The organism is Mycobacterium kyogaense, from assembly GCF_036946525.1.
Classification (GTDB): Bacteria; Actinomycetota; Actinomycetes; order Mycobacteriales; family Mycobacteriaceae; genus Mycobacterium; species Mycobacterium kyogaense_A.
The window spans coordinates 282,967-398,309 of the sequence record NZ_JAQIIY010000006.1 but is presented as its reverse complement, the minus strand read 5'-3'; the positions used below and the strand labels follow the sequence as shown (position 1 = coordinate 398,309).

General features: G+C 67.7%; 102 protein-coding genes, 1 tRNA gene and 1 pseudogene (2 of these 104 only partly in view). 40 read left to right on the top strand and 64 right to left on the bottom strand.

Annotation, left to right across the window (positions count from 1 at the left end; translation table 11 throughout):
- A protein-coding gene (locus tag PGN37_RS04045) for a LacI family DNA-binding transcriptional regulator (protein WP_335329783.1) crosses the window boundary here: on the bottom strand, window positions 1-273 show its 5' end (the start). 720 nt of this gene lie to the left of the window's left edge; only the first 273 of its 993 coding nucleotides appear in the window; it begins with the start codon at window positions 271-273; its stop codon lies off the left edge, out of view.
- Between the two features lie 137 nt (window positions 274-410).
- Between PGN37_RS04045 and PGN37_RS04040 the strand changes: the two genes are divergently transcribed.
- Genes PGN37_RS04040 through PGN37_RS04015 form a run of 6 tightly spaced genes read left to right on the top strand, consistent with a single transcriptional unit; the run spans window position 411 to window position 6,331 of the window.
- Window positions 411-1,811, top strand: coding sequence for a sugar porter family MFS transporter (locus PGN37_RS04040; protein ID WP_335329725.1), 1,401 nt, complete (start codon window positions 411-413; stop codon window positions 1,809-1,811).
- A complete protein-coding gene (locus PGN37_RS04035; RefSeq protein ID WP_335329724.1) occupies window positions 1,808-2,713 on the top strand; it encodes a sugar phosphate isomerase/epimerase family protein in 906 nt (301 codons plus the stop codon). The genes PGN37_RS04040 and PGN37_RS04035 overlap by 4 nt, the downstream gene beginning before the upstream one ends.
- Window positions 2,714-2,725: 12 nt before the next feature.
- Entirely contained in the window at window positions 2,726-3,757 is a 1,032-nt protein-coding gene (locus PGN37_RS04030; protein WP_335329723.1) for a Gfo/Idh/MocA family protein, read from the top strand.
- 4 nt (window positions 3,758-3,761) lie between these two features.
- Window positions 3,762-4,634: a sugar phosphate isomerase/epimerase family protein gene (locus tag PGN37_RS04025; protein WP_335329722.1), complete on the top strand. Its 873-nt coding sequence runs from the start codon at window positions 3,762-3,764 to the stop codon at window positions 4,632-4,634.
- Window positions 4,631-5,626, top strand: a complete 996-nt coding sequence (locus PGN37_RS04020; RefSeq protein ID WP_335329721.1) for a sugar phosphate isomerase/epimerase family protein — start codon at window positions 4,631-4,633, stop codon at window positions 5,624-5,626. Before PGN37_RS04025 ends, PGN37_RS04020 begins: the two co-directional genes overlap by 4 nt.
- Window positions 5,627-5,635: 9 nt before the next feature.
- Window positions 5,636-6,331, top strand: a complete 696-nt coding sequence (locus PGN37_RS04015; protein WP_335329720.1) for a TetR/AcrR family transcriptional regulator — start codon at window positions 5,636-5,638, stop codon at window positions 6,329-6,331.
- On the opposite strand, the gene PGN37_RS04010 is transcribed toward PGN37_RS04015, so the two are convergent.
- The 6 genes from PGN37_RS04010 to PGN37_RS03985 form a co-directional block, all read right to left on the bottom strand.
- A complete protein-coding gene (locus PGN37_RS04010; RefSeq protein ID WP_335329719.1) occupies window positions 6,289-7,701 on the bottom strand; it encodes an NCS2 family permease in 1,413 nt (470 codons plus the stop codon). The genes PGN37_RS04015 and PGN37_RS04010 overlap by 43 nt on opposite strands.
- A gap of 7 nt (window positions 7,702-7,708) precedes the next feature.
- Complete coding sequence (locus PGN37_RS04005; protein ID WP_442932842.1) at window positions 7,709-7,921, bottom strand: hypothetical protein; 213 nt, start codon at window positions 7,919-7,921, stop codon at window positions 7,709-7,711.
- A gap of 45 nt (window positions 7,922-7,966) precedes the next feature.
- Window positions 7,967-9,112, bottom strand: coding sequence for an acyl-CoA dehydrogenase family protein (locus tag PGN37_RS04000; protein WP_335329718.1), 1,146 nt, complete (start codon window positions 9,110-9,112; stop codon window positions 7,967-7,969).
- Window positions 9,105-10,298 carry an acyl-CoA dehydrogenase family protein gene (locus PGN37_RS03995; RefSeq protein ID WP_335329717.1) on the bottom strand — a complete coding sequence of 398 codons (1,194 nt, stop codon included), beginning with the start codon at window positions 10,296-10,298 and terminating at the stop codon, window positions 9,105-9,107. Before PGN37_RS03995 ends, PGN37_RS04000 begins: the two co-directional genes overlap by 8 nt.
- Before the next feature lie 126 nt (window positions 10,299-10,424).
- Window positions 10,425-10,832, bottom strand: coding sequence for an STAS domain-containing protein (locus tag PGN37_RS03990; RefSeq protein WP_335329716.1), 408 nt, complete (start codon window positions 10,830-10,832; stop codon window positions 10,425-10,427).
- 148 nt (window positions 10,833-10,980) lie between these two features.
- A complete protein-coding gene (locus PGN37_RS03985) occupies window positions 10,981-12,222 on the bottom strand; it encodes a DNA polymerase domain-containing protein (protein ID WP_335329715.1) in 1,242 nt (413 codons plus the stop codon).
- A gap of 56 nt (window positions 12,223-12,278) precedes the next feature.
- Between PGN37_RS03985 and fadD2 the strand changes: the two are divergent.
- Both fadD2 and PGN37_RS03975 read left to right on the top strand, forming a co-directional pair.
- Window positions 12,279-13,971 (top strand): annotated as a pseudogene (fadD2, locus tag PGN37_RS03980) (long-chain-fatty-acid--CoA ligase FadD2).
- Between the two features lie 53 nt (window positions 13,972-14,024).
- Window positions 14,025-14,804: an SDR family NAD(P)-dependent oxidoreductase gene (locus tag PGN37_RS03975; RefSeq protein ID WP_335329714.1), complete on the top strand. Its 780-nt coding sequence runs from the start codon at window positions 14,025-14,027 to the stop codon at window positions 14,802-14,804.
- Window positions 14,805-14,809: 5 nt separating this feature from the next.
- Here the strand turns inward: PGN37_RS03975 and PGN37_RS03970 are convergent, their stop codons facing one another.
- From PGN37_RS03970 to PGN37_RS03945, 6 genes are all read right to left on the bottom strand, one after another.
- Window positions 14,810-15,139 (bottom strand): hypothetical protein, encoded by a 330-nt coding sequence (locus tag PGN37_RS03970; RefSeq protein ID WP_335329713.1) that lies wholly within the window; start codon window positions 15,137-15,139, stop codon window positions 14,810-14,812.
- 83 nt (window positions 15,140-15,222) lie between these two features.
- Window positions 15,223-15,465, bottom strand: coding sequence for a microaggregate-binding protein 1 (mbp1, locus tag PGN37_RS03965; RefSeq protein WP_046366806.1), 243 nt, complete (start codon window positions 15,463-15,465; stop codon window positions 15,223-15,225).
- A 167-nt stretch (window positions 15,466-15,632) separates the two neighbouring features.
- Window positions 15,633-17,828: an acyl-CoA dehydrogenase gene (locus PGN37_RS03960; protein WP_335329712.1), complete on the bottom strand. Its 2,196-nt coding sequence runs from the start codon at window positions 17,826-17,828 to the stop codon at window positions 15,633-15,635.
- Between the two features lie 48 nt (window positions 17,829-17,876).
- Window positions 17,877-18,824, bottom strand: coding sequence for a 2-hydroxyacid dehydrogenase (locus PGN37_RS03955; protein WP_335329781.1), 948 nt, complete (start codon window positions 18,822-18,824; stop codon window positions 17,877-17,879).
- A gap of 20 nt (window positions 18,825-18,844) precedes the next feature.
- Window positions 18,845-19,165: an EthD family reductase gene (locus PGN37_RS03950; protein ID WP_335329711.1), complete on the bottom strand. Its 321-nt coding sequence runs from the start codon at window positions 19,163-19,165 to the stop codon at window positions 18,845-18,847.
- Between the two features lie 18 nt (window positions 19,166-19,183).
- On the bottom strand, window positions 19,184-19,633 hold the full coding sequence (locus PGN37_RS03945) for a DUF2000 domain-containing protein (RefSeq protein WP_335329710.1): 450 nt from the start codon (window positions 19,631-19,633) through the stop codon (window positions 19,184-19,186).
- An 80-nt stretch (window positions 19,634-19,713) separates the two neighbouring features.
- On the opposite strand from PGN37_RS03945, the gene PGN37_RS03940 reads away from it, so the two are divergent.
- Window positions 19,714-20,169, top strand: a complete 456-nt coding sequence (locus PGN37_RS03940; protein WP_335329709.1) for an Lrp/AsnC family transcriptional regulator — start codon at window positions 19,714-19,716, stop codon at window positions 20,167-20,169.
- A gap of 4 nt (window positions 20,170-20,173) precedes the next feature.
- On the opposite strand, the gene PGN37_RS03935 is transcribed toward PGN37_RS03940, so the two are convergent.
- Window positions 20,174-21,220, bottom strand: a complete 1,047-nt coding sequence (locus PGN37_RS03935; RefSeq protein WP_335329708.1) for a cupin domain-containing protein — start codon at window positions 21,218-21,220, stop codon at window positions 20,174-20,176.
- 100 nt (window positions 21,221-21,320) lie between these two features.
- Complete coding sequence (locus PGN37_RS03930; protein WP_335329707.1) at window positions 21,321-21,947, bottom strand: TetR/AcrR family transcriptional regulator; 627 nt, start codon at window positions 21,945-21,947, stop codon at window positions 21,321-21,323.
- 87 nt (window positions 21,948-22,034) lie between these two features.
- Between PGN37_RS03930 and PGN37_RS03925 the strand changes: the two genes are divergently transcribed.
- The gene (locus PGN37_RS03925) at window positions 22,035-22,901 is read left to right on the top strand and encodes an oxygenase MpaB family protein (RefSeq protein WP_335329706.1); all 867 of its coding nucleotides are present in this window, start codon (window positions 22,035-22,037) and stop codon (window positions 22,899-22,901) included.
- Window positions 22,902-22,907: 6 nt separating this feature from the next.
- On the opposite strand, the gene PGN37_RS03920 is transcribed toward PGN37_RS03925, so the two are convergent.
- On the bottom strand, window positions 22,908-24,110 hold the full coding sequence (locus PGN37_RS03920) for an alpha/beta hydrolase family protein (protein WP_335329705.1): 1,203 nt from the start codon (window positions 24,108-24,110) through the stop codon (window positions 22,908-22,910).
- 41 nt (window positions 24,111-24,151) lie between these two features.
- Here PGN37_RS03920 and PGN37_RS03915 point away from each other — a divergent pair, with 41 nt between their 5' ends.
- On the top strand, window positions 24,152-24,925 hold the full coding sequence (locus tag PGN37_RS03915; protein WP_335329704.1) for a trans-aconitate 2-methyltransferase: 774 nt from the start codon (window positions 24,152-24,154) through the stop codon (window positions 24,923-24,925).
- Here the strand turns inward: PGN37_RS03915 and cysC are convergent.
- The 4 genes from cysC to PGN37_RS03895 are packed head-to-tail and all read right to left on the bottom strand — an operon-like array spanning window position 24,913 to window position 29,985.
- Window positions 24,913-26,769 (bottom strand): adenylyl-sulfate kinase, encoded by a 1,857-nt coding sequence (gene cysC / locus PGN37_RS03910; RefSeq protein ID WP_335329703.1) that lies wholly within the window; start codon window positions 26,767-26,769, stop codon window positions 24,913-24,915. The genes PGN37_RS03915 and cysC overlap by 13 nt on opposite strands.
- Window positions 26,770-26,812: 43 nt before the next feature.
- Window positions 26,813-27,742 carry a sulfate adenylyltransferase subunit CysD gene (gene cysD / locus PGN37_RS03905; RefSeq protein WP_335329702.1) on the bottom strand — a complete coding sequence of 310 codons (930 nt, stop codon included), beginning with the start codon at window positions 27,740-27,742 and terminating at the stop codon, window positions 26,813-26,815.
- A complete protein-coding gene (stf0, locus tag PGN37_RS03900) occupies window positions 27,739-28,539 on the bottom strand; it encodes a trehalose 2-sulfotransferase (protein WP_335329701.1) in 801 nt (266 codons plus the stop codon). The genes cysD and stf0 overlap by 4 nt, the downstream gene beginning before the upstream one ends.
- Window positions 28,540-28,590: 51 nt before the next feature.
- The gene (locus PGN37_RS03895) at window positions 28,591-29,985 is read right to left on the bottom strand and encodes a sulfatase family protein (protein ID WP_335329700.1); all 1,395 of its coding nucleotides are present in this window, start codon (window positions 29,983-29,985) and stop codon (window positions 28,591-28,593) included.
- Between the two features lie 115 nt (window positions 29,986-30,100).
- Between PGN37_RS03895 and PGN37_RS03890 the strand changes: the two genes are divergently transcribed.
- Window positions 30,101-30,394: a CDGP domain-containing protein gene (locus PGN37_RS03890; protein ID WP_335329699.1), complete on the top strand. Its 294-nt coding sequence runs from the start codon at window positions 30,101-30,103 to the stop codon at window positions 30,392-30,394.
- A gap of 3 nt (window positions 30,395-30,397) precedes the next feature.
- Here the strand turns inward: PGN37_RS03890 and PGN37_RS03885 are convergent, their stop codons facing one another.
- Complete coding sequence (locus PGN37_RS03885; protein WP_335329698.1) at window positions 30,398-30,880, bottom strand: hypothetical protein; 483 nt, start codon at window positions 30,878-30,880, stop codon at window positions 30,398-30,400.
- A 64-nt stretch (window positions 30,881-30,944) separates the two neighbouring features.
- Between PGN37_RS03885 and PGN37_RS03880 the strand changes: the two genes are divergently transcribed.
- Window positions 30,945-31,616, top strand: a complete 672-nt coding sequence (locus tag PGN37_RS03880) for a phosphatase PAP2 family protein (RefSeq protein WP_335329697.1) — start codon at window positions 30,945-30,947, stop codon at window positions 31,614-31,616.
- On the opposite strand, the gene PGN37_RS03875 is transcribed toward PGN37_RS03880, so the two are convergent.
- On the bottom strand, window positions 31,570-33,072 hold the full coding sequence (locus tag PGN37_RS03875) for a bifunctional phosphatase PAP2/diacylglycerol kinase family protein (protein ID WP_335329696.1): 1,503 nt from the start codon (window positions 33,070-33,072) through the stop codon (window positions 31,570-31,572). The genes PGN37_RS03880 and PGN37_RS03875 overlap by 47 nt on opposite strands.
- A gap of 108 nt (window positions 33,073-33,180) precedes the next feature.
- Here PGN37_RS03875 and PGN37_RS03870 point away from each other — a divergent pair, with 108 nt between their 5' ends.
- Window positions 33,181-33,849: a L,D-transpeptidase family protein gene (locus tag PGN37_RS03870; protein WP_335329695.1), complete on the top strand. Its 669-nt coding sequence runs from the start codon at window positions 33,181-33,183 to the stop codon at window positions 33,847-33,849.
- Between the two features lie 3 nt (window positions 33,850-33,852).
- Here the strand turns inward: PGN37_RS03870 and PGN37_RS03865 are convergent, their stop codons facing one another.
- Window positions 33,853-34,311: a nuclear transport factor 2 family protein gene (locus PGN37_RS03865; RefSeq protein ID WP_335329694.1), complete on the bottom strand. Its 459-nt coding sequence runs from the start codon at window positions 34,309-34,311 to the stop codon at window positions 33,853-33,855.
- Window positions 34,312-34,409: 98 nt separating this feature from the next.
- Here PGN37_RS03865 and PGN37_RS03860 point away from each other — a divergent pair, with 98 nt between their 5' ends.
- Window positions 34,410-36,230: an Hsp70 family protein gene (locus PGN37_RS03860; protein WP_335329693.1), complete on the top strand. Its 1,821-nt coding sequence runs from the start codon at window positions 34,410-34,412 to the stop codon at window positions 36,228-36,230.
- Window positions 36,231-36,360: 130 nt separating this feature from the next.
- On the opposite strand, the gene PGN37_RS03855 is transcribed toward PGN37_RS03860, so the two are convergent.
- Genes PGN37_RS03855 through PGN37_RS03835 form a run of 5 tightly spaced genes read right to left on the bottom strand, consistent with a single transcriptional unit; the run spans window position 36,361 to window position 41,965 of the window.
- Window positions 36,361-37,359 (bottom strand): ABC transporter ATP-binding protein, encoded by a 999-nt coding sequence (locus tag PGN37_RS03855; RefSeq protein ID WP_335329692.1) that lies wholly within the window; start codon window positions 37,357-37,359, stop codon window positions 36,361-36,363.
- A complete protein-coding gene (locus tag PGN37_RS03850; protein ID WP_335329691.1) occupies window positions 37,356-38,348 on the bottom strand; it encodes an ABC transporter ATP-binding protein in 993 nt (330 codons plus the stop codon). Before PGN37_RS03850 ends, PGN37_RS03855 begins: the two co-directional genes overlap by 4 nt.
- Window positions 38,345-39,307, bottom strand: coding sequence for an ABC transporter permease (locus PGN37_RS03845; protein ID WP_335329690.1), 963 nt, complete (start codon window positions 39,305-39,307; stop codon window positions 38,345-38,347). Before PGN37_RS03845 ends, PGN37_RS03850 begins: the two co-directional genes overlap by 4 nt.
- Window positions 39,307-40,341: an ABC transporter permease gene (locus PGN37_RS03840; protein WP_335329689.1), complete on the bottom strand. Its 1,035-nt coding sequence runs from the start codon at window positions 40,339-40,341 to the stop codon at window positions 39,307-39,309. Before PGN37_RS03840 ends, PGN37_RS03845 begins: the two co-directional genes overlap by 1 nt.
- A 10-nt stretch (window positions 40,342-40,351) precedes the next feature.
- Window positions 40,352-41,965, bottom strand: a complete 1,614-nt coding sequence (locus tag PGN37_RS03835) for an ABC transporter substrate-binding protein (RefSeq protein WP_335329780.1) — start codon at window positions 41,963-41,965, stop codon at window positions 40,352-40,354.
- A 249-nt stretch (window positions 41,966-42,214) separates the two neighbouring features.
- Here PGN37_RS03835 and PGN37_RS03830 point away from each other — a divergent pair, with 249 nt between their 5' ends.
- Both PGN37_RS03830 and PGN37_RS03825 read left to right on the top strand, forming a co-directional pair.
- On the top strand, window positions 42,215-43,627 hold the full coding sequence (locus tag PGN37_RS03830; protein WP_335329688.1) for an HNH endonuclease signature motif containing protein: 1,413 nt from the start codon (window positions 42,215-42,217) through the stop codon (window positions 43,625-43,627).
- Window positions 43,628-43,735: 108 nt separating this feature from the next.
- A complete protein-coding gene (locus PGN37_RS03825; RefSeq protein ID WP_335329687.1) occupies window positions 43,736-44,383 on the top strand; it encodes a hypothetical protein in 648 nt (215 codons plus the stop codon).
- On the opposite strand, the gene PGN37_RS03820 is transcribed toward PGN37_RS03825, so the two are convergent.
- From PGN37_RS03820 to PGN37_RS03775, 10 genes are all read right to left on the bottom strand, one after another.
- Window positions 44,374-45,615 (bottom strand): FAD-dependent oxidoreductase, encoded by a 1,242-nt coding sequence (locus tag PGN37_RS03820; protein ID WP_335329686.1) that lies wholly within the window; start codon window positions 45,613-45,615, stop codon window positions 44,374-44,376. The two genes, PGN37_RS03825 and PGN37_RS03820, sit on opposite strands and share 10 nt — an antisense overlap.
- A gap of 61 nt (window positions 45,616-45,676) precedes the next feature.
- Window positions 45,677-45,946, bottom strand: coding sequence for a hypothetical protein (locus tag PGN37_RS03815; protein ID WP_335329685.1), 270 nt, complete (start codon window positions 45,944-45,946; stop codon window positions 45,677-45,679).
- Window positions 45,947-45,966: 20 nt separating this feature from the next.
- Window positions 45,967-46,587, bottom strand: coding sequence for a superoxide dismutase (locus PGN37_RS03810; protein WP_335329684.1), 621 nt, complete (start codon window positions 46,585-46,587; stop codon window positions 45,967-45,969).
- A gap of 268 nt (window positions 46,588-46,855) precedes the next feature.
- A complete protein-coding gene (locus tag PGN37_RS03805; RefSeq protein ID WP_335329683.1) occupies window positions 46,856-47,623 on the bottom strand; it encodes an SDR family NAD(P)-dependent oxidoreductase in 768 nt (255 codons plus the stop codon).
- Between the two features lie 17 nt (window positions 47,624-47,640).
- On the bottom strand, window positions 47,641-48,441 hold the full coding sequence (locus tag PGN37_RS03800) for an ABC transporter permease (RefSeq protein ID WP_335329682.1): 801 nt from the start codon (window positions 48,439-48,441) through the stop codon (window positions 47,641-47,643).
- A complete protein-coding gene (locus PGN37_RS03795) occupies window positions 48,442-49,281 on the bottom strand; it encodes an ABC transporter permease (protein WP_335329681.1) in 840 nt (279 codons plus the stop codon).
- The gene (locus PGN37_RS03790; RefSeq protein WP_335329680.1) at window positions 49,281-50,471 is read right to left on the bottom strand and encodes an ABC transporter substrate-binding protein; all 1,191 of its coding nucleotides are present in this window, start codon (window positions 50,469-50,471) and stop codon (window positions 49,281-49,283) included. The genes PGN37_RS03795 and PGN37_RS03790 overlap by 1 nt, the downstream gene beginning before the upstream one ends.
- Entirely contained in the window at window positions 50,465-51,577 is a 1,113-nt protein-coding gene (locus tag PGN37_RS03785; protein ID WP_335329679.1) for an ABC transporter ATP-binding protein, read from the bottom strand. Before PGN37_RS03785 ends, PGN37_RS03790 begins: the two co-directional genes overlap by 7 nt.
- A gap of 77 nt (window positions 51,578-51,654) precedes the next feature.
- Window positions 51,655-52,518: an SDR family NAD(P)-dependent oxidoreductase gene (locus PGN37_RS03780; protein ID WP_335329678.1), complete on the bottom strand. Its 864-nt coding sequence runs from the start codon at window positions 52,516-52,518 to the stop codon at window positions 51,655-51,657.
- The gene (locus tag PGN37_RS03775) at window positions 52,515-53,879 is read right to left on the bottom strand and encodes an NAD-dependent epimerase/dehydratase family protein (RefSeq protein WP_335329677.1); all 1,365 of its coding nucleotides are present in this window, start codon (window positions 53,877-53,879) and stop codon (window positions 52,515-52,517) included. The genes PGN37_RS03780 and PGN37_RS03775 overlap by 4 nt, the downstream gene beginning before the upstream one ends.
- Before the next feature lie 151 nt (window positions 53,880-54,030).
- Between PGN37_RS03775 and PGN37_RS03770 the strand changes: the two genes are divergently transcribed.
- Both PGN37_RS03770 and PGN37_RS03765 read left to right on the top strand, forming a co-directional pair.
- Window positions 54,031-54,579: a hypothetical protein gene (locus tag PGN37_RS03770; protein ID WP_335329676.1), complete on the top strand. Its 549-nt coding sequence runs from the start codon at window positions 54,031-54,033 to the stop codon at window positions 54,577-54,579.
- Between the two features lie 3 nt (window positions 54,580-54,582).
- Entirely contained in the window at window positions 54,583-56,052 is a 1,470-nt protein-coding gene (locus PGN37_RS03765; protein ID WP_335329675.1) for an MFS transporter, read from the top strand.
- Between the two features lie 4 nt (window positions 56,053-56,056).
- Here the strand turns inward: PGN37_RS03765 and PGN37_RS03760 are convergent, their stop codons facing one another.
- Window positions 56,057-56,551 (bottom strand): hypothetical protein, encoded by a 495-nt coding sequence (locus tag PGN37_RS03760; protein WP_335329674.1) that lies wholly within the window; start codon window positions 56,549-56,551, stop codon window positions 56,057-56,059.
- Window positions 56,552-56,606: 55 nt separating this feature from the next.
- Window positions 56,607-57,134: a hemerythrin domain-containing protein gene (locus PGN37_RS03755; RefSeq protein ID WP_335329673.1), complete on the bottom strand. Its 528-nt coding sequence runs from the start codon at window positions 57,132-57,134 to the stop codon at window positions 56,607-56,609.
- 52 nt (window positions 57,135-57,186) lie between these two features.
- Between PGN37_RS03755 and PGN37_RS03750 the strand changes: the two genes are divergently transcribed.
- Window positions 57,187-58,377 carry an NAD(P)/FAD-dependent oxidoreductase gene (locus tag PGN37_RS03750; RefSeq protein WP_335329672.1) on the top strand — a complete coding sequence of 397 codons (1,191 nt, stop codon included), beginning with the start codon at window positions 57,187-57,189 and terminating at the stop codon, window positions 58,375-58,377.
- Here PGN37_RS03750 and PGN37_RS03745 read toward each other — a convergent pair.
- The gene (locus tag PGN37_RS03745) at window positions 58,361-60,115 is read right to left on the bottom strand and encodes a lipocalin family protein (protein WP_335329671.1); all 1,755 of its coding nucleotides are present in this window, start codon (window positions 60,113-60,115) and stop codon (window positions 58,361-58,363) included. The genes PGN37_RS03750 and PGN37_RS03745 overlap by 17 nt on opposite strands.
- 82 nt (window positions 60,116-60,197) lie before the next feature.
- Between PGN37_RS03745 and PGN37_RS03740 the strand changes: the two genes are divergently transcribed.
- A complete protein-coding gene (locus PGN37_RS03740) occupies window positions 60,198-60,353 on the top strand; it encodes a DUF2256 domain-containing protein (RefSeq protein ID WP_335329670.1) in 156 nt (51 codons plus the stop codon).
- Here PGN37_RS03740 and PGN37_RS03735 read toward each other — a convergent pair.
- Entirely contained in the window at window positions 60,328-61,200 is an 873-nt protein-coding gene (locus PGN37_RS03735; protein WP_335329779.1) for a glycoside hydrolase family 16 protein, read from the bottom strand. The genes PGN37_RS03740 and PGN37_RS03735 overlap by 26 nt on opposite strands.
- A 135-nt stretch (window positions 61,201-61,335) precedes the next feature.
- Between PGN37_RS03735 and PGN37_RS03730 the strand changes: the two genes are divergently transcribed.
- The gene (locus PGN37_RS03730) at window positions 61,336-62,244 is read left to right on the top strand and encodes a short-chain dehydrogenase/reductase (RefSeq protein WP_335329669.1); all 909 of its coding nucleotides are present in this window, start codon (window positions 61,336-61,338) and stop codon (window positions 62,242-62,244) included.
- Window position 62,245: 1 nt separating this feature from the next.
- Here PGN37_RS03730 and PGN37_RS03725 read toward each other — a convergent pair whose 3' ends face one another.
- Window positions 62,246-63,964: a hypothetical protein gene (locus PGN37_RS03725; protein WP_335329668.1), complete on the bottom strand. Its 1,719-nt coding sequence runs from the start codon at window positions 63,962-63,964 to the stop codon at window positions 62,246-62,248.
- Window positions 63,965-64,413: 449 nt separating this feature from the next.
- On the opposite strand from PGN37_RS03725, the gene PGN37_RS03720 reads away from it, so the two are divergent.
- Window positions 64,414-66,324 (top strand): cellulase family glycosylhydrolase, encoded by a 1,911-nt coding sequence (locus tag PGN37_RS03720; protein WP_335329667.1) that lies wholly within the window; start codon window positions 64,414-64,416, stop codon window positions 66,322-66,324.
- Here PGN37_RS03720 and nagA read toward each other — a convergent pair.
- Genes nagA through PGN37_RS03705 form a run of 3 tightly spaced genes read right to left on the bottom strand, consistent with a single transcriptional unit; the run spans window position 66,275 to window position 68,707 of the window.
- Window positions 66,275-67,450, bottom strand: coding sequence for an N-acetylglucosamine-6-phosphate deacetylase (gene nagA / locus PGN37_RS03715; protein ID WP_335329666.1), 1,176 nt, complete (start codon window positions 67,448-67,450; stop codon window positions 66,275-66,277). The two genes, PGN37_RS03720 and nagA, sit on opposite strands and share 50 nt — an antisense overlap.
- 1 nt (window position 67,451) lies before the next feature.
- Window positions 67,452-68,237: a glucosamine-6-phosphate deaminase gene (gene nagB / locus PGN37_RS03710; RefSeq protein ID WP_335329665.1), complete on the bottom strand. Its 786-nt coding sequence runs from the start codon at window positions 68,235-68,237 to the stop codon at window positions 67,452-67,454.
- Window positions 68,237-68,707 carry a PTS sugar transporter subunit IIA gene (locus PGN37_RS03705; RefSeq protein WP_335329664.1) on the bottom strand — a complete coding sequence of 157 codons (471 nt, stop codon included), beginning with the start codon at window positions 68,705-68,707 and terminating at the stop codon, window positions 68,237-68,239. The genes nagB and PGN37_RS03705 overlap by 1 nt, the downstream gene beginning before the upstream one ends.
- 151 nt (window positions 68,708-68,858) lie before the next feature.
- Between PGN37_RS03705 and PGN37_RS03700 the strand changes: the two genes are divergently transcribed.
- Complete coding sequence (locus PGN37_RS03700) at window positions 68,859-70,373, top strand: PTS transporter subunit EIIC (RefSeq protein ID WP_335329663.1); 1,515 nt, start codon at window positions 68,859-68,861, stop codon at window positions 70,371-70,373.
- A 4-nt stretch (window positions 70,374-70,377) separates the two neighbouring features.
- On the opposite strand, the gene PGN37_RS03695 is transcribed toward PGN37_RS03700, so the two are convergent.
- Together PGN37_RS03695 and PGN37_RS03690 are read right to left on the bottom strand one after the other, a co-directional pair.
- Window positions 70,378-70,806 (bottom strand): hypothetical protein, encoded by a 429-nt coding sequence (locus PGN37_RS03695; RefSeq protein WP_335329662.1) that lies wholly within the window; start codon window positions 70,804-70,806, stop codon window positions 70,378-70,380.
- A gap of 131 nt (window positions 70,807-70,937) precedes the next feature.
- Window positions 70,938-71,414, bottom strand: coding sequence for a chitin-binding protein (locus PGN37_RS03690; RefSeq protein WP_335329661.1), 477 nt, complete (start codon window positions 71,412-71,414; stop codon window positions 70,938-70,940).
- Between the two features lie 190 nt (window positions 71,415-71,604).
- Here PGN37_RS03690 and PGN37_RS03685 point away from each other — a divergent pair, with 190 nt between their 5' ends.
- The 3 genes from PGN37_RS03685 to PGN37_RS03675 all read left to right on the top strand — a co-directional run bounded on the left by PGN37_RS03685 (window position 71,605) and on the right by PGN37_RS03675 (window position 75,676).
- Window positions 71,605-72,870: a diguanylate cyclase domain-containing protein gene (locus PGN37_RS03685; protein ID WP_335329660.1), complete on the top strand. Its 1,266-nt coding sequence runs from the start codon at window positions 71,605-71,607 to the stop codon at window positions 72,868-72,870.
- A 48-nt stretch (window positions 72,871-72,918) separates the two neighbouring features.
- Window positions 72,919-74,061 carry a hypothetical protein gene (locus tag PGN37_RS03680; protein ID WP_335329659.1) on the top strand — a complete coding sequence of 381 codons (1,143 nt, stop codon included), beginning with the start codon at window positions 72,919-72,921 and terminating at the stop codon, window positions 74,059-74,061.
- A 100-nt stretch (window positions 74,062-74,161) separates the two neighbouring features.
- Window positions 74,162-75,676, top strand: a complete 1,515-nt coding sequence (locus tag PGN37_RS03675; protein ID WP_335329658.1) for a GMC family oxidoreductase — start codon at window positions 74,162-74,164, stop codon at window positions 75,674-75,676.
- A gap of 10 nt (window positions 75,677-75,686) precedes the next feature.
- Here the strand turns inward: PGN37_RS03675 and PGN37_RS03670 are convergent, their stop codons facing one another.
- Complete coding sequence (locus PGN37_RS03670) at window positions 75,687-76,490, bottom strand: maleylpyruvate isomerase N-terminal domain-containing protein (protein WP_335329657.1); 804 nt, start codon at window positions 76,488-76,490, stop codon at window positions 75,687-75,689.
- A gap of 5 nt (window positions 76,491-76,495) precedes the next feature.
- Window positions 76,496-77,179 (bottom strand): TetR/AcrR family transcriptional regulator, encoded by a 684-nt coding sequence (locus PGN37_RS03665; protein WP_335329656.1) that lies wholly within the window; start codon window positions 77,177-77,179, stop codon window positions 76,496-76,498.
- A gap of 106 nt (window positions 77,180-77,285) precedes the next feature.
- Between PGN37_RS03665 and PGN37_RS03660 the strand changes: the two genes are divergently transcribed.
- Window positions 77,286-78,854 (top strand): alpha/beta hydrolase, encoded by a 1,569-nt coding sequence (locus PGN37_RS03660; protein ID WP_335329655.1) that lies wholly within the window; start codon window positions 77,286-77,288, stop codon window positions 78,852-78,854.
- Here PGN37_RS03660 and PGN37_RS03655 read toward each other — a convergent pair.
- From PGN37_RS03655 to PGN37_RS03645, 3 genes are all read right to left on the bottom strand, one after another.
- Complete coding sequence (locus PGN37_RS03655; RefSeq protein ID WP_335329654.1) at window positions 78,851-79,336, bottom strand: lipocalin family protein; 486 nt, start codon at window positions 79,334-79,336, stop codon at window positions 78,851-78,853. The genes PGN37_RS03660 and PGN37_RS03655 overlap by 4 nt on opposite strands.
- A 516-nt stretch (window positions 79,337-79,852) precedes the next feature.
- Window positions 79,853-79,923: transfer RNA gene (locus tag PGN37_RS03650), tRNA-Gly, on the bottom strand.
- A gap of 85 nt (window positions 79,924-80,008) precedes the next feature.
- Window positions 80,009-83,464 (bottom strand): tandem-95 repeat protein, encoded by a 3,456-nt coding sequence (locus PGN37_RS03645; protein ID WP_335329653.1) that lies wholly within the window; start codon window positions 83,462-83,464, stop codon window positions 80,009-80,011.
- A 451-nt stretch (window positions 83,465-83,915) separates the two neighbouring features.
- On the opposite strand from PGN37_RS03645, the gene dcd reads away from it, so the two are divergent.
- Window positions 83,916-84,488, top strand: coding sequence for a dCTP deaminase (dcd, locus tag PGN37_RS03640; protein ID WP_335329652.1), 573 nt, complete (start codon window positions 83,916-83,918; stop codon window positions 84,486-84,488).
- Window positions 84,489-84,681: 193 nt separating this feature from the next.
- A complete protein-coding gene (locus PGN37_RS03635) occupies window positions 84,682-86,385 on the top strand; it encodes a DUF7159 family protein (protein ID WP_335329651.1) in 1,704 nt (567 codons plus the stop codon).
- Here the strand turns inward: PGN37_RS03635 and PGN37_RS03630 are convergent.
- Window positions 86,332-86,916 carry a DUF4232 domain-containing protein gene (locus PGN37_RS03630; protein WP_335329650.1) on the bottom strand — a complete coding sequence of 195 codons (585 nt, stop codon included), beginning with the start codon at window positions 86,914-86,916 and terminating at the stop codon, window positions 86,332-86,334. The two genes, PGN37_RS03635 and PGN37_RS03630, sit on opposite strands and share 54 nt — an antisense overlap.
- 127 nt (window positions 86,917-87,043) lie before the next feature.
- Between PGN37_RS03630 and PGN37_RS03625 the strand changes: the two genes are divergently transcribed.
- The 6 genes from PGN37_RS03625 to PGN37_RS03600 all read left to right on the top strand — a co-directional run bounded on the left by PGN37_RS03625 (window position 87,044) and on the right by PGN37_RS03600 (window position 93,974).
- Complete coding sequence (locus PGN37_RS03625; protein WP_335329649.1) at window positions 87,044-88,369, top strand: UDP-glucose dehydrogenase family protein; 1,326 nt, start codon at window positions 87,044-87,046, stop codon at window positions 88,367-88,369.
- 9 nt (window positions 88,370-88,378) lie between these two features.
- Window positions 88,379-89,713, top strand: coding sequence for a cytochrome P450 (locus PGN37_RS03620; RefSeq protein WP_335329648.1), 1,335 nt, complete (start codon window positions 88,379-88,381; stop codon window positions 89,711-89,713).
- A gap of 4 nt (window positions 89,714-89,717) precedes the next feature.
- Entirely contained in the window at window positions 89,718-90,464 is a 747-nt protein-coding gene (locus tag PGN37_RS03615; protein ID WP_335329647.1) for a maleylpyruvate isomerase family mycothiol-dependent enzyme, read from the top strand.
- A gap of 19 nt (window positions 90,465-90,483) precedes the next feature.
- Window positions 90,484-90,840, top strand: a complete 357-nt coding sequence (locus tag PGN37_RS03610) for a nuclear transport factor 2 family protein (protein WP_335329646.1) — start codon at window positions 90,484-90,486, stop codon at window positions 90,838-90,840.
- Window positions 90,840-91,703: a glucose-1-phosphate thymidylyltransferase RfbA gene (gene rfbA / locus PGN37_RS03605; protein ID WP_335329645.1), complete on the top strand. Its 864-nt coding sequence runs from the start codon at window positions 90,840-90,842 to the stop codon at window positions 91,701-91,703. The genes PGN37_RS03610 and rfbA overlap by 1 nt, the downstream gene beginning before the upstream one ends.
- A 492-nt stretch (window positions 91,704-92,195) precedes the next feature.
- On the top strand, window positions 92,196-93,974 hold the full coding sequence (locus PGN37_RS03600; RefSeq protein WP_335329644.1) for a hypothetical protein: 1,779 nt from the start codon (window positions 92,196-92,198) through the stop codon (window positions 93,972-93,974).
- On the opposite strand, the gene PGN37_RS03595 is transcribed toward PGN37_RS03600, so the two are convergent.
- The 6 genes from PGN37_RS03595 to PGN37_RS03570 form a co-directional block, all read right to left on the bottom strand.
- Window positions 93,971-96,076 (bottom strand): xanthine dehydrogenase family protein molybdopterin-binding subunit, encoded by a 2,106-nt coding sequence (locus PGN37_RS03595; protein WP_335329643.1) that lies wholly within the window; start codon window positions 96,074-96,076, stop codon window positions 93,971-93,973. The two genes, PGN37_RS03600 and PGN37_RS03595, sit on opposite strands and share 4 nt — an antisense overlap.
- The gene (locus tag PGN37_RS03590) at window positions 96,073-97,065 is read right to left on the bottom strand and encodes an FAD binding domain-containing protein (protein ID WP_335329642.1); all 993 of its coding nucleotides are present in this window, start codon (window positions 97,063-97,065) and stop codon (window positions 96,073-96,075) included. Before PGN37_RS03590 ends, PGN37_RS03595 begins: the two co-directional genes overlap by 4 nt.
- Window positions 97,062-97,556 (bottom strand): 2Fe-2S iron-sulfur cluster-binding protein, encoded by a 495-nt coding sequence (locus PGN37_RS03585; RefSeq protein WP_335329641.1) that lies wholly within the window; start codon window positions 97,554-97,556, stop codon window positions 97,062-97,064. The genes PGN37_RS03590 and PGN37_RS03585 overlap by 4 nt, the downstream gene beginning before the upstream one ends.
- Window positions 97,557-97,612: 56 nt before the next feature.
- Window positions 97,613-98,845: a YibE/F family protein gene (locus PGN37_RS03580; RefSeq protein WP_335329640.1), complete on the bottom strand. Its 1,233-nt coding sequence runs from the start codon at window positions 98,843-98,845 to the stop codon at window positions 97,613-97,615.
- A gap of 30 nt (window positions 98,846-98,875) precedes the next feature.
- The gene (locus tag PGN37_RS03575) at window positions 98,876-100,144 is read right to left on the bottom strand and encodes a pyridoxal phosphate-dependent aminotransferase (RefSeq protein ID WP_335329639.1); all 1,269 of its coding nucleotides are present in this window, start codon (window positions 100,142-100,144) and stop codon (window positions 98,876-98,878) included.
- A 65-nt stretch (window positions 100,145-100,209) separates the two neighbouring features.
- On the bottom strand, window positions 100,210-102,171 hold the full coding sequence (locus PGN37_RS03570) for a PGRS repeat-containing protein (protein ID WP_335329638.1): 1,962 nt from the start codon (window positions 102,169-102,171) through the stop codon (window positions 100,210-100,212).
- Window positions 102,172-102,363: 192 nt separating this feature from the next.
- Between PGN37_RS03570 and PGN37_RS03565 the strand changes: the two genes are divergently transcribed.
- Window positions 102,364-103,479, top strand: a complete 1,116-nt coding sequence (locus tag PGN37_RS03565) for a helix-turn-helix transcriptional regulator (RefSeq protein ID WP_335329637.1) — start codon at window positions 102,364-102,366, stop codon at window positions 103,477-103,479.
- A gap of 1 nt (window position 103,480) precedes the next feature.
- Here the strand turns inward: PGN37_RS03565 and PGN37_RS03560 are convergent, their stop codons facing one another.
- From PGN37_RS03560 to PGN37_RS03545, 4 genes are all read right to left on the bottom strand, one after another.
- The gene (locus PGN37_RS03560; RefSeq protein ID WP_335329636.1) at window positions 103,481-104,530 is read right to left on the bottom strand and encodes a nucleoside hydrolase; all 1,050 of its coding nucleotides are present in this window, start codon (window positions 104,528-104,530) and stop codon (window positions 103,481-103,483) included.
- A 19-nt stretch (window positions 104,531-104,549) separates the two neighbouring features.
- Window positions 104,550-107,678 (bottom strand): (Fe-S)-binding protein, encoded by a 3,129-nt coding sequence (locus PGN37_RS03555; RefSeq protein WP_335329635.1) that lies wholly within the window; start codon window positions 107,676-107,678, stop codon window positions 104,550-104,552.
- Between the two features lie 133 nt (window positions 107,679-107,811).
- Complete coding sequence (gene iniR, locus PGN37_RS03550; RefSeq protein ID WP_335329634.1) at window positions 107,812-110,340, bottom strand: isoniazid response ATPase/transcriptional regulator IniR; 2,529 nt, start codon at window positions 110,338-110,340, stop codon at window positions 107,812-107,814.
- Window positions 110,341-110,343: 3 nt separating this feature from the next.
- Window positions 110,344-112,137, bottom strand: a complete 1,794-nt coding sequence (locus tag PGN37_RS03545) for an Hsp70 family protein (protein ID WP_335329633.1) — start codon at window positions 112,135-112,137, stop codon at window positions 110,344-110,346.
- A gap of 236 nt (window positions 112,138-112,373) precedes the next feature.
- On the opposite strand from PGN37_RS03545, the gene PGN37_RS03540 reads away from it, so the two are divergent.
- The 3 genes from PGN37_RS03540 to iniA all read left to right on the top strand — a co-directional run.
- On the top strand, window positions 112,374-112,922 hold the full coding sequence (locus PGN37_RS03540) for an Rv0340 family IniB-related protein (protein ID WP_335329632.1): 549 nt from the start codon (window positions 112,374-112,376) through the stop codon (window positions 112,920-112,922).
- A 248-nt stretch (window positions 112,923-113,170) separates the two neighbouring features.
- Entirely contained in the window at window positions 113,171-114,262 is a 1,092-nt protein-coding gene (locus tag PGN37_RS03535) for an IniB N-terminal domain-containing protein (protein WP_335329631.1), read from the top strand.
- A gap of 93 nt (window positions 114,263-114,355) precedes the next feature.
- Window positions 114,356-115,343 carry the 5' portion of an isoniazid-induced dynamin-like GTPase IniA gene (gene iniA, locus PGN37_RS03530; RefSeq protein ID WP_335329630.1) on the top strand. The gene runs 842 nt beyond the window's last position, so the window shows 988 of its 1,830 coding nt (coding positions 1-988); its start codon is at window positions 114,356-114,358; the stop codon falls past the right edge of the window.

The following is a 115,343-nucleotide window of genomic DNA, read 5'->3' as shown; positions in this document are numbered from 1 at the left end:
TGACAGCAGAACCTCGTAGCCGAGCCTTTCCGCGGCGGGATAGATCGACGTGACCATCTCGGCTTGGAACAGCTGGCGGACATCGATCATGACGCCGAGGGTGCGGCTGCGGCCCTGTGCCAACAGCCGGGCGGCCGAATCGGGGCGGTAGCCGATCTCCTCGGCGATCGCGAGGACACGTTGTCGGGTCTCGTCACTGGCTCCTGGCTTGCCGTCGAGGATGAAGGAGACCAGCGTGCGGGACACTCCGGCGCGTTCGGCGACATCGGCCATCGTCGGGCGGCGCTGACGCGCGGTGCTCACAGGCGAGATCCTTCTGCAGAGTGACGGTTGACACAGTCGAGGGCTGGCATCCATAGTAGACCTCACGCGCGTTACTAACGCGCGTTACCCAACGAAGTGAGGTCCCGGTGTCACATCCAGAAACATCCGCGCATACGGGTCGCTTTCTCACCAAACTGACGATCATCGCGACCCTCGGTGGGCTCCTGTTCGGCTACGACACCGGCGTCATCTCCGGTGCGCTGCTGTACATGAAGGACGACCTGAACCTCTCGGCGTTCGGGGAAGCCACCGTGGTCAGCTCACTGCTGTTCCCCGGTGCCGCGTTCGGCGCGCTGTTCGGCGGCCGAGTGGCCGACCGGGTAGGCCGCAAACGCACGCTGCTGATCTGTGCCGGACTGTTCCTCGTCGGCGCGATCGGATGCGCGCTGGCACCGAACGTCCAGATCATGGTGGCCGCGCGCATCGTGCTCGGCCTCGGCGTCGGTGCGGCCGCGGTCACCTGCCCGCTCTACCTCGCCGAGTTGGCGCCCGCGGACCGGCGCGGACGCATGGTGACGATCAACGAACTGATGATCGTCACCGGGCAGATGCTCGCATTCGCCACCAACGCGCTGCTCGATCACCTGGTCCACGATCCGCACGTGTGGCGCACCATGCTCGCCGTCGCCGCCGTTCCCGCGATCGCTCTTCTGCTCGGAATGCTCATCCTCCCGGACTCGCCGCGGTGGTACGCGCTGCAGGGTCGCTTGACCGAGGCTCGCGACGTCCTGCGGATGAGCAGGACCCGCGACGAGGCCGACGCCGAGTACGCCATCGTGGTCGATCACACCAGTCACATGCTCAAGACCACCAGCACGCCGTTCACGGTGATCCGGGACGTGCCGTGGATCCGACGCGTCGTCCTCATCGGGTGCGGTCTCGCGATCGTCCAGCAGGCGACCGGCATCAACACCGTGAACTATTACGCCCCAACAATTCTCGAACAAAGCGGATTGGGAGTCAGTGCCGCGCTCGTCGCCACGATCGCTGTCGGAGTCACATCGGTGGTGACCACGATCATCGGCATCATCCTGCTGGGCTTCATCGGCCGCCGCACGATGCTGCTGATCGGATTCGCCGGCGTGGCCGCCTCACAGGCCGCCCTTGCCGCAGTGTTCCTCATGTCGCCGTCGGACCTGCGCAGCTATGTGATCCTGGGCTGCATGGTGCTGTTCGTCGCCTTCGTCCAGATGTTCATCGGGACGTGCGTGTGGCTGCTCCTGTCCGAGATCTTCCCGCTGTCGGTACGCGGTTTCGCCATGGGCATCGCGGTATTCGTGCTGTGGTGCACCAACGCAGTCATCTCGTTCCTGTTCCCCCTTCTGAACAACGCGCTCGGCTCCACCGGAACATTCGCGCTGTTCGTCGTCGTCAACGTCGCCTCCTGGGTGTTCGTGCACCGTCTGGTCCCCGAGACCAAGGGCACGACGCTCGAAGAACTCGAAGAACGCCTCGAATCCCATAGCACCGAAAGGATTTCTCTGTGAGCACCATTCGCGTCGGCTCCGCCCCGGACTCCTGGGGGGTGTGGTTTCCCGACGATCCGCAGCAGACACCGTATGACCGCTTCCTCGACGAGGTCGCCGGCTCCGGCTATGAATGGATCGAGCTCGGCCCCTACGGTTACCTACCCACCGATCCGGAGAAACTGTCTGCAGAACTCAGCTCACGCGGCCTGAAGCTCTCCGCGGGAACGGTTTTCGAGCATCTGCATCAAGACGATTCCTGGGATGCCGTCTGGACCCAGGTCGAGGACGTGGCACGGCTGACTGCAGCGGTCGGCGGCGCCCACGTCGTCGTCATCCCGGAGATGTGGCGGGACCCGTCGAGTGGCGCAGTGCTCGAAGATCGCACGCTCACCGCCGAGCAGTGGCGCAAGAAGACCGAGGGCATGAACGCACTCGGCAAGGCGATGTTCGAAACCTACGGTGTGCGAGCGCAATACCACCCGCACGCCGACTCACACGTCGACACCGAAGGGAACGTGTACCGATTCCTCGACGGCACCGACAGCCAGTACGTCAACCTGTGCCTGGACACCGGCCACATCGCATACTGCGGTGGCGACAACATCGCGATCATCCGCCACGCACCGGAGCGCATCGGGTACCTGCACCTCAAGCAGGTGGACCCGCAGGTGCGCGCCAAGGTCGAAGCGGAAGACCTGCCGTTCGGCGAGGCCGTCAAACTCGGCGCGATGATCGAGCCGCCACTTGGCGTGCCGGACATGCCGCCCCTGCTGGCCGAGATCGAGCGCCTCGGCATCGACGTGTTCGCGATTGTCGAGCAGGACATGTACCCCTGCGAGGTCGACGCCCCCCTTCCCATTGCCCAGCGCACCCGCTCCTACCTCGGGTCCTGCGGCATTCCGTCCGTCACCTTCCGATAGGAGCCGCCTGATATGTCCGATCTGAAAATCGCCGTCCTCGGTGTCGGCCTGATGGGTGCCGACCACGTCGCCCGTATCCAATCCAAGATCTCCGGTGCCCGCGTCGCCGTGGTCAACGACTACGTCACCGAGAAAGCCGAGGAGATCGCCGCCGGCATTCCCGGTTGCCGCGCGATCACCGATCCCCTCGATGCGATCGCCGATCCCGACGTCGACGCCGTGGTGCTCGCCACCCCGGGCCCGACCCACGAAAAGCAGCTGCTCGCGTGCCTGGAGCACCGCAAGCCGGTGCTGTGCGAGAAGCCGCTGACCACCGACATCGAGACCTCGCTGGCGGTCGTGCGCGCGGAAGCCGACCTGGGCGTCCGCCTCATCCAGGTCGGATTCATGCGGCGTTTCGATCGCGAGTACGCCGACCTCAAGGCACTCATCGACAGCGGCGAACTCGGTGCCCCCCTCCTACTGCACTGCGTGCACCGCAACCCCGCGGTGCCCGATCATTTCGACTCGGCGATGACGGTGCGGGATTCCCTCGTCCATGAAGTCGACGTCACCCGCTTCCTGCTCGGCGAGGAGGTCACGTCGATCCAGATCGTCACGCCGACACCGAATCCGTCCGCCCGCGAGGGACTGTTCGATCCGCAGATCGCGATCCTGCGCACCGCGAGCGGCAAGCACGTCGATGTCGAGCTTTTCGTCACCACCGGGGTGGCCTACGAGGTGCGGACCGAGCTGGTCGCCGAACAAGGAAGCGCGATGATCGGTCTCGACGTCGGGCTCGTTCGGAAGGGTGCGCCGGGGACTTGGGGCGGCGTCATCACGCCTGGTTTCCGTGAGCGTTTCGGCAGTGCTTACGACATCGAAATCCAGCGGTGGGTCGACGCGGTGCGCAGCGGTGCGTCCACAGGAACCTATGTCGACGGCCCCGGCGCGTGGGATGGCTACGCCGCGACCGCAGTCTGCGAAGCCGGAGTGCAAGCCCTGACATCCGGACAGCCCGTCGCGGTGACGATGGTCGACCGCGCCTCGATCCCCGGAGCGTGACAGCGTGAAAATCGCCCTCGATCCCACCCCGTTCCACCACGACTACTCACTGCTCGAATTCCCCGCGCTGGCAGCAGAACTGGGCTACGAACACCTCCAACTGACTCCGCACCGGGACTTCATTCCGTTCTTCAACCATCCACGTGCCGACGACGCTCTGGTGTCGAAGTTCCGTACGGCATGCGCCGATGCGGGGGTGGGCATCGCCTCGGTCCTGCCCGTCCTGCGGTGGTCGGCACCGGACGAGGATGCCCGTGAGGCAGCGGTTCGGAACTGGAAACGCGTCGTGCAGATCACCGTCGACCTCGGGGTGAACGTCATCAACACCGAGTTCTCCGGCCGGCCGGAGAAGGCCGAAGAGTCCGAACGCTCGTTCTTCCGGTCCATGGAGGAACTGCTCCCGCTGTTCGAGCGGGAGGGTCTCGACGTCCGGATCGACCCCCACCCCGACGATTTCGTCGAGGACGGCCTGGAGGCGATCCGCATCATCCGCGGCGTGAACTCACCGCACATCGGAATGGTCTACGTCGCGTGTCACTCGTTCCACATGGGCGGCAACATGGCCGAGATCATGTCCGCAGCAGGTGATCTGCTGCGACTGGTGCATGTCGCTGACACCATGGATCACCACCGGTCCCACGGCCTGCGCTACATCACCAATCCGCCGGGCAATCCCGTCCGTGTGCACCAGCACCTCAAGATCGGTGACGGCGACGTGGACTGGGACGAGTTCTTCTCCGGCCTCGCCCGACTCGGCTTCTACGAGCGCGACGACACCGTGATGGTGTCCAGCGTGTTCGCCGAGGACGAGGCCGCCCACGAGGTGTCGCGCTACCAACTGAAGACGATGACCGACTACGTGGAGAAGTACCGATGAAGCTCGGGGTCTACACCGCGATCCTGCACGACAAGCCGCTGCGGGAAGCCCTCGAGACCATCGCGTCGCTGGGTCTGACGGGCGCCGAGATCAACGCCGGCGGATTCCTGCCCACGCCGCACCTCCCGGTCTCCGGGCTGCTGTCCGGCGAGGTGTCGCCTGCTGAGTATCTGAGGGTGTTCGACGGCACCGGCGTGTCCATCGCCGGCCTCAACTGCAACGGCAACCCGCTCCACCCTGATCCCGAGGTCGGGCCCGAAGACGCCGACGACCTGCGCAACGCGATCCGGGTCGCCGGACTGCTCGGAGTCGACCGGGTCGTGACGATGTCGGGGTTGCCGCAGGCTCATCCGGGGGGTCACTGGCCGGCGTGGCATGTGAACACCTGGGACTCCGGATCTCTGGACTCACTCGACTACCAGTGGGACGAGGTGGCGCTGCCGTTCTGGTCCGACGTCGACAGGCTGGCCCGGGAGAACGGTGTCCACGTGGCCATCGAGATGCATCCGCAGAACCTCGTGTTCAATCCCCCGACGCTCCGTCGCCTCGTCGAACGCGTCGGTGCGACGAACGTCGGCGCCGAACTCGACCCGTCCCACCTGTTCTGGCAGGGAATCGACCCGGTCGCGGCGATCGAGTGGCTCGGCCCGCTCGTCCTGCACGCCGCGGCCAAGGACACCCGCATCAACGAGAACTGCCGGATCTACGGAGTGCTCGACGAACGCTTCACCCGAATTCCCCTGGCGCAGAACCCCACCGGGCTGGGTGGCCGGCACGTCGTCAACAAGTGGCCTGAGGACTCGTCATGGGACTTCGTGGCTGTGGGGCGGGGACATGATGTCGACTTCTGGGCTCGGTTCCTGCGTGCCCTCCATGATGTCGATCCCCACATGTGGGTCAACATCGAGCACGAAGACGTGGCGTTCGGTCCACTCGAGGGACTGGAGATCGCGGCAAACACCCTGAAAGCTGCTGACGCCGTCCTGAGGTGATGTCGTGAGGTGACGTCCCGGCGTACGATCGGCAATGTTGAGAACAAGCGCAAGCACAATGCTGCCGAGCGGCGCCGCCAGCTATGCGACGCCGCTATCTCGCTGCTCGCCGACGAAGGTCCTCGCGGACTGAGCCACCTCAAGGTCGACCGACTGGCTGGTGTGCCGGACGGCACCACGTCGTTCTACTACCGCACCCGGGCCGCGCTGCTGCGGGGAATCGTCGACCAGTTGGTGAGCTACGACGCTCAGGAGTTCACCGAGGTGTTCAAGGACGCCCCGAACAGCACCGGGCACGTCATCGCGGGAATGCTGGCTGATCAGCTACTGCGCGTCAGACACGAGCCACAGCTGTCGCGGACGCGGGCACGACTGGAACTGACCATGTCCGCGCGCCGCGACCCCGGTATCGCCTCCGGCTTCCGACAGATCGCCGAGAGCTACCGGGCACTGGCCGAGCGGTTGGTGATCGCCCTGCACCACGACAACGGCACCGATGTCGATCACGCGCTGTGCGACGAGCAGACCTCCGTTCTGATGGCTTACCTGGGCGGCCAGACGTTCGCCATGGTCAACGACTCTCCTGACGTGCTGACACGGCAGGACGTCGAGCGGCAGATCCGCGCCGTGCTCGTCGGTGTAGCCGTCGAGCACGCGGCCCGTCAGACGCCGAGCAACGATTCCAGCGGGGTGCGGGCGAAGTAGATCGCGAACCCGACTGCCACCACCCAGAGCAGCGGGCTGATCTCGCGGGCCTTGCCCGCGGCGGTGCGCATCACCACCCAGGAGATGAAGCCGACGCCGATCCCGTTGGCGATGGAGTAGCTGAAGGGCATCACGGCCACGGTGAGTACGACGGGCAGCGCGACCGAGAACTCCGAGAGGTCGATGTGTCGCAGGTGCGAGACCATCATCGCGCCGACGATCACCAGTGCCGCCGCCGCCACCTCCGTCGGCACGATCGATGCCAACGGCGAAACGAACATCGCCGCGAGGAACAGCACGCCCGTGACCAGGTTGGCCAGTCCGGTGCGAGCGCCTTCCTCGATGCCGGCTCCGGACTCGATGAACACCGTGTTCGACGACGACGACGTCGCGCCACCGACCACCGCGCCGGCGCCCTCGACCACTAGTGCGGCCCTCAGTCGCGGGAAATTGCCTTGTGCGTCGGACAATCCGGCTTCCCGAGACAGACCGGTCATCGTGCCCATCGCGTCGAAGAAGTTCGCGAACACCAGCGTGAAGATGAGCACCACCGCGGCGATCACGCCGATGCGGCTGAAGCTGCCCAGGCTGAATTCGCCGACGAGCCCGAGATCGGGCATCGCAAAAGGAGATCCGGACAGTGCGGGCACCGACAGTGACCATCCGCCGGGCTTCTCGGTGGCCGATCCGAGATGCCAGATCGCTTCGATGATCACGGCGACGACCGTGCCGGCCACCAGGCCGATCAGGATGCCGCCGCGCACCCGCCGGGAGACCAGGATGCCCGTCAACAGCAGCGTGAGGATGAACACCAGCGTCGGCACAGTGGTGAGAGATCCCAAGCCGCCGGCGCCCAATCCGACTGGGGGAGAGGGCAATTTGGTCGACGAGATGAAACCGGAGTCGACCAGCCCGATGAACAGGATGAACAGCCCGATACCCGCGGTGATCGCCAGTTTCAGTGGCATCGGGACCGCATCGAAGATGAGCCGGCGCAACCCGGTGACCGCGAGCAGCACGATGATGACACCGTTGATGACCACGAGGCCCATCGCCTCGGCCCAGGTGAGTTCACCCACGACCGTGGTGGCCAGGAACGAGTTGATGCCGAGACCCGCGGCGAACGCGAACGGCAAGCGCGCGATCAACCCGAACAGGATCGTCATCACGCCCGCGGCGAGCGCGGTGGTTGCCGATACCTGCGCGAAATCCAGCGATTGCCCGCTGACGTCCTTCGGGCTCGACAGGATGATCGGGTTCAGCACGATGATGTAGGCCATCGCGATGAACGTGACCACGCCGCCGCGTATTTCGGTGCCCACCGTCGACTGGCGGGCCGTGATCTCGAAGAAGCGGTCCACTCGGTTCATCGGCGGCTCAGTACTGAGACATGGGTGCCGGCGGTGGCGGCGGCGCCACCGGCATGCACAGACCCGTGTTCAGGTCGAGTGCCTTGCCCGGGAGGCAGAAGGGCGTGCACCCGTAGATGACGCCTGTCTGGCCGGGCGGGCAGGAACCCGGGGGCTGCGCGACCGCGCTGGGGACCGCGGACAGGGCGATGACCGGCATCGCGATTGCGCCGGCGATCACCGCCGCTCCCAGAAGCTGTTGTCTTCTAGCCATTTCCGTCCCCTCTCAACGCGCGCCGGTGGCGACGCGCGGTCCCGGCTTGTCGGTCCCGACGTCGAGCACGAGCTCGGCGACCCGAGCCCGGTGTTCCTCTGCGCTGCCCAGCAGTGCAGCGTTGGTGTAGGCCCGCTTGTAGTAGAGATGGGCCTGGTGTTCCCAGGTGAATCCGATGCCCCCGTGCACCTGGATGGTGTCGTTGGCGACGCGGGTGAGGGCGGCCGAGCACACGGCCTGGGCGATGCTGACAGCCAGATCCGCATCGTCGGTGCCGTGGGTCAGCGCCCAGATCGCGTGATAGGCGGTCGAGCGAGCGTGCTCGACCGCGACCAGTGCGTCGGCCAGGCGGTGCTTGATCGCCTGGAACGAGCCGATCGGGCGTCCGAACTGGAGGCGGTTCTTCGCGTAGTCGACGCTCAGATCGAGCAGGTGCTGTGCTGCCCCGACCTGTTCGACCGCCAGGAGGGCCGAGCCCACATGCAGTGCATGGGCGATCACCCGTTCCGCGTCCTCCGGACCCGTGATCAGGTGCGCGGGCGCGTCGGACAGCGTCACTGTGGCCTGCGGACGGGTGGGGTCCAACGTGGTCAGCGGAACTCGCTGCACCGCAGCCGAATCCGTGTCGACAGCGAACAGTGCGGTGCCATCTGGGCTGTCGGCCGCGACGAGCAGGACGTCGGCACTGCCCGCGTCGACCACTCGCTCCACGGTGCCGCTGAGGCTCCATCGCTCACCCGCCGGGGAGGCCGCGATCTCGCCGATCGCGAACGCGGCGGTCCGTGTGCCGTCGGCGAGCGCATCGAGGAGATCAGACGATGCCGATGCCGCAACGAGCGCGGGGATCGCGAGGTACACGGTGCCGAACAGCGGCCCCGGCGCAAGCGCGGCGCCGAGTTCTTCGACCGCCACCGCCTGGTCGATCAGTGTCCCGCCCACTCCGCCGGCGGACTCGGGCACTGCGAGCCCGAGCACGCCCAGCTCGGTGCCCAGCCGCGTCCACACCGCCGGGTCGTAGGGCGGATCGGATTCCATGACTGCACGGATCGCGCCTTCGTCGATCCGCTCGGCGCAGAACTTCCGTACCGCCGCGCGCAGCTGCTGCTGCTCGTCGGTGAAGACGAACTCGTCGCCCGCCGAAACATCCAAATCAGCCACGCGGAATCTCCTTCCACGCCATCCCCGCATCCGCCCGCAGATCACCCGGCAGGCCGAGCACCCGCTCGCCGAGAATGTTGCGCATCACCTCTGACGTGCCGCCTTCGATCGTGTTGGCTCGGCTGCGCAGGAAGCGCTGCTGGATGGGTCCGCGGTAATCGTCGGGATCGCCGTCACCCGCGCCGTACCCGTCGTACAGAAGACCTTCGGGCCCCAGGAAATCCATGCAGAACTCGTAGATGTGCTGATTCAGCTCGGCGCCGACGAGCTTGCCGACCGACCCCTCGGGGCCCGGCCCACCCACGGTGGCCGAAGCGCGGGACCGCTCCGAGGTCAGCCGCTGTGCCTCGGCCCGCAACCACAGGCTCGTGAGGCGGTCGCGCAGCACAGCGGTCTGCCGTTCCGGTCGGGACGACCACAGCGACACTGCATCGGCGATGGTTCCCGCGCCGCGTCGGCTCCCGCTGGCCCCCAGAGCGCTGCGTTCGTTCATCAATGTCGTCATGGCCACGCGCCAGCCGTCACCGATCGCGCCCAGCCGGTGGGTGTCGGGTATCCGCGCGTCGTTGAAGTAGACCTCGTTGAATTCGGCGTGGCCGGTCATCTGCCGCAGCGGCCGGGTCTCGACCCCGGGCCCGTGCATGTCGACGACGAAGTACGTCAAACCCTTGTGTTTGGGTGCATCCGGGTCGGTCCGGGCGAGCAACAGCCCCCACCTCGCCCGGTGCGCCAGGCTGGTCCACACCTTCTGACCGTTCACCACCCAGGTGTCGCCGTCGGGCACGGCCGATGTTGCGAGCCCTGCGAGGTCGGAGCCCGCGCCGGGCTCGGAGAACAACTGGCACCAGATGTGCTCGGTGGTGGCCAACGGCCGAAGTAGTTCACGGCGCACGTCATCGGTCTGCGCGTGCTCGCGGACGGTGGGTGCGGCCATGCCGTAGCCCATCGGGTTGAGACCCAGAGGAACGGGACCGCCGGCACCCTGGAGGATGCGGTCGGCGATTGCCTGCAGACCTCGCGACGCTCCGAGCCCACCGAAGCCTTCGGGAAAGTGGACCCAGGACAATCCGGCGTCGTAGCAGGCTCCGAGGAATTGCGGTATCGGCACCGAGCGCGGATCGTGCTCGGCGACCACGTCGTGCGCGGCCTTGGCTACCCGGTCAGCGTCGACGGCGGCAGTGCCCATACGAGCACCTTAACCGGCGACCGCGCAACGTCTAGCCGGCAGTGAGGGCCCGGCGTTCCAGCTCGGACCGGTGATGACGCTGAAGGAGGTAACGGAGCCACCGAACATCAAGTAACACAGTGATCCTTACGCAGTCTTGGTGAGGAGGGGGAGCAGCTGACGCCGAGCGACCATTGCATCGGCGAAGTGATTGAGGGCCTCGGGAACAGAGCCGGCCGCGTCGAAGTCGATGCCATGGGCCCGCAGGGTCTGCTCGACCGGGCGGCTGGCCACCATGGACCATTCCACGCCGGCCGCGCTGCACGTGTCGTCCAGGGCGAACAGGAGTGAGAGCGCCTCAGTGTCAAAGGAAGTGACGGCACTGAGGTCGAGTACGAACGGCTTCTCCGCAAGGACGAAGCGGCGCGTGTACTCGGTGGCGCGGGCGATGTCGGCGTCGCCCAGCGCACCCGTGATCGTGACCACGGTGGCCAACTGGCGGCAGTGCGCACGAATCTCGGCGCCACCGCAATCGAACGTCGGATTGCCGTACATTGCCGCCTCCCTCGATCATGTGCTGGAAATCGGGTTCGTTCGAACCTGACATGTCTCAAGGTAGGGGGCCAATTTAAGGCCGTGGGGAGTAACGACTAATACTTCGCTAAGAACTGCTTTCAGACCCGCTAGCAAACTCGTCGGTAACTTAGTCGCCGCGGCGCTGCTGCTGCGAACCGGTGTATCCGGCCCAGGGGCTGTAGTCGGCGAGCAGTTCCTGCTGATCCGGTCTTGCCGATTCGGGCACGTGTTCGAGGTTGATCCTGACGCGGTACCAGATCGAGCTCGGGCCACGCATCCCGTCGACGAGAACATCTGTCGGAGTGAGCCTCTCGGCCGCCTCCGGGTGCATGTCCCGCCACTGCGCCAGTGCCGCCATCGCCTCGTCCTTGGTCTTGGTCCGGGCGATCTCGATCAGGGGCTTCGTCGAGTGACGCCGGCCGTCGGTGACGCGGTGCGTGCCGCGCGGGGCCTTCTCCGCAGGGCCGAGACGCTCGGCCAACTCCAGCAGGGCCTCCAGTCCGCCCGCGGTGTCGTCCATCCCCTCCCAGGGGTCGCCCTGCTCGGCGAACCGGCCGGGGACCGTGGCGATCGTGAACTCCTCCGGACGGCAGCCGGCCACCTCGTCCCAGAACAACGGCGTCGAGACCCGGGCGTCTGGAGTGGCGCGCACCGAGTACGCCGACGCCACGGTCCGGTCTTTGGCGTTCTGGTTGAAGTCGACGAAGACGCCGTGGCGTTCCTCTTTCCACCACCTCGCGGTCGCGGATTCGGGGGCGCGCTGTTCCACCTCGCGCGCGACTGCCTCGGCGGCCAGTCGAACCTGCTTGAAGGGCCAGTTCCGGTGGATGCGCGCATAGATGTGGAAGCCGAGAGATCCGGACGTCTTGGGCCACGCCACAAGGCCGTGGTCTTCGAGCACTTCCCGGGCCACGAATGCCACGTCGAGGATCTGCCGCCACCCGACGCCCGGCATCGGGTCCAGATCGACCCGCAGTTCGTCGGGGTGATCGAGGTCGTCGGCCCGCACGGGGTGCGGGTTGAGGTCGACACAGCCGAGATTCACCGCCCAGATCAGACCTGCCGGGGTAGTCAGCACTGCTTCGGCGGCCGACGTCCCCGACGCGTACTTCAGCTCGGCGACGTCGACGAAGTCGGGACGCTTCTGCGGAGCTCGTTTCTGGAACACCGCTTCCTCGGTGATGCCTTTGACGAATCTCTTGAGGATCATCGGCCGCTCGGCCACGCCGCGCAGGGCGCCCTCGGCAACGGCTGCGTAGTACTCCATCAGCTCGCCCTTGGTCACGCCCCGATCGGGAAACACGACCTTGTCCGGATTGGTGATCGGCACCTGCTGCCCGCCGATCTCGAAAGACTCCCGGGCAGCCATTCCCTCATCGTAGGTTCCAGACCGGTCTGCGAGGCGCGTCACATAAAGTTGAGTCCATGTCCACGCTCACCGACCTGGCCGCCCAGGCGCTCGGCAAGATCAGCCAGTCCGCGGAGATCTACTGGGACCGCGGCACCGCGGAACTGCACTACGCCCGCAAGATGTTCCAGGCGGGTGCACTGAAACTCGAACCGCCACAGGACATCGCCGCATTCCTGGCCGATATCCGCCGCTGGGGTGAGATCGGAATGATCCCCGCGCTCAATGCCCGGCGCACCCCCCATGCCCGCGCGGTGATCGACGACTTCGGCGAGATGACGTTCAAGGAACTGGACGACGCGGCCAACGCGGTCGCCAACGGTCTGCTCGCCAAGGGTGTCAAAGGCGGAGACGGTGTCGCGATCCTGGCCCGCAACCACCGCTGGTTCCTGGTGTCGTGGTTCGGTGTGGCGAAGACGGGTGCGCGCATCATCCTGCTCAACAGCGAGTTCTCCGGGCCGCAGATCAAAGAGGTGTCCGAGCGCGAGGGCGCCAAGCTGGTCATCTACGACGACGAGTACACCGCCGCGGTGTCCCAAGCCGAACCCCCGCTCGGCAAGCTGCGCGCCCTCGGTGTGAACCCGGACAAGGACGAGCCGTCGGGAAGCACCGATGAGACCCTCGAGGAGTTGATCGCCCGGACCGGGTCGGTACCCGCCGCCGAAGGTCACCAAGCACTCGTCGATCATCATCTTGACCAGCGGCACCACGGGAACGCCGAAGGGCGCCAACCGCAGTGCCCCACCGTCGTTGGCGCCGATCGGCGGTGTGCTGTCCTCGGTCCCCTTCAAGGGCGGGGAAGTCACCGCACTTCCCGCGCCGATGTTCCACGCGCTGGGGTTCCTGCACGCCACGGTCGCGATGATGCTCGGGACGACGCTGGTGCTGCGCAGGCGGTTCAAGCCGGCGACCGTGCTCGCCGACATCGAAAAGCACAAGGCCACCGCGGTCGTCGTGGTGCCGGTGATGCTGTCCCGGATGCTCGACGAGCTCGACAAGACTTCCCCGAAGCCAGACCTGTCCTCGCTGCGCATCGTGTTCGTCTCCGGGTCCCAGCTGGGCGCAGAACTGGCGACCCGCGCACTCAAGGCCCTGGGGCCGGTGATCTACAACCTCTACGGGTCGACGGAGGTGTCGTTCGCGACAATCGCGGGGCCGCAGCATCTTTCGAAGAATCCGTCGACGGTCGGACCCGTCGTCAAGGGGATGAAGGTCAAGATCTTCGACGACAACGGCAAGGAGCTGCCGCAGGGCGAGGTCGGCCGCATCTTCGTCGGCAGCTTCTTCCCGTTCGAGGGTTACACCGGCGGCGGCGGTAAGCAGATCATCGACGGGCTGCTGTCCTCCGGCGACGTCGGCTACTTCGACGAGGACGATCTGCTCTACGTCAGCGGCCGCGACGACGAGATGATCGTCTCGGGTGGGGAGAACGTGTTCCCCGCCGAGGTCGAGGACCTCGTCAGTGGACACCCCGAGGTCATCGAAGCCACGGCGCTGGGTGTCGAGGACAAGGAGTGGGGACACCGCCTGCGGTGCTTCGTGGTCAAGACCGAGGGCGCCTCGATCGACGAGGATGCGATCAAGGCCTATGTGAAGGAGAACCTGGCCCGGTACAAAGTGCCGCGCGAGGTGATCTTCCTCGACGAATTGCCGCGTAACCCGACGGGCAAGATCCTCAAGCGCGAGCTGCGGGAGATGGACGTCGAGTAGAACGGGCTGACGCGCCTGGAATAGCCGGCCGGTCGCGGTGGTAGTACACCTTCGTGAACATCGACCTGACTGGAAAGACCGCGCTCGTCACCGGCTCGACCCAGGGCATCGGGTTGGCCATCGCCCAGGGTCTCGCCTCGGCGGGCGCGCGTGTGGTGGTCAATGGACGAAGCCGTGACCGCGTCGACGCTGCTGTCGCCGGGATCGACGGAGATGTCGTCGGTGTCGCCGCCGATGTCGCCGATGCTGACGGTGCTGAGGCGTTGCTCGCCGAGGTGCCCGATGTCGACATCCTGGTCAACAACCTCGGGATCTTCGGCGCCGTACCGGCCCGGGAGATCACCGACGAGCAGTGGCGCACGTATTTCGAGGTCAACGTCCTGGCAGCGGCTCGATTGATCCGGCTGTACCTGCCCGGCATGGTGGAACGCGGCTGGGGTCGCGTGCTGCAGATCGCCAGCGACTCGGCGGTGGTGACGCCCGCGGAGATGATCCATTACGGCGTCTCGAAGACCGCGCTGCTGGCGTTGTCGCGCGGATTCGCCAAGGACGCGGCGGGAAGCGGGGTGACGGTGAACTCGGTGATCGCCGGCCCCACGCACACCGCTGGAGTCGAGGACTTCGTGTATGAACTCGTCGACACGTCCCTGCCGTGGGACGAGGCTCAGCGGGAGTTCATGCGTCTGCACCGCCCGCAATCGCTGATCCAGCGCCTCATCGAGCCCGAGGAGATCGCCAACATGGTCGTCTATCTCGCTTCGCCACTTGCGTCGGCGACGACCGGAGGGGCGCTGCGGGTCGACGGCGGCTACGTCGACGCCATCCTTCCCTGAGACGGCTACTCGACCGCGCCGACCATGATCGCGGACCCGGGCACGGCAAGGGTGAACAGCATGAGTAACAGCAGGAACCAGCCTGCCGCCTGCCACGCTGCCCAGCCCCGCTCGGCCTTCCACTCGCGATAGGTGCGCACCAAAGCGCCGACTCCGCCGAGGAACAGGAACAAGGGCACCAGGGATGCGGCGTAGACGGAGTCGCGCGCGCCGAGAGCGTAGAAGGCGAACGCGACGCCGGCCACGGCGACGACGACTGCGGTGTACAGGACCGCCGCGCGCGCCGTGCCCGGCTTGTCGAGGCGCTTCTCCGCGAAGTCACGGTCGTTGGACATAGCAGGCGGGTTCCCGGCGACGTCACCGGAAAACGTAAGCGGCCCCCGACGGGCGTCGGGGACCGCTGTCGTCGAGCTGAGAATCAGGACTTGCTGGCAGCCTTCTGGCGGGCTTCCTGGGTCTTGGCCTCGGCACGAGCCGCCTCGGCTTCGGCTTCCTTCTGCGCCACGTCCTTCAGGGCGCGCGCCTTCTGCTGCTGGGCCTCGCCCTGCTCCTGCAGCCGGTCGTTGTCGAGCAGGATGCCGATGACCTGCTTGGACAGGCCGATGCTGCCGTCGACGAGCGCGCGCAGAGCTGCGATGGGGCCGCTGGTGCTGTCTGCCATGAGCTTTCCTTTCGTTCCGCCGCGCCGTCGAGGTCAAGAGCGGGCCCAATCCGCGGTGCGGCGAGTGTGTGGGCGGGCCTGCTTGCAGGATGCCCATTGCCGCTTGCAAAAGCACGCAGTGTTAGCAGCGTCTCACTTTGTTTGGTCCCGGCCTGCGGCGACGTGGGTTACGGGTCGCGCGGGAGTCCGAGCAGACGCTCGGCGATGATGTTGAGCTGCACCTCCGAGGTGCCGCCGTAGATCGTCGTCGCACGCCCGGCCAGCAGGTACTCGGCCCACTTACCCGACAGTTGACCCTGATCGCCGATGGCGGCGTCGGTCCCGAACGAGGACACTCCGAACTCTGCGTAGCCCTGGCCGGTCTTCATAGACAGGAGCTTGGAGATCGCGGCGGCCGGCATCGGGTCACCGCCGGCGAGAGTCAGCAGCGTCGAGCGCATGTTGAGCAGCTTGGCTGCGTGGCCCTCTGCGATCAGCCTGCCCGCCTCGTTCTGTTCGATCTGGTCGAAGTGGCCGTCGCGGACGAAGTCGACGAACTGGTCGAGGCTGGCCAGGAACGGCGGCTCGCTGCTGCCGATCGAGACGCGCTCGTTGGTCAGTGTGTTTCGGCTGACCTCCCAGCCCCGGTCGACCTCGCCGAGCACCATGTCGTCGGGCACGAACACGTCGTCGATGAAGACCGTGTTGAACATCGCGTTGCCGGTCAGCTCACGCAGCGGCTTGACCTCGACGCCTTCGGCGGCCATGTCGAGGAGGAAGTACGTGATGCCCTGATGCTTCGGAGCGCTCGGGTCCGTTCGTGCCAGCAGTGCGCCCCACGCCGAGAACTGCGCCCCAGTGGTCCAGATCTTCTGGCCGGTGATGCGCCAGCCACCGTCGACCTTGGTGGCCTTGGTCGTCAGGCTCGCCAGGTCAGATCCCGCCCCCGGCTCGGAGAACAGCTGGCACCAGATCATCTCGCCGCGGAACGTGGGCGGGAGGAAGCGCTGCTGCTGAGCCTCCGTGCCGTAGGCGACGATCGACGGGATGATCCAGGCGGCGATGCCCATCTGCGGCCGCCTGACCCGCCCGGTGGAGAACTCCTGGGCGATGATGATCTGCTCGACCGGGTTGGACGCGCGTCCCCACGGCGTGGGCAGGTGCGGCTGCACCCAGCCGCCCTCGGCGATCGCGGCGTTGCGCTCCTCTTTCGGAATCGCCTTCAGCGCAGCGACTTCTGCGCGAATCTCTTCGCGCAGCTTGAGGGTGTCCGGGTCGAGGTCGATGTCGATCGAGCGCATCCCCGTCGCGGTCGCGGTGTCGACGACCTGCTGCGGGTAGTCGGCGTGACGGCCGAACGCTGCCGCCAGGACGATGGCCCGCCGATAGTAGACGTTGGTGTCGTGCTCCCAGGTGAAGCCGATGCCGCCGTGCACCTGGATGCAGTCCTGTGCGCAGTGCTGCCCGGCGACCGGTGCGAGGGTGGCCGCGACGGCTGCGGCGAATTCGAAGGAGCTCGCCTTCTCGGAGTTCCCTTGCAGCTCTTCGTCGATCGCGCGGGCGGCATCCCACACCGCGCTGGTGGCCCGCTCGGTCTCGGCGATCATCCCGGCGCATTTGTGCTTGATCGCCTGGAACTGACCGATCGGCCGGCCGAACTGCTCGCGAATCTTCGCGTAGGCCGATGCCGTGTCGGTGGCCCAGCGGGCGACGCCGACGCATTCGGCGGAGAGCACGGTGGTGATGATCGCGCGCGCGAGATCCCGGCTCACGCCGCTGAGTACGCGATCGTCGGCGACCTCGATCGCGTTGGCGCGCACGTGGGCGATGGGTCGCAGCGGATCGACCGACGGCACCGGTTCGATCTCGAGGGACGCAGCGTCAAGGACGACCCACTCTTCGCCGGATTCGATGGCTACCGGGAGCACGAGGACCGACGCCTGCGCGGCGGCGGGAACCGCGCGGACTTCGCCGCGGACCACGAGACCGCTGCCCTGCCGGGTGGCGGTCAAGCCGGAGTCGATCGCGTAGGCGGCGATCGTCTCGCCGGCGGCCAGGCCGCCGAGTACCTCGGCCTTGGGGTCGTGCGCGGCGATGAGTGCGCTGGCGATGGCCGACGGCACGAACGGGCCGGGAACGGCGCCGTAGCCGAATTCGGCCGCGACGATCGCCAGTTCGAGGATGCCGAAGCCCTGCCCGCCGACGTCTTCGGAGAGGTGTACGCCCTGCAGGCCCTGCTCGGCGGCAGCGCGCCAGAACGACGGGGGATTCGGGATCGGGTTCTCCAGCGCGTCGTGCAATGCCTCCGACGGCGCGACGCGCGCGACGAAGGACCGCACCGAATCGGCCAGGTCGTTGTGCTCTTCGAGGATGGCGATGGGCATAGGGGGAAACCCTCCGTTGGGCTGGCTAACCGGTTGGTTGGTTCGAGGCTACCCCGGGACCTGGTTCACCAGGTTGGCTAGGTCCCTGCCGTCACGGAGTCGTTCGCAGTTGTCGAGAGCCACCTCGAGGTAGCGGCGCATGGTGTCGGCGGTGTACCAGGTGACATGCGGGGTCAGCACGACGTTGGGCAGCGTCAGCAGCGGATTGTCCGCCGGTACGGGTTCGACGCCGAACACGTCGAGACCGGCGGCCGCGAGGTGCCCGGACCGCAGCGCGTCGGCGAGGGCGAACTCGTCGACGATCGGCCCCCGGGAGGTGTTCACCAGCACTGCGCCCGCCTTCATGGCCGCCAGCGCCTCGCGGCCGAGCAGACCGTGCGTGGCATCGGTCAGCGGCAGGTGCAGCGACACGATGTCGCACTCGGCCAGCAGGTCGGCCAGGGTCCGCCAGCCGGGCGTGCCGTCGTCGCGGGTGCTGGTGTGCACCACTCGGGCGCCCATCGCCGTGACGATGCGCTCCACGCTCTTGGCGACGTTGCCGTAGCCGATCAGTCCGACGGTGCAACCGCCGATGTCACGCACGGTCTCACCGAGGCTCGGATCCGGCGGCCAACCCTTGCCTGCACGCGTGGCGGCGTCGAGCTCGGGCAGCCGACGCAGCGCGGCGAGCATCAGCAGCAGCGTGCCCTCGGCGACCGACGGGGCGTTGGCCCCCGGCATGTTGGCCACGGCGATACCGCGTGCGGTGGCCGCGTCGACGGCGATCGTGTTCACCCCAGCACCCAGCTTGTGCACCAGGCGCAGCCGGCCACCCCGCTTGATATCGCGTGCCGACAGCGGCCGCAGCACGTGCCACAGCACCTCGGCATCGGGCAGCAGGCGATAGAACGTCGCGTCGTCGTCCTCGGCACAGAACGTGACGTCGAGCCAATCACTTTGCGGTGCAACAAAATGAGTCACCCGCTCACCCGGGACGAAGTGCGCCAGAACCTTGATGGGCGCCACGGTGTCGCCTGTCAGTGCTGTGCGATCTCGATGTCGGAGAACAGCACTCGGACTCCGCCGGTGGACACCCGCGCCATCGCTTCGAAGAACGCGCCGGCTTCAGGTGTGGTGACCGCAGCGCTGGCGGCGTCGTAGTCGGCGTAGTAGAGGTCGATCATCCGGTAGGCGGGCGTCGGGCTGCCGTCATCCTTCGGCCACACTCGCGAGGTCTCCATCCTGACCCAGCCGGGAATCCGCTTGGCGGCCTCCAATTGCTGCTCGGGATAGGCGGATTCGAACTCCGTCGGATCGGTCGGGTTGTCGTAGATGACCGTGATCTTCGTTTCGGGCACGCACAGAGCCTACGGCGCTCACTGATGCAGTGAGAGCTTGTCGACGATCTTGTCGACCACCTTGCGGTCGGCCCGAACCGCGATCCCGACCAGGTCGAGCTGATCCCTGCTCCTCGCTGACACCTGTGCCCGGTTCGACTCGTCGTCGCCGGTGGCGAACAGCGCTCGGGAGAAGATGGCCGGTGTGACGCCGCGGGCGATCGCCCGGTCGAACGCTCGATCCACCTCGGCCTGCGCCGCGGCGAACACCATCACGGGTTGCCCGAACATCGGGGAGTAGGACGTGCCGTCGGCGTCCCGGTACGTCAGCCCGATGGACTCGCCGGCGGTCGCGGCGATGCCGCTGGCCAGAAACGCGGTCACGTTGAGTTTCTGCCACGTCGGCAGGGTGTCGAGCAGCACGACGGCGATCTTGGTGGCGTGGCGGGTGCTGGACGGCATCGAGCTGTTCTCGAGTAATTCGGTCATAGCACCTGAAGGTAGCCACTCGCCGCCACTTTAGGTCACTGAACCGAACAGTATGCGGAAATCGATGCGATAATCCGGTCATGGACGAATGGGATTCGGCGATCGTCACCGCCCTGCAGGCAGATGGTCGGCGCAGCAATCGAGATCTGGCGTCGCACATCGGATTGTCCCCGTCCACCACGTTGGAGCGAGTACGCGCACTGCGTGAGCGCGGCGTTCTCGACGGTGTGCATTACACCGTCGATCTGGCCGCGCTGGGGCGTCCCGTGCAGGCGATGATCACGGTGCGCCTGCGCCCCCAGTCACGCCAGATCGTCCAGGGATTCCGGGATTTCGTCAGACAGCTTCCCGAGACGTTGCAGGTGTTCGTCACCACGGGCGCCGAGGATCTCATCGTTCACGTAGCAGTCCCCTCGACCGAGGCACTTCGCGACTTCGTGCTCGACTCGCTCACCGGACGTCGGGAAGTGGCGGGTGTACGCAGCGAGGTCGTTTTCGAGCACGTCCGCAACCACGTGGTCGCCCCGGCCCGGTGAGGTCTCACGCGTCGACGGGATTCACGCGGCTCACAATCAGCGGATCGGCCGGGGTGAAGGGGAACGCCGGCAGATCGTCGACGTGGGTCTGGAACGTCGCGGCGAGCACCTCGCGGCTGTAGGCACTCGCCGAGGCCTTGTATCCGATGTCGGCAGGGAAGGGCTGGTCGAAGAAGATCAGGAAGTGCCACGGGTCAGTACCGATGTTCTCGATGTGGTGCGGGTAGGCCCGCGGGATGAAGTACATGTCGCCGGCGGTCATCGTCCATGTGTTGAGGTGGCCATCGGGGGTCATCATCGTCATGCGGGCGTTGCCGTGCCGCACGTAACCCATCTCCGCGGTCACCGGATGCCAATGTGGTTCACGCATACCGTCTTCGGTGACGCGCAGGCTGTACATCGAGATGTCCTTGAGCGCGGGCCAGAACTGATCGCGGGCGAAGCGTGCGTTGCCGCTGGCGTAGTTCAGCCCGGGGGCCTGGGCTTCGATGTCGAACGTGTGCGGATCGCTGAAGTGCGCCGAGGCCAGGATCTCCGGGTCGCCGGTGCGCCCGACGAGCTTGTGGTCGACGGTGCTGCGCCGGATCGTCGAGAAATCCGCGGCGGGGAGATCGTAGGTGTTGCCCAGCACCGCATCGGTGAACGCTCCGAACGTCGCCCCAAGGCCGAAATCCTCCGGGCGCTCGTTGCGGAACGCGATGATGAACTCCGCGGTGTCGTCCCCGATGTTCTCGATGTGATGCAGAGCGCCGGAATCGATGTGGAACATCTGGCCGGCGGTGACGATGAAGTTGGCGAATCGGCTGTGGTCGTCGAGCACCGAGACCAGCGCTGTCCCCGCCACGCAGTAGGTGAGCTCGTTGGCGTTCGCGTGCCAATGCGGCGTCCGCATCGCGCCGGGCGCGAGCACCACGCGCTTGATCGACAGGTTCTTCAGCGTCGGCAGGTTGTCGGCGGTCACCCGTCGCATCGAACCGAAGTCGTTCTCCTCGACGACTTCCCCGTCGTGCAGCGATGTGGTGAACGGTGTCGATGCTCCCAAGGTGGCCATGGTGTCCTCCTGCGTCGTTGTGCGTCGACACTCACTCTCACCGATGCGCAGGCTCCTGTCATGGAAGCTGGCCGCCAGCGCGATCACCGCTGACCGGAAATCAGTCGTCGGCGCGGTACAGGCGCGGGTCGCCGAGCTGGTCAATGAGTGCGCCGAGCTGAGCCGCCAGTTCGGCTGGGCCGACCCGCAACTCGCCGAACAGCCACGCACTCAACGTCTGTGCCACGCCGCCGACCACGAAGTGCGCTGCCGTGGCGATTCTCTCGTTCTTCTCGAGGTGCAGCGCGGCCTGGGCGTGCTGGCCGGAGAGCAGGGCGAACAGCGCACCTGACTCCGCTCGCTTGCGCACCACGACGGGGTTGGTCAGGTGAGCGCTGAACAGCAGGCGCCCCAGCCGCGCGTCGTCGGAGACCACTCGGACGATGTTCGTCATCGCGGCGTGTGCCTGCTCTGTCGGCGCCGCGGCGGCCATCGCGGCCTCGGTGGTGCTGGCGATGTCGGCGACGACCTGGTCGAAGAGCGCGGCGACCAAGGCGTCCTTGTCGGTGAAGCTCTCGTAGAAGTACCGGGCCGCCAGACCGGAGCGGGCGCAGAGCGCGCGCACGGTGAGCTCCGAGGGGACGGGTGCGCCGCCGAGCAGGTCCAGACCCGCCTCCAATAGGCGCCCGCGCCGCTGGGCCATCCGCTGCGACGCGTCGACGCCGCGATACGGACGAACCTGGGCCATACCCCATCTTGACACCCGGTCAGCTCGGCAACACAATCAGGAAACGCACGTTCGCAACTTTGGGCGACGGCGCGAGAGGAGCGGGTCGTGGCGGTACAGCACTCGAGGACGACTTCACCGTCGGGGAGCGCGTCGGGAAGCTCGAAGCCCGACGAGGGAATGCTGGGGCTCGGACTGCTGGCCGGACCGGCGAACGTCATCATGCAATTGGCCCGGCCGGGCGTCGGCTACGGAGTCCTCGAGAGCCGCGTCGACAGTGGCCGCGTCGACCTGCACCCCATCAAGCGGGCCCGCACGACGTTCACCTACTTGGCTGTGTCCACCAACGGCACTGACGAGCAGAGGGCCGCGTTCCGGCGGGCGGTGAATCGCGCCCACGCGCAGGTGTACTCGCTCGAGGACAGTCCGGTCTCCTACAACGCGTTCGACAAGGACCTGCAGCTGTGGGTCGGTGCCTGCTTGTACAAGGGCGTGGTCGACGTGTACCGCCTCTTCGTCGGCGACATGGACACCGAGACCGAGGCCAGACTGTTCGAGCAGGGACGCAAACTCGGCACGATGCTGCAGGTGCCCGAGAGCATGTGGCCGGCCGATCCCGCGGCGTTCGAGCGTTACTGGCAGAAGTCGCTGGACGAGGTGCACATCGATGACACCGTCCGCGAGTACCTGTATCCGATCGCGGTGTCTCGGGTCCGCGGGGTGCGGCTGCCCGGCCCGCTGCAGCGCCGAGCCGAGCGGACCGCCCTGCTGATCACCACCGGATTTCTCCCGCAACGCTTCCGCGACGAGATGAAGTTGTCCTGGAATGCCAAGCAGCAGAGGCGATTCGATCGCATCATCCGGGTGCTGCGGGTTGTCAACACGTGCTCGCCACGGGTGGTTCGCGAGTTCCCGTTCAACGTGCTGCTCAAGGACATCGACCGGCGCATCCGCACCGGACGCCCGCTGGTCTGAGGTGTTTCAGTCGAACATGAACGGGGCGAGGAACCGCGTCATCCGTCGGAGGTAGTCCGGCTGGCTGACATGCAACACATGGTTGCCGGGGAACCAGTGGAAATCGCAGCGGTCCCAGTGTCTCCAGAGCATTTCGGCCTGCTGGGGTGGTGCGAGCCTGTCGCCGAGGCCCGCGATGATCAAGCGACGCTCCCTGGCCGGGAGCGGCCGATAGTTCAGCGGCGAGGAGTACATCGTCGCCGCGTCGACCAGTTCCCTGTCGGCACCGGACAGCCAATTTCGCAGCGCTACAACCTTGTTCGCAGGGAACCATTCGTCGACCGTGCGATCGGGTGTCACCACCGGAACGTTGGGGATCACCGCCTGGATTCGGTCGTCGACGCTGGCGATCAGGGCCGAGGTGTACCCACCGAGCGACATACCGGTCAACGCGATGCGATCGACGCCGGTGTACTCGAGATAGTCCAGCACCGAGCGGAAGTCGTGCACCGCCTGGGCCATCGCCTCAGAGAAGCCGGAAAACCCGTGCGCGAAATAGCCGTGCCCGCTGAAGGGTGAATACTGCTCGGCGCGGCGACCGTGGAACGGCAGCGTGTAGAGCAGGACGTCGTATCCCGAGCGGTAGAACCAGGGGAGTGCGAAGAACAGTCCGTTGAACAGATATGCCGACCCCATGAAGCCGTGGATGAGGCACAGCGTGGGCCGTGGTCCGTCGTCGTGGCGCCAGTGCTGGGCATGGACGACGTTGTTGCGAACGAAGCCGGCACATTGTTCGCGCAGCGCCGGGTTGACGGCGGTGAAGCTGCTCTCGAACCGGATGTTGCGGACGTTGCCGTGGGCCACCCATTCGGCGACCGGGTTCGCCGGCCGCGACGACACCCGCGGAGGTGACTCGGGGGCGGGGAATGCGACGGACGGATCCTTCATCGACGCCAGTTCGGCATAGAACTGCAGTTGCTCCTGCTCGGCCGACGAACGCGTGCGGCGCAGCGCGCCGACCACCGAAGGCGTCATCGTCACGCTGAGCAGCGACGCAATCGAGGTCCGCAGGGCCAGGTCGGCCACCGCGGAGGAGTCGACGATCAGCCGCTGGCGCAGCGTCAGGTCGATTCGCCGGGGGAGGCCGCGGGCCGTCGCGTCGGCGCCGGGAACATCGGGTACCGGAACCGGTAACTCGTCGGGCTCCTCGGTGGCGAGAGGGGATTCCACGGTTGCCAATCTAGCCGCCCACCGCCTGCCAGACTGGCCGCATGTGGAATCCCGAGGTCTACCTCGCCTACGCCGACCACCGCGGTCGACCCTTCTACGACCTGACCTCGCGTGTGGCCGCGACCGCGCCGCGGCGAGTGGTGGACCTGGGTTGTGGTCCGGGGAATCTGACGCAGACGCTGGCCACACGATGGCCCGGCACCACGATCGAGGCCTGGGACTCGTCGCCCGAGATGGTTGCCGCGGCACGCGAGCGGGGGGTGGCCGCCGAGGTCGGCGACGTGCGGGACTGGACGCCGGCCCGGGACACCGACGTCCTCATCAGCAACGCCACCCTGCAGTGGGTGCCCGAACACCCGCAACTGATCCGGCGGTGGATCGCCCAACTGCCACCCGGCGCCTGGCTCGCATTTCAAGTGCCCGGCAACTTCGATGCGCCCTCGCATCGTGCGGTGCGCGACCTCGCGGCGCAGCCGAAGTGGGCGGAACTGTTGCGCGACTTCCCGTTCCGCAGTTCGGAGGTGGTCGAGTCGCCGCAGACGTATGCCGCTCTACTCCACGACGCGGGCGCCACCACGGATGCGTGGGAGACCACCTACATCCACGAGCTGACCGGTGAGCACCCGGTGCTGGAGTGGATTCACGGCACCGCGCTGCGGCCGGTACGCAGTGCCCTGAGCGAAGCGCAATGGGAGCAGTTCCGCGCCGAACTGGCCCCGCTGCTCGCCGAGGCCTATCCGCAGCGCGCCGACGGCACCACGTTCTTTCCGTTCCGCCGGATCTTCGTGGTGGCGCAGGTGGGTCAGCGGCGCTGATCGAGCAGGTCCAGCACCCGGGCGACCAGGGTGTCGATGTCTGCCCCGGTCGTGTCCAGCACGAGATCGGCGTCCTCGGGCGGCTCGTAGGGGGCGTCCACGCCGGTCAACCCCTTCAGCTCTCCGGCGCGGGCCCGCGCGTAGAGGCCCTTGGGGTCCCGCTTCTCACACTCCTCCCGCGGAGTTGCGACGTAGACCTCGATGAACGGCAGCTTCGCCGCGTCGTTGAGTGCCCGCGCGATCTCCCGGTCGGATTTCAGCGGGGACACCAGCGACGCCAACGCGACCACACCGGCGTCGGCGAACAGTCGGGTGAGATGACCGACGCGACGGATGTTCTCGGCACGATCTCCCGCGGAGAAACCCAGGTCGTCCGAGAGGCCGTGGCGGATGTTGTCGCCGTCGAGTAGGTAGGCCACCTGTCCCGCGTCGACGAGTGCCCGCTCCACGGCGACGGCGATGGTGGACTTGCCGGAGGCGGGTAGTCCCGTGAACCAGATGGTGGCGCCGCGCTGCCCCGTGGCCGACCGACGGTACTCCCTCTCCAGCGATGAAGGGTGCCAACGGATGTCGTTGCGCGTCTGCTCGCCCGGCTTCACCTCGCGCGGCTCGGTGATGGTGCCCGCACCGACCGTGTCATTGGTGGTCTCGTCGATGAGGATGAACGCGCCGCTGTCGCGGTTGTCGGCGTAGCTGTCGGCCACCACGACCGAGCTGGTGCGCAGTGTCACCACGCCGATGTCGTTGAGCACCAACTCCACCGGGTTGTCGAGATCGTCGAGAGTCTCGGGATCCAGCCGCGAATGCAGTGCCTGCACGGTGGCGCGCACCGTGCGCGCGCCCTGCTTCAACGCGAAGCGGTCACCGGCCCGCATCGGACTGTCGCGGAACCAGCAGACCGTGGCGTCCAACTCGCGTGCCATCACCGGCAGCACCGCGTCGTCGTCTCCGCTGACGAAGACGTCGCCGCGGCCGACGTCGATGTCGTCGGCCAGTTCGATCGAGATGGACAGCGGCGCAACGGCAACGGGGCGATCGTCGTCCAGAGTGTCGACGACGGTCACGGTGGAGCGCGTACCCGCCGGCAAGCTGACGATGGAGTCACCCACCTCCAGGGTGCCTGCCGAGAGCCGTCCGGTGTAGCGGCGACGCTGTTCGGCCGTAGGACGCGACACCCACTGCACCGGTAGTCGCAACGTGCGCGACTCCGGCTGCGGTGCAGATAGTTCCACGCCCTCCAGGTATTCGAGCAGTGTGGGCCCTTCGTACCACCCGGTGCGGTCCGAGCGGTGCACGACGTTGTCGCCGTGCTTGGCGGCGATCGGGATCACGGTCAGATCGGCGCCGCCGAGCCGCGCGGTCACCGTGCGCAGCTGCCGGTCGACCTCACCGAAGCGTTCCCGGTCGAAGTCCACGAGGTCGATCTTGTTCACCGCGGCGACGAAGTGCTTGATGCCCAACAGGTTCGCGATGCGAGCGTGCCGATTGGTCTGCCGCAGCACACCAGCCCTGGCGTCGACCAGCAGCACCGCGACGTGGGCATTGGAGGCCCCGGTGAACATGTTGCGGGTGTAGCGCTCATGGCCGGGGGTGTCGGTGAGGATGTAGCTGCGGGTGGCCGTCGAGAAGAACCGGTAGGCGACGTCGATCGTGATGCCCTGCTCACGCTCGGCGCGCAGCCCGTCGGACAGTGCGGCCAGATCGGCGACACCATCCTCGTCGGTGACGGCCTCCAGATGATCGAGCGGCAAGCTGTCCGTGTCGTGCAGGAGTCTGCCGATCAACGTGCTCTTGCCGTCGTCCACCGATCCCGCGGTGGTGATGCGCAGCAGCTGACGAGTCATGCTGTTTCCCCCGTCGCTACGCTGCGCTCCGCTCGCCCCATCATCAGAAATACCCCTCGCGCTTTCGGTCTTCCATCGCCGCCGCGGACGTCCTGTCATCCGCGCGGGTCTCGCCGCGCTCGGAGACCGTGGCCGCGGAGATCTCGCCGATCACACCGTCGATCGTCGTGGCGTGCGAGCGGACGGCGCCGGTGATGGTGAGATCGCCGACCGTGCGGTAGCGCACCCACTCGACCGCCGCCGTCTCCCCGTCGGAGGGCTGGGCGTACTCCGATACGGCCAGCAGGATTCCGTCGCGCTCGAACACCTCGCGCTCGTGCGCGAAGTAGATCGACGGGAGTTCGAGGTCCTCCAGCGCGATGTAGCGCCAGATGTCCAGCTCTGTCCAGTTGCTCAGCGGGAAGACCCGCACCTGCTCGCCGCGACGGATCCGGCCGTTGTACAGCGACCACGGTTCCGGTCGTTGGGCGCGGGGATCCCACTGGCCGAACTCGTCGCGGAAACTCAGGATGCGTTCCTTCGCGCGGGCGCGTTCCTCGTCACGCCGCGCCCCGCCGAACGCGGCGTCGAAGCCGCCGGCCTCCAGCGCGTCGAGCAACGTGCGGGTCTGCTGGCGGTTGCGAGAGGCGCCCGGGCCGGGATCGGGCACGCGGCCCGCGTCGATCGATTCCTGCACCGAGGCGACGATCAGCTTGTGACCCTGGCCGGTGACACGTCGATCCCGGAACTCGACGACCTCGTCGAAGTTGTGGCCGGTGTCGACGTGCATCACCGGAAACGGCAGCGGTCCGGGCCGGAAAGCCTTTTCCGCCAACCGCAACAGCACGATCGAGTCCTTGCCCGCGGAGAACAGCAGCACGGGGCGTTCGAGCTCGGCCACCACCTCGCGGATGATGTGCACGGCCTCGGCTTCCAGCAGCCTCAGCTCGTCGACGTGGACGGCGTCATAGGTGTCCGAGATTCCGGCGCTCATGTGGGGAGCCCCTCCCGTTCTGCGTCGGCGCGGTAGCGGTCGACCCATTCGTCGGAACGCTGATCGGCCTGGCGCTCCAGCACCGGCGGCGGCGCCAACCGCGGGTCCTGTCCGACTGCCTCCAGTACCGAGGCGACCACCTGGGTGAGGTTGCGCCACAACACCGGATAGGGCACGTCCATCGGCTCGATGCTCTCCTCGGCGAACCAAGACCGCCAGCCTTCGTCCTGCGCGCGCAGCATCCTCACCACATGCGCGATCGCGCCGGCGTGGTACTCGGCGCGTGCATCGCGCACAGGGTCGGGCCTGCCGCGCCACACCCTGGTCTGCACCGCCCGCCAGAACGAGACCGCCTGGGACACCACGTCGGGACGGTAGACATGGATGAGCACGGGATCGGTGCCGATCACGTCGCGGATCGCAGCGAGTAGCCCCGTGCCGGACCGGTCGGGCAGCCCCTGGGCACGCTGCATCAGCAGCGGGGTCTGGTTCCACATCAGCTTGCCGCCCCAGATGCCGTTCGGCGTGCGCCCGACGGTGCGGATGTAGTCCCGCCATATCTCCGGTGGGGCGAGATCCGGCTTGCCCTCGTCGAGCGGGTCGAGCAGACGAAGGATGGACTCGTCGGTCACGCCCTCGAACCACTGCCGCGGTTGGGGTGACTGGCTGGTGGTCGGCAGGTACTGGAAGAACTCACCGGGCTCACCCGCGACGCCGGTGGCCCGCAGCGATTCGACGAGGAGGGTGCTGCCGCTGCGCTGGGAGGCCAACACCAGGTAGGCGGTCGGGGCGGACATGGCCGTGAGCTTAGCCGCCATCGCAGCAGGTGGAACGACACGAGCATAGGATCACGGTGAGCTTAAGTCTTGTCCTGTCTGCTCGTCCTCTGCGATGCCGCGCTCAGCGGCAATCGCTGCGCGGCTGGGCAATTGAAGATCCTGAACCAGCAGATAGGTCTCCGTGTAGCGGGCGGCGATGCGCGTTCCCGCGAAGTCGGAGGGGATGACGTCTCCGACGCTCTCGCGCCAATCGTTGAGAAGCAGCGCCAGGTCACTGCCGACGGACTCGGCTTCCTCGGTGGGGTGCGCGGCGAGCAGGTTGTGCGACTCGGTGGGATCGGCTGCGAGATCGTAGAGTTCGCGTTCGGGACGCGGTGAGCTCGCCGTCGGTTCGACAGCGCGCCCGGGCGCACTGTCGGCGATGTCCCACGGTAGATCCAAAAGTGGTCGCGTGGCGTAGTTTTCGATGTAGCTGTAGCGCTTGGTCCGAATGGCGCGGATCGGGTCGAACGAGTCGTGGTAGGTCTTGGTGGTGTAGACGGCCGTGCGCACAGGATCGGCATGCCTCGGGTTGGCGACCAGATGCGTTGCGTGTGAATGACCTTCGACCTCTGACGGGATGTCGACCCCTAGGAGGTCGAGCACCGTGGGCAGTAGGTCCACCCCGCTGAACAGCTCGTCGTAAGTCCGCGGCGTCAGGTTCGCGTCACGGGGTGGTCGCATGATCAGCGCGATGCCGGTCCCTGCGCTGTAGAGGGTGGACTTGGCGCGGGGCAGCGCGGGCCCGTGGTCGGTGACGAACACCACCCACGTGGTGCGGTCGAGCCCGGTCGCCGCCAGGGCGTCCAGCAGGCGGCCGACGGCAGCATCGGCCACCGTGATGGAGCCGTAAAAATCTGCCAGATCCTGACGCACCGCCGCGGTGTCGGGAAGGTACTCCGGGATGCGCACTGACTCCGGATCGGCGGGATCGTACCGATCGTGAGGGTAGGGCCGGTGAGTCTCGAAGAACCCCGCGGTGAGCAGGAACGGCTTGTCCGGGGGATCGGCCAGCCACTGCACCGCCTGGTCGACGACGTATTCGCAGTACGAGTTCGACACGTCGAACTCGTCGAAGCCGAGCCGGGACGGGAAGGACGTCTCGTGCTGCATGCCGAAAAGCGTGCTGTGGTAACCGCTTTCGGACAGGATCTGCGGCAGGGTACGCACGCCGGGCCGGTACTCCCAGCCGTGGTGGGCCAACCCGATCAAACCGTTGCTCTGGGGATACCTGCCGGTGAACAGGGAACCGCGCGAGGGGGAGCAGAGAGGGGCCGTGGCGTGGGCGTCGGTGAACAGGATGCCGTCGCGGGCCAGCGCGTCGAGGCACGGGCTGGACACATCGGGGTGCCCGTACGCGCCGAGATAGCGCCCCAGGTCATGCCAGTGCACGAGCAGAACGTTGTCCCGCCGGCCTTCACTCACAGCTGCATCCTCTCGAGATCTTCTGCCACACGCCGTCGGCCAACGGTAACGACAAAACGCCGAGAAGGGAGATGCCCGCGCGGTAGCGTCGGGGAGGCGGTGAGGGGAGACGACCATGAAAGCCACGATCGTTGCGGCGGGACTTCTGACGGCGTCGTTGTCCTGCCTGGGCGTGGTGACGTCTGCGCCGGCCAGCGCCGGTTGCCTCTACGGCGGCGGATACATCAGCAAGTGCGACGACCCGCTGCAGCCCGACGGTAGTTGGCAGCGGTGCGTCGGGATCGCCTCGGTGGTGCCCAGCGGTTTCAGTACCCATCTGGTGCCGGTGCGTCAGTGCGCGGTCATGGGACCCGGCCGTCCCGGCGGCGACCCGGCGTTCAACGACCCGCCGATGCACATCGACGGCTGACCGCTACGGCCGGTACGGCACCCCGACCGCCCTGAACACGAATTCGGGCGGCACGTCATAGGCGAGTGAGCGGCGGGGCAACCGCGCCAGCACGTCGGCAGGCAGATCTTCCTTGTAGTGCAAACTCAGCTCACCGGAGCAGCGCGGATCGACGGCGGCCACGTCGACGTCGAGGGTCAATCCGCGTTCGTCGAAGGTCGCGGTGACCGTACCGGCCTGCGGGGCATCCCAGCGCAGATCCATCGTGCGTCCGGCGAGCTTGGGCACCGAGGACAGCGTGGCCAGCACCCGCTGCTCCGTGAGCACCAACGACCCGACGTAGCTGGCGATGCTGCCGGCCGAACGAAGACCCGGCACCGCCCCCCGGAATCGCCGCGTCACCGCCACGTACTCGGCGATGAACACGATTCCCTCGGCCTCCACTTCGGCGCGGAGCTCACGCGGAAGCTTCCCGATACGGAGCAACTTGCGCAGGAACACGGCCATGCACGCACGGTAGCTCAGATGGTTTTGTGGTCTTTCCACAATGTCGGGTGGTACACACGGTCGGATGAATGCGCGCAGGGGGTTGCTGGCTGGATCGGCGGTGGTCGCGCTGGGCGTCTTCGTCGCGATGCTGCTCGGATATCGACTCGGCTGGACTGCCATGTCGAACGCCGACGATGCCGCACTCGACGCCACCCTGCGGATCGGGGAGCGGCATCCGGGCTGGGTCACGTTCTGGGATGTGTACTGCACGGTGCTCGGCCCGACCGTCTTCCGCCTGGTGACGGTGCCGATCATCGTCATCGCCTTCGTCCGCCGCCAGGTGCGACTCGCCGTGTTCTTGATCGTCAGCGTGGAACTCTCCGGTCTGGTCCTCGTGATCGCCAAGGGTCTGGTCGACCGGCCCAGACCTGCGACGGCTCTGGTGCACGCCGCGTCGTCGTCGTTCCCGTCCGGGCATGCGCTGGGCCTCATGGTCGCCGTGATCGCGCTGCTCACGGTGTTGCTGCCGCTCGTGCCCGCCGCAGGGCGGGCATGGCTGATCGCGGCCGGCGTCGCGGTGATCGTCACGATCGGGGTCGGGCGCGTCATCCTCAACGTCCACCACCCGTCCGACGTGATCGCCGGGTGGGCACTGGGCTACGCGTACGTCGTCGCCTGCGTGTTGGCCGTGCCTCCGTGGCGCCCCGTCACGGAGCCGGACGAAATACCGGAAGTGACCGGTAGCGCACGCTGAAGCTCGCCTTCGTCACCTCGGTGCCGACCTCCCCGTCGAGCGCGAGCACGGTCGGGCCGTCGACCGACTCGAACGCGAACTCCGGCACCCGCAACTCCCGGTAGAGCGGGCTGCGCGTCAGACGTCCGAACAGCAGCGCGACCAGGATTCGCAATTTGGCCAACGGCCGGCCCGTCTCCAGGATGCGGATGTCGATGAGCCCGTCGTCCATTCGGGTCCGCCGCGACGGAGCGAAGCCGGACGGGAGATAGATCGAATTGCCGAGGAAGAACAGCGAGGTCTGCAGGGTCTGGTTGTCGTAGGCGATCCGTACCGGCTGGTCGCGGCGCAGGGTGTGGAACATCGCGTAGATCCCGGCGAGCGGCTTGCCGACCTTGTGTTCCCATTTCTCGCGCGTCTGGACGAACTGGGGGTAGGCCCCGATGCTGGCGGTGTTGACGACCATCTGCTTCTCGTTCAGACACACCATGTCCACGCACGACACCGTGCCGCCCTGGATGGCGGTCACCGTCTTCGCGGTGGTGTCGCAGCCGATGTCCTTGGCGAAGTGGTTGAACGTGCCCGCCGGGAACACCGCCAGCGGCACACCCTCCTCCATCGCGATGCTCGCCGCGACCGCAACCGTGCCGTCGCCCCCGCCGACCGCGAGCACCTCGGCGCGTTGCGCCGCCGACCGGAACACCGCGGGCACGTCGTCGTCTTCACCCAGCTCGACGATCTCCGCCTCGGGCAGGGCCTCGCGCACCTCGTCGAGCACCCGGGCACCCGTGCCGCTGCCCGACGCCGGGTTCACCACGACGGTCACGCCCTCACCGCGCGGCCGTGGCGACGTCTCGACGCTCAGCGGGGCAGCCCCGGGCAGCCGCTCTTCGACGATCGGCGGCACCACACGGGCACCCAGCACGGCGATTCCGGCGCCCAGGCCCAGGCCGGCGAGGACGTCGCCGGGGTAGTGCGCACCCACCGCGACCCGGGACATGCCAACCAGCCCTGCGAGCAGAGACAACCCCAGCCCCACCGGTGCGTTCTCCAAACCGACTCCCACCGCGAACGCTGCGGCGCTGGCCGAGTGCCCCGACGGCAGCGAGTTCGAGGTGGGTGCCCGCCGTGTCTGACGTGCCAGGGGCACGGTCAGCCTGCTCGGCCGGTCCCTGCGCCACACCCGCTTGGCGCCCTGGTTGGTCACCAGGCTGGTCACTCCCAGCGTCAGTACGCCGCGCATCGCGCCGCGCTTGACGGACGGATTGCCGAAGGCGACCAGGCCGGCTGCGATCGCGAACCACAGCTTGGAGTGGTCAGCGGCCCTGGTCAGTTGCGGCATGACCGCGTCGATCAGAGGGCTCGGCGATTCGGCGACGGCTTCGAACACCTCGCGATCGAGTGTGCCCAGACCTCGGCCGATCTGGGTGATTCCTCGGTGTCTCGGCCGCCGCAGACGCGCGGGCAGTAGGTCCATCACGCCAACGTAGCCGAGACGCTCGATGGGCAAACCTCGCGTACCGCGACCCGATCGTGTCCGAATCTTGACCGCGAATGCAGGGTCGGGCGACCACGATCGGAGCCCATGCGCCGACTGCTGACCCTGCTGTGCGCGGCGATCCTTCTTGCGAGCACGCCGCCGGCGGTCGCACAGGCCGCGCTCAACCCGTGGTTCTCGGCGTCGGTGGGACGGGCCACCCAGGTGCTGGCGGTCACCGGCACCGGCGGCTCCGACGCCACCCTCGACGTCTGGCAGCGCACCGCAGCCGGGTGGCAGCCCGTCACGGGGGGAGTCGGCGTGCCCGCCAAGATCGGCGCAAAAGGCATGTCGCCCAATCACTTCGACGGATCAATGATGACCCCCGAGGGGATCTACACCCTCGACTTCTCCTTCGGAACCCAGCCCGATCCCGGAGGGGGCCTGCGCTACATCAGGGTGGGGCCCAACCACTGGTGGGACGGCGACATGAAGAGCCCCACCTACAACACCATGCAGGTGTGCGACAAGCAGAACTGCCGCTTCGACACCGCGCCGAGTTCGGGTACCGAGAATCTCGACATCCCGCAGTACGCGCACGCCGTGGTGATGGGCGTGAACAAGGAACGCGTCCCCGGCAAGGGCGGGGCGTTCTTCGTGCACAGCACAGACGGCGGGGCGACGGCCGGCTGTGTGGCCATCGACGACGCGACGCTGGTGAAGATCATGCGTTGGTTGCGTCCCGGCGCGATCATCGCCGTCACCTCCGCCGCCTGACCCCTACTGCTTGATTGCCCGGCCGGCCTTCACCTTGAAGTTGAGCGCCTCCAGTGACATCGAGGCGTCGTAGGTGCGGTCGTATCCAGTCTCGCTGATCTTCCAGCCGGCGTCGGTGCGGCGGTAGCGGTCGTGGTAGAAACCTGCGCCGACCAGCATGAAGTTGAACGCAGGCGCGATGACCCGATCCTGCAGATACCAGGTGGCCGTCGCCTCGTCGCCGTCGATGGTGATCTCCGGGTGGGTGACACGGTGCTCGGTGATGATGTCGGGGCCCAGGGACGACCGCATGAAATCGACCAGCTCGTCGCGGGTGCCGAAGTGGTGTTCCTCGCCGACCGATTCGCCGTAGTGGCCGATCACGTCTTCGGTGAGGGTGTCGGCGAACTCGTCCCAGTGCTTGGTGTCGAGCGTGCGGAGGTACCGATATTTCACCGTCTTGATGTCGTCGATGTCACCCATGGCGTCATTGCAGCACAGTTCGGCCCGGCACAGGGTTTATGAGCGGCAGAGTGTCTGATGGGCTGCGAGCGGCGACGGCGATTAAGGTGTGGCCCGTCATGAGCGATGCACTCGGGTTGTCCGTCGGCGCCACCAATCTGGTCGCGGCCGGAGTCGGGCGGCCTCCGGTGCTGCGCCGATCCGTGCTCACCGTGTACGGCCACACCGCCCCTGACGTGGGCCTTCCCTCTGGTCCCTCCTCGAGCCACGGGGACGGGGTGACACTAGGGGGCTTCGTGGAACGTGTCGGAGATCAGGTGCCCCTGGTCGCCGGCGACGGGTCGCGGTACCTGGCCGATCAACTCGTCGTCGAGGCACTGGAATCGATGGCCGCGCTGGCCGGTTCTGCCGCGCCCACCGACGTCGCGATCGCGGTGCCGTCGTACTGGGGACCCGGTCCGGTCGACGCCCTGCGCGACGCACTGACCGCCAGCGGGCCGCTGGCGCCGGGGGGACCGCCGCCGCGGCTCGTTCCGGATGCGGTGGCGGCGTTGACGGCGATGGTGGCCGATCCCGGTCTCGAACGTCGCGGAGTGCTGGCCGTCCTCGACATCGGCGGTAGCGGAACGAGTATCAGCCTCGCCGAAGCCGGGTCGCTCGAATTGATCGGGCGCACCGAGCGGTTCGCCGAATTCGCCGGAGATCAGATCGACCAGACACTGCTCACCCACGTCCTCGAGCGGGTCCCGCACAGCGGTGAGGACACCGGCGCGACCGCCGCGGTCGGATCGCTCGCGCGCCTGCGCGAGCAGTGCCGCAGCGCCAAGGAACGGCTCTCGACGGAGCCCGAAGCCCGCATCGATGTGGACGTACCGGGCTACCGCGGCGACATCGTGGTCACGCGAGCCGATCTCGACGCACTGCTGGCCCGCCCACTCGACGACGTCGTCGAGGCGCTGCGAGACACCCTGCAGCGCAACAACAGTGGTGCAGCGGCGTTGTCGGCCGTCGTCCTGGTGGGTGGCGGTTCGGCCATTCCGTCCGTGCGGCAGCGCTTCTCGGCCTTCCCTGGGCGGGTGCTGTGGTCGCCCCGACCCGCGCTGGACGCGGCCGTCGGCGCGGCCCTGTTCGCCTCCTTCGGAGGCGCCGCCGAGACGGCGACGCGCGCCGCGCCCGCCGTCGCTCCCGTGGGAACCGACGCAGGAACCGACTCCACCTATGCGCTGGCATGGTCGCAGGACGATCCGTCCACTGAAGACGTGGTGCCGTTCGACGGCGAGGACACCTACGTCATCGACGACTACGCCGACGAGGCCACCGGCAGCGCTGCGCGGCCGAACCCGTACCGGCTGAGCGAGCCCCAGGAATCCCGCGTCGACGACGACCCGACGGGGTGGCGGAGGTTGCCTCTCTCGCTGCTCGGCGTGGTCGCGGCCATCGCGCTGGTCGCCGTCGGCGGCGTCGCGATCGCCTTGACCAGTGTCGACAGCTCGGATTCTGATCGGCCGACGCCGGGAAACGCACCCCTGAGCAGAGAACTGACCCCGACGAGTCCGGCCGGCGAGACCGTCACCGTGCCGGGTCAGCCTGCTGCGCCGCCCACCAGCGCGGCCCCGCCGCCCGCCCCCGTCGTCACCACCACCGCACCTCCCGCGCCGACCACCACGGTGCCGACCACCACGACGACGACAACGACGACCACGACGACAACGACCACCACGACGACAACGACCACGACCACACCGACGACGACCACCACGACCACGACGGTCCCGACCACCACGACGACGGTGCCCACGACCACGACAACCGTGCCGACGACCACCGTGCCGACGACCACGCAGCCGCCGACCACCACTCAAGCCGTGACGAGCACGAGCTACCTCACCGTGCCCTTCGTGCCCGTCCCCATCCCGATTCCGGTCCCCGCGCAGCCCTGAGCGCGTAGATATAGGGGTTTCCCCGATTGCTCCGGCCCTCGCGTCCGGCTTAGCTTGAGCAGCATCGACTCGATCGGCTGCGGAGGGGACAGCCGATCGGGTCGTATCTCAATCCAGGACCAGGCCGGCGTCAGACCGGCAATGCGTCCACGTTGCGCGGATGGTGGCACGCGGCCGCGTGTCCGGCCTCGTACGACACCAGCGCGGGTTCCTCGGCGGAGCAGACCTCGGTCGCCCACGGGCAGCGGGTGTGGAATCGGCATCCCGACGGGGGATTGCTCGGACTCGGGACGTCGCCCTCGAGCACCACGCGTTCACGTGCCTCGTTGAGCCGCGGATCAGGGATCGGAACGGCCGACAGCAACGCATTGGAGTACGGATGCACCGGCCGCTCGTAGAGGCTGTCGGTGCCCGAGTTCTCCACCACCTTGCCCAGGTACATCACCGCGACGCGGTCCGACACGTGCCGGACCACACCGAGGTCGTGGGCGACGAACAGGTACGACAACCCGAACTCGGCCTGTAAGTCCTTGAGCAGGTTGACGATCTGCGCCTGCACCGAGACGTCGAGAGCGGACACCGGTTCGTCGGCCACGATCAGCTTCGGTTGCAGCGCCAGCGCGCGGGCGATACCGATGCGCTGTCGCTGACCGCCGGAGAATTCGTGCGGGAATCGGTTGTAGTGCTCGGGCCGTAGACCGACACGGTCCAGCAGGTCCTGCGCCCGCCGCTTGAGCTCGGCGCCGCTCGCCAGACCGTGCAGATCCATCGGATCGCCGACGATCTGCCCGACGCGCTTGCGTGGATTCAGCGACGCGTAGGGATCCTGGAAGATCATCTGCATCTGACGGCGCAGCGGACGTAACTCGCGACGGGACAACCCGACGAGTTCCTGCCCGAGGAACTTGACCGACCCCGAGGTCGGCGGAATCAGCTGCAGGATGGCCCGGCACAAAGTCGACTTGCCGCAGCCTGATTCGCCGACCAGTCCCAGCGTCTCTCCTTCGTGCAGCGTCAGACTCACCCCGTCGACCGCACGCACCGTGCCGACTTCCCGCTCGATCACGAGGCCCGAGCGGATCGGGTAATGCTTGACCACATTTGTGACTTCGAGCAGCGGTTCGGTCATGAGCGCACCCGCGCCTTCTCCTCGAGGTCGAGCCAGCAGCGGTCCAGATGCGACCCGCTCAGTGTGGGAGCCAGATCGGGCGGCTGACTACACCGGTCGAATTCGAAGGAACACCTGGGCGCGAAGCGGCATCCCGGTGGCGGATCGAGCAGTGAGGGTGGCTGACCGGGGATCTGCGCGAGTCGCTCCGAGCGCGGCCTGTCCAGCCGGGCCAACGAGCCGAGCAGACCCCATGTGTAGGGATGCTGCGGTGCGTAGAAGATGTCGTCGAGGGTCCCGTCCTCCACGATCTGGCCGGCATACATCACCGCGACACGGTCGGCGACTTCGGCGACCACGCCGAGATCGTGGGTGATCAGCACCACCGCCAGGCCTCGCTCGGCGTTCAATTGTGCGATGAGGCGGAGGATCTGGGCCTGCACAGTGACATCCAGCGCGGTGGTCGGCTCGTCCGCGATCAACAACGCAGGCTCGAGAGCCAGCGCCATCGCGATCATCACGCGCTGCCGCATGCCGCCGGAGAACTCGTGCGGGTAGCTGCGCAGACGGGTCTCCGCATTCGGAATGCCCACCGCGCTGAGGAGTTCGGCCGCCCGTCGCCGCGCCTCGGACTTCGGCACGTCGCGGTGCGCGCGGATCATCTCGACGATCTGGTCGCCCACCCGATACACCGGGTTCAGCGATGACATCGGATCTTGGAACACCATGGCGATCTCCTCGCCACGGATCTCCCGCAACCCGTCGTCGTCGAGACCCACCAGCTCGCGCCCGCGGTAGGTGACCGACCCGGTGATCCGACTGTTCGGCGAGCGGGTGAGCCCCGTCAGCGTCTGCGCGGTCACGCTCTTACCCGACCCCGATTCGCCGACGATGGCCAGGATCTCACCGGGTGCGAGCGAGAACGACACCCCGTCGACAGCCTGCACCAGGCCGTCTTCGGTGGCGAATCCGACCCGCAGGTTCTGCACTTCGAGCAAAGCGTCGCTCATGCCGGTGCCGCCTGTCCCAGTCGGATCCGCGGATCGAGCACGGCGTAGGCGATGTCGACGATCGTGTTGAACAGCACGATGAAGAACGCCCCGAACATCGTCACCGCCATCAGCGGCGGCAGGTCCAGACTGCGGATCGCCTCACCGGCGTAGAGCCCCACGCCGTCGAGGTTGTACACCGTCTCGGTCAGGATCGCTCCACCGCCGACCACCATGCCGAAATCCAGACCGAACAGTGTGACGATCGGAATCATGGAGTTGCGCAACACATGTCGGACCCGCACCTGACGTTCGGTCAGGCCCTTCGCACGCGCTGTGCGGACATAGTCCTCGTTCATCGCATCGAGCATGTTCGACCGCAGCACCCGGCTGTAGAAGCCGATGAACAACACAGCCAGCGTGAACCACGGCAGCACAAGGTGATACGCCCAGTCCAGCGGATCTTCGGTGAGCGGCACATAGCTGCCCGTCGGGAACAGCTCGACCTTGTAGGTGAAGAAATACAGCAGGATCGCGGCCAACCAGAACACCGGCATGGAGATGCCGACCAGGGACAGGATGCTGAGCGCGCGATCACCGAACCGGCCGGCGTGCACGGCACTGAGGTAACCGAACAGCACCGCGAGTGCCATCCAAATCACTGCCGCACCGATGCACAGTGAGAACGTCGCCGGCAACCCGTGCCAGATCTGTTCGCCCACATTGCGATCGCTCGCATACGACGTCAGTTCGCCGGTGAAGATCTGCTTCATCATGGTCAGGTACTGCACGGGCAGAGGACGGTCGAGTCCGAGATCGGCGTTGACCCGGGCGATGAGATCGGGGTCGGCGTTCTTACCTGCGATCCGCGCCGCCGGGTCGGAGTTCGGCACCACGTTGAAGATGAGGAAGACGATCACCGATATCGCGAACAGCACGGCGATCATGCCGAGCACCCGTCGCACGATGAACTGTGCCATCAGTGCTCCAGCCGGATACGGGCCTTGGGGTCCAACGCATCCCGCAGGCCATCCCCGAACACGTTGAGCGCCAGGACCGTGATCACGATCAGCAGGCCCGGCACGATCGTCAGATGCGGCGCGGTGTAGATCAACTGGTAGCCATCGGCGATCATCGTTCCCCAGGAGGCGTTGGGTGGCCGAACCCCCGCGCCGAGGAATGACAGCGCCGACTCCAGCAGCATGTTGTTGGCGATGTTCAGTGTGAAGAACACGATGATCGTCGAGATGATGTTCGGGAGAAGCTCGCCGACCATGATGCGCAGCGGACCCATTCCCTGGGCGACCGCGGCTTCGACGAACTCCTTCTCACGCAGGGCCAGGATCTCGCCGCGCAGTGGCCTGGCCATGTACGGCACGTACACCAGGCCGATGATCAGGATCGGGATCCAGATCGAATCCCCCGCGATCTGCACGAAGCCCAGCTTCAGTCCGCCGATGGCCAGTGCCGTGCCCAGGGCGATACCCAACAGCAACACCGGGAACGCCCAGATCACATCGAGGATGCGGGACAGCACCGCGTCGATCCAACCCCGGTAGTACCCGGCGAGCAGCGCGACGATCACCGCGAGCACCGTGGTGACCGCCGCGGCGGCCAGCCCGATGTAGATGGACGTCCGGCCGCCGTACATGAGGCGCACCATGACATCTCGCCCGTTCTGATCGGCACCGAGCAGGTACCGGCCGTGCAGGCCAGGACCAAGCGGGGTTCCGTCGGGCGAGACGACGTCGGTGTCGACGCCGTTGATGCTCACCGTGTCAGTGATGTGGTTGTCATTCGGTCCGGTCTGCGCGACGTAGTGCGCCCATAGTGGCGCCGCCAGGCAGAACAGCACGATCAGGATGAACAGCACACCGCAGGCCAGCGCAACCTTGTTGCGGCGCAGCCGAAGCCACGCCAGATACCACGGGTTGCGGCCCTGGATATGCTCTTTGGGCACCCCGACGGGCAGTGGCGGCTCGTCGGGGACATCCACAGGGACAGAAGCGACCATCGATCGATCGCTACTTCACTGCGAACGAGGTGAAGTCCTGCTTGAACAACAGATGCTGATAGGACTTGTCGAAGTCCATACGCTCGGACAGGAACGTGGTGAACTGCTCGTTGCCGTAAGGCGCCCACACCGCCTGCTCCATGAACGCCTTGTCGAGATCGGCGTACTGCTGCTCCACGCCAGGCTCGGTGATCTGCTTGGTCAGCAGTTCGTTCATCTTGGCGTCCAGGTCCGGCAGGTTGGCTCGAGACAGGTTGTTGCCGTTGGTCGGCAGGATGCTGGCGCCGTTGAGCAGCGGGCGGAAGAAGTCATCGGGATGCGGGAAGTCCTGGAACCAGTCGGCGAAGCCGGTGTCCACATCGGGTGTGGACTGGTTTCCTATGGTCGTCCAATACACGTCTCCGGCAATCACTTTCAGCGTCGCGTTGAATCCGAGCTGGGTGAGCAGGTCGTGGTAGTACTCCCCGATGCGCTTGCGGTCCGGCTCGTCGTCGGTCCACACCGTGATGTCGCGGTCGGCCGGGTTGGCCTCGGCGAGCAGCTGCTTGGCCTTGTTCATGTCGGGGCCGGGGTAGAGCTTGTATTCCTGGTAACCCGGCATACCCGGGGGCAGGATCTGCTGGCTCGGGTGCAGACGGCCACCGAAGATACGGTTCAACGCTTCCGGATCGATCGCGTAGTTGATCGCCTGGCGCACCTTGATGTCGTTGAACGGGGCCTTCTGAGTGTTCATGAAGAAGTAGTAGGTGTTGATCGACTCCTCCATCCGAAACCGATCGGCATAGCGGGTCTTGACCTCCTGCAGGCGATCCGACGGCACCGGGTCGACCATGAAATCGACCTTGTTCTGCACGATGTCGGTGACCTGAGCGCTCTGGTTCTTGTTCTCGACGACGGTGATCTTGTCGACGTTGGCGTCGGCCACCTCAGTGGCGCCGGCGTCCTTGACGGTCTTGAACTGCGGGTTGCGCTCCATGGTCAGCGTGCGCGGAGCGTCGACGTTGCTGATCATGAACGGGCCGCTGGCAGGCGGCGGCGTGTTGGTCGCGTCACCGTCGAGCTTGGTTGACGGCGGCACCGGCGCGGAGAACATCAACGCGAGCAGGTTGTCGAACGTGCCGTTGGGACCGGTCAGCTTGATCGTGATGTCGCCGGTGTTGTCGTCGGTGGTGATGCCGGTGATCGTGTCGGCCTTGCCGTCGGCGTACTCCTTGGCCCCGACGATGACGTCATAGAACACCGACCCGCCCGAATCAGCCTTGAACAGGCGCTGAATGGCGTAGGTGAAGTCCGAGGCCTTGATGGGGGTGCCGTCGGAGTACTTCATGTTCTTGCGCAGCTTCAGCTTGTAGGTCGTGCCGTCCGGGGAGATGTCGGGCATCGCCTCGGCGAGGCCGGGCACGATCTCGGTGCCTTCCTTGCCCTTGGCGTGCTTGTACGTCAGCAGGGGTGTGTACACGTTCCACAGCACTTCCCAGCCCTCGACCGTGTACGACAGCTGCGGGTCGACGTAGTCGGGGAACGAGGTCAGCGCGACGGTCATGTCGCCGCCGCCACCCCCGCCGGAGCCGCCACCTGAGCCGCTGTCCTTGCCACACGCGGCCAGGCCGAAGGCGGCCAGCATGATGATGACGACGATCGCGAGTCCATGTCGAACCGAACGTGCGGTGTTCACAGTGTTCCCCTCGGTCGGGCGGCCCGAAATCCAAGACTTGTCCGGGCCTCAGAGCATTTTTCAGAAATTTTTCCGATCGGCAACTCGTGTTCACAGAAATGTGCCGATCGCACTGCTGGAGACACCTTAGTGCGGACTGTGCGCCGCGTCGCGGGATCGGAGATCTGGGCGGCGGCGCCCCGATCTGTCGGTGGTCGAATGTATGTTCGAAGCATGGTTGGGGTGCGGGAGGCGGTGGCGGTGCTGCGGGCCGCTGTCGATGGCATGCTCGCTGCCGATCTGGACCTCGCGACCGCCGCCGACGTGGTCGAGTTGCTCGACGAGGTCGAAGCCGCCGGGTGCCGGTTGCCGGCGGCCCGCAATCGTGGGTTGGCGCGGCTGCAGATCGAGACCACTCCGCAGCAGATGGGCGCTAAGAACTGGAAAGACGTCTTGGCCATCCGCTGGCGGATCAGCGGTCCGGAAGCGAACCGTCGGTTGAGCGAGGCCGCGCTGCTGGGTCCGCGTCAGTCGCTGACCGGAGAGCCGTTGCCTCCGGTGTTGCCCGCGACCGCGATCGCCCAGGAGCAGGGGCGGGTCAATGGCGAGCATGTGGAGATCATCCGTAAAGCCGTCGACAAGCTGCCGGGCTTCGTGGATACGCCTACGCGTGAGCAGTTCGAGGCGGATGTGGTGCGTATCGCTGCCGGTGCCGGTCCGAAAGCGACCCAGGAGGCTGCGGATCTGGAGTTGTTCCTGCTCGATCAGGACGGGCCCGAACCCGACGATGCGGAACGTGTCCGGAAGCGGGGTGTGAAGAAGTCTCGGCAGGGTCGGGACGGGATGACTGCGTGGTGGGCGGATTTGACACCGGAAGCGGCGGCGGTGTGGGAGGCGATCTTCGCCAAATACGCCGCGCCGGGAATGTGTAACCCCGACGACGAGGAGCCGTGTGTCTCCGGCACCCCGACCCAAGCCCAGATCGACAACGATCACCGCAGCCTGGCCCAACGCCAGCATGATGCCCTGCTCGCCGTCGGGCGGATCGCGTTGATGAGCGGCGAATTGGGGCAGCTCAACGGGTTACCGGTGACGGTGATCGTGCGCACCACCTTGCAAGACCTCGAATCCCGCGCCGGGATCGGCGTCGCCGGTGGCGGCACCCGGCTGCCCATCAAGGACGTCATCCGGATGGGCGCCCACGCCTCCCACTATTTGGCGGTCTTCGACCGGGCCACCGGCTCCGCGCTGGACCTGTTCCGGGCGCGGCGCACCGCATCGGTGGCGCAAAGAATCATGTTGATCGCCCGTGAGGGTGGCTGCACCAAACCCGGCTGCCCGGTCGGGGCGTATGGCTGCCAGGTCCACCACGTCACCGCCGATTGGGCCGACGGCGGGTTAACGAATATCGACGACCTCGGCCTGGCCTGCCCACCGGATAACCGCTCCGTCGCACCCGGCGGCTGGACCACATCGATGAACGCCCGCCACGACGTCGAATGGACCCCACCACCAGAGCTCGATACCGGACAAACCCGCATCAACACCCACCACACCCCCGAACGCCTCCTCCGCCCTGAAGAGGAAGAGGAACCGGGCGGACCTGCACCGCCCGACAACCAAGTGGCTTGAGGCTAGACGCTGTGGCTGATGATGCTGGCGGTGCATATGTGGCGCTTTGTTATCGAAAGTTTGCCGTGCGTCTGTGATTTCGTGATGTGGCCTCGTAGTCTCCTGTGCGTGGGCAGGCATTCCCAGGTACGACCGCGGCGTTCGCGCGCGCGTGTAGTAGCCGTCCTGGGTCTGCCCGCTGCCGCGTTACTGGTCGCCGGGGCAGATGTGCAGCGCCCGACGGAACAGCCCGCCCGGCCCGCGGTCGCCGAGGCGCCCCCGTGCTGCATGGAGCTGGTGGCCGCTCCGCCGACGGGCTTTGCGCCCAACAGCAGCCCGGCAGGCACACGGGTGCAGTGGGTGGCCAGTTCGCGAGCTGCCGCCCGGCAGCCTCAGTTTCTGCCCGCCGGATTGGCTCCCGAGCGTGGGCTGCAGGTCAAGACCATCTACGCCGCCCGCGCCGTCAGCGCGATCTTCCCGGAGATCCAGAGCATCGGTGGAGTCCGACAAGACCCGCTGCCATGGCATCCGAATGGACTGGCCATTGACGTGATGATCCCGAATGCGAGCAGTGCCGAGGGCATCGCGTTGGGCAACCAGATCGTCGCGTTCGCGATGAAGAACGCCGAGCGGTTCAGCCTGCAGGACTGCATCTGGCGCGGCGTCTACTACACCCCGGGCGGCGGGCGCGCCGGCGGCTACGGCCATTACGACCACGTGCACATCACCACGCACGGCGGGGGATACCCGACCGGCGACGAGGTCTACTACCGCTGATCGGCCCTGCGCCGCGCGAACTCCGGCGCACGCTCCGGACGCACACCCACGCCTACCAGGTAGGCCGGAACCACCGACAACCACGGCACCCGCTGCATGATCCGCAGAAGCCCCGCCGGTGGACCCGTGACGCCCTCCTCGCCCCGCACGACCGGCCCCAACAATCGCGCGTCGAGCTGCCGTTGCAGGGCCTGGGTCAGCGCGGTCGCCGCGATCCGCCGCCGACGCACTCTCGCCAGGTCCCGCTGGGTCACCGCGCCGCGGCGCAGCGGACGGGCCAGCAGCCGGGCGGCGGCCACGCCGTCCTGGACGGCGACGTTGATGCCGACTCCACCTGCCGGGGACATCGCGTGGGCGGCATCGCCGATGCACAGCAGGCCGTCAGTGTGCCAGCGCCGCAGTCGATTCAGCTTCACGTCCAGACACTTGACCTCGTCGAGCGACGTCACGGAAGAGACAGTGTCTCCGGCTTCGGGCAGAAGTCCGAGAACATCGGCGTGGAATGCCGCCAGTCCGCGGTCGCGGAGTTCGGCGTCGGATCCTTTTCGGATCAGCAGAGCTATCTGCAGATACCCCTCGCGCGGTATCACGATCATCGCTTTGCCCCGCCCGATCCGGGGGAACAGGCTGAAGCCTGCGGTCGCGGCGTTACGGGGAAGCCGGAACCACCAGGCATCGAAGCTCACGGGGTACTCGTGCACCGCGAAGCCGGCCGCTTCACGGACCGCCGAGCTACGGCCGTCGCAGCCGACGGTCAGATCGGCACGTAATTCTCCTGTGCCAGAAGGACTTTGGTAGCGAACACCGACGACGCGGCCGGCGTCCCGTATCAACCCGGTGACCTCGTGGTCCAACCGCAGCGTGAAGGACGGCTCCTCCTCCGCGGCCCGCGCCAGCAGATTGAGCAGGTCCCACTGCGGCACCATCGCCACGTACCGGTGCGGGAGGCGTAGCCGCTCGAAGTCGGCGACGGCGACAGGCTGACCCGGCGCAGCGTCGATCGTGAACTCGTGGATGCGGCTCTGTGCCAGCGCGTCGAAGCGCGGCCACAGTCCGAGGTCGTCGAGCAGTCGCAGCGTGCTGGGATGCACGGTGTCGCCGCGGAAGTCACGGAGGAAATCGCCGTGCTTCTCGAGCACGGTGACCGCGACACCAGCGCGGGCGAGTAGCAAGCCGAGCACCATGCCGGCCGGTCCGCCGCCGACGACCACACAGGTCGTCTTCTCGCTCATGACGTCAGACTAGGAATCAATGACGATCTGCCGCAGCGGATTCATCGATCGGGCTGCTGTGTCACTCTGCGTCGGCGTGACCGGACGGTGGGCTGTGGCGGGCGATGCTGGAGGCGATGGCCGTGAGGATGTCAGCGGGGGACTTGCCTGTCGTGATCTCCATCCCCGAGAGCAGCAGGCCGGTCAGGTTGACCAGTCCGGTGATCAAACCGGTGTCGCCGTGCGGTTCGGCCAGGTAGGTGTTGACGCGTTGCTGGTAGAACGCGCAGTCGTCCTCGGTCCACGCGGTCATGACATCGATTGCCCACCGGGTCTTTTTGTCGTCACCCATCACGTCACCACGTCATGGTTCTAGACGATCAGACCCGCCGCGGGACCGGTCGCCGTAGCGAAGCGGCTTTGCACATCGGCCCAGTTGACGACGTTCCAGAACGCCGTGACGTAGTCGGCTTTGACGTTCTTGTACTGCAGGTAGTACGCGTGCTCCCACATGTCGACCTGCAGTAGCGGAATGATGCCCAGGGGCACGTTGGCTTGCTGGTCGTAGAGCTGGAAGGTCAGCAGTCGGCCGCCGAGGGTGTCGTAACCCAGCACCGCCCAGCCGGAACCCTGCAGTCCGTTGGCGGCGGCGGCGAACTGCGCACGGAATGTGTCGAATGAGCCGAACTGGTCGTCGATCGCCGCGGCGAGCTCACCTGTGGGCTTGTCGCCACCGTTGGGAGACAGGTTCTTCCACCAGATGGTGTGGTTGACATGTCCGCCGAGATGGAAAGCGAGATTCTTCTCGTTGAGGAAGATCGCGCCGTGGTCCTCGTTGGCTCGGGCTTCTTCGAGTTTGGCAAGGGCATCGTTGACGCCTTTGACGTAGGTGGCGTGATGCTTGCTGTGGTGAATCTCGTTGATCTGCCCCGAAATATGAGGCTCGAGAGCTCCGTAGTCATAGTTCAGCTCGGGCAGGGTGTACTCGGCCATAGGGGTTTCCTTCACAGTCGATGGATGAACTCGCACAGACCACGGCGGTGCTGCGCGTGAGCGCCTCACGGTGCCTTCATCAACTTATCTGTTCACATGTTCAGATGACAGGGTGGGATCGTGATCGAGCGTCGGCCCGCCAACCGGGACGACCCTCACGAGGAGTTGAAAACCTACTGTGAACAGCTGATCTGTCCATCTCGACAGTTATCGAGAACCCGTCGATCCTTCGCCGACCCCGGGGCCAACCTCACCAGCTGACGACCGATCAGAACTTCAGGTACCCGCCGTCGATCCTCAGCACGTCACCGGTGTGGTACTTGCTCGCCGGGCTGGCCAGATAGACAGCGACACCGGCCACGTCGTCCCCGGCTCCCCACCGACGGACAGGCACACGCGGCAGCACCCGGGACCGGAACCGCTCGTCGGCCAGGCCGGCTGCAGTCATCTCGGTGTCGAACCACCCGGGCGCGATCGCGTTGGCGCGGATACCGTGTCGGGCCAGCTCCACGGCCAGACTGTCGATGAGCGAGATCACCCCACCCTTGGATGCGGCGTAGGCGGGCTGGCGGGGCATGCCCTGGAACGCCCCGAGGCTGGAGACGGCGACGAGGCTGCCGCCCCGCTCGGCAGCGACCATCTGCCGTGCCGCCTCACGCAGCGTGACGAACACTCCGTCGAGGTCGACGGCGGTGATCGACCGGAACTCTGCCAGGGACGTGTCGAGCGTCGGGGTGAACCTGCCGCCCACACCCGCATTCGCGAAACACGAGTCGAGCGAACCCCATTCGTCGCGGACGCGGGCCATCGCGGCGGTGACCGCAGGCTCGTCGGTGACGTCGCAGGGCAACGCGAGAACAGGATTGCCGTGCCCGCGCAACGACTCCGCAGCCGCCTCGAGGCGCTCGACACTGCGACCGATGATGGCCACCGACGCGCCGGCCTGCGCCAGCCCGTCGGCCATCCCCAATCCGATGCCTGATCCGCCGCCGGTGACGACGCTGACATGTCCGGTGAGATCGAAGAGGTCGGTCACGCAGCAACCCTAACCGCTCATATCCGGGTGCCTGCGGGGTCTCCACCGAGGCGCTGGGTCAGCCACACCGGCACGATCGCGACGATCGTCAGCGCGGCGGCGACCACGTTGATCACCGGTGCCTGATTGGGGCGGAACAGATTTCCGAAGATCCAGATGGGCAGTGTCTGCACGGTGGGCCCGGCGGTGAACGTCGTCACAACGATCTCGTCGAAGCTCAGCGCGAACGCCAGGACGGCACCGGCGACCAGGGCTCCTCGCATCATCGGCAGCGTCACGAACCGGAAGGTCTGCCACGACGACGCCCCGAGGTCGGCCGACGCATCCTCGAGGCTGGTGCCCAGCCGGCGCAGGCGCGCCTGGGTGTTGTTGAAGACGACCACGATGCAGAAGGTGGCGTGGCCGACGATCACCGTCGCCATCCCCAGCGTCACTCCCAGCGCCGAGGTGAACGTCGCGTTCAGCGCGATACCGGTGACGATGCCGGGCAGCGTGATCGGAAGCACGACAAGCAGATTGACGGTCTGCCGACCGAAGAACTCGTAGCGCTGCACCGCGAACGCGGCCATCGTGCCCAGGATCAGAGCCAGGGCGGTGGCGACCAGGCCCACGATCACGGAGTTGCCCAGCGATTCCCACATGCCCTCACTGGCAAGCGCCGTCCGCCACCACCTCAGGGTGAAACCCGTCGGTGGGAACGCGAACGTCCTCGATGCGTTGAACGCGTTCACCACCACCAGCGCCAGTGGCGCGTAGATGAAGATCAGCACCAGGACCGTCCAGACCCGGGTGGTGCCGCGCATCCGAGACGACAACATCTACACGTTCTCCAATGCACCGGTGCGCCGCATCGCGAACAGATACAGCAGGATCGCGGTCAACGGGATCAGCGACAGCGCCGCGGCCATCGGCTGATTGTTGGCGGTCACCAGCTGGCCGTAGATCACGTTGCCCAGCAACTGGGTCTTCCCGCCGACGATCGTCACGGCGATGTAGTCGCCCAGCGACAGCGAGAACGTGAAGATCGACCCCGCCGCGATGCCGGGAAACACCATGGGGGCCATCACCAGTCGCAGCGTCGTCGCATCCGAGGCGCCGAGATCGGCACTGGCGTCGACCAGGGAGTCCGGCACGCGTTGAAAGGCCGCGAACACCGGAATCACCATGTACGGCAACCACAGATAGGTCAGCGTGATCACCGTCGCGGCCAACCCGTAGCCCGGTGAATAGCCGATCGCCCAGTGCATCGGCCCCTCGGGGGACAGCAGCATCCGCCACGCGTACGCCTTCACCAGGTAGCTCGCCCACAGGGGTGTGGTGACCGCGACGACGAGAGCGACACGCACCGCGGGGGAGGCCACCTTGGCCATGTACAGCGCGAGCGGCACCGCCAATACCGCGCACACCACGGTCACCGTCAACGCCACCCCGACGGTGCGCAGCGTCGTCGTCCGGAACACCTCCGATGTCGCCACCCGCACCAGGTTGTCGGTGGTGAAGGTGCGCACCACCGCACCGGTGAAGCTGCTCCGGCTCCAAAACGCCGAAACCAGAAGGATCGCAAGCGATCCCAGATAGGCGACGATCAGCCAGGCCAGAGGTGGGATCAGCAGGAAGGCCAGCGTCACCCGCTGCCGCAGCCGCGGGGCCGCGGGCATCAGCCCTTGATCTCCTGCCACTTGTCGACCCACTGGTCGTAGCTGGTGCAGTTGTCGCCGCTGCCGTCCACGCACTTCGTCTGCGGCGTGGTCCAGTAGTGGATCTGCGACGCGTACTGCTCGTCGGTGGCGTGGTAGGTCGCGCAGTGCGTCTTGTCGGTGGTCAGGTCACACGACTTCGTCTGTGCCGGAGCCTCTCCGAAGTATTCGGCGACCTCCGCGTTGGCCTTCGGTGAGATGATGTAGTCCATCCACTTGTACATGCAGTTGGGGTGGGCAGCCTTCGACGACAGCATCCAGGTGTCCGACCAGCCGGTGGCACCCTCCTTCGGCAGCACCGTCGCCACCGGAACCTTGTTGTCGGCCTCGATGGTGTTGGCGATGACCTGCCAGCTGGTGCCGATCACCGTCGTGCCGGATTCGAAACCCTGCACTTCCTTGGTGTAGTCCGACCAGTACTCGCCGATGTTCTCCTTCTGCTGCTTGAGCAAGTCGACTGCGGCATCGAGCTGTTCGCTGGTCAACGAGTACGGGTCCTTGATGCCCAGATCAGGTTTGGTCTTCGACAGATACAGTGCGGCGTCGGCGATGTAGATCGGGGAGTCGTAGGCGGTCACCTTGCCCTTGAACTCCGGTGCGCCGGGGAACACGGCACCCCAGGTGTCCGGGTTGTCCTTGACGACGTCGGAGTTGTACATCAGCAGGTTGGCGCCCCACCCGTGAGGGATGCCGTACATCTGGCCGTCGACCGAGTTCCACGGCTTGTCCTTGAGGAACGGCACCACCGTTGCGTAGTTCGGCACCAGCTCGGTGTTCACCGGGGCGACGTCGCCGCCGTAGATCAGCCGCAGTGTGGCATCGCCCGATGCGGACACCCCGTCGTACTGGCCGGTGCGCATCAACTGCACCATCTCGTCGGAGGTGTTGCCGATCTTGACGTTGACCTTGCACCCCGTCTGCTGCTCGAACGGCGTCACCCAGTTGACCGCAGGATCATTGGAGCCGTTCTCCGCGTATCCGGGCCACGCGATGAGGTTCAGCTGTCCCTCTCCGGCGCCCACCGATCCGGCGGGCTCCATCGACGGCGGACCCTCTGCGGTGCCGCCGGAATCTCCGGAGCTCGAACATCCGGCGAGCAGCACACCACCTACGGCGAGCACGACGCCCAGGCGGTGGAGGGGTTTCAGCATGTCTTCTCCTCGAGTTCGGTCGACAGTTCGGTGAGATCACGTACGGCGGCCTCGGGCCAGGTCAGGACCACGGGACTGCCGTGGGTCAGGGCGGTTGACGCTTCCGCCGAGAGGAGCGTGGCGGTGAGCCGGATGTCGTGACCGGTGACCGTCGCCGCGATGCGCGTGATCGGGCCGGCGTAGACCACTTCGGCGACGTGCGCGTCGACGCGATGCTCGCCTGCGGTCTCGGAGTTCGGGCCCAGCACCGCGATCCGCTCGGGCCGGATCGCGAACGTCCCGCGGCGGCCGAGCACAGCCTGCGCGCTGTCGCCGTCGAGCACGTTCGACGTTCCGACGAAGTCGGCGACGAAGCGGTTCGCGGGATGTTCGTACACGTCGCGAGCCGCGCCGACCTGTTCGATACGCCCCTCGTTGAGAACCACCAACCGGTCGCACAGCGTCAACGCCTCGTCCTGATCGTGGGTGACGATCACGAACGTGATGCCGACCTCGCGCTGGATCGCTTTGAGCTCCACTTGCATCTGCTCGCGCAACTTCAGGTCGAGCGCACCGAGCGGCTCGTCGAGCAGCAGCACGCGTGGACGTCCGACCAGCGCGCGAGCCAGCGCGACCCGCTGCTGCTGACCGCCGGAGAGCTCGGCCGGCTTACGGGCGGCCTGCCCGGAGAGCCTGACCATCTCCAGTGCTTCGCCGGCGCGCCGACGGCGCTCCTGTTTGTCGACGCCGCGGACCCGCAACCCGTACTCGACGTTCTGGCTGATCGTCATGTGCGGGAACAGGGCGTACTGCTGGAACACCGTGTTCGTGTCGCGGCGCGCTGGTGGCAGGTGGGTGACGTCGCGGCCGCCCAGTTTGATCGTGCCGGCGGTCGGGGCCTCGAACCCGGCGATCATGCGCAGCAAGGTGGTCTTCCCCGATCCCGACGGGCCGAGGATCGCGAACAGCTCGCCGTCGGCGACCGTCAGATCGGCACCTTCGACGGCCACGACCGGATGCCGGGCGTCGCCGAACTCCTTGCGAACACCGATCAGCTCGATCTGTGGAACGGCCGCGTTGTCGAGGGGGTCGGCGCCTGGTCTCGACACCGCCGTTCCGGATGGCATGCAGGCATCCTAGGAATTCCGTTGCCGAAGCGCAGTTCAAGCACGAATTTCGTCGCAGAACTCGCTCGACGTCGCGGTCACCGTCGCAATGCAGCGGGGGGCGGCTCGAACACATTGCCCGTCGAGGGCGCGTGGGAGTCGGGGGTGAACATCACCCGCCGGACGAGGGGCCCGACCAGGGCGTCGAACACGAACGGCACCAGGCGGTAGGTGGCGATCGCCGGCCGGTTGAACCAGCCGACCTGGCGTTCGGTCGAGGTGGTTCTCTCTGCCGCACGCACGATGGCGGCGGCGATCGTGCCCGGAGCGTCGGAGGTCGGTGGCACCCGCGGGGTCTGCTGATCCAGGAAGTTGGCCGCCGACGCGTACACCGGGGTGTCCACCGGACCCGGATAGATGCCGTGCACCCGTACCCCCGGAAGGTGACGGTTCTCCTGGCGCAGGGCGCGGACCAGTCCGCAGAGCGCGAACTTGCTTGCCACGTAGGCAGATTGATAGGGCACTGCGGTGACACCCAAAAGTGAGCCGACGAGAACGAGCTGGCCGCGTCCGCGCGGCCGGAAATGTGCCAGGGCGCAGCGGGCGACATTCGCCGCGCCGATCAGATTGGTGGTGATGATCGCGTCGAAGACATCGGCCGGGATGTCCTCGAAGCGGCCGAAAGCCGTGATCGCAGCGCACTGCGCGGCGACGTCGATGCCGCCGAAGGCCTCGACCGCGAGGTCGAACGTGCGCTGGACCTGGTCGGCATCGCCGATGTCGGTGGGCGCCACCACGACATTCGCGGCGCCTGCGTGCCTGCACTGCTCGGCCACATCTTCCAGGTCGCGTTCGGATCGGGCGGCGAGCACCAGCCGGGCACCGCGAGCGCTGTACCGCAGTGCGGTCTCGCGTCCGATACCGCTCGACGCCCCGGTGATCACCACGGTTCGTGCATTCATCCTCGGTCCTTCCGTCGTCTCCGCTCAGCCAGCGCGAGGCCGCCGAGCGCCGTGGCTGCCGCAGCAGCCGGCCATCCTCCGCGTCGCGTCGTCAGAAGCGCGACGCCGACGGTGACGGGCGCGAGTACCGCGACTGGATCTCGGCGCCGCTGCCGGAGCCGCTGAAAAGCGGCTGGTGTGCCCGAAATCAGGTTCGCCGCAACGGCACTGGCGTAGATCCCGCCCGGGCGTCGGCCACGGAACGCGTTCGCGACCGCCATCGCCCACCACAGCGCGAGCGTGGCGTCGTGGGCCTCCGACATCGGCGCCTCGCGCTCCGGCGACCCGTCGTCGTCGCAGGCACCCAGGGCCGGGCTGGTGCCCGTCGCTCCGTCGGCCAGCCCGTCGATGAGCTCCCTGGCCGCGTCGGTCGACGAATGCCGGGGAACCCACCCCAATTCCTCACGAGTTCTGGCGGTGTCCATCACCGGAGAGCGGGTCGCGACGTCATACCAGCCCGGGGTCACGGCCAGCACCCGCAGCCGATGCAGCGCGACGACGGCCGTCCGCATACCCGCCGGGCTGACCCGCAGCGGACGCGCGCCGACCAGACCCGCGAGCGCCGAACCCGAGAGAACGTCGGAGGCCACGTTGAACGAACCAGTCGCGCGCCGGCGCAGCAGCCGAACCACCGCGTCGCCGACGTCGTCGGCGTGCACGAACTGCAGCGCCAATCCGCGAGGCAGTGGCAGCAGGGGCAGTGCTCGCCGCTGCGCCACCGTGAATGCCGCGCGGGGAATCGCGGAACCCACGTACAGCGAGCGGATCTCGAAGGCAGCGTGGCGGGCGACCACCACGGTGGGCCGGAAGCGCGACACAACGGTATCGGGATGGTCGCGTTCGAAATCGTCGAGCAGCGACTCGACGGCGACCTTGTGTCTGCTGTAGACCGACGTGGCCTGACCCGTCGTCGGGTACGTCTCGGGAACCGGCGTCGTGGACTCATTCGGGGCGTAGATGCCCAGGCTCGAGGCGTAGATCAGGTGTGACACGCCGGTCGCCCTCATCGCGTCGAGAACTGCCTGTGTCCCAACGACATTGACGCGATACAGGTAGTCCTCGTCATCGACGGGTTGCACGGCGAGGGCCAGGTGGATCACCGTGTCGGCACCGCGCATGGCATCGGTCAGCCGGGTGGTCGCATCAGCGGCCGACAGATCGACCGGACACCACAGGACGCCGTCGTAGAGCTGCCCCCGGCTCGGCGGGCGCCGGCACACACCGACGAGCTCGGCCTGCGGTTCCTGGCGGCGCAACTCGCGCAACACGCCGGCACCCACATTGCCGGAGGCGCCGGTGATGAGGATGCGTCGCCGCTGCATGCCAGTGGAGATTCACCGGGCGTTGCGACCGAAACAGAAACGGGGGCAGCGAAATTCTTACGCTTCGGACATCGGCAGCTGCGTGGGAGCTGGCGTTTGCGTGTCCTCCGACCGGGTAGGACGCCACGACCCACCCATCGAAGGAGTGACCATGGCTCGCGCAACGCTGTTTCACCAACTACATGACATCGGCCTGGCGGCCTGGTTCGGCGGCACGCTGGCCAACGCCGTCACGCTGAACCCGGCCGCGTCCTCGGCCGGTTCCGCCCACAACGTCGGCGCCGTCGCCAACGAAGGCTGGGACCGTTGGACTCCGGTCAATGCCGCGGCCATCGGCGCCCACCTGATCGGAGCGGCCGGGCTCGTCAAACACGATGCCGGCCGCATGAAGGTGCAGAGCGGTGTGCCGAGCATGGCTGCCGTGAAGACCGGGCTGACGGTCCTGGCGCTGGGGGTGACCGCCTACAGTCGCGCACTCGGGGCCAAGGTCTCCTCCCATGACGCACCGCCTGCCGCGGATGCGACCTCCCCGACGTCGGCGACACCACCTGACGTCGCGTCGGCGCAAAAGCAGCTCAAGGCATTGCAATGGGTGGTCCCCGCCGCCACCGGCGCACTCGTCGCCATCGGCGCGTATGCGAGCGAGCAGTACCGGCCCGAAGAGGTCGCGAAGGGAGCGATGCGCCGCGTACTGTCCTGAACCGTGCCCGGCAGCGGTCCTCCCTCCGCCCGCTGGGTGTTGCTGGCCACGGTGCTGGGGTCCGGCATCGTGATGATCGACGGCACGGTGGTCAACGTCGCGCTGCCGCACATCGGCGCCGACCTCGGCTCCGGCTTCGGCGGACTGCAGTGGGTCGTCAACGCCTACACGCTGTCGCTGGCCTCGCTGATCCTGCTCGGCGGCTCGTTCGGGGACCACTTCGGGCGGCGCCGCGTGTTCCTCGTCGGGGTCACCTGGTTCGCTCTGGCGTCGGTCGCGTGCGGCCTGTCGCCGAGCACCGAATGGCTGATCGTCGCGAGGGCGCTACAGGGAGTGGGAGGCGCGCTGCTGACCCCCGGAAGTCTGGCCTTGATCTCGGCGTCCTTCCAGGGCGCGGACCGCGCGGCCGCGATCGGAGCATGGTCGGGGCTCGGCGGGATCGCTGGGGCGATCGGACCGTTCCTCGGCGGCTTCCTGGTGGAGTGGAGCTGGCGGGCGGTCTTCTGGCTCAACGTTCCCCTGGCCGCTGTGGTGATCGTCGTGACGATTCTCCACGTCCCCGAAAGTCGAGACGATGCAGCGCCACCCGGCCTCGACATCGCCGGCGCGGTCCTTGCAGCGCTGGGCCTCGGCACCCTCACCTACGGACTCACGCGCCTGGGCAACGGAGACGTCGACGTGTCGGCGGCGGCGACGGTCGGGACCGGTGCGTTGGCGCTCACCGCCTTCGTGATCGTGGAGCGGCGCTCGCCCCATCCCCTGATACCGCCACGACTGTTCGGCGACAACATCTTCCGCATCACGAACGTGATCACGCTGTTGATCTACGGCGCCTTGGGTGCGGCGTTCCTGCTGTTGGTACTCCAACTCCAGACGGTCGCGGGGTTCAGTCCAGTGGCGGCAGGCACCGCACTGCTGCCGTTCACCGCAGTGATGCTGGTGTTCTCGGCGCGTGCCGGCGCGCTGGCCGCTCGCATCGGACCACGCATCCCGATGACCGTGGGCCCTCTGCTGTCGGCTGCAGGTCTGCTCTTGATGACACGTATCGGACCCGACGCGACGTGGGTGGGGGATGTGCTGCCGGCCGCGCTGACGTTCGGCGCCGGCATGGTGCTCGTGGTCGCGCCACTGACCACCGCGGTCCTCGACGCGGCGCCGCGCAGCATGGCGGGCGCGGCATCGGGGGTCAACAACGCGGTGGCGCGCGTCGGAGGGCTACTGGCTGTCGCCGTGCTGCCCGGGCTCGCCGGGATCAGCGGAGCCGACTACGCCGACCCCGTGGCGTTCAATGCGGGATTCCATGTCGCAGTGCGTATCTCAGCAGCATTGATGGTTGTCGCAGCGATCGTCGCGGCGGCCGGCATTCGCCGAACCCGGACTCCGATCGACGATGATCGGTTCCGAATCGACGAATGCCGGCACTGCGCGATCAACGGGCCGCCGGTGAATCCCAGCGACGCCCGCGCGACGTGACGTTCTAGCCGGCGGGGACGGAGCCGCAGCCGACACCCGGGATGCACCCTGCAGCACCGCCGGGTCCGGCGACACCGCCGGGACCGCCGGGGATCGCACCGGCCGCACCGCCGGGACCGGCCACACCGCCCGGACCGCCGGGGATCACGCCGGCAGCGCCCGCAGGTCCGGCGGCACCGCTCGGTCCGCCCGGAATCGTGCCTGCAGCACCGCCGGGCCCGGCGACGCCACCGGGACCGCCGGGGATCGCACCGGCCGCACCGCCGGGACCGGCCACACCGTTCGGACCGACGTACCCGGGAGCCGGCGGCGGCACGTACCCGCCCGGCGGGGGCGGCGGAGGCGGTGCGTAACCCATCGGAGGCGGCGGGGGCGGCGGCGCAGCGCAGCCCGTGCCATAGGTGTCGACGCATCCGGCCGGGCCACCGGCAGAAGCGAATGGGGCGAACGCGAGTGCGGCAGCGGCGGCACACGCAGCGATCACAGTTTTCTCCAGCATGCCGACACCTCTACCCGGCCCGCGATTTGTCAAACCCGGAGATCAGACGTTGCGATCAGACGCTGTGCTGCTCGATGTAGCGGTCGGCATCTTTGTCGTCGGTGTCGACGCCGGTGATGGATTCGCGTTCGGCGTAGAACTGCAGCCACTTCATGCCCAGCTCGTGGCGCAGTTCGAGCGTGGCGCTCTTGATGAAGTCCGGCATCGCCTCGCGCTCCTCCTCGTCGAGGTGGGAGCCGTTTTCCTTGCGTGCCGCGTTGACGGCCGCGAACCACTCGTCGCTGCCCGGCTGATGCTCCCGGGACTGGCGCACCGCATCGCGGATGGCGTTGTGGTCGGTGATCGCGTCCTCGGTCTCGTCCTCGGGGTCCCCTTCGGGATTTCCCGGGTCGTCGCGACCTCCGTGGACCAGCAGCGCCGGGTAGAACACCGTTTCCTCGGCGTCGGCGTGCGCATCCAACCGCGTGCCGAGCGCGTCCCAGATCGCCGCCAGTTCCTCAGGCGAGTGCGCGTCGTCGAGCCGGAAGAACTGGCGGCGCAGCCAGTCGTGGTCGGCGTAGATGAGATCGATGATGTCGGCCATGAGCGTAGGAATACCCGGGTTTCCCCACCCGGAACCGGGGTACCACGAAGCCGTGGAACGAGACACCGAGCAGCGGTTCGATGTCGTCGTCGTCGGGGGTGGGAACGCCGGGATCAGTGCTGCGGCGCGCTTGCTGCGCAAGGGATTTCAGCGTGTCGCCGTCGTGGAGCCGCAGACGGTGCACACCTACCGGCCCCTGCTGTCCTATGTCGGGGGCGGGCAGGCTTCGCTGCGCAGTGCCGAGCGCACCCAGCGATCGGTGACACCGTCACGGTGTACCTGGATTCGCGATGCCGCGGTGTCCATCGACCCGGCGGAGTCGACGGTCGAGTGCACCACCGGTCGCCGACTGCGCTACACCGACCTGGTGATCGGCACCGGATTGGTGCCCGACGACGATGAATTACCCGGTGTCGCCGCCGCTCTCGACACCCCGGCGGTGGCCAGCAACTACCTCGACCACGCCGAGAAGACATGGCGGCGCGTCGAGGCGATGCCGGCCGGCGGTCACGCGGTGTTCACCGTCCCCCGCGCCCCCGTCAGCTGCACCGGCACCACGATCAAGCCACTGTTCCTGGCTGCCGCGCACTGGCGCGACACCGGGCGGCTGCCCGGAGTGAGCATCACCCTGGTGATCGATCGACCCCACCTGGTCGGTGTGCCCGGCATCGACGCCAGGCTCTCGAAACGGTTGTCGGACTTCGATGTTCGTGTCCTCTACGACACCCGGGTATGCGAACTGAAGCCGGAGGCGCAGTCCATCACCGTGCACAGCGGTGAACACCTGGCCTACGATTTCCTGCATCTGGTCCCGCCGTTCCGGGGCCCGCGGTGGCTGGAGACATCAGGCCTGACGGGCGATCAACCCCACAGGCTCATCGACATCGACCCGACCACATTGCGGCACCGCAGGTACCCGAACATCTGGTCGGCCGGCGACGGCGCCGCCGTCGACACCGACCCGTCCGGCGGCGCACTACGCCGGCAGATCTCCATCCTGGTGCACAACCTGCGCGCGGCCCGCGAGGGTGGCGCCATGAAGCGCTACGACGGCTACACCGTCGCGCCGATCACCACCGACAGGCGACGCTTGATCGCCGGCGAGTTCGACCGGAGCGGTCGGTTGGCGTCGTCACTGCCGTCGTTCGTCGATTCGACGAAGCCGCGCCGCGCCGCGTGGGCGTTCGACCGCTACCTGCTCCCGCAGACCTACTGGCACGGCATCCTCAAAGGGCGGTTGTGACCGCTCCGGGCTGACGGGTGGGGGTGATGCGGGCCTTGACCCCGTACACCGAAGCGCGGGCGAGCAATTCGCGATAGAAATCCTCGGACACCACGGGCGTGCGGCTGAGGAGGAAGCCCGACAGTCCCGTCGGATTGGTCACGATGGCCCATTGGTAGTCGGGATCGAGATCGACGATCCAGTAGTTGCCTGGCGGGTTGGCATTCGGCTTGCCGAAGAACGTCACCTTCAACTTGCTGTTGGTGTCGTCGACGGGCAGGGCTGTTCCCTGAATGGTCGATTCCGGTCCGTTGTCGACGAAGTAGTTGCCGGAGTTGGCCACGCTGATCGAGCCGTCGGGGTTGCGTCCGTAGACGGCCTTCGTGTTCACCAACCCGATCGAGAAGAACTGTTTGACGCTGCCCACCTCGTACCAGGTGCCCAGGTAGGAGTCGACGTCGACACTGGGCGGGGGTGCCAGCACGATCGCCGAGGTGTCGCCGAGCACGATGTATTGGTCGGGCGCGCCGTAGATGCCGGTGCCGTCGGCCGGCCCCAGGCCTTGGTACAGGTCCTTGATCCAGCCCGATGCCAGTGTGTAGACGGCCGCGGTGTCACCCGGTGCCGAGAACCGGGTGACCAGCTGCGACAGGAGATCGATCACCGGGTTGCCGCCCAGCAGTGAGTCGACGTGGGACCCGCCGGCCAGTGTCACCCCGACGAACTGTCCCGGCCGGGCGGCGACGAGTTCCTTGGTGGTGGCGCCGAAGAGGTTGCCTGCCTGCGGCGGCGCTGCGATCTGATACACGGGGATGTCGCCGAGGCGGGTCAGGGCGTCGGGGACGACGTTCTTGTAGGCGAACCCGTCGAACATCACGACGCCGCGGAGGTCACCGCCGTTGTCGGGGTCGGCCTCGTAGTAGCCGCCCGCCGCGGCGGCCAGACCGCCGCCGGCCGAATGGCCGGTGAGAACGAAGTCCTTCGGCAGATCACCGGTGAAGCCGGCGGCGGCGGCGCTCGTGAGGAGTTCGTTCTCGTCGCCGAGGAACAGGTCGGCCACGGCCTGCTGGGTCTGCGTGCCGTTCAGCCAGCAGCCGCCGCAGCGCAGCGACGGGAACGACGGGATGTTGGGCACCACGACGATGCTGTTGGTCTGCTGCGACAGGTCTTTCGCCAGAGCCGAGTAGAAGAACTTGCGGCCCATGAAGCCGTGCTGCAGGTAGATGACGCCGGTGGCGTCGACGGATCCGTCGGACTGGGTGGGGAAGTACCAGTCGGCCCGGGTCTTGAGGTCCTTCTCGCCGACCGGGATGTCCAGCTTCGCGCGCCCGGTCCGCACACCGGTGACGGTGCCGGCCGCCTCGACCTGCGCGACGACCGGTGGTTCGGACTCGGAGTCGCCGGTGTCGGTGGTGCGCAGCGTGAGCAGGCGCTGCCGCTTCGCGGGCCCGGTGTCGGCGTCCGTGCTGGTGGCGGCGCTGCGGGCCGTCGCGCGATTGCGCGGCTTCGTCGACTCAGGTGCGGTCGCCGCATCGTCGTCGGCTCGGGCCGCCTTCCTCGCGGCGCGCCTCTCGGCCCTGTCGGCCTTTGCATCCCGCGATGGACCGGAGTCCACCGACCGGCTCGACGCGGTGTCACCGGTGCCACCGGTGTCTCCACCGTTGGGGTCGGCGCCGGCTACTCCCTGCCCGGCCCCCAACGCGATGCACGCACCGGCACCCAGCCCGAACAACCAGTAACCCCAGTGTCTCGACGTCACGGCCTCGAACCTAGCCCGGCACCACCGTCGGCGCGGACGGATTTGTCGTCCACGTCAGTGAGACGTCACGTACAAAAGCAGGATGCCGGCGCAACCCGAGGTGAAGATCTGTCCGGTGTGCGGCCGTCCCTTCCACAACCGGAAGAAGTGGGCGTCGCGCGGACAGTGGGACCAGATCGTCTACTGCTCCCGCCGCTGCCGCGGCAACGCGGTCAGAAAACCCGAATCCAGTCGATGAGCATCTGCGCCGGGTACGTCCCGCCGGCCGGCTCGCGGCCGCCCGAGCCGCCGACGGCGATGTTGAACACCGGCGCCAGCGTGTATCCGGGATCGTTGAACGGCCAGTCGTCGATCGAGTTGGCGGGCACCGTGAAGAACGGCTCCATCCCGGGCTGATAATCCTTCCAGAAGTACATGCCCGTCGGCAGCCACGTCATTCGCCAGGTGTGCCAGGCGTTGTCGATCGGATGCCGGTCGGTGGCGAACGAGGTGCCGTCCAGCCGGGCGTGCACCGTGGTTCCCGACGGCCAGTCCCTGTTGCCGTACCACTCGACGAGGTCCACTTCGCCGCCGCGCACCGGATTGTCGTTGAGGAGCCAGAATGCGGGCCACGCGCCGTCGGTGAGGCAGTCGAGTTTGATGCGCGCCTCCCACGTCGTGCCGACGCCGCCGCGCCAGTTCCCGATAATCTTGGCGCTCGCGTACTTCTCCTGGATCGTCGTGCCGGGCCCGCGGGTGGCCCGAATGACGAGGTTTCCGTTGCCGTCCTGGAAGACGTGCTCCTGGTCGGTGACGTAGCGGCCCATGTTGTAGGGCTTGTCCCACTCGACGGGGTTCTTGATCGTCTCGCGCTCGGGGACGATGAACCACCACGCCGGATCGGGCGGTGCGCCCGCGGGACCGTTGAACTCCTCCTGGAACAGGAACACCGGGCCGGGGTCGACCGTGGCGCCCGGGGCGGGCGGCGCTCCGGGGGGAGCGGGAACGGGCGGGACGTCGCCGGGTAAGGGTTGCGCATGGGCGGTCCCGGTGGGCAGCGTGGTGGGCAAGGCGATGGCCGCAGCACCCACACCGAACATGAACATCAGGTGACGGCGATCGAGTTCTGGCACCGAATGACCATAAAGGATGACGGCCGGGGGTTTCCGGCCTTCTCGGAAGCGACCCGGCCGTGTCGGGGCTGGTTTGACGGCACCGTTCAACGGCTACCGTCTGTAGCCGTGATCCTCGACGATGCCGTGCGGTTGGCCGGCCGAACGGTTTACCGGATCGTCGCCCGCCCACCACGGTACGAGCTGCAGGGCCGCGTCGTGTTCATCACCGGCGCGGCCAGGGGGTTGGGCGCCGAGACGGCGCGCCGTGCGCACGCCCGCGGTGCGCAGGTCGCGCTGGTGGGCCGCAGGTTGGCCCCGCTGCAACAGCTGGCTGACGAATTAGGTTCTCGTGCGGCAGCTTTCGAGGCCGACGTGACCTCCGCGGAGCGGCTCCAACGCGCCGCCGACGATGCCGTGGCCAGGTTCGGTGGCATCGACATCGTGATCGCGAACGCGGGGATCGCGCCGCCGTCGCACACGGTGGCCACGATCGCCCCGGACGATTTCGAGCACACCGTCGACGTCGACCTCCTGGGTCAGTGGCGCACCGTACGGGCCACCCTGCCTGCCGTCATCGAGCGCCGCGGTCACGTCCTGCTGGTCGGGTCGATCTTCGCGTTCTTCAACGAAGTGCTCGCCGCGCCGTACGCGGTGAGCAAGGCCGGCGTGGAGCAACTCGCCCGCACCCTGCGGGTGGAGCTGGCTTCCCACGGTGCCACCGCGGGCATCGCCTACCTGGGCTTTATCGACACCGACCTGGCCGCCGACGCGTTCTCTGACGCCTCGGCCGCCGCGATCCGACAGGCCGTGCCCCGGGTGTTCACCAAGGAGATGACCGCCGCCGAGGCCGCCGACGCGATGCTCGACGCGATCGAGCGGCGCGCGCCGCACGTCAGCGCACCGGCCTGGGTGCGGCCGTTGCGCGCGCTGCGGTCGGTGACCACCGCGGTGATGGACGACGTGCTGCTGCACAACCGCAACGTGCAGGCGGCCATCACCGCGGCTGAAGACGGTGCGCGACAGCCTGGTTCGTAGATCAGGCGGCGACGACGGTGGACGTCGCGGTGCCGGACACGACGGTGAGCAGTTCGGGGATCGTGAACTCGCCCCAGCCGACGTTCACCGGTCCGCGCGCGGTCCCCAACCACGGCACCACGCCCGGATCGGGCACGACGTCGAGGTGGTAGGCCTGGATGCCCGGCAGGTGGTACTGGAAGAAGTTGCCGAAGAAGTCGGCCAGGAAGATCAGGTTCCTGATGGGGCCGGTGTGCCAGAGTGTCGCCGCGTTCAGCAGAGGCGTCATGGCCGCCGGATCGCCGATCAGCACGATGTTGCCGTAGTGCGGCTTGCTGCCGCCGCCCGGGACGTACGGCGGCAGGAGCGGCTGCAGGCCCGGCAGGTCGGTCGCCATGAACCCTGCAGGATCGCCGTAGGTGATGATGTTGACGAACATCGAGTCCCGGCCGTTTCCGTCGACGGTGGTGTTCATCCCCGGCGCCTCGAAGCTGACGCCGGGAAGGCCGAGCTGCTGGGCGACGTACTGGGCTTCCCAGCCGCCGAGTGAGTGCCCGGTGACGAAGATGTCGTCCGCGTCGTAACCCTGGCTTTCCGCGGCGGCCTGCACCCGCTTGGCGAAGCGCAGCGCGTCGTAGAACGCGCGCGGAGTCTTCGAGGTGAAGACGACCTGTAGGTCGGTGAACAGCTGCGCCCCGGCGATGAGCGGGTTGAACAGCAGGTTGGTGCCGCCGGTGGTGCCCTGGTAGGCGATGACGACCTGCCCCTCGGGGGTCACCCATGCGCGCGCGGCCATCCCGGACAGGATGTTGGCCGACGCGAGTTGAAAGCCGTTGACGGTGAACGGAACCAGGCCCTCTGGTGTGGTCCCGAGCCCGTATCCGGATGCCGACGCGTTGAGGAACTGCGCCACGGTCGGTGTCTCGCCGGTCGGGGGGCCGTCGTAGGTCACCGCCGGAATCGGAGGTTGCGGCGGGGGTGTCCGGTCCAGGCGGAACAACTTCTCGCCCTCGCGGAAGACTGCGAACAGCAGATCGTTGATCGGCGGAATGATCTTGATCGGCGGCTGCGGCCCGCTTGTGGACGACGTGATGTCGAGGACCTGGAGCACGGTGTTGATCAGGCGCCCGGGCAGCTGTACCAGCTTGCCCAGGGGAGAGAGCGGCTGCGGCACCGGGATCTCGGCGGTGGACGGTTCGGTGACCGCGGCGGCGACGGTCGGTTCCGACACAGCCGGCGGCTGGACCTCGCGGTCGGTGTGGACGAGGCGCAGACGACGCGGGGTCTTCTCGGGGGCCGCAGCACCGTCGGGAGTTTCAGCAACGTCGGGAGTGGCGGCCGACTCGTCGGTTGCCGCGCTGCGGGCTCGGCGCTCCTCTGCCTTCTCCTGCAGCCGCGCGAGCAGGGGGCGACGGGTGTCGCGCTCGTGCCCGTCGGCGTCACTGTCGGTGTCGTCGCGACGCCACCGCGGTCGCGTCACCTCGTCGCTGTCGCTGGGCCTGGTGGCGCCGGCCGTCGACTCCGACGTCGGCTTGTCGTCCGTGTCTTTGGGCGATGAGCTCGGCGGCGGGGTCACGGAGTGGGCGGCGGAGGTGTCGGAGTCCGCGCTGGCCGGGTCCGCCCACGCGACGGCCGGCGACGGCAGTGCGGCAAATCCCGCGCAGAACGTCGCGGCGGCGACAGCCGATCGAATGCGCGAGCGTCTGTGCGCCCGCTGTACCGAGTCCCGTCCAGCAATCACCGCGAACCGCCTGTCTTCACCAATCGTGACCGTGACAACATACGTTGTCCTGTGAGCCCAGTCACACGGCAGGCTGGGCGATGCGTCGCCCGACGACGAAACCAGGGTGGCTGGAGATGGTTTTTGGGATAGCTCAAAGCCCGGGCTTGACCGACCGGGTGCTCGAGCGGACCCAGTCTGCGCGGGGGAGCCGTCGACGGCGGCGATCACACCGGTTAACGCTTCCGGCGTGCCACAGGGACGTTACACTGCCGTCAATTGCCGAACGTGACGGCTGTTCGGTACCGGGTTGATCCAACTCGTCGGGGGTGATCTTGAAAATGATTCGACAGCATCATTTTTCACATGTCGAAGCGCCTGCACGGCGTGAGGCGAGCACGCCGGTCGATCGGAACCGCCAGGGCGCCGCGGGTACGCCGGCCGAGGTCGGTGCCCGCCGGACGGCGAGCGTGCGCGGCTCCGCCTGGGTCGGCCGGGCCGGCGCACTCGCAGTCGCGCTCGGCATCGGTGCGGCCATCGCCTCCACACCCTGCGTCGCATTTGCTGACTCCGGCGGTTCCGAGGCTGACGGCTTGACGTCGCAGAGCGCGTCGAGCACGTCGACGACGACACGTGCGCGCGTCGGCGCGACCCGGGATCGCGCGACCGAAACCCGCGACGAGGCCCGCGAGGAGGCCCGTCAATCGCGGCGAAAGGCGGCCACCCGCGAGGAGCGCCGGGAGACCAGCCGCCGGACGCGCGAGGCACGTGACTCGGACGTCGAACAGGCACCTCGGTCGCAGGGGTCGACGGAGCGGGTGCGGATGTGGTTGTCGCCTCGAGCGCTCCGGGACCGGTCGGGGTCCGTGGGTGAGGACCCGGTCTCGCCCGCGGTGATGCCGCTCGTGTGGGGCGCGGCGCTGACCTCTCGGCGCGATGCGTTGGCCGAGAAGGTCCAACTCTTCGGGGCCAGCGTCCAACGGATGAGCCTGCAGCTGCAGGCGGTGACAAAGGGTGGCAAGCCGAGCCCGTCGATCACCGTGGGCTTCCCGCAGGGCACCACCTACCTCACCGAGGGCGACAGCGGACCACACGTCGAGCAGGTGACGGTCCAGTTGTCCGGTGCGTCCAAGACGGCGGTGACCGTCGGGTACACGGTGTCCGGCTACACCGGGACCGGGTACAGGGCCACGGCGGGCACGGACTTCGTCGCAGCCACGGGTTCTGTGGTCTTCGCGCCCGGCCAGACGTCGGCGACGATCCCGATCACCGTCGTCGGTGACACGACCTACGAGCCGGACGAGATCGTCCGCGTCGAGTTGACCAGCGCCGTGGGAGCGCTGATCGTGCGAACGGCGGGTTCACTCCTCGGGCAGACCAATGCGGTCATCGCCGACGACGATCCGGCGTCCGGCATCGGCATGACACTTCATCTGCGGGGCGCCGATGCGGCGACGGTCAAGCAGGAGTTCGACCTGATGGCGGCGATGGGCGTGACGTGGGTGCGCATCGACATGGACTGGTCTGCCATCCAACCGACGAAGCGCCGCATGGACTGGTCGCAGACCGACCTCCTCGTCAACGAGGCCGTCGCCCACCAGATGAACGTGCTCGTGATGCTGGGCTTCACGCCTGCGTGGGCACGCTCGTCCGGGACGCAATCGCTGGCGGAGCCGACCCACGCCCGGCCCTCGGACCTCGCCGACTTCGCGAAGTTCGCGCAGCTCGCCGCGCAGCGGTACGCGCCACTAGGGGTGAGTTCCTGGGAGGTCTGGAACGAACCGAACACCGAGAAGTTCTGGCCCACCATGCCCGATGCCGACGAGTACGGGCGCTTGTTCAGGGCCGCCGCGACGGCGATCCGCGGGGTCGATCCGCGCTCGACCTTGCTCATCGGCGGTCTCAGCCCGCAGTACGACGGCCAGGTGGGGGAGGTACCTCCTGCCACCTACCTGGAGCAGCTCTACGCGAACGGGACCGCTCAGCTCGCCGACGCGATCGCCGTTCACCCCTACAGCTATCCGTATCTGTCGATGGACCCTGCCCAGCCTCAGGAGGGCGGCTTCTACGATCTGCCCGCGTTTCAGGCCGTCATGGCCAGCCATGGAGACGGTGACAAGCAGGTCTGGATCACCGAATTCGGCGCGCCGACAGGCACGAGCGTCAACGCCGTCTCCGAGCAGCAGCAGACAGCCATCATGCTCGGGGCCCGCGATCAGGTCGCGCTCTGGGATTGGGCCGGGCCGTTGATCTATTACGAATTGGTCGACGGCGGGACGAATCCGGCCGACGGCGAGCAGAACTTCGGTGTGCTCCGTGCCGACCTCACGCTCAAGGCCGTCGCCCGGGCGTTGATGGACGCGGCGGCGGTTCGGCTGTGATCCAGGTGCCCGCTCGCATCACCTCAGTCACCGTCAGCTGATCGTCGAGCACCACCAGGTCGGCGGCCGACCCGGCGGCGAGTTCGGCGCTGGGCAGCCCCAGCGCCGCAGCGGGATTCACCGACGCCTGCGCCACCGCGGCCTGGAGGGCCTCGTCGCGCGGGATGTCGCTGTAGCGGACAGCACTCCGAAGCACCTGGTCCATCGTGGCCGTGCTGCCGGCGATGGTGTCGCTTCCCGCGACCCGGGCCACCCCGTCGACCACATCGACCGCCAACGGGCCGAGGTCGTAGCGTCCGTCCGGCATACCGGTCGCCGCCATCGCGTCGGTGATCAGGGAGATACGGTCGTATCCAACAGTTTTCGTGACCAGGCGGTAGATCGCAGGATCGAGGTGCACCCCGTCGGTGATCAGTTCGACGGTGACGCGTGGATCCTCGAGCAGTGCGGTGATCGGGCCCGGTTCGCGGCGGTCGATCGGGCGCATGGCGTTGAACAGGTGGGTGCCGACCGTCGCGCCGGCGTCGATCGCGGCCCGCGTCTGCGTGTAGGTGGCCTCGGTGTGCCCGACCGCGACCACCACTCCGGCGGCGGTGAGCTGCTCGATCGCGGCGATCGCCCCGGCGCGCTCCGGGGCGAGGGTGACCATCCGGATCGCACCGTCTGCGGCCTCGAGGACGGCGTCGATCTCGGCCGGTTCGGGATCGCGCATCAAAGCCGGTTGATGCGCACCGCAGCGATGCGGTGACAGCCACGGGCCCTCCAGGTGTATCCCGTCGAGCAGCCCCGAGCGGACGTCGCGGGCCAACGTCCCGACCTGCCGGAGCAGGTCATCGCGATCGGCGGTGACCAGCGATGCGACCAGAGTGGTGCTCCCGTGGCTGCGGTGGACGGCGACCGCTGTAGCGGTCTGTTCCGGGTCGGCCGCGGAGAAGTTCGCACCGCCGCCGCCGTGCAGGTGGGAGTCGACGAACCCCGGGACCACGGTGACCGCGCCGAGGTCGCGGTCCACCGACACGGGTGGCTCGCCTTCGCCGACCGCGCGGATAGAACTGTCGACGACGTCGATCCATCCGGGCTGCAACGACTTTCGCCCCGTCAGGACGGTGTCGGCGCGCAGCAGCACCTCAGATGCCCTGCCAGTTGGGTTTGCTTCGATACGTCTCGCGGTAGTAGTCGACGAGTTGCAGCCGCCGCGCGGCCGCGTCGTCGAGCAGCACGGTCACGTGCGGATGGTGCTGCAGCACGGTCGCGGGCCACATCGCGCTGACCGCCCCTTCGACCAGGTGGTGCACGGCCTCGGCCTTGCCGCGTCCCGTCGCCACCAGCACGATGTGCCGCGCCTCCGAGATGGTGCCCAACCCCTGCGTCAGGCAGTGCGTGGGCACCGCGTCGACGTCGTCGTCGAAGAATCGGGCATTGTCGAGACGGGTCTGCTGGGTCAGCGTTTTGATCCGGGTGCGCGAGGCGAGCGACGATCCAGGCTCGTTGAACCCGATGTGTCCGTCGGTGCCGATCCCGAGGATCTGCAGATCCACCCCGCCGGCGGCACGAATCGCCTCCTCGTAGGCCGCGCACGCGGCCGGGATGTCGGCGGCCAGGCCGTCCGGGCCCTGCACGGCACCGTCAGCGAAATCCACGCGGGAGGCGAACACCGCGTCGATGACGGTGCGATAGCGTTCGGGATGATCTGCGGGCAGGCCGACGTATTCGTCGAGCGTGAAGCCCCTGGCCTGCCGGAACGAGAGCTTGCCCGCCTCGTGTCGGGCCACCAGTTCGTCGTAGATGCTCAGGGGCGAGGACCCGGTGGCCAATCCGAGAACCGCATCGGGTGTGCGTTCGAGCAACGCCGATATCGCGTCGGCGCCGACGCGCCCGATATCGGTGCGATCCTGCAGGACAACGACTTCCATCAGGTGCCGGCCGTGAACAGGCCGTCGCCCGACGCGAGCACCGCGCCTTCGAGGACCGCCTCGCCGGGCGTGACGTTGTCCGGCTCCCGCTCGTCCATCACCACAACGGGCACAATGGGATTCAGGCCCTTGGCCACGATTGTCGGGACGTCATAGGTGATCACGGTTTGGCCGGCGGTGACCTCGTCACCTTGGCTCACGTGGGTGGTGAAGCCTTCCCCGTCGAGCGCCACGGTGTCCAGTCCGAGATGGACCAGGACACCGACGTTGTCGGCGGTCATGATCACGTACGCGTGCGGCATCAGCTTGAGTAGCTTGCCGGTCACCGGAGCGACCGCCTCGATCACCTCGTGTGGCGGGTCCACCGCCGCCCCGTAGCCGACCATGCCCGCCGAGAACACCGGATCGGGTACGTCGGAGAGGGGGACTGCGCGGCCCTGAACAGGGGCGAGGACGGATGTGGGGCTCACTGGCGCGACTCCTTTTGTCGATCGGATGAAAGCCGATCGCACCAAGAATAGGCTTGCAGAACTTGCGCACGGGCACGAAACCGGCGAGAAGGAAGGCTGACCTGTGACGGATCGATCTGCGAAACCACAAGAAGCGCAGAAGAAGTCAGGTATGCGGATACCCGGATTCGCCCAGTTGCAGCGTCTGGGCAAGAGCCTCATGCTGCCGATCGCGGTACTGCCCGCTGCCGGGATCCTGCTGCGCCTCGGGCAGCCGGATCTGCTGGGCCGGATCGAGACCCCTGTCATCGGGGCCTTCTTCAAGGCGATGAGCGCGGCTGGTGACGCGTTGTTCACGAATCTGCCGCTGCTGTTCGCGGTCGGTGTCGCCATCGGGTTCGCGAAGAAGGCTGACGGTTCGACCGCGCTCTCGGCAGTCGTCGGGTACCTGGTGGTGCAGGCGGTGTTCAAGACGATGTCGCCGATCGTGCTGGCCGGCGAGGTCGACAAATCCGGCGAGCAGGCGCTGATCAACTACAGCGTGTTCGCCGGCATCGTCGTCGGGTTGCTCACGGCCTGGTTGTTCGACCGCTACCACACGATCGAATTGCCCTCGTATCTCGGCTTCTTCGGCGGCAGACGCTTCGTCCCGATCGTCGTCTCGCTGGCGTGTCTGTTCCTCGCGTTCGCGATGAGCTACTTCTACCCGATCTTCGACGCGGGGTTGACCGGCCTCGGCGAGTTCATCGGCGGTTCCGGAGCAATCGGTGCGTTCGTCTACGGTTTCGCCAACCGCATGCTGATCCCGTTGGGACTGCACCACATTCCGAACTCCTACATCTGGTTCCTCTACGGCGACTACCAGACCCCGGGCGGGGAGAACGTCACCGGCGAGCTCACTCGATTCGCTGCCGGAGATCCGACCGCGGGCATCCTCACGTCAGGCTTCTACCCGATTCTGATGTTCGGTCTGCCCGCTGCGGCGTTGGCGATGATCCACGTCGCGAACAAGAAGCAGCGAAAGGTGGCGGTCGGCATCCTGTCGGCAGCCGCCCTGACCGCCTTCCTCACCGGCGTGACCGAACCGCTGGAGTTCGCGTTCATGTTCGTCGCGTTCCCGCTCTACGTCATCCACGCCGTCCTGACCGGTCTGTCGCTGGCGATCGCGTACCTGCTCGATATCCATCTGGGGTTCTCGTTCTCGGCCGGCCTGATCGACCTGCTGCTCTACGGCACGGCACCGGCTGCGAAGAACATCCCGCTGCTGATCGGGATGGGCGTGGTGTTCTTTGTCGTCTACTACCTGCTGTTCCGGTTCGCGATCGTGAAGTTCAACATGCGCACCACGGGACGTGAGCCGGATGCCGAGTTCGAGGCCGAGGAGCAGGCGAACCTGGAAGCCGGCGCGGACGGAGCGACGACGACGGCGGTGGCCGCGCCGGCCCAGACCACCGCGAAGACCAAGACCGAGGAGCTGATCGCCGCGTTCGGCGGTCGCGAGAACCTGGTGAACGTCGACGCGTGCATCACCCGGCTGCGCATGGAGGTCGCCGACAAGTCGAAGGTGGACCAGGGCCGTCTCAAAGCGCTCGGCGCCGCCGGCGTCATCGAGGTGGGCAACAACGTGCAGGCGGTGTTCGGCACTCAGTCCGAAGCGCTGAAGAACGACATCCGCGAGGCCTTGTAGTTGGTCAGCCGACCTTCTGCAGTTGGAACGGGCTCTGGGTGACGATGCCGCCGGCGCAGCCGTAGTTCGAGTCCGACGACACCATGCCGCCGAGGGTCACGGGGTCGATCGACATCGACACCACGGCCGGTTCGTAGTGGCCGTCGTCGCAGGTGAGGCCGCCCGGTTTGGAGACCGTGAAGTCCCAGCGGCCGTTGGTGAAAGTGGTCGGCGCCGTCCACCCCTGGTTGCTGGACACGGTGCCGGTGCAGCCGGCGGGGCTGCAGCTGGTGGCGATGGTCCAGACGTTGTACGGGTCACCATCGGTGGAGCCGTAGGTGCCGTTGAGCAGCGCGGGATCGGCGGAGGCGGAGCCGGCGAGGGCCACGGCGACCACTGCCGGTGCGGCGACGGCGGCCATCGGCCGGAGAAGTGTGCAGAAAACCCTTGCCATAGTGACTCGCAATGTACGGCCTGGTCAGGGCGCGAAGCGGTAGGCGGAATCGGTTGTATCCGTTGTGTCGCCGAACCGAGATCTGATGCGGTACCGGATCACCGTGAGCGGCGATCCGGTACCGCTGGTGATCAGAGCGGAATCCAGAGCCCGAAGAACCAGAATCCCCACGCGTGGAAGCCCGGGTCGAAGATCGGAGTCACGCGGTGCCCCCAGTAGTCGAAGGGCGGCGGCGGAGGTCCCCACGGCGGGGGAAGTGGGCCGTGCGGTGGTGGCGGCGGAGGCGGACCCCAGCCCCACGGTGCCGGGCCGTCACCCCATGGCGGTCGGTGACCGCGCCACCCTGGACCCTCCGGCGGACCCCAGTCCGGAGGCGGTGGGGGACCCCAGTTCGGGGGTGGTGGCGGCGGGGGTGGCCCACCCGGGGGCCCCGGCCAGCCGGGTCCGCCCGGCCCGCCCGGCGGCGGCGGGGGAGGTGGCTCATGCCAGCCTGGGCCGGGTCCGGGTCCGCCCGGCTGCGCCATCGCCGGCGCGGCACCCAGGCCGAGGACAGCAGCGCCGATCCCGGCAGTCACTGCAGCGCATGTGACGAATGATTTCGCCTTCATCCAGTGCTCCTTGTATCGAGATTCCCCGACGCCTCCGCGAGGGTAGGTATCGACCTTGGAGACGGGCTGCGCAGACGCTGGGCACTGGCTGCCGCTGGTGACGCGCGAGTAAGTCGTGGGCATGTGGAAGGCTTCGGCGGAGGGAGTCGCCGCTTCATCGCGGATTCGGGTGCGCGGGAAGGGGCGGTCGATGTCAGACCAGGTGGGGCATGACGTTGGGCATGAGGATGCCTTCCAGCTGAGGCAGCTGATCGATCGACTGCCGTCCATGGTGGCCTACTGGGACGCCAACCTGTGCAATGTGATCGCCAACAACGCGCACGCGCAGTTCTTCGCGAAGACCCCCACCGAGATCCGCGGCCGCCATATCTTCGAATTGCTGGTTGGCGAGCTGGGTGAGACCAGCCGACCGTATGTCGAGGCGGCGATGAGCGGCCACGATCAGGTCTTCGAGAAGACTCTCACCGACGGGCACGGTGTCACCCGTCATGTGCAAGCGTCGTACCTGCCCGAGATCGTCGACGGGCAGGTGCACGGCCTCTACGTCGAGGTCGCCGACGTCACCAAGCGGGTCGAGGCCGAACGAGCCCGAGACGAGGCGCAACGACTGCTCCACATCAGCAGGGAGAACGCACCTTTCGGCGAGGCGATGTTCACCACGGCCGGGCACGCGCTGTATATCAACCCTTCGCTGTGTCAGATGTTGCGCGTTTCGCGCGATGAGGCAGAAGGCGCGCACTATCTCGACGGGGTGCATCCCGATGATCGGGCGACCGCCGAAGAGCAGTGGCGTCAGCTCGTCGAGCGTTCGGTACCAAGGATTTTCGCCGAGTCCCGCTATCGTCGCCGCGACGGCGCCACCATCTGGATCGAATGCCACGCCGTGCTGGTGCCTGCCGCGCACGGTGGTGCCGATGTCGTGCTGGGTCAGTACCAGGACGTCACGGACCGCAAATCGGCCGACGCCGAATTCGCGCGGTTGGCCGTGACGGATCAACTCACCGGCTTGCACAACAGGCATTCGTTGGTAGCCGAGATCGCCGAGCGTCGCGACGCTGAACCGTCGGCGCCCGTGGGGATCGTCTTCGCCGACCTGGACGGGTTCAAACGCATCAACGACATGCACGGACACGCGGCCGGCGACGCGGTCTTGCAGACCGCAGCCCGTCGACTGGCCGAGGCCGTTGCACCCCACTCGGCGTACCGGCTCGGCGGAGACGAGTTCGTCGTCCTGGTCACCGATTCCGTCACCGACGAGCTCGTCTCGCAGTTGGCGTCGCGGGTGGGAGCCGCGTTGAGCGGAAGTCATCACCTCGACCGCGGCGAGGTGAGCGTGACGGCATCGGTGGGATGGACCCGTAACCCGCCCTGCGACATCGGCGAGCTGATCCGTGAAGCCGACATCGACATGTATCGGCACAAGGCGCGGCGCAGGACCCTGCCCGAGGAGCTGTGAGCCCGACCGGCCCTCGGCTCACTGCTGCGCACCGGCGATGATGATGACGTGACCGGCATCGACACCCGTGCTGCGGATCGCTGGTTTCTCGATCGAGGCCTGCCGTCTGTACTGACTCCGCGCGGACGGTTCACTGCGGTGTGGCCACGCTCGGCACCCGCGCTGATGGCCTTCGCGGTGCTCGCAGTCAGCAGGCTGGTGATCTACTGGCTCACCGGCGATTCCTACGTCTCCATCGATGCGATCGATCTGACCACTGTCGAGCGAGTGGCGCTCGTGGTGCTCGCACTCGCGGTCCCCGTGGCGGCGATCGCGGGCTGGCGGACCGCCCGTCTGAATGCAGACCGGCCCCAGTCGATCGTCTCGGCCGTGGCGTCCGCCGTGGCCATCGTCTGCGACATCCTCCAGCGTGACGTGCTGTCGGTTTTCCTGACCTGCGGTGTCATCATCGCGATCCTGGCGTTGACGGTGACCGGGGTGGGCTCTGTGCTCGGCTGGGCGTCTCGGCTGACGTGGGCGCAGCTGCGCGCTGTCGGCGCACTGATGATCGGTCTGCTGCCGGTGGTCCTGCTGATCGTGCTCGTCTTCTTCAACACCTATGTGTGGATCATGTCGGCCACGATCACCCCGAAGCGGCTCGGGCTTCTGGTGGCGATCTTAGTGTCGATCGCGGTGACGTTCGTCGTATCGCGCACGATCGAGCGGGCGCGGCCGACGCTCGAGTCGGCGAGTGCGTCTGCGCGGCACAAGGAGAGGTTGGCCGGAACGCCGTTCGAGAGGATGGCCGATCCGCCGCAGGCCGACCCCCTGACCCGGGGTGAACGATGGAACGAGGTGTTCATCCTCGCGGCCAGCCAGATCGCGCAGATCTTGACGGTGTCGCTGGTGTCCTCGGGCGTGTTCTTCGTCATCGGGCTGGTGGTGCTCAGCCCGGAACTGCTCGATCGGTGGGCCCACGGTGGCCGGCCCGACGCGGAGATCTTCGGCATGGTCGTTCCCGTGCCGCAGTCCTTGCTGAACATGACGGTGTTCTTGGCTGCGCTGACGTTCATGTACATCTCGGCGCGCGTGGTGAGCGACTCGGAGTACCGGCAGACCTTCCTCGAACCGCTGATCGACGACCTGAAGCTGACGATGGTCGCGCGCAGCCGCTACCGCTACAACTACCCGGCGAGTGTGTCGCACGACTGAGCCCCAGCGACCGGCTTATTGAATATGAATTCAAAAATGCTCTAGGGTGAAGTCTGCCGGGTCCGCACGGGGTGTGCCTCGGTGGAAGGGGCGCAGGGCCGTGAGTCGCGAGGATCTGACCGTTGCCGATTACGTCGTCGTCGGCGCCGGGTCGGCAGGCTCGATCATCGCCTCCCGATTGGCGTCCGCGGGCGCGACCGTCGTGGTCGTCGAAGCGGGGGGAACCGACCGACGCCCCGACGTCTATCTGCCGTTCGGCATCGTGTCGCTCTTCGCGACCGCGAACTGGAAGTATCCGACCGCGCCCGACTCGAGCAAGGGAGGGCGCCGCACGGCGTTCGCCGCGGGGCGCGTCGTGGGCGGTAGCGGATCGATCAACGCCATGGTGTTCAACCGCGGCCGCGCAACGGACTTCGACTCCTGGGCGTCGTCGGGTGCGACCGGATGGTCCTACGCGGATGTGTTGCCGCACTTCCGATCCCTCGAGCAATGGGTGGGCGGTTCCGACGACTTCCGTGGCGCCTCGGGTCCGATCAGAGTGTCCTGGTGCGGGCACGACCACGAGCTCGATTCCGCGTTCATCACCGCGGCGCACGAGGCTGGGCACGCGAACAATCCCGACCAGAACGGCCGCAGCCAGATCGGCGTCGCCCGTTGCCAGGTCAATCAGTGGCGCGGCCTTCGGTACTCGTCCGCGCGGGGGTATCTGCGGGAGTTGCCCAAGGAACAGCGTCCCCGCGTGATGACGCGGACCAGGGCCAGCCGGATCGTGGTGGAATCAGGTCGAGCGGTCGGGGTGGACTGCGGCCGATGGACGATACGAGCCCGCGAAGCAGTCATCCTGAGTGCGGGTGCGATAGGGACGCCGGCGCTGTTGCTGAACTCCGGGATCGGGCCGGGTGGTGCGGTGGTGGATCTGCCCGGCGTCGGCGAGAACTTGCAGGATCACCTTGTGGTGACTCAACATTGGGATTCGCGGGTCCCCACGTTGAACACCCTGGGGCCGGTGGACGCCACGCGCGGGCTGGTTTCCCTGGCGCGGCACGGCACCGGGCCGATGACGACGACGCCGTTCGAGGCGCAGCTGTTCACCGACCAGTTCCAGGTGGCGATCAGCCCCGTGCGTTACGTCCTCGACCCGGTCCGCGGTCGGGCCGCCGTGAAGCGTCGTGACGCATTCACCGTGTACACGGTGTTGCTGCATCCGGAAGCGCGCGGCCGTGTCAGCGTGAGGGACGGCGAACCGCTCGTCGAATTGTCGCGACTGTCACGACAATCCGATGTCGCACAGCTGATGGAGGGCGCGGCGATGACCCGCGACATCATCGAGGCGCAACCAGCGATGCGCGGCCTGGTAGGGGCACGCCTGGAAGACTCTGCCACCGACGACGTCGCGTGGCTGGCCGAGACGGAGAGCAGCATCTACCACGCTGTAGGCACCTGTCGCATGGGTATCGACGAGGGCTCGGTCGTGGACCCGCAGCTGCGGGTGCACGGTGTCGACGGTTTGCGTGTCGTCGATGCGTCGGTCATGCCGACCATCACCGCGGGGAACACGAACGCGCCGACGATGATGATCGCCCACCGCGCAGCGGAGTTGATGCTGCAGAGGTGAACGAGAGGTCTCAGACGATGTTGACGTGGTCCAGCACTGTGGCTGCGTAGCTCTCGTCGCCCGAGACGTCGACCGCGCGGTCGCGCCACGCACAGCGCTGTGTCGCCCACTCGGGAAATGCTCTGACGTCGGCCATGATTCGGGTGTCTGTGCCGTGGGAATCTGCGATGCGCACTCCGTCGCGGCTGATCGTCCACGCTCCGCCGCCGTCGCCGCGCAGCTCCACTGTGACAGGGCGCGTCAGCCACGACGGTCGCGCTGACGTCAGCTGGTTGTGGAGCACCGCCAGCATCCATTCGACGACGACGCCCATCCGATTGGCATCTGTGCCCGGATCGGGCAGGTCGAGCGCCGGGAGGATGTCATGGCGCAGGTGGGTGTGGTGATCGAAAGCCATTGCTCCACCGAGAACGAGAGCCGCGGGAAAGCTACCGAGTTCGGCCAGCGGCATGGGTGTGCGGGAGAACGGCGTGCGGGAGATCGCCGCCGTCAGCGTCACCACCCGGGAGCTCCAGGTTCGGTACTCGTTCAGGACATCTGCGGTGGGCCAGGACCGGCGCTCCGCTACGAAGTCATCGTTCGTCGCCTCGATATCGTTGCTGCGCAACAGCTTCAGTGCCGACGGGGTGAAGATACCGTGACAGCCGGACCCCATGTGCGCGACGACATCGCGCACAGTCCAGCCCTGAGCCTTGCTGTCGGTGAGCCACTGCGATTCAAAGAGGTGTTCACACACCTCCAGCAAGGCGGTGCGTTCGGCTCTCAGCGCTGCGGCGCGGTCGAGTCGCGCCGTCGTCAGATGTGGCCTGCTCATTCTCGTCATTCTGGCTCAGGCGCCGAGGTGAAGACCGGGGCGGGTGCCGGCGGGTCGCTCAGGAGCGCGGGCAGCACGAATGTTCGCAGGTAGCGGCGCGTCGTCGGCGGATCGGTGGAATTCGGGATGACGCCCATGAGCAACGTGATCGCAGTGGTGACAAGGAATTGCGCGAGATCCTCGGGTCGCAAGCCGTCGCGCAGTCCGTCGCGATCGACGTCGAGCGAATTGACGAACGCGGCGATCAGCTCCGCGAGTGAGCGGTCGTGGGCGATCAGCTGCGCGATGGTGCCGTCCTCGGTGTGCTCCGACAACGTCTGCAGCAGGGGATCTTCGACGAGCTCGGTCGCCACGATGACCAGACTCTCGACCAGCATGTCGGCCAGGCCCGCACCCTCGGGAAGGCGGGCCACGATCTCCTGCTGATGCCCTCGCGTCTTGCGGGCCACCAGCTCCTCGAGCAGCCGTTGGCGATTTGGGAAATGGCGGTACATCGCGGCGCGCGAGTACCCGGCCTCGCGTGCGATGAGCTCCATGGTCGAGGCCTGGAACCCGCGCGCCAGGATCGACCGCTCCGCGGCATCCATCAACACGGTGCGGGCCTGATCAGCGGAATTGCCCCCGCCGACAGGACGCCCACGGGCTCGGCGCGGAGGTGCCGCAGCGGCGGCGTCGGGGGGTGTGCTCATCGTGGCGTCCTTCGAGCGACCAGTATGCCCGACCGCCTTGCCTTGCCGAGGTCGTAGCCCTATAAATATACGTATACTGCCTTGTGTCTATTTAAGGAGTGCGGACGTGGATCGACGTACGACGGCTGCGGTGACGCTCGGTGTTCTGGCCGCACCGATGTCAGCCGCCCTGTTCCTGGGCATCGGTGTCGCGGCGGCCGAGCCGGACGCACACGGCGGGCAGGCGACGGTCAGCTCTGCGAGCGACTCAGGACCCCGGGCCGGATCGCTGCCACGGACCCGTCGCGCGGAACGGTCTGACGCAGATCAACGCCGGCCACAATGGCGCCCTCGGCAACGGGCGGCCGACGCCCAGGATCCTGTGGTTCCCGATGCGCGACGCGCGGTCCGCTCGACGCGGCAGGGATCGCCGCGCGAGGACGCACCGGTGCGCCGCTGGAGGAATCGTGCGGATGCGGATCGGTTGGTGCTGCGCGAGATGACGCCGCCGGTGGAAAGAGTTGCGCCGTCGGTTGCGCGGGCCCAGGTCGACGACGACGGGCCGCTGCCGAGCCCGCCTCGGCGCACCCGCCTGCTCAACGTCGTGGGATCGCTGGTGCTCAACAGCCTCGTCGGTCTGATCCACCTCGCCGACGGGCCGCCCGTCCTCCCGCCGAACAGCACGGTCACCGTGCGGACGTCGAGCCTGACGCTGCCCATCGGCATGGGGCGGTCCGTGCAGGCCGACTGGTACTTCCCGGAAGACGCCGACGACTCCTCGCGGCTGATCTACTTCCAGCACGGATTCCTCGCCAGCGGGCCGATCTACAGCTACACCATCGCGCGTCTGGCCGAGCGCACCGACAGCATCGTCGTGGCGCCGTCTCTGTCGTCGAACTTCTTCTCCCCGTCGGCAGAGTGGGTGGGCGGCTCGACCGTCCAACGCGCCGTCGCCGACCTGTTCGTCGGCGATCGTCGCGCACTCACTGAAAGTGCCTCTGCAGCAGCAGGATACGAGTTCACCCTGCCGCAGAAGTTCGTCCTCGTCGGACACTCGGCGGGCGGCACGCTGGTGACCAGCGTTGCCGGCTTCCTCGCCGACAACGGCGCGATCGACGACCTGCAGGGCATCGTGATGCTCGACGGTGTCGAACCCGCCGGCTCACCGTTCGTCAACAATGCACTGTCGAAGCTGCGCGGAACCGACTACCGACCCATCTATCTGATCTCGTCGGACCGCTACTTCTGGAGCCGGAACGGGGACATGGCCGACAAACTCCAGCTCGCACGGCCTGACGACTTCAACGGGGTTCACCTCGTCGGCGGTCGGCACATCGATTACATGCTGGGCGGCAACAAGATCATTCAATTCGCCGAGTACCTCACCGCGGGCTTCTCGAAGCCCCAGAACATCGCGGCGGCTGAAATTCTGATGGCCGGTTGGGTGAACGACCTGTTCTCTGTGACGACCTCGCAAGGCATCTACGGCCAGCCCGGACAGGAGATTCCGATCCCGACGTCTGCCGGCACCGCCAACGCCGTGGTCCTACCCCTGGGATATCCGGCACGGCCCGTGTGGAACCCGGTGCTCGAGGCGGTGCTGACCGCGATCCTCGACTTCGGCGGCCGCAACTGGTTCGTCTACGAGCCACTGCCGGGCCACGAGGTGCCGGTCGGTGCACCGGCGTCGCTCTAAATCAGAGTTGACGCCGTCTCGGTGGCCTGCCGCGCACCGGGCTGGCGCGTCTGGGTGATGAAGCCGCGAACGCCGCTGGCTTTGGCCTGGGCCTTCAGTGCCTGGTACTCCTCGGGGGTGACGACGGGGTCGCGGCTGAGGATGAAACCACTTCGACCGGTGGGATCGGTGACGATCGCATACTCGTAGTCGTCACCCAAATCGACGATCCAGTAATTGCCGGGGGCCTTGTCCGAGGGCGGTCCGAAAAAGGTGACGTTCAGTTTGGCGTTGGTGTCGTCCACCGGTGAGGCCGTGCCGTTGATCGTCGACTTCGGTCCCTTGTTGAAAAAGTAGTTGCCGGAGTTGACGACCTTGATGGTCCCGTCGGCGTTGAGGCTGTACTCGGCTGTGGTGTTGACCAGGCCGACCGAGAAGAACTGCTTCACGCTGCCCACCTCGTACCAGGTGCCGAGGTACTGGTCGACATCGACCGACGGCACGGTCTCAGGTGGTGTCCTCACCGCGGTCGGCCGGGTCGCGGCGGCACTGAGCGCGGCGAGTGCATTAGCGATCGGGCCGTTCGCGGGTTCCGGCGGTGCGGAATCGTCGGCGGATGTCGGGCGGGAAGTGTTTTGCCGCAACGGCTTTGACTCTCTCACAGAGTCGTCGGCCGGCGTTCGGGCCGCGACGCGCTCGGCTCGTCGTTCAGCCCGATCAGCCGCGCGTTCGGTCTGCCTGGCGACTCTTTCGGCACGCCGCGCGTCGCGACGGTCTTTCGCCGTGGACGCGCGCTCGCTGGACTGGCTCGCGCTGTGGGCGGAATCCGTGCCGCCGGTGTCGGCGGTGGCGGTCCCTGCTCCGAGACCGAGGGCCATACTCGCACCCGCGGCGCAGGTGACGAGGGACAGCTGCCAGCGGCGGTGCGTGATCATGGTCAGGGCTGTAACCGCCCGTCCGCCGCGACAAACGGTTGTGACGGGGTCGTCAGAATTGGGTCGGGCCATGTGTCGTGAGAGAGCCGATGACGGGAATCGAACCCGCGTATTCAGCTTGGGAAGCTGATGTTCTGCCATTGAACTACATCGGCCGTGTTTCGAAGGGCAAGGCTAACACGCGCGAAACCACGCCTGGTGTGCACTCGAGCGCACACCAGGCGAGGTCGTCACGTCAGATCAGAGGGCGACGCTCACCGGCAGCGGTGTGATCGGCGCCTGCACCGAAACCGTGGTCGTCGCGCCGCTCGAATCGGTGGCGGTGACCACGAACGTGTCCTCCGGCGGTGTAGTGCTGAAGCGTCCCGGCCCCGTCGAGTAGAAGCTTTGAGGGAGCCCCAATGGCTCGTCGTAAAAGTAGGTGGTTACGACGATCGAGACCTGCTCTCCGGCAACCAGATCCAGGCTCACCTCCGGGCAGAGGCTTGCACTGCCGCCGCAGCCGGTCACGGCGACGGCGTGTACGCGGCTGTCGTCGTTGAGGACCGCGGCGTTCGTCTCCGGTGAATTGGGGTCGAACGTTCCGCGGTACACGATCATCACCGTGTCCACCGGCGCCTGCGCCTGCCCCAGCGTGTACGTCTGCGTGGCGGTCGCGGTGAAGAACGTCGCGACGTAGTTCCGTGTGGCGCCCCGTTGGGTGAGTTGCGCGACCTGCGTGAGTCCGCCCGGGATACTGCTGAACGTGCCCTGGGTGACCTGCGACGGGTCGGTGAGGTTGATCGTCCCGCCGGTCGTCCCGCCGCTGACCGCCGCTCGCGCGTCGTCCGTCGGTGTGTAGACGAACGCGCCCGTGTTCGGATCGATCGTCACCGTGCCGTACGGCGTGTTGAGCGGAGCGCTGTAGGTGATGCTCCCACCGTCAGGGTCTGTCGCGGTCACTGAGCCCAGCACCGCTCCTGACGTCGGGTCGGCACTGCTGGTGTTCACGCCCGTGATCACGGGCGCGTCGTCGACATTGGCGACGTTCACCGTCACCGTCGCCGGCTCGCTCGAGAACGTTCCATCCGTCGCCGTGTAGACGAACGAGTCGACGCCGAAGAAGTTGGCGTTCGGCGTGTAGGTGAAGGTGCCGTCCGCGTTGAGGACGAGCGTGCCGTGGGCCGGCTGGCTGAACGCATCGACACTCAACGTCCCGCCGCCCGAGGTGTTGACATCGTTGCCCAGCAACGATCCCGGGAAGAACGTCAGCGTGGTGTCTTCGGTGGCCTCCAAGGTGTCGTCGGTGGCCACCGGCCCGTCGTCGACGGCGGCGACGTTGATGGTCACCGTGGCCAGCGCGCTGGTCGTGGTGCCGTCGGACACCGTGTAGGTGAACGTGTCGGTGCCGTTGAAGTTGGCGTTGGGTGTGTACGTGTATGTGCCGTTGGCATTTTGGACGAGGGTGCCGTTGGCCGGCGCCGTACCGATGACCACTGTCAACGTGTCGCCGTCGGCATCGGTGTCGTTGCCGAGCAACGCTCCGGGTGTGAACGTCAGCGGGGTGTCCTCGGTGGCCTCCAGTGTGTCGTTGGTAGCCGCAGGTGTGTCGTTGACCGCGGCGACGGTGATCGTCACCGTGGCCAGCGCGCTGGTCGTGGTGCCGTCGGACACCGTGTAGGTGAAGGAGTCGGTGCCGTTGAAGTTCGCGTTGGGCGTGTAGGTGTATGTGCCGTTGGCGTTTTGGACGAGAGTGCCGTTGGCGGGTGCGGTTCCGATGACCACCGTGAGTGTGTCGCCGTCGGCGTCGGTGTCGTTGCCTAACAGGACGTCCTGCGGGAAGGTGACGGATGCGTCTTCCGTGGCTTCCACCGCGTCGTTGTTCGCGACGGGTTCGTCGTTGACGGCGTTGACGGTGACAGTGACTGTCGCGGTGACGCTTTCGGTGCCGTCGGTGACGGTGTAGGTGAAGGTGTCGGTGCCGAAGAAGTCCGCATCGGGGTTGTAGCTGATGGTGCCGTCGCGGTTGATCCACACATCACCGTGTTCGGGCTGGGTGTAGCCCTCGACGGACAGTTCGTCACCGTCGACGTCGGTGTCGTTGGCCAGCAGGTCGGCAGGGTTGACGATCAGTAGGCCGTCCTCGTCGACGGACACGGCGTCGTCGGTCGCGACAGGTGCGTCGTTGACGGCGTTGACTGTGACAGTCACTGTCGCCGTGGCGCTTTCGGTGCCGTCGGTGACGGTGTAGGTGAATGTGTCGGTGCCGGTGTAGTCGTCGTCCGGGTTGTAGCTGATGGTGCCGTCGCGGTTGATCCACAGGTCACCGTGCTCGGGCTGGGTGTAGCCGTCGATGCTGAGGTTGTCACGGTCGACGTCGGTGTCGTTGGCCAGCAGGTCTGCCGGGTTGACGATGAGCAGGCCGTCCTCGTCGACGGACACGGCGTCGTCGGTGGCGACGGGTGCGTCGTTGACGGGGTTCACGGTGACGGTGACGGTGGCGGAGGTCGTCTTCGTGCCATCGGTGACGGTGTAGGTGAAGGTGTCGGTGCCGGTGAAGTCGTCGTCGGGGGTGTAGCTGATGGTGCCGTCGCGGTTGATCCAGAGGTCGCCGTGTTCAGGCTGGGAGTAGCCGTCGATGGACAGGTCGTCACCGTCGGGGTCGCTGTCGTTGGCCAGCAGGTCGGCCGGGTTGACGATGACAAGGCCGTCTTCGTCGACAGAGACGCTGTCGTTGCCGGCCACAGGTGCCCTGTCGGTCGGTGCGACGACCACCTTGATGATCGCCCAGTCGCTGTGCCCGCCGAACAGGCCGTGGAGATGGACATCGTCGCTGTTGTAGTCGGACACCCGGACCAGGAAGCGATCGCGACCGCCGGTCAGCGCGAACTCGTTGTCCGCGTCATAGGTGAACGTTCCGGTCGTCGGGTCGACGGTGACGGTGCCATGCCGGGGCCCGAACCACTTGCCGCGCGCCACCCGATAGGTCAGCGGGTCGCCGTCTGCATCGGTGCCGCCGAACGCGATCGGGGCGCTGACGTCGTCGTACTCGTCGAGAGTGACGTCTACCTGCTGGTTGTCCAGCACGGGCCGGCGGTTGAACAGGGTCCGCCGCGACTCCCGGCCGGCTGCACTCAGCATCGTCCACAGTCCGGTGCCTGCGGGGGAGTCGGGCGCCGGCGCTGCGGGTTCGTCGAGCTCGACGACCTCCGTCTCGGCCACGACGTGTGGCGTTGTCACCGCCGATGTCACCACCGACGTCGCGATGAGGGTCCGTGTCGCCACGGGTGTGCGGAGGGGAGCCCTCGGGGCGCTCTCTGCCTGCGTGACGTCCGCGGTGGGGGCTGCGACGGCAGGGGCCTCGGTCCCGCGGACCTCGACGTCGCCCTCGTCGTCCGTTCTGGTCGTCCGTGAGGGCGCGGATGGCTTCTGGAGCTTGTTGCGTCGTTGGGTCCGCGGCGACGCGTCGTCAGCCTCTGCGTCATCAGTCTTCGCGCTCTCGGCGGAGCTACCGTCCGCGGTGTCCGGGGCCTTCACCTGGGGCGGCGCATCGTCTGTGTCGCTGTCACTCTTGGCGGAGCCGCGCTTGCCGCGCTTGGACGTCGACGAGCCGGATGGTGAGGCATCCGGCCGCGAAACCGACTGGCTGCCCGACGACGAACTGTCGGATGCGGAGTCGCTGTCAGCCCAGGCGACGCCGGTGGCGGCGCTGGCCATCGCAAACCCAACTCCCATTGCAACAGCTAATGCGCCAACCCTACCGATGTGCGTGCCGTGGGCGAGCGCGGCCGGCGTTGTCCTCGTGTGGCGATCAGCAGATCGAACGTCCATGACTGAAATCCCCCAATTTCCGGCCCGGAGTTGGTATTTGAGGCACAACGGTGGAACGTTCCGGCACGGTGGCCACCCGGGCAGCAGCGCACTGCGACGAGACGTGGGATAGAAGAGAGACACCAGTCGCCGCGTCCTGCGGCCATCCCCGATAGCAAAACTGATGACGAGGAGCAAGCTAACACGCGCTGACGCTCACGTAAGTGAATCTGCAACAAATATTGGTATAGACGTAATATTTGCTGTGAATTCGCGGGAACGGCCGCGGCGCGATGCCGTTCTCTGCTGCGGCCCCGCCGCCCGCCCCCGGACCGATTCCCGCCGTTACGCTCGTCCCGTGCTGCTTTCCGACCGCGACATTCGGGCCGAGATCGACGCCGGACGGCTCGGCGTCGACCCGTTCGACGACAGTCTGATCCAGCCGTCCAGCGTCGATGTCCGCCTCGACAGCCTGTTCCGCGTCTTCAACAACACCCGGTACACGCACATCGACCCGGCAGTGAGGCAGGACGACCTCACCACCCTCGTCGAGCCCAAAGAGGGGGAGCCGTTCGTCCTGCACCCCGGCGAGTTCGTCCTGGGCGCCACACTCGAGCGCTGCACGTTGCCCGATGACCTCGCGGGCCGTCTCGAAGGCAAGTCCTCATTGGGGCGCCTCGGCCTGCTCACGCACTCCACCGCAGGCTTCATCGATCCGGGATTCTCCGGCCACATCACGCTCGAGTTGTCGAACGTCGCGAATCTGCCGATCACGCTGTGGCCCGGCATGAAGATCGGCCAGCTCTGCCTGCTGCGGCTCACCAGCCCGGCCGAGCACCCCTACGGCAGTGACAAGGTCGGCTCCAAGTACCAGGGGCAGCGCGGCCCCACGCCGTCGCGGTCGTACCAGAACTTCCTCCGGTCGAACTGATCCGGCGGGAATCCTCGCGCGGCGAGTAATGTCATAACAACTGGCGTGCCGGCTGCGAATCACCGTCGTTCAGCTAACCGCGACGTGTGTAACACGGTGGCTGTTCGCGCCGATGAAGTACTAGTTGTCAGTGTTCGCCGTGCAGGTGAGCCCGTACAGCGACCAGGCTGCAGCAAACATTTGGAGGGGTCGAGTGGACATCGTTCTCGGTGTGTCGATGACACCTAAGACGGTCCGCATGGTGCTGGTGGAAGGCGAAAAGGCAGACGGCGTCACCGTTGACCACGACGTCTTCGACGTCGAGTCGGCCGACGCTTCGGCAAACGTCGCCGAACACGTCGTCGCCGCTATCCAGGGCACCAAGGAGAGCGCGGAATCCGGCGGGCATCACCTCAAAACGATCGGCGTCACCTGGAGTGACCACACCGAGGCCTCGGCGCTGCGCGACGCGCTCACCGCGCACGGCATCGACGACGTCATGCTCGTCGCCGAGAGCCATGCCGCCGCGTCCCTGGCGCAGGCGGTCGGGCGGGCGGTCGGATACGACACCACGGCGCTGCTCTTCGTCGACCGGGACACCGCGACGCTGTCGGTGGTCCGCACCGACGACGGCTCGGTGGTCAAAGTCCTCAGCCGTTCTCTGCACAGCACCGACGCCATGGCCGTGCTCACCGAGATGGCACACGCCGTGGCGGCGCAGGACGCCCCGCCGCAGGGCATGTTCGTCGTGGGGTCCGGCGTCGACGTCAGCTCCGTGAAGTCTCACCTCGAGCACCTCGTCGCTCTTCCTGTCAGCGCGCCCGACGACGCGGATCTCGCCCTGGCCCGCGGTGCGGCACTGGCGTCCGCCGCCGCGCCCGCCTTCGAGGCGACCACCGTCGGGCTGGCCTACTCGCAGGACCCCGACGGCGACACCGCCGGCTCGGTGTACGCCGGGCTCGCCGGCGCGGACACCCAGCTCGCGCCTGCCGGCGCCGAGGTGGTCGACGAGTTCGCCCAGACCGAGATGCGCGAGGCCGAAGAGGGTCGCAAGCCCTTCCTTCTCGTGGGTAGTGCGTTGACCTCGGTGTTCGTCGTCGGTGTCGTCGCCCTGGTCATCTCGCTGGCCGTCAGCATTCGTCCTACCGTCGACTCTCGCCCGAGCCCCGCGCAGGCGGCGATCGTGCCGAGCAGCCAGGCTCCCGCACCCGCGCCGGTCGAGCAGGCCGCCCAGGTGCCGGCCGATCCGCCACCGTCGGCAGAGACCATCAAGCCTCCGGTGCCCGTTGCTGTTCAGCAGACGCCGCAGCAGTCGCCGCGCACCGTCTACGTCGAGCAGGCACCTGCGCCGGCTCCCGCAGCGCCCGCACCCGCGGCCCCGGCACCCGCGCCGGCCCCGGTGGCGCCGCCGCCCGTGGTGGCGCCCGTGCCTGCGCCCGTCGTGGTGCCTCGGCCGATCATCGTGGTGCCGCAGCGGCAGTGGCCGGTGTTCTCGCCGCCGAAGCCAGCGTGGACGTGGCCGAGCCAGCCGGAGGCGCCGGAGCCCGAAGAGCCGGAGACCCCACCGTGGACGCCGCCGGTGACGCAGCCGCAGGTGCCGTCGGTGCCGCAGACGCCGCAGTGGCCGGGATCGAACTCCGGCAGCGGTCGCGGCGGTGACGATTACCCCAGCGGTTCCGGCAGTTACGGCGGCTCGGGTGGCTACGGCGGCTCGGGGGGCTACGGCGGTTCGGGTGGTTCCGCCGGCTTCGGTGGCCCGGGCGATTCGGGATCGTCGTCGCGGGGCGGCGGTTCGGGCAGTGGGTCCTCCGGCGGGGAGAAGTGCTTCCTCATCTTCTGCGCGCCCGGCGGGGGGCGGCCGCGGCTAACCCACCGAGCTGATTGTCGCGTCACAGATCGGCAGGTTCACCTCGAGTAGGTGTGACGCCGTCGTGTTGGGTGCTGTGACGACGAGCGTTCCGGTGCGTCCACATCCATTGCCCGTGGAGGTGTCGATCGCCGAGGACTGCACGTCGGCGGTGGCCTTCTCGCCCGGCTGCAGTTCCAGATGCGGTGCGGAGTTCTGGGGCCGGCGAGCGACGTGCACCAGCACTCCGCCGGCCGCCGTCACCAGGTCGGCGCCCGGATAGCCCACGAGAACACACACCGTGGCCGAGCTGTTGGTGAACGTCACATCCACCCGGCGCAGCGTGTCGGCCTCGGCCACGGGTCCCGCGGCGACGGTGAGATCGTCGTTGCCGCAGGCAACCGGGACGGAAGGCGTGGTTTCCGATGGGGTCGGCGCGGCCGTCGTGGTCATGGATGTCGTAGCCGCCGGCGGCGCCTGGGTCGTGGATGGCGCAGCGGTCACGGTGACCGTCGTCGACGGTGCCTCGGGGTGGTCGGAACCGCAGCCGGCGAGCAGAACCGCCGCCGCGGTACCTGAGATGAGCAGGGGTGTTGTCCTCATGGGATCAGTACAGGCCACGCGGCGGGCTACCAATCCCAATATCGCGGCACGCGACCGTCACCTTCCGTTGATCTGGCGGCCAGTGTCGCGTTATGACCCCCTCATTCGGGGCACCTAGAGAGGCACTATGCGATGCACTGTCTTCGGCACCGGCTACCTCGGCGCCACCCATGCTGTCGGGATGGCCGAGCTCGGCCACGAGGTGATCGGCGTCGACATCGACCCCGGCAAGATCGCCAAGCTGGCCAGCGGTGACGTCCCCTTCTACGAGCCCGGGCTCCCGAAGATGTTGCAGCGCAACCTCGATGCCGGCCGACTGCGGTTCACCACCGACTACGCCGAGGCAGCCGACTTCGCCGACGTCCACTTTCTCGGCGTCGGAACACCGCAGAAGAAGGGGGAATACGGCGCGGACCTGCGGCACGTGTACGCGGTGATCGACGCGCTCGTGCCGCAGCTGCGCCGCCCCGCAGTGATCGTCGGGAAGTCCACGGTGCCCGTCGGAACCGCCGCCGATCTCGTCGAGCGCGCCGCTGCGCTGAGCCCGGACGGGGTACCCGTCGAGATCGCCTGGAATCCCGAATTCCTGCGCGAAGGTTTCGCCGTGCACGACACACTGCGTCCCGACCGCATCGTCGTTGGCGTGCAAAAGGATTCGCAGCTCGCGGAGGCCGCGATCCGGGCTCTCTACGCGCCGCTGCTCGACGACGGGGTGCCGTTCTTGCTGACCGATCTGCAGACCGCGGAACTGGTCAAGGTGTCCGCCAATGCCTTTCTCGCCACCAAGATCTCGTTCATCAACGCGATCTCCGAGGTGTGCGAGGCCGCCGGCGCCGACGTGACGACGCTGGCCGATGCGCTCGGCTACGACGCCCGCATCGGGCGACGATTCCTCAACGCCGGCTTGGGTTTCGGCGGCGGTTGCCTGCCCAAGGACATCAGGGCGTTCATGGCGCGAGCCGGAGAGCTCGGCGCCAATCACGCGCTCACGTTCCTGCGTGAGGTCGACAGCATCAACATGCGCCGCCGCACCCGCATGGTCGAACTGGCGACCACCGCGTGCGGAGGATCCCTGCTGGGCGCGAACGTCGCCGTGCTGGGGGCGGCGTTCAAACCCGAATCCGACGACGTTCGCGATTCCCCGGCACTGAACGTGGCCGGGTTGCTCCAACTCAACGGTGCGACCGTCAACGTCTACGACCCCAAAGCGATGGAGAATTCTCGTCGGCTGTTCCCGACCCTGACGTACGCGACATCGGTGGCCGAAGCCTGCGACCGTGCCGACGCCGTCCTGGTCCTGACCGAATGGGACGAGTTCGTCGATCTGGACCCCGAGACGCTCGCCGATACGGTGCGCACCAAAGTCGTTGTGGATGGCCGCAATTGCCTCGACGCCGAGCGGTGGCGGCAGGCCGGCTGGCAGCTCTATGCGCTGGGTAGACCAGCTGGTTAAGCTCGGGTGATGTCTCGTCTCCAACATCGGCTGCGATGGCTGGTCCTGCACGGCATCGTTCGCGGCCTGTCCAGGGTCGGCGCCCGGCGCGGGGATCCGCAGGCACGCTTGATCGCCGACCCGGCCGTGAGAGCCGATCCGGCGGCATTCGCCGACGAGATGCGCGCTCACGGGCCCGTCGTCCGCTCCCGAACGGCGTTGATGACGTTCGACCACGCCGTCGCCAACGAGGTGCTGCGCTCCGACGACTTCCACGTCATGAGCCTCGGCGCCGGCCTCCCCCCGATCCTGCGCCGCATCAACGAGAAGACCCGCACCGGGCTGCTCCACCCGATCGAGCCGCCGTCGCTGCTCTCGATCGAACCGCCCGACCACACCCGCTGCCGCAAGCTGGTGTCCTCGGTGTTCACCAGCCGCGCGGTCGCCGCGCTGCGTGACCGCGTGCAGGACACCGCGGACGGGCTGCTGGACGGCCTCGCCGGTCGGACCGGCGAGGCCGGTGCAGTAGTGGACGTCGTCGACGCCTACTGCGCTCAGCTGCCGGTCGCGGTGATCAGCGACATCCTCGGCGTACCCGAGAAGGATCGGCAACAGATCCTGCGCTTCGGCGAACTCGCTGCCCCCAGCCTGGACATCGGTCTGTCCTGGGAGCAGTACACCAGCGTGCACGAGGGCCTCGTCGGGTTCAACGAATGGCTGACTCAGCACCTCGACGAGCTGCGCCGAAATCCCGGCGACGACCTGATGAGCCAGCTCATCCAGGCCAGCGCGCACGCCGAACAGGGGGCAGCGCTCTCACAGCGGGAACTGCTGGCCACCGCGGGCCTGGTCCTGGCTGCCGGGTTCGAAACCACGGTGAACCTCCTCGGCAACGGGATCCGGATGCTGCTGCAGTCACCGGGGCACCTCGACACGCTGGCTGCCCGCCCCGAGTTGTGGCCCACCGCCGTCGAAGAGATCCTCCGGCTGGATTCCCCGGTGCAGATGAGCGCCCGCTTCGCCCGGAGGGACGTCGACATCGAGGGCGCGCACATCGCGCGCGGCGAGCTGCTCATCATCCATCTCGCGGGGGCGAACCGTGATCCGAAGGTGTTCACCGATCCGCACCGTTTCGACCTCGAGCGAGAGAACGCGGGCAAGCATCTGTCGTTCTCCGGAGGACGTCACTTCTGCCTCGGCGCCGCGTTGGCCCGCACCGAAGGCGAAGTCGGCTTGCGCACGTTCTTCGAGCGTTATCCCGGTGCGCAGCTCGCCGGGCAGGCCCACCGTCGCGACACCCGCGTGCTGCGCGGGTGGTCAACATTGCCGATCACCCTTGGGAGCGAGCGGACCGCGCTAGCGTGAGGTGGTGGACTTCCGAGCAGCTCTGCTCGAGCAGACTCGAGCTTTCGGCGATCTGATCCGTACGGGAGACCCGGCGACGCCGGTGCCGACGTGTGGCGACTGGAATCTCAAACAGTTGTTCCGGCACGTGGGACGCGGAAATCGTTGGGCCGCACAGATTATCCTCGAGCGCCGAAACCAGGAGCTCGATCCGCGGGACGTGCGCGACGGCAAACCGCCGGACGACCCGGACGGGGCCGCGGACTGGCTGATGGCGGGTGCGGAACTGATCAGCAGGGCGATCGACCGCGTCGGCCCCGAGACTCGCGTGTGGACGTTCGTCGGCCCCCGACCCGCAGGGTGGTGGATACGGCGGCGACTGCACGAGGCCACCGTGCATCGCGCCGACGCCGCGCTGGCCCTCGGTGTGCCGTTCGAGCTTGCGCCGGATCTGGCCGCGGATGCGCTCAGTGAGTGGATCGACCGCGTCACCGAAGACCGGCGCCGTGCCCCGGCCCTGGACCGGGATCAATCCATTCATCTGCACGCCACCGACTCGGAATTGGGGCCGACGGGGGAGTGGATGATCGTCCACGACGCAGAGGGCGTGTGGTGGTCCCACGACCACGGCAAGGGCAGCGTCGCGCTGCGGGGCCCGGCGAAGAATCTGCTGTTGGCCACGGTGCGCCGCATCAGCACCGCCGACGCGGGCCTCGAGGTGCACGGCGACACCGCCGTCTGGGACGGATGGCTGGACCGCACGCCGTTCTGAGCGGCCTAAGCTCTCGATCATGACCACTTCGGAGATGGCGACCGTTCTCGCCTGGCACGACGCCCTCAATGCCGGTGACCTCGACACCCTGGTGTCGTTGTCCAGCGACGACATCGAGATCGGTGACGCCAACGGCGCGGCACAGGGTCACGCCGCGCTGCAGTCCTGGGCGCAGGGACTGGGCCGCACGATCGAACCCGGCCGAATCTACGTGCACGACGGTGTCGTCGTGGTCGAAGAGAAGGTCGATGGTTCGGGTTCGGCGGCGTCGGCCTTCCGGGTGGTCGCCGATCACGTGACGTCGGTGTTCCGGCATGACGATCTGGCTGCCGCGCTGGCCGCCACGGAACTCACCGAAGCAGACCTGACCGGCTGATGCGCGGCATCATCCTGGCCGGCGGTTCAGGCACACGGCTGTACCCGATAACGATGGGAGCGAGCAAGCAGCTGCTTCCCGTCTACGACAAGCCGCTCATCTACTATCCGCTGTCCACTCTGATGATGGCGGGCATCCGCGACATCGCGGTGATCACGACGGCCCAGGACGCGCCCGCGTTCCGACGGCTGCTCGGCGACGGCGCGGACTTCGGTGTCAACCTCAGCTACGCCGTCCAGGACGAACCCGAGGGCCTGGCACAGGCTTTCGTGATCTGCGCCGACCACATCGGTGACGAATCCGTGGCACTCGTGTTGGGCGACAACATCTTCTACGGTCCCGGACTGGGGACCAGCTTGCGGCGCTTTCACACCGTCGAGGGCGGGGCGATCTTCGCGTACTGGGTGGCCGACCCGTCGGCCTACGGCGTCGTCGAGTTCGCCGCCGACGGGACGGCGTTGGCACTGCAGGAAAAACCGTCGACACCGAAATCGCACTACGCGGTGCCGGGCCTGTACTTCTACGACAACGACGTCGTCGAGATCGCACGCTCGCTGCGCAAGTCGGCGCGCGGAGAATACGAGATCACCGAGATCAACCAGCGCTACCTGGAGCAGGGCCGGCTCAACGTCGAGGTGCTCGCCCGCGGCACGGCGTGGCTCGACACCGGCACGTTCGATTCACTCCTGGACGCCAGTGACTATGTGCGCACCATCGAGCGTCGGCAGGGCCTCAAGATCAGCGTGCCCGAAGAGGTGGCGTGGCGGGTCGGATTCATCAGCGACGACGAATTAGCCGCGCGCGCAAATAAACTCCTGAAGTCCGGCTACGGTGCGTATCTGCTGGAACTGCTCGACCGCTGAGCCGACTCGCGCGGAATTCATCATTGCCATACACCCGTATTGCCCGTAAGTTTGCTGTGAACTCAACGGGGAGGGTCACTCATGGCGTGGGAGAACTACATCGGCCGTGTCGGGGGATTAGCGGTGGCCCTGGGGATCGGCTCCGCGATTGCCGCAGTGCCGACGGTGGCCTGGGCTGAACCTGACGACACCCCCTCGGTGAGTGCGTCTGCTGGCCCCTCGAAAGCGTCAGCGGGCACGAAGGCTGACAAGACCGACAAGGCTGATAGGCCAACAGTCAAGCGTGGGCTCGGCTCGAAGCGGAGCACGTCGTCGAAGGATACTGACAGCGAAGAGACGAAACCGGTTGTCTCATCAGCAGATACTGACAGTGAAGTAGAAGCCCCCACGAAGAGCAGGCTGTTCAAGCCCCTGTTCACGCCGCGACCGGCCGCTGCGAAAGACGACCGCGACGACGATTCCGAGCCCGCCGCCGCGCCCTTGCTGTTGACGATGCTCGCGTCGGTCCGCCAGCAGGCCGAGGAGCGCCGCGCCGACAGGGCAGCAGCGGCGGCGACCTCGAGCGTTGTGCAGGCGAGCCCCTCCGCAGTGGCAGATGCCGCCGACACTGAGATCCGCGGAGTGCCAAAGGGGCCCGTGATCATCGGCTCGACGGGCACGGTCTATCAAGTCACCGGGGATGCGGACGGTATCCGCGTCAGCATCATCGACGGTGACGGGCAGGTGATCACCACCAGCGATGCGATCTCCGGCGCACAGGCTACGTCGGCGACATCAGTCACCAGGCCGGACGGCTCGCTTGTCGTCATCACGACGAACGACCGTGCCACCCGCTCGACCTTGTGGTCGGTGAACAGTCAGGGCGAGGTCGCGAAGATCGCGACAGTTTCCGGCTTCACCAGCGGACGGCCGCAGGTGGGGGCCGACGGTTCCCTGTACTTCGACACCAACATCCCCTTCATCTTCAACCCCATCGGGAACATCGCCTACCGCACGGTCCGCGTCGCGCCGACCAATACGGTGCGGACATATGCCCCCGACACGAGCGTGACACTGGCGAACGACGGCAGTGCATATCTGGTGTCGACCCAGTTCGGCGGTCGCACGCTGCGGGCCATCGACCCCGACGGAAAGACGAAGACGTTCCTCCTGCCCGGTGGGGCTGACGGTATGGCTCCGATCCGCGGCGAGGACGGCTACATCTACCTGCCCGTCGGAGTCCAGACACTGTTCGGCGGCAAGACCACTCGGATCTACACCCTGCGGGACGGCGACAGCACCATCCGCACCGTGGCCGGTCTGCCGAGCGTCTACACGGTGAAGAACGACGGCATCTACCTCGCGACCGTCACCTATCCCGGGAACGTCGACCGCGGCGAGGGCACCACCTCGATTTACAAGATCAACCCGACCGCCATCACCACGCCGAGGATCATCGACGCACGTCTGCGCAGCTTCCAGGTGACGGCAGAAGGCACCATCTACGCAGTGGTCAGGGACCCCGCCAGCACCCCGGTCGTCGTCATCAGTCCCGATGGCACCGCACGCAGCACACTGACTCTCCCCGGGACCGCACCTTTCCTGACCTCCTACAACCAGGTTCTCGACGCCGGAGAACAAACCGACGACTTCGGGTATGTCACCTACACCGCGAACGGCTCGAACTACCTTGCGGTGCTGAACCCCGACGGATCGATCAACCGCACCATCGCGCTGCCCGCAGGTACCGTCCCGGGCGACGTTTTCTTCGGCCCCGACGGCACGGCCTACCAGATCAACCAGGTGCGCCAGCTCGGCGGCGCAGCGACCAACCAGATCCTGCTGACCCTGTCGAACGACACGTTCTCGCCCGAGGTGCGAGGCCCGGTGCTCGGCAGTGGTCTGGCCGACATCCAGTTCGCCCCCGACGGAAGCGGCTACCTGATCCTGCGCAACGACCCGGCCATCGGCGCCCAGTTCGTCGGCTTCGACGCCACCGGGTTGACGGGTGTGACGCGGACCCTGCCGCAACCGGTGGGCACCCGTTACCCCGTGTTTCCGCAGCAGTACATGGTGTTCGGGCCCGACGGCACCGGTTACGTCGCGAGCAACGCGCCCGACGACCTCGGCGTGTACGCGTTCACCACGACCGGGGTGACCAAGGTGCTCGACCTCGACGATGGCACGCGTCCCACGGACATCCCCGTCGTCGGCGCCGACGGCACCGTCTACGTCACGACGGTCAGTGCCGACGGCTTCACCACCGTGCACACCATCGCGCCATCTGTCTAACCGAGTCCGGCGAGCACCTTGTCCAGCGTGACGGGCAGGGTGCGCACCCGGACACCGCACGCGTGGTGGACCGCATTGACGACGGCCGCGGCCGAGCCGACGATGCCGATCTCTCCGGCTCCTCGCGAGCCCATCGGATTCGCATGCGGGTCAGGTTCATCGAGCCAGATCGCATCGACATCGTTGACGTCCGCGTGCGCGCTGAAGTGGTAGGTCGCGAGGTCTTGGGTGACGACGTGCCCGAAGCGCGGGTCGCGCACGCTCTCCTCGTGCAGCGCCATCGACAGCCCCATGGTCATCCCGCCGATCAACTGCGAGCGCAGGGTACGAGGGTTGATGGCGCGACCGATGTCGAAGACGCCGAGCATGCGGGGGACTCGGATCTCGCCGGTGTCGGCGTTGACGTGCGCTTCGACGAAGTGCGCACCGAAGGACTGCAGGGTCATCGTGTCGGCGTTCGGATTCTCGGGCGCCTCGGCGACGGCGGACGCGCCGATCGCCGGTGGGTCGCCGTGATCGCGGCGGAAGTCCTGCGCCGCAGCGACAATGGCGCGGCCCCAGGAGTTGATGCCGGACGAGCCGCCTGCGACCGACGCGTCGGGTAGTGCGCTGTCGCCGATCTGCAGCTCCACCGCGTCGACGCCGCATCCCAACGCGTCCGCGGCGATCTGGGTCAGGGTCGTCCACGTTCCGGTGCCGATGTCGGCGGCCCCGATCTGCACGAGGTAATGACCCTCGCGGTCGTAGGTGATACGCGCGGTGTTGCCCGGCATCTGCATCGCCGGATAGGTCGCCGACGCGACGCCGACACCGCGGTACCAGTCGCGCTCGCGGTGCCGGGCCGCGGCACGGTCCCACGACGACCAGCCGAAGCGGTCGGCGCCCAACTGTAGGCACTGCAGCAGCTTTCGGCTCGACCACGGATTGCCGGTCTCCGGATCGACGTGCGGGTCATTGCGGATGCGCAGCTCGATCGGATCGATACCGCACGCGGCCGCGAGTTCGTCCATGGCGACTTCGGCCGCGTAGGTGCCGGGACACTCGCCCGGCGCGCGCATCCAGAACGGCACCGGCACGTCCAGGGCGGCCAACCGGTGCGAGGTCCGACGATTCGGTGCGGCGTACATCTTCCGCGATGTCACCGCCGTCTGTTCGGCGAATTCCTTGACCGCTGAGGTCTGTTCGACGACCTCGTGGCTGAGCGCGGTCAGCCTACCGTCGGCGTCGGCGCCCAAGCGCACGCGCTGTATGGTCGGCGTGCGGTAGCCGACGAGTGCGAACATCTGCTGACGTGTCAGCGCCAGCTTCACCGGACGCCCTCCGGCGCGCTGAGCCGCCAGCAGCACCAACGTGTTGTGGGCGTGCGGTGCGCCTTTGGAGCCGAACCCGCCGCCGACATACGGCGCGATGACCCGTAGCTGGTCGACCTCCAATCCGAAGATCGGTGCGAGCGTCTTACGCACCACGTGCACGCCCTGCGTGGAGTCGTAGAGCGTCACCTGGGGTTCACCGTCTCCGGCGGTCCACTGTGCGATGCAGGCGTGAGGCTCCATCGGATTGTTGTGCTCGATGGGGGTTTCGTAGATCTGATCGACGGTGCACGCCGCTGTAGCCATCGCGGCATCCACGTCCCCGTCATCGGAGTCTGGCGGATAGGACGGGTTCACCGACTCCGGGGTGTAGAGGCCGGGATGGTCGACTCTCAGCTGCGCATCATGCGGTGCAGCGGCATACTCGGTCACCACGAGAGCGGCTGCTTCCCTGGCGATTTCGGCTGACTCGGCGACTACGCCGCCGATGATCTGACCTCGAAAATGGACCTGGGCGTCCTGCAGGATCGCCAGTTCGCCATCCGAGGTGTCGGCGAGCGCCGGCGCATCGAACACCGTGAGCACGTCGAGCACACCGTCGACGGCCCGCGCGGCGCCGGCATCCATCGCGGTGACGCGCCCCCGCGCGATGGTGGCCTGGATGGGGTGCAGATAGGCGGGACCCTCTATGTGGTGCTCGAACGCATACGGCGCGGTACCGGTGACCTTCGCGGGCCCATCCCGCCGTGCGACAGGCGCTCCGATGGACTGCGGGTTCAGCAGAGAAGTCATCGTCGACCCCGTTCGGTGAGCGCACGAAGCTGGGCGATCATGGTGCGGCGCGCGAGGGAGACTTTGAACTCGTTGCCGGGCAACGGTTCTGCGGCGTCGAGCTCGGCGTCGACAGCGGCTGTGAAGGTCTCCTCGGAGGCCGATGCGCCGATCAGTCGGTCTTCGACGGCCCGCGCGCGCCAGGGTTTGTGGGCTACCCCGCCGAGCGCGATACGCGCGGTCGCTATCCGGTCACCGTCGAAACTCAGTTCCGCGGCGACCGACACCAACGCGAATGCGTACGAGGCGCGGTCGCGGACCTTGCGGTAGTCCGACACAGCGCCGACGGGCGGCGCCGGTATCTCGACCGCGGTGATTAGTTCGCCCCGATCGAGCACCGTGTCGCGATGGGGCTCGGTACCCGGCAGTCGGTGGAAGTCCGTGGCGGGGAGATGGCGCGAGCCCTCGGCGCTCTCGACGACAACGAGAGCGTCCAGCGCGCTCATCGCCACGGCCATGTCCGAGGGATGGGTGGCGACGCATTCCGGCGACCCGCCGAGAATGGCGTGGTAGCGGACATAACCCCCGATGGCGGAGCAACCGGTACCGGGCTCCCGCTTGTTGCACGGCGTGGTGACGTCCTGGAAGTATACGCAGCGAGTGCGCTGCAACAGGTTTCCCGCGGTGGTGGCCGCGTTGCGCAGCTGCCCGGACGCCGCCGAGAGCATGGCCCGCGCCAGCATCGGGTAGCGCGAGCGGATCAGTGGATGCGCGGCCAGGTCGCTGTTGCGCACGTTTGCGCCGATGCGAACGCCGCCCTCGTCCGTGTGCGTGACGTCGTCCAGCGCGAGGTGGCTGACGTCGACGAGCAGATCCGGTTCGGCCACACCGAGTTTCATGTGGTCGACCAGGTTGGTGCCACCGGCCAGGTATGCGGCGCCAGGGTGGGCGGTCAGCGTGGCGACGGCGTCGGCGGGGCTGGTGGCGCGGTGGTAGGCGAACGGTTTCACGGCCGGGCGGCCTTCGCGATCGCGGCGAGGATGTTGGGATAGGCCGCACAGCGACACAGGTTGCCGCTCATCCGCTCCCGGATCTCGTCGGCAGTCAGCTCGGGGGCGCCGTCGAGGTCCTCGGTGACGAAGCTGGGCGCCCCCGATTTTGCCTCGTCCAACATGCCCACGGCCGAACAGATTTGGCCAGGCGTGCAGTAGCCGCATTGGAAGGCGTCCTCGTCCTGGAATGCCTGCGCCACCGGGTGGAGGTCACCGTCGGCGCCCAAACCTGCCGCTGTCGTGACGTGTGCGCCGTTGGCGGCGACGGCGAAGGTCAGACAACTGGTGACCCGTCTGCCGTCCGCGAGGACAGTGCACGAACCGCACTGCCCGTGATCGCAGCCCTTCTTCGGGGCGGTCACCCCGAGGTGCTCGCGGAGTGCGTCGAGCAGAGTGACCCGGTTGTCGAGCGTCAGCTCGTGGGTGCGGCCATCGACGTGCAATGTCACCGCGGAGCAGGTGTGGTCCACTGCCGGCGATTACCCGGGGTGATCCACCCCAAACGCTAGCTCGCGGCGCGGATCGGCGTGGCCAACACCGCCGCGATACCGGTGGTCAGCGGCACCGACAGCGCCAAGGCGATACCGCCGACCGCCGAGCGGGCGATCTCGATCGCCACGCTCTCACTGGTCAGCACGTCGCCCAGCGACCGGTTGGCGACGCTGAACAGCAGCAGAAGCGGCAACGCACTACCTGCGTAGGCCAGCACCAGCGTGTAGACGGTGCTCGCGATGTGGTCGCGGCCCACCCGCATCGCACCGACGAACACGCCCCGCCGGCTCGCTGACTCGACCCCGGCCAGCTCGAAGACCGCTGAGGCCTGCGTGATGGTGACGTCGTTCAGTACGCCCAGAGAGCCGATGATGAAGCCCGCCAACAGCAATCCGGTGATCGACACATTGCCCAGGTAGGCGGCGACCTCGTTGTTCTGGTCCTCCGACAATCCGGTCAGGTGGGCGACTTCGATTGCGCCCCAGGACAGTAACGCGGCGAGCAGCAGCGAGGTCAGCGTGCCCAGCAGCGCCGCGCTGGTCCGCAGGCTGACCCCGTGCGCGAGATAGATGACCGCGAACAGGATCGCCGCTGAGGCCACCACCGCGACCGGAATCGCGGGCGCGCCGTCACGCAAGGCCGGCAGCAGGAACACCACGAGCACACCGAAAGCGATCACGATGCCGACCAGCGCGCGCAGCCCACGCCACCCCGCGACTGCGACGATCACCACGGCGAACACCGCGGCCAGCGCCGTCAGCGCCCACGTCCGCTCGTAGTCGAAGAACGCGTAGCTCGTGGTCCCGGCGTCGTCGACCTGCCTGCTGACGCGGATGTGGTCGCCGACGGCCAGATGGGGTTGCCCGGGGCCGCCGCTGAACTCGAGCAGCGTCGTCGCGCCCTGGTTCGGGCCGGAGTCGATGTCGACCAGAGTCTGCACGCACTCGGCACCCTCCCCGGGCGCCGGGATCGGGTCCGCGGTGAGCACAGCACCGGCCGACGGGCTGCCACAGGTCGCGGTCGTGCTGGACACGACATGGCCCGCCTCGGTGGTGACGGCGCCGCCGGCACTGTTCTGGAACGGCAGCGGGATGTCAGCTTTCTGGCTGCTGGGCCACAGCAGCACCAACCCGATCACGACCGCAACCCCGCAGAGCGCGAGCAGGACGACGACGACCTTGGCCGCCAGCGGCCCCAATGGCGACGGGCCGCCCAGCGAGTGCGAATGGGAATGCGAGTGCGCCACGTCGACAGAGTAGGCGGTGGAGCTGGCGGGCTACTGCCGATAGCTGACCAGGAAGTTACCCAGGCGCTCGATGGCGTTGGACAGATCGCGCGCCCAGGGCAGCGTCACGATTCTGAGGTGATCCGGTGTGGGCCAATTGAATCCGGTGCCCTGCACGACGAGGATCTTCTCCTGCAGCAGCAGGTCGAGCACCAATTGCTCGTCGTCGTGGATCTCGTAGACCTCAGGGTCCAGCCGCGGGAAGGCGTACAACGCACCCTGGGGTTTCACGCACGAGACACCGGGGATCTGATTGAGCTTGTTCCACGCCACGTCACGCTGCTCGAGCAGTCTGCCCCCGGGCAGCACGAGGTCGTCGATGCTCTGATGGCCACCGAGCGCCACCTGAATCGCGTGCTGGGCAGGCACATTCGGGCACAGCCGCATGTTCGCCAGGAGGCTGATGCCCTCGATGAAGCTGCCGGCGTTCTCCTTCGGGCCGGTGATGACCAACCACCCCGACCGGTAGCCGGCGACCCGGTAGGCCTTCGACAACCCGTTGAACGTCAGCGTCAACACGTCGGGAGCCACCGAGGCCATCGAGATGTGCTTGGCGTCGTCGTAGAGGATCTTGTCGTAGATCTCGTCGGAGAGCAGCAGTAGTTGATGCTTACGCGCCAGGTCGGCGATCTGCTCGAGCGTCTCGCGGCTGTACACGACGCCGGTCGGATTGTTCGGGTTGATGACGACGATCGCCTTGGTGCGGTCGGTGATCTTCGACTCGAGGTCGGCGACGTCAGGGTTCCAGCCCTGCGTCTCGTCGCACAGGTAGTGCACCGGTGTGCCGCCGGCCAGCGACGTGCACGCGGTCCACAGCGGGTAGTCGGGCGCGGGGATCAGCACCTGGTCGCCATTGTCGAGCAGCGCCTGCAGCACCATCTGGATGAGCTCGGAGGCACCGTTGCCGAGGAACACGTCGTCGATGTCGAACCGCGGGAAGCCCTCGACCAACTCGTAGCGGGTGAACACCGCGCGCCGGGCGCTGACGATGCCCTTGGAGTCCGAGTAGCCCTGTGCGTAGGGCAGAGCCTGGATGATGTCGCGCATGATGACGTCGGGGGCCTCGAAGCCGAACGGCGCGGGGTTTCCGATGTTGAGCTTGAGGATGCGGTGGCCCTCGGATTCCAGGCGCGCAGCGTGCTCGTGTACCGGTCCGCGGATCTCGTAGAGGACGTCCTGCAGCTTGCTGGACTGCTGGAACTCGCGAGGGCGCGCGTGCTGGCCACTCCCGGTGTGCCACGACGCCTGATGCGTACTCATGGGCACGATCTTCCCACGTCGTGTCCAGGAGTTTTCCCAGCCGCCCGCCGTCCGGCCAGCTCAGGTCAGTCCTCTTTGCCCTTGTTGCCGGGTTTTCCTGGCGCGCCGTCAGCGCCCGCCGAGCCCGACCCTCCGTCAACGCCGGCCTTGCCCGGTGCGCCGGCCTTGCCGTCGTTGCCGTCGGCGCCGCGCGACCCGGCCGTACCGTCGGCGCCGTCAGCCCCGGACTTGCCCGACTCGCCGTCGTCCCCGGCCTGACCTACGGCGCCCTTACGTCCGAACAGACCGCCGCGCCCGCTCTCACCGGCGTCGCCCCCGCGACCGCCGGCCGCTCCCTGACCGCCGGCGCCTCCCTTACCCGCCGCGCCGCCCTCGCCACCATCACCGCCGAATCCCGCAAAGCCACCGGCGCCAGCGGCTCCGCCCTTGCCGCCGACCCCGCCTACGCCCCGGGTCCCGCCGAAGCCGCCGGTTCCGCCGCTGCCACCGGTCGCGGGTCCGACGACGGTCGACGCGTCGCCGCCGTCGCCACCGTTACCGCCATTTCCCCCGTTGGCGCCGTTGCCGCCTTGCCCGCCGTCTCCGCCGGTACCCCCGGTTCCGCCGTCGCCACCGTCACCGCCGACACCGCCATTCCCGCCGTCGCCGCCGGAACCGCCGACACCACCGTTGCCCCCGTCGCCGCCGATCCCACCGTTACCTGCTGCGCCGCCTCGGCCGAAGAACCAGCTGCCGTGTCCGCCGTTGCCGCCGGCACCGGCTGCGGTGCCGGCCGTTCCCCGACCGCCTGCGGTGCCGTCGGCTCCATCTCCACCGGGTGTGCCCGCTTGTCCGTTCGAGCCCGCGCCGCCGACGGGTCCTGGCGCGCCGTCGAGTCCTGGCTGGCCCGGCGCACCTGCTCCGCCGTCTCCGCCAGCGCCGCCACTTCCGCCGTTCGCGTAGCCGTACCCGACCGACGCGTCGCCGCCCCTACCCCCGTTGCCGCCGTTACCGCCGGTGGTGCCGTTGCCTCCGAATCCGCCGTTTCCGCCCGTCTGGCTGGCGCCCACCGCGCCCACGTCATCCGCGCCGCGACCCCCGTTGCCGCCCGGATTGCCGTCGGTGCCGTTACCGCCGTTCTCGCTGCCCTCGATCCTCAAGCCATTGAAGCCGTCTTTGCCCGGCGTCCCGATCGGGTTCACACCGTTGGCCCCGTTGGCTCCGTCAGCTCCCTTGCCGCCGTCGGGACCGTCTTGCCCATCCGCTCCGTCGTCGCCGCGGGCTCCGTCACCACCGTCGAGCCCGGAAGCGCCTGTGCTGCCGACGATTCCGTTGCCACCGTTGCCGCCGACTCCGCCGTTGCCCAGCAGGATGCCGGCATGCCCGCCGTTGCCGCCAACCGCCCCGGCGCCGCCGTTACCGCCTGCGCCACCATTGCCGAGCAGAAGTCCGCCGCGGCCGCCGTTACCGCCGACGACTCCGGTAGCGAGTCCGTCACCGCCGCGACCGCCGTTTCCCCACAAGCCGGCAGCTCCGCCGACACCCCCGTTGGCGCCGTCCCCGCCATTGCCGATCAGGAGACCGCCCCGGCCGCCGTTGCAGGCGTCGCCGGTGCAGTCGGCCGCGGCGTCAGCCCCGTTGCCGATGAAGAAGGCGAACACGCCCTCGAGGACGTCGACGACCGGCCCGGGCGACGGCGCGTTCCCGGGGGTCCGTGTGCGGTTGCTCGGTTCACGGTCGGATCGGTAGGGCAGCAGCAGCTGAGCCAGCGGTGTAGCCGAGTCCGACGACTCAGGCGCTCGACCGCGCGTCCACGGGAACACCGCGGACTCGCCGACAGGCCCGGGAACGAACACCGGAGCGACCGCGGTGGCGGGTACCGGGCCTGGTCCGCCGGCGTACAGCTCGGCGGGTACGGCGTGCGGTGGCGCACTCTCCGGCGCGATAGGCACCGTCAGCGCCGCCGGAGCGGTGGCGAGCGAGACAGAACGGGGTTCCGGCTCCCGCAGAATCATCACCTGCGAGCCTGCGACCACCACTCCCGTCACCGCGAGTGGAACGACAGCAAAGCGCAAACCACGCCGAATTGATGCATCATCGTGTGCAGACAACGCGTCCCCGATCAGTCATCGACGGCTGATGGCCATCATGTGCGCCTAACGAACCACAACATGGACACGGGTCGCGTCGTCCGATTTGATGATCTTCTGGCGAAGTCGAGTCGGTGGGGGAGGTGGGTGATGGTCTCGACGGCCACGTTCTCGCATCTGGTGTCACAGATCTACGCGGCAGCGGTGACTCCCTCGACGTGGGATGCGGCGATCTGCGAGCTCCACGCCGCCCTGGTCCCGTCGACGACCGGCACCGGGACCGTCCGCTCGACCGCCCTCGCATTCACCGACGGAACGCAGCGCACGGTCGTCGGGCAGCTGCTGCCAGACGCAGAGAGGCCGTATCGCGAGTACTACGGGCGCATCGACCACGTCCTCCACGCCGTCGAGCAGGGTGCCGTCGGTGTCGTGCGCACCGGAGACGAGCTCGTGACCGCCCGTCGGGCAACCGAATTCCACAACGACTGGATTCGCCCCAACGACATCGAGGCCGGGCTGTTCGTGCGGTTGACTCGCGGCAGTCTGACGGCGAGCCTCATCGTCGCCGGGTCGCGGCGCAGACATCCCTTCGCGACGGGCGAACGACGCCGATTCGTGACTGCCCTCGTTCCGCATCTGCAGCAAGCCATCGCCACGCAGCGGCACATCGCCGGCTTGTCCGAGCGTGCCGCCCACCTCGCCGGCGCAGTCGACAGTCTCCCGCACGGCGTCGTCGTCGTATCCGCGGATCGTCTTGTTGTCGAGGCGAATTCGGTGGCGCAGGAGATTCTCGCCCAGCGCGACGGACTGGCCGTCACCGCCGGTTCACTCGAGGCGTCGACGAATCGCCTGCGCGGCAGATTGACGATGCTGATCGACCAGGCGTTGGCGCCTGGGCTGCGGAGTGGCGGATCGCTCACGTGCGAGCGACCTTCGGGTCGCGCCAGCTATGTCGTGCACGTGGTGCCCGTCGATGCGGCAGTCGCCGGCGTCGGTGGCCGACCCGCGGCGATGGTGTTGATCATCGATCCTGCGCGTGAAACACGACCGGCCGCAGAGGTTTTGCGACAGCTCTTCGGAATGTCCCCGGCGGAGGCAACCGTCGCGTGCCTTGCTCTGCACGGTCTCGGCGTTCCAGCGATCAGCGAACAGCTGAACCTCTCATCGAGCACGATCCGCACGCATCTGCGCGCGATTTTCACCAAGACCGGCACACATCGTCAGGCCGAGCTGGTGCGCCTTCTGTCGACCGTCATCCCCGGGTGAGCTAGGCGTACTGCGCGCCGCGATTGGTGTATTCCGCCCACGTGCGCTGAAAGTCCGCAGGAGACAACGTCGTTTCCCGGTGTGTGTCGACATCGCGGAACAGTTCCGGTGCCAGCAGTTCGAGCGCAGCCGACTGGTCCCAGAAGAGTGACCGCCCGCCGTATCCGGAGTTCTCCCAGGTGTCGATGGCCCAGGAATTCGGGTGGTTCAGCATGATCTGCTTCAGGGTGTTCGGCAGACCCGTCGGCCCCAGCGACCGCGCCATGTCCAGCGTGGGACCGTAGACCGTGCCGACACAACCGGCACGGTTTGGCGTCAGATCGCAGTCGCTGCGCGGCACGTCGACGAAGCTGTAGTTTAGTCCGGGCAGCTGATCGTGGAAAACCGTTGCGCACGAGGGTCTGTCGTAGCTGCAGTTGAAGGACTCCACAGCCTCGAGGTCGCTGTCGGCGTTCACCGGACGGCCTGAGATCACGACGCGACCGAGCTTCGAGCGGATCGCCGGCCCGTAGTCCACGAACGACGTGAAGGCGCCGAGGAGCAAGACGTCGACCCGCTGACAGCTCGCGACGGCGTCAACGATCTGCTGCACGTAGTCGTCCTGACGAGGCGTGGGTGGCAGCGCGGCCGGCAGGAAATCGTTGAGCCGATTCATCAACTTGCGGAACACGAGCACGAAATCCCCGAAGCTCGAGGCGATGTCGGATTCGCTTCGATGGATGCCCGCGCCGACGATCACAGGGATCGCGCGCTGGCCCGGCTCTGCCAGCAGCCGGCTGGTGGCCGCGGCACCCAGCTCCGGGGTGGTGAACCCCTCAGTGGTGACGACGGCTGCGACATGGCGGTTACCGACGACCATCGGCATGGACATCATGTCGTCGATATCGAGGTCGGTGTCGATCACCACGCAGCCGTCCTGCGCTGCGCGGGCGTGCGCGGGCGCGTACAGGGCTGAAAACGCCAAAGCCGCCGTCGCGAGAACGACGGCGGCCAGACTCAGTGTCTGACGAACGTGGGCCCTGTGTACGGGATCTGACGGAATTCCGTGCACACGGCCCACGTTCGTGGAGTTACTTTCGGCCGGGGCGGCGCGCACCCTTGGCGATGCCGAGACCCTTCACCGGCGGCTCATCGCCGACGACGCGGGCCTCACCGTTGCCGCTCCCGTTGCTCGACGGAGCGGTGGGCTCCGGCTCGGCCGCAGCAGGCTCTGGCTCGGCTGCGGGCTCGGGCTCGGGCTCGGGCTTCGGCGCCGCAGGAGCCGCGGCCGCAGGCGCCTTCTTCGCACCCGGACGGCGGGCGCCCGCGGCGATACCCAGGCCCTTGACCTCAGGTTCCGGCTTGGCCTCCAGACCACGGTCGGAATCCGCGGTGTCCGCGGGCTCGGTGCCCGCTTCAGCCGCGTCCGGTTCGGCGTTGGCAGGCTGCACGACCGTCGCCGCGCCCTCGTTCGGAGCCGCCTTCGGCGCTGCGGCGGCCTTCTTCGCGCCGGGACGACGGGCGCCGGACGCGATGCCCAACCCCTTGACCTCGGGCTCCGGTGTCGCCGGAGCCTCGGCCGGCTTCTCGGCGGCGGGAGCAGAGGCGGCGGGAGCAGAGGCAGCGGGTGCGGCCTTCTTCGCGCCGGGTCGCTTCGCCCCGCCCGCGATGCCCAGGCCCTTGACCGGGGCTGCCGCCTCGGGCTCGGCCTTGGCCGGGGCCTCGGCAGGCGCAGCCGACGCAGCGGCCGGGGCAGCCTTCTTGGCTCCCGGACGTTTGGCGCCGCCGGCGAGGCCGAGGCCCTTCGCTGGAGCCGCGACAGCAGCCTTCGCCTCGGCGGGCGCGGTCTCGGTCTTCGCTTCGGCAGGTGCGGGTGCCTCGGGCGCCTTCTCCTCGACGACCTCGGCCGGCGCGGACGCCTCGACACGGGCCGCGCGCTCCTCGGCTTCCTTGGCCGCGGTGCCCTTCTCGGGCAGCGTGACACCGGACTTGTCGAGCGAGCCGAGCAGCAGCTGGGCGACGTCGAGGACCTCGGGCGTCTTCTCCAGGCTGCGCGTGGACGTGACGTCGTCGACGCCGTCGGTCATCATCACGCGGCAGAACGGGCAACCCGTCGCGATCGCCGATGCGCCGGTGTCGACGGCCTCCTCGGAGCGCTCCACGTTCACGCGCTTGCCGATGTGCTCTTCCATCCACATGCGGGCGCCGCCGGCGCCGCAGCACAGGCCCCGTTCGGCGTGACGCGGCATCTCGGTCAGCGTGGCGCCGGACGCGCCGATCAGCTCACGGGGCGCCGAGTACTCCTTGTTGTGGCGGCCCAAGTAGCAGGGGTCGTGGTAGGTGATGTCCATCCCGCCATCGGCGGGTTTGACCGGCACCAGCTTCTTGTCCCGCACGAGGCGGTTCAGCAGCTGCGTGTGGTGCACCACCGTGAAGTTGCCGCCGACCTGCGGGTATTCGCGGCCCAGCGTGTTGAAGCAGTGCGGGCAGGTCACGACGATCTTGCGGTCCACCCGCTCGACGCCTTCGAACAGGTCGTTGAGGGTCTCGACGTTCTGCGCTGCCAGCTGCTGGAACAGGAACTCGTTGCCGGAGCGGCGGGCCGAGTCGCCGTTGCAGGTCTCGCCCTCGCCCAGCACCAGGTACTTGACTCCCGCGGTGGCGAGCAGTTCTGCGACGGCCTTGGTGGTCTTCTTGGCGCGGTCCTCGTACGCGCCGGCGCAGCCGACCCAGAACAGGTACTCGTACCCGGCGAACGACTCGACGTCCTTGCCGAACACCGGGACGTCGAAGTCGACCTCGTCGATCCAGTTGGTGCGGTCCTTGGCGTTCTGGCCCCAGGGGTTGCCCTTGTTCTCCAGGTTCTTGAAGAGGCCGCTGAGCTCGGCGGGGAATTCGGACTCCATCATCACCTGGTAGCGGCGCATGTCGACGATGTGGTCGATGTGCTCGATGTCGACCGGGCACTGCTCGACGCAGGCGCCGCAGGTGGTGCAGGACCACAACACGTCGGGATCGATCACGCCGCCCTGTTCAAGGGTGCCGACCAGCGGGCGCGTTGCCTGCAGCGGCGAGTCGGCGGGGATGCGCTCGAAGCCCGACTCCGGGACGTGCTCGTGGGAGTGCTTCTCGCTCTCCTTCTCACCGCGGACTTCCTCGCCCAGGCCGCCTTCCGGCGTGTTCTGCAGCGGCGATTCCTTGCCGTCGAGGAAGTACGGCGCCTTGGCGAACATGTGGTCGCGCAGGTTCATGATCACGAGCTTGGGCGACAGCGGTTTGCCGGTGTTCCACGCAGGACACTGCGACTGACAACGCCCGCACTCGGTGCAGGTCGTCATGTCGAGGTAGCCCTTCCACGTGAAGTCCTCGATCTTGCCGCGGCCCAGCACCGCGTCCTCGGCGGGATCTTCGAAGTCGACGAGCTCACCCTTGGACTCGACGGGCAGCAGCGGGCCCAGGCCGTTGGGCATCCGCTTGAACGTGACGTTGATCGGGGCCAAGCCGATGTGCAGGTGCTTGGAGTGCAGCACGATCAGCAGGAACACCAGCATGATCGCGATGTGGCCCAGCAGGGCGAGTGTCTCGATCCATTCGTTGGCGGGCTCACCCAGCGGATGCAGAATCCAGCCCATGAACTGGGAGAAGAACGCGCCGTTGCCGTAGGGCAGTGCGCCGGTGTTGGCGCCGGCGCCGCGGACCAGCGCGTAGGTCCAGATGACGTTGAAGATCATGAACAGGATCAGCCAGGCGCCGCCGGTGTGTGAGCCGTAGAACCGGGAGTCGCGGCCGTGCTTCTTGGGCTCGCGAACGATGCGGATGATCGAGAACGTGATGATGCCCAGGAGCACGGCAAGGGCGAAGAAGTCCTGCAGGAAGCCGAGCACATCCCACCGGCCGATGATCGGGATGTGGAAGTCGTGGTCGACCAGCTGGCCGAAGGCCTCCAGGTAGACGGTGGCGAGGACGAAGAAGCCCCACATCGTGAAGAAGTGCGCGATGCCGGCCGTGTTCCAGCGCAGCAGTCGGGTCTGGCCGAAGACCTCTTCGATCTGGGTGGTGATGCGCTTGCCCAGATCGTCTTTGCGATTGTTGGCCTCGCTCATCGGCTGGCCCGACCGGATCAGCTTGGTCAGCCACAGCACGCGTTTGACCGCCAGGAGCCCGACGACGACGATCATCAGCGCCCCGACGATGATCCTGATCAGCATCTGGGTATCCACGCGCATCCTCCGGTTCTGGTTACCAGCGGGTAACTTAGACCACGTTACTGACAAGTAACTTAGCTCGCTGCCAGCTCATAGTCGCATCACGCGAGGAATCGGCGCTACGAAGGTCGCCCTAACTACCGGTTGGTCAGGTCGCCGGAGCCAGCATCACGCGGAGCATCGACAGCATTTCCGACCGCGATTCCGCGCCGAGGCGACGCCGGATCCGGGCGACGTGATGCTCGACGGTCTTGGCGGAAATGAACAACTGCGCCCCGATATCGCGGTAGGGCAGGCCCTGCAGGAGCAACTCGGCGACCTCGCGTTCGCGCTCGGACAGCGAGGCAGCCGGCCGGGCCCGCGCAGCCGTCGGGGCGGCCGGTGGCGCGGAGACGGCGTCGATGGGTGCCTCGGGCGCCGCGACCGCCTGCTTGAGATCGCGGGCGAGCTGCAGCATGGCCTGCGACACCCGCGGATCGGTCGTCTGCAGGGCGGCCTGGCCCGCCAGTCGCGTGGCATCGGAGGTGTGGCCCACATGGGCGAGGCCGCGCGCCGCCGCGGCCACCTCGTCGGCGTCGACGGCGTTGGCGAGCACCCGCAACCACGTCCGCCCGGCCGTGGCCAGCGCTTTCGCCAGGGCCGACTGCGCCGCGGCGGCTGTCAACGCCTGGCCGTGCGGCGCGACGTCGTCGGGGGAGTTGGCCAGGATGCCCGCGTGCACGCCGGCCCAGTGCAGCGGAACCGACCACAGCACCGGATTCCCGAGTCCGGCCAGCACCTCGAACGCCTGGTCCACCGCGTGCCGGAGCCGGTCGACCTGTCGCATCCGGGCGGCTGCCACCCACAATTCGCCGAGCGGCAGCAGCGTGAACAGATCCGGAGCGCACTCCGCGAGCACTTCCATCGCTGCGAACCAGTGTTGCTGCATCGCGCCGGTATCGCCGCCGCGCCGGGCGATCGCGGTCTGTAACGCCGCCGCCCATAGCGCGTCACGCCGATGCAGCCGATGGCCGGACACCGCGGCGACGGCGGTCCCGGCTGCCTGCAGGTGGCCGTCCTGCATCAGCGTCCAGCCGTGCAGCAGCCTGTGCCGGTACGTGAGGAAGATCGCATCCGACGGGTCGCCCGTGCTGCCGGACCCCTCCCGCACGGCTCGTCCGATCACCGACCGGGCGCGCACCGGATCGCCGCCGTGCAGTGCGGCCAGGGTCACCAGCGCGGCCGGGGTGTCGGGGGTGACCACGGAGGGGCTCGCGTCGGACCCGATCGCCTGGCTGAGGCGGGTGAGGGCGACGGGATACGGCGCGTCGAGCGTCAAGACCAGCCCTTCGGTGACAGCCCGGGCTGCCCGTGCCACCGAGGTGGGCGGCCCGGACAGGGGTACATCGGTGCCGGCACGGGCTGCGGCCACGTCCCCGGCGGCCATGGCGCAGATCGTCGCGGCGGCGCCGACGATGGCGTCGTAGGCCTCGGGTGTCGGTCCGAGCCAAGTGAACAGGTCCCGTGCCTGGGCCGAATTCCCGTCGTGCAGGGCGACACTCGCCGCGATGCGCACCGCGGAAGCCCGGTCGGCGGCATCGGGCGACGTCAGCATCTCGTCGGCCAGACGCGCCGCCGTCGTGCAATCTCCTGTCAGCGCGAGAGCGTCGGCGACGTGCGCGCCGGGCACCGAGTCGCTCGCTCGCGCCGCCGCCCGATACAGGCGCGCCGCCCGCGCAGGCGCCGCGGTGTCCGCTCCGGCCAGCTCGGTCAACGCGGCGCCCAGTCGCTCGTCGCGCAGCCCGTGCTCGGCCAGCCGTAGCGCCAGCTCGGGCGTCAACGTCGACGTCGCCACCTGCGACGTCAGCACCGCCACTTCGACCTCGTGATGGTGTGCGGCGCCGACGATCGACGCGACGGCGTCGTGGACGTCGCGCGCGAAGCCGGGAGGATGTGACGGGTCGAGGAGCCCGCTGGCGCGAGCACGGTCGACCGCGGCTCGCGCGTCGCCCGGTGCGATGGCCAAGCCGGCGGCGATGTCGTCGGGCCCCAGCCCGGAGGCCAGCGACGAGATGAGCAGCGTGTCCAGCAGGGGTTCGTCGAGGCGTCGGAGGCGCTCGATCAGCGCAAATCGCGCGGCCTGGCGCACCGCCGGGGTGCCTTCGCCGATCGCGGCGAGCGCGGGCCGCAGCACGAACGGCAGGCCGGCCGTGGCCCCGACGAGCATCCGCACCAGGTCCGGCGCAGCCGCTTCACCCAGTGCCGCGGCGGTGACACGCCCCACGTCGATCGGTGTCAGTGGCCCGAGCGCGACCGGAAGGTTCTCGCGTTCGAGGGCGGTGAACAGGTGTCGGAGGGGCTCGTGATGAGCGAGCGGTTGGGCCCCGATGACCACCGTCGCGCCCGGATCGGCGACCAACGCGGTCAGTTTCTCGAGGTCGTCGGCTCCGAGCAGCTCCGCGTCGTCGACCAGCACCGCGGCGCCCTCGCTGTCGCCGGGCCGTGGAGGCCGGGAGAGCACCGGACGGCCGGCAGCTCGCAGAAGCTGACGCAGCGCCGCCAGCACGACCGACTTACCGGTCCCGATGCCGCCCATGACCAGCAGCTTCGTGGCGGCGTGCGGGTCACGCTCGACCGCGCCGAACGCCTCGCGCGCCGCCGGCGGCAGATCGGTGGATCGAGGCCCCGGGCCGGTCAAGAGTCAGGCGCCGGCGTCCGGGACGACCGTCGTGACGACCGGCGGAGCCTCCGTCGTGGGTGGCGCGACCGTCGTCGTGGGAGGAGGCGCCGTCGTGGTCGGCGGCGGGGTCGTCGTCGGACGGGTCGTCGTGGTGCGCGTCGTCGTCGTGGTCGGCGCCGTGGTGGTCGTCGTGGTGGTGCTCGTCGTCGTGGTGGTGGTCGGTGCCGTCGTCGTGGTCGACGACGGGGCCGTGGTGTCGGTGGTCGACGGCGGCGGAGGCGGCGGAGGCTGGCTCACCGTCGTGGTCGCGACACCGTCGGGGCCGATCGTCACCGTGGTCACCGGCGGGGGAAGCTCCACGGGTGAGGACGCCGCGGGCGGTGTCGCGGTCTCGGTGACCGTGCCCGGGTCTCCGTCAGAGCTGGTCAGCGTGACGGCCAGCCCGCCTGCCGCCAGCAGCGCAGCGGCAGCAGCGATGCCGAACAGCACGGGCGGGCGTTTGTACCAGGCCAACGGCGCGGGCTCGTCGTGCCCGTCGTCGTCGGGGGAGAACGCCACCGATGGCCGGGCCTGGTCGGGGGAAGCCGCCACGTAATCCGCGCCGGTGTAGGGGACCGGTTCGCTTCCCAGATCGTCGTCCTGAGACCACGCCAGCGCACGGAAGGTCGCCGAGGCGGCCCCGTCGTCGGCGGCCTGGCCGGCGGCCAGACCTGCTGCGCCCGCGGCCCACGCCGCCGGTGCCATCGCGGTCGGTTCACCGGCTGCGGGCGCCAGGCCGGTCGCGGCCTGGGCGTCGAGACTCTGGTTGGCCACCAGCGCAGCACCCGCGGCGACGTTGAGGGCCGACTCGGGGGTGGTGATCACCGGCGCGCGTAGACGTTCCGAAAGTCGTTGTGTGACAGCGGGTATGGCGGCTCCACCACCGACCGTCGCAATGGCCGCGACGTTGGCCGTTGGGACCGCGGCCCGCTGCAGAGCATCGTCGATGACGCCGAGGAGACCACCGAGGGGTTCGGCGATCAGCTGCTCGAGCTCGGGCCGGGTGACCCGGATGTCCGACCGGACGCCGGGCAGCTCGGCGGGCACCACCGTCGCGGTCTGCTCGGAGAGCCGCTCCTTGGCCTGGCGGCATTCGTCGCGCAGCCGGGCCAGCGAGCCGACCGCGGCCGTGCCCGCCGGGTCCGCGTCGTTGGCGTCGGCGATGCCGGACAGGACGTGGTCGAGGAGGAGCTGGTCGACCGCATCGCCGGAGAAGTCCGGATACCGCACCGTCTGGCCGACGAGATCCAGGTTCGCCCCCGCGTCGGCGAGCGTGACGCTGGTCCCGCTGCCGCCCAGGTCCACCAGCACGACGACGCCGTGATCGGGCAGGCCCGGCGCTGCCTGCAGCGCGGCCAGTGCCGCGGAGGCGTCGGGAATGAGGGCGGCGGGAACGCCGTCGGGTGCGAGGATCGGACGGGATCGCAATGCGCCCCGCAAGGCGCCGAGTGTTCCGGGCCCCCAGTGGGCGGGCACGGCGATCGCGACCGGAGAGCCGCCGTCGACCAAGCGCGCCATCGCGGCCAGCGCCTCGGCGAGCACCACCTCCGCGCGGTGCGCCGATCCATCGGCAGCCACCAGTGGGACCGGATCGCCGACACGGTCGACGAATCCGCTCAACACCAGTCCCGGCTGAGCAGCGTTGGTCGGGATTCCGACCTCCGGCGCGCGATCGGGATACACGGTCAGGATCGACCGGCGCGTCTCCGGTGGCCGGCCGACGCGCGCGGCCACCAGGTTCGTCATCCCGATCGACAACCCCAGTGGTTCGGTCATGCGGTGGTGTCCCTCCTCGGCCCCGTCCGGTCGGTCCGGGACGGGCCGCACACCACCTTAACGGTGCGAGGCGGCCCAGCCGGGAAGGCGCCCCTAGTGTCGGCCGAGCCCCTAACGGGCTATCCCCTAACGGCCCCAACTGCAACGTGGGCCGAGCACCGATCCGTGGACGGTGCCGCGCCGATAGCATCGGAACACACAGACTGCCGAAGTGATGTCGAGGGGAAGGTCGGGACGTGGCGAACTCACTGGTCGATTTCGTGGTGTCGCTCGTTCGCGATCCGGCTGCAGCGGCCGCGTACGCCGCCGATCCGGCGCAGGCGCTCGCTGACGCCCACCTCACCGACGTGACCAGCGTCGACGTGCAGAATCTCCTCCCGGTCGTCGCGGAATCGCTCTCGACGGCTGCACCCGTGCACAGCTTCGACGCTTTCAGTGTCGACCCTGGAATCGACGCCGGAATCCACACGGTATCCAACGTCTGGTCCAGCGGAGCCGCCACGGCAGCGTTCGACGCCTTCGACGATCACGTGCCCACGACATCCGTGATCGACACCGATCACTCCGTGCCCGCCATCGTCGATCACCTCGACGTACCCCTGGACCTGCCGTCGACCGTCGACACCCCGCTCGAGGTTCCGTCGGTGCAGCTAGACGACCTGGGGGCAGAGCACCTGGGGCTCGCCGAGCCGGTGGTCGGAGAGCAGCTGGGCCACGTGCTCGACGCCCCGGGCGGCGAGGTCCACCCGATCGACCACCTGCCCGACCTCGATCTCTTCCACTGAGGCCGCCGCCCGAAAGCCCGCGCAGACCAGTCTGCGCGGGCTTTCCTGTGTCTTGAGCTGGTCGAATGGGAAGTTCCCCCCGATCCCCCGAAAACCCCCTAATCCCCTAACCGGGGTCGTCTCGAATCCCGTATGGGGGATATGCAGTGGCGGGACTCATCCCCGTTTCCGGGCCGCTGCGCAGTCCATAACGTGGTCTCCAGATCGCCGGGAGCCCCGGTGAAGCCACACAGCAGAAAGGCACTTCCATGACGACCCTGATCGACTTCATCCTCGACCTGTTCCGCAGCCCCGCATCGGCCGCCTCGTTCGTCGTCGACCCCGACGGTGCCCTGCGCGACGCCGGCCTGCCGAACGTCACGGCCTCGCAGCTCGCCTCGGTGGCGGCCACCGCCGCACCGGCCGGCTACGCACTCGGCGGCGGCGACCCGATCGTCGGCCTCCAGCGCGCCGTGGCCGACCACCACCAGCTGGCCTCCAACTTCGCCAGCCCGTTCTCGCCCCAGACCTCCTGGGCCCCGCAGAACACCTTCGCCCCCGAGACGAACACCGACCTGGCCAGCCACAACAACATCCCCGTCGCCAGCCCGGTCCAGGACGCCGGCGCGAACGCCCAGAACGGCGCCTTCAACCTCGGATTCGGCGACATCACCCTCGGTGACAAGAGCACCAACACCGCCACCAACGGCGGCGTCGTGGTCGACGGCGACAACAAGGGCGACATCGTCAGCGGTGACGGCGCCGTCCTCGGCAACAACAACGACGTCAACAACGGCGACATCCTGGCCGGGTCGGGCTCACACGTCGCGGTGGGCCGCGGCAACGAGATCGAGGACAACAGCCAGCACGCGGGCGGTGACGTGGTCTCCGGCAACTCCGGCGCCGTGATCAAGGACAACGACCTGTCCGGCGGCAACGGCGGCGGCTCGCACGGCGGCGGCAGCCTGCTCGGCATCGGCAGCGGCAACTCCGCGGGTGGCGACGGCGGCAACGCCGGCTCGATCATCGTCTCCGACAGCCACGCCAACAGCGGCACGCAGACGACCATCGGTGGTGACTCCGGAAGCCACAACTCGGTGGACTCGTCCACCAACACCTCGGTGAACACCGAGACCTCGCACGACACGTCGATCGAGGACCACTCCACGAGCTACGAGTCGAACATCGGCTCGGGCAACGAGACCGCGATCGGCTCGGGCAACCACACCGACACGTCGCTGTTCTCAGGCAACGACGCCGGGCTCTCGTCGCACACCGACATCGCCTCCCACAACCCCGATATCGCCTCCCACAACGACGTGGCTTCGCACAACGCGGTCGCCCCGCTCGACGCGTTCTGATCCACCCACCCGCTGGCGGGGACCGCACCGGTCCCCGCCAGCTCGGCGTTTACCGTTGACACCCGGAAGTGCCGCCGACGAGAGGGGGCCGTCATGACCCAGCCGACCCGCGTGCTGATCGAGCTGCTCGACCACACGACATCGATCGCCGAGACCCGCCAGCGCGGTGACCTCGCCGCCCGGCTCGCCCGGGCCAAGGCGCGCGTGGAGGATCCGCAGATCCGGGTCGTGATCGCCGGCCAGCTCAAGCAGGGCAAGAGTCACCTCCTGAACTCGCTGCTCAACATGCCGGTCGCCCGTGTGGGCGACGACGAATCGACGGTCCTGCCCACAGTGGTGTCCTACGGCGAGCCCGCGTCCGCCCGCCTCGTGATCGCCCGCCCGGACGGCGACGAGCCGGAACTGGTCGAGATCCCGGTCTCCGAGTTGGGCACCGACCTGCGCCGGGCCCCGGCGGCCCGCGGCCGGGAGGTGCTGCGCATCGAGGTGACCGCGCCGAGCCCGCTTCTCAAAGGTGGCCTGGCCTTCGTCGACACCCCCGGGGTGGGCGGGCACGGCCAACCGCACCTGTCGGCGACGCTGGGCCTGCTGCCCGACGCCGACGCGATGCTGCTGGTCAGCGACACCAGCGCCGAGTTCACCGAACCGGAGATGACGTTCCTGCGGCAAGCGCTCGAGGTGTGCCCCGTCGCGGCGATCGTGGCGACCAAGACGGATCTGTACCCACACTGGCGGCAGGTGGTCGACGCCAACGCCGCCCACCTGCGCCGGGCCGGCGTCACCACGCCGATGATCCCCGCGTCGTCGGTGCTGCGCAGCCACGCCGTCCAGCTCAACGACAAGGACCTCAACGAGGAGTCCAACTTCCCGGCGATCGTGAAGTTCCTCTCCGACGAGGTGCTCGGCCGGCAGAAGGACCGGGTCCGCGACCACGCGCTCGGCGATATCCGCGCCGCCGCAGAACATTTGATGCTCGCGGCGCAGGCGGAACTCGCCGCGCTCAACGACCCGCACACCCGCGAGAAGCTGACCGCCGACCTGGAGGCCCGCAAGCAGGAGGCCCAGGACGCACTGCAGCAGA

Coding starts and splice junctions, on each gene's coding strand:
- PGN37_RS04030 (WP_335329723.1), top strand. CDS start 2,726: ATGTCCGATCTGAAAATCGCCGTCCTCGGTGTCGGCCTGATGGGTGCC.
- PGN37_RS04020 (WP_335329721.1), top strand. CDS start 4,631: ATGAAGCTCGGGGTCTACACCGCGATCCTGCACGACAAGCCGCTGCGG.
- PGN37_RS04010 (WP_335329719.1), bottom strand. CDS start 7,701: ATGAACCGAGTGGACCGCTTCTTCGAGATCACGGCCCGCCAGTCGACG.
- PGN37_RS03995 (WP_335329717.1), bottom strand. CDS start 10,298: ATGGGCACTGCCGCCGTCGACGCTGACCGGGTAGCCAAGGCCGCGCAC.
- PGN37_RS03990 (WP_335329716.1), bottom strand. CDS start 10,832: ATGTACGGCAATCCGACGTTCGATTGCGGTGGCGCCGAGATTCGTGCG.
- PGN37_RS03985 (WP_335329715.1), bottom strand. CDS start 12,222: ATGGCTGCCCGGGAGTCTTTCGAGATCGGCGGGCAGCAGGTGCCGATC.
- PGN37_RS03970 (WP_335329713.1), bottom strand. CDS start 15,139: ATGTCCAACGACCGTGACTTCGCGGAGAAGCGCCTCGACAAGCCGGGC.
- mbp1 (WP_046366806.1), bottom strand. CDS start 15,465: ATGGCAGACAGCACCAGCGGCCCCATCGCAGCTCTGCGCGCGCTCGTC.
- PGN37_RS03960 (WP_335329712.1), bottom strand. CDS start 17,828: ATGCCCATCGCCATCCTCGAAGAGCACAACGACCTGGCCGATTCGGTG.
- PGN37_RS03945 (WP_335329710.1), bottom strand. CDS start 19,633: ATGACCGAATTACTCGAGAACAGCTCGATGCCGTCCAGCACCCGCCAC.
- PGN37_RS03940 (WP_335329709.1), top strand. CDS start 19,714: ATGGACGAATGGGATTCGGCGATCGTCACCGCCCTGCAGGCAGATGGT.
- PGN37_RS03935 (WP_335329708.1), bottom strand. CDS start 21,220: ATGGCCACCTTGGGAGCATCGACACCGTTCACCACATCGCTGCACGAC.
- PGN37_RS03930 (WP_335329707.1), bottom strand. CDS start 21,947: ATGGCCCAGGTTCGTCCGTATCGCGGCGTCGACGCGTCGCAGCGGATG.
- PGN37_RS03915 (WP_335329704.1), top strand. CDS start 24,152: ATGTGGAATCCCGAGGTCTACCTCGCCTACGCCGACCACCGCGGTCGA.
- cysC (WP_335329703.1), bottom strand. CDS start 26,769: ATGACTCGTCAGCTGCTGCGCATCACCACCGCGGGATCGGTGGACGAC.
- cysD (WP_335329702.1), bottom strand. CDS start 27,742: ATGAGCGCCGGAATCTCGGACACCTATGACGCCGTCCACGTCGACGAG.
- stf0 (WP_335329701.1), bottom strand. CDS start 28,539: ATGTCCGCCCCGACCGCCTACCTGGTGTTGGCCTCCCAGCGCAGCGGC.
- PGN37_RS03890 (WP_335329699.1), top strand. CDS start 30,101: ATGAAAGCCACGATCGTTGCGGCGGGACTTCTGACGGCGTCGTTGTCC.
- PGN37_RS03885 (WP_335329698.1), bottom strand. CDS start 30,880: ATGGCCGTGTTCCTGCGCAAGTTGCTCCGTATCGGGAAGCTTCCGCGT.
- PGN37_RS03880 (WP_335329697.1), top strand. CDS start 30,945: ATGAATGCGCGCAGGGGGTTGCTGGCTGGATCGGCGGTGGTCGCGCTG.
- PGN37_RS03875 (WP_335329696.1), bottom strand. CDS start 33,072: ATGGACCTACTGCCCGCGCGTCTGCGGCGGCCGAGACACCGAGGAATC.
- PGN37_RS03870 (WP_335329695.1), top strand. CDS start 33,181: ATGCGCCGACTGCTGACCCTGCTGTGCGCGGCGATCCTTCTTGCGAGC.
- PGN37_RS03865 (WP_335329694.1), bottom strand. CDS start 34,311: ATGGGTGACATCGACGACATCAAGACGGTGAAATATCGGTACCTCCGC.
- PGN37_RS03860 (WP_335329693.1), top strand. CDS start 34,410: ATGAGCGATGCACTCGGGTTGTCCGTCGGCGCCACCAATCTGGTCGCG.
- PGN37_RS03855 (WP_335329692.1), bottom strand. CDS start 37,359: ATGACCGAACCGCTGCTCGAAGTCACAAATGTGGTCAAGCATTACCCG.
- PGN37_RS03850 (WP_335329691.1), bottom strand. CDS start 38,348: ATGAGCGACGCTTTGCTCGAAGTGCAGAACCTGCGGGTCGGATTCGCC.
- PGN37_RS03845 (WP_335329690.1), bottom strand. CDS start 39,307: ATGGCACAGTTCATCGTGCGACGGGTGCTCGGCATGATCGCCGTGCTG.
- PGN37_RS03840 (WP_335329689.1), bottom strand. CDS start 40,341: ATGGTCGCTTCTGTCCCTGTGGATGTCCCCGACGAGCCGCCACTGCCC.
- PGN37_RS03835 (WP_335329780.1), bottom strand. CDS start 41,965: ATGCTGGCCGCCTTCGGCCTGGCCGCGTGTGGCAAGGACAGCGGCTCA.
- PGN37_RS03830 (WP_335329688.1), top strand. CDS start 42,215: ATGTATGTTCGAAGCATGGTTGGGGTGCGGGAGGCGGTGGCGGTGCTG.
- PGN37_RS03820 (WP_335329686.1), bottom strand. CDS start 45,615: ATGAGCGAGAAGACGACCTGTGTGGTCGTCGGCGGCGGACCGGCCGGC.
- PGN37_RS03815 (WP_335329685.1), bottom strand. CDS start 45,946: ATGGGTGACGACAAAAAGACCCGGTGGGCAATCGATGTCATGACCGCG.
- PGN37_RS03810 (WP_335329684.1), bottom strand. CDS start 46,587: ATGGCCGAGTACACCCTGCCCGAGCTGAACTATGACTACGGAGCTCTC.
- PGN37_RS03800 (WP_335329682.1), bottom strand. CDS start 48,441: ATGTTGTCGTCTCGGATGCGCGGCACCACCCGGGTCTGGACGGTCCTG.
- PGN37_RS03795 (WP_335329681.1), bottom strand. CDS start 49,281: ATGCCCGCGGCCCCGCGGCTGCGGCAGCGGGTGACGCTGGCCTTCCTG.
- PGN37_RS03790 (WP_335329680.1), bottom strand. CDS start 50,471: ATGCTGAAACCCCTCCACCGCCTGGGCGTCGTGCTCGCCGTAGGTGGT.
- PGN37_RS03785 (WP_335329679.1), bottom strand. CDS start 51,577: ATGCCATCCGGAACGGCGGTGTCGAGACCAGGCGCCGACCCCCTCGAC.
- PGN37_RS03780 (WP_335329678.1), bottom strand. CDS start 52,518: ATGAATGCACGAACCGTGGTGATCACCGGGGCGTCGAGCGGTATCGGA.
- PGN37_RS03775 (WP_335329677.1), bottom strand. CDS start 53,879: ATGCAGCGGCGACGCATCCTCATCACCGGCGCCTCCGGCAATGTGGGT.
- PGN37_RS03770 (WP_335329676.1), top strand. CDS start 54,031: ATGGCTCGCGCAACGCTGTTTCACCAACTACATGACATCGGCCTGGCG.
- PGN37_RS03760 (WP_335329674.1), bottom strand. CDS start 56,551: ATGCTGGAGAAAACTGTGATCGCTGCGTGTGCCGCCGCTGCCGCACTC.
- PGN37_RS03755 (WP_335329673.1), bottom strand. CDS start 57,134: ATGGCCGACATCATCGATCTCATCTACGCCGACCACGACTGGCTGCGC.
- PGN37_RS03740 (WP_335329670.1), top strand. CDS start 60,198: ATGCCGGCGCAACCCGAGGTGAAGATCTGTCCGGTGTGCGGCCGTCCC.
- PGN37_RS03735 (WP_335329779.1), bottom strand. CDS start 61,200: ATGTTCATGTTCGGTGTGGGTGCTGCGGCCATCGCCTTGCCCACCACG.
- nagB (WP_335329665.1), bottom strand. CDS start 68,237: ATGGAAGTCGTTGTCCTGCAGGATCGCACCGATATCGGGCGCGTCGGC.
- PGN37_RS03700 (WP_335329663.1), top strand. CDS start 68,859: ATGCGGATACCCGGATTCGCCCAGTTGCAGCGTCTGGGCAAGAGCCTC.
- PGN37_RS03695 (WP_335329662.1), bottom strand. CDS start 70,806: ATGGCAAGGGTTTTCTGCACACTTCTCCGGCCGATGGCCGCCGTCGCC.
- PGN37_RS03690 (WP_335329661.1), bottom strand. CDS start 71,414: ATGAAGGCGAAATCATTCGTCACATGCGCTGCAGTGACTGCCGGGATC.
- PGN37_RS03685 (WP_335329660.1), top strand. CDS start 71,605: ATGTCAGACCAGGTGGGGCATGACGTTGGGCATGAGGATGCCTTCCAG.
- PGN37_RS03670 (WP_335329657.1), bottom strand. CDS start 76,490: ATGAGCAGGCCACATCTGACGACGGCGCGACTCGACCGCGCCGCAGCG.
- PGN37_RS03665 (WP_335329656.1), bottom strand. CDS start 77,179: ATGAGCACACCCCCCGACGCCGCCGCTGCGGCACCTCCGCGCCGAGCC.
- PGN37_RS03645 (WP_335329653.1), bottom strand. CDS start 83,464: ATGGCCAGCGCCGCCACCGGCGTCGCCTGGGCTGACAGCGACTCCGCA.
- PGN37_RS03630 (WP_335329650.1), bottom strand. CDS start 86,916: ATGAGGACAACACCCCTGCTCATCTCAGGTACCGCGGCGGCGGTTCTG.
- PGN37_RS03625 (WP_335329649.1), top strand. CDS start 87,044: ATGCGATGCACTGTCTTCGGCACCGGCTACCTCGGCGCCACCCATGCT.
- PGN37_RS03620 (WP_335329648.1), top strand. CDS start 88,379: ATGTCTCGTCTCCAACATCGGCTGCGATGGCTGGTCCTGCACGGCATC.
- PGN37_RS03610 (WP_335329646.1), top strand. CDS start 90,484: ATGACCACTTCGGAGATGGCGACCGTTCTCGCCTGGCACGACGCCCTC.
- rfbA (WP_335329645.1), top strand. CDS start 90,840: ATGCGCGGCATCATCCTGGCCGGCGGTTCAGGCACACGGCTGTACCCG.
- PGN37_RS03600 (WP_335329644.1), top strand. CDS start 92,196: ATGCTCGCGTCGGTCCGCCAGCAGGCCGAGGAGCGCCGCGCCGACAGG.
- PGN37_RS03595 (WP_335329643.1), bottom strand. CDS start 96,076: ATGACTTCTCTGCTGAACCCGCAGTCCATCGGAGCGCCTGTCGCACGG.
- PGN37_RS03575 (WP_335329639.1), bottom strand. CDS start 100,144: ATGAGTACGCATCAGGCGTCGTGGCACACCGGGAGTGGCCAGCACGCG.
- PGN37_RS03565 (WP_335329637.1), top strand. CDS start 102,364: ATGGTCTCGACGGCCACGTTCTCGCATCTGGTGTCACAGATCTACGCG.
- PGN37_RS03545 (WP_335329633.1), bottom strand. CDS start 112,137: ATGACCGAACCACTGGGGTTGTCGATCGGGATGACGAACCTGGTGGCC.
- PGN37_RS03535 (WP_335329631.1), top strand. CDS start 113,171: ATGACGACCCTGATCGACTTCATCCTCGACCTGTTCCGCAGCCCCGCA.